Raw genomic sequence first — 115343 nt, 5'->3', positions numbered from 1 at the left:
TGTAAACCGTTCGCCGGACAGGTTCATACGGCGACTCCATGACCATGTCTTTGATGACGCCAATGATTTTCCACGACTTCCCTTCCCACTTCACGAACGTACCTACCGGGTTTTTAAGGCCCATGAACCTGACCGCCGCCTCATTCAGCACCATAGCCGACGAGTCGGTTGCATAGGCCCGCGAAAAATCCCGCCCAGCATTGAACTGCCAGCCCACCGTTTTGCCAAACTCGTGCGAGACAAAAATGGTCCCAAATCCCACCTGTTCATCTGTCGACTCGCCCCTCCAGCTAAACCCATTCTGGGTGGACCATAGCCCCGTAGCCGGACTACCCGATTCGGCCATTTCAGCCACGGCTCCTGCCTGTATCAACTCAGTCCGTATAGTCGCGAAATGGGCGTGTACGTCTTCCTGCGTCATGCCGAGCATGATGAGTCCTGCCCGGCTATACCCAACCGGGCGATCTTTTGCGAATTGAATCTGCCGGAAAACGATGATCGTCCCAATGATCAGGGTGACGGAAACCGTGAACTGAATGATGACTAACACCTGGCGGGGAACAGCCGCAAAACGACCCGCCCGAAAGGTGCCTTTCAAGACTTTGACAGCCTGAAACGAAGACAGGTAAAAGGCCGGATAGCTGCCTGCGATCAGCCCGGTAAGCAGGACGAATCCAAGGCTCAACAGCCAGAACGCAGGCGATGACCAGAGAATGGTCAGTTGTTTATCGGCTATTTCATTGAAGGCTGGCAGCAGGAGTTGCACGCTCAACAAGGCCAGCACAAACGTAAGGGTGACCACCAGTAGCGATTCACTAAAAAACTGACTGATCAGCTGGGTTCGTACTGACCCTACGGCTTTGCGAATCCCCACTTCTTTGGCGCGTTTTTCGGAACGGGCCGTGCTGAGATTCATGAAGTTGATGCAGGCCAGCAGCAACACAAAAGCGCCGATCAGGCCAAAAAGCCATACATACTGAATCCGGCCGCCGGTATTGACGCCGTTCTTCCACTCCGAATAGAGATGCCACCGGCTCATCGGCTGGAGAAACACGTCCGGTTTTTGCTGCGCCAGCTTCGCATCAACATGAGCGCGTTTCACCCCCTTTATCTGTGCCGACACAGCTGCCATATCCACGTTGTCGGCGAGCTGAACGTAGGTCTGAAACGAGTTGTTGTCCCATAATTGTTTCGACTTGATCAGCCAGTCTTTGCTGTTTACGTATAAATCCCAGGGGGCAATAAACTGTAAGTCTCTAAAGCTGGAATTGGCTGGCAAATCCTGATAAACGCCAGTCACCCGTACATCCAGTTTGTTGTCGAGTTGCATAAGCTGGCCAATGGGGTCCGCCTCACCGAAATAGGCCTTAGCCACCGATTCGGCCAGTAAAATCGACGCGGGCTCCCGCAAGCCGTCCCGTGTGCCTTTGCGCATCTTAAGAGAAAGCATATCGGGCACACCGGGCTGCATGTAATTACCAGTCTCGGTGAATTTCTTATCGCCAGCCGCCAGAATATGTCCACCTGTCCAGGAAGCCAGCACGATGTGTTTAAACGACTCGCCGTACTCGGTTCGCAATGTTGCCTCCAGCGGCATGGGCGTAGCGTTGTTGGTCGCGATCTGGCCGGCTTCGAGTTGCTGTTGCATGACCAGCGCAATGCGGTCGTAGTGCTGATGGTACGTATTGAACGACAGTTCGTCGTACATCCACAGGCCAATGAGCATCGCCACGGCCATACCCACGGCCAGTCCACCAATGTTGATGGCCGAATAGCCCTTGTTCTTGACCAGATGGCGAAGGGCGATTTTGAGATAGGTGCGTAGCATGTCCGTTGGGTTTGGGGTTGAGTACTTGGGGTTGAGGCGGCGGATGAAGCGGGGTTTAACGAAGCCCAGCACATCCCACCAGTAGCGCCAGCGGGCCCACCGCTCGCCGATGCGCGCCACCTGCCAGGCAAACTCTTCGTGCAGATCACCCAGCACCTCTTCGCGTAGATGTGGCGCTACAAACCAGCTCAGCAGCCGGTCGGCGACGCGGGGCGGAGTTGGTAATGCGTCGGGCCTTTTCATACACTCAGAGTGGGTATAAGTGGTGCCAGTAGCCGGTCCCACAGGGTTGTGCGTACGGTCTGAATCTCCTGCAACGTGCGCTGTCCATAGGCCGTGACAGTGAACAACCGTTTGCGCCGGCCACCCCGTTCGGCGGTAGGGTCGCCCATGTGTGAGGAGACCATGCCTTTCTCTTCCAGCCGTTGCAGGGCGGTATGAATCTGATTCAGACGCACGGCCCGGCCCGTCTGTTCGTTGATCTCGTGGGTGATGGCCACGCCATACGCCTGATCCTGTAGTGCCAACACGGCCGCCGTCAGGAGGACCACCTCTTCAAACTCACCCAGATACGTCCGTTTCATGCAGTATTGATTAGCTCTACTTTTGCTGATCAAATGCAATGCCATATCCACAAAACCCCATTTCTAACTGCTGAGCGGCCTTTTTATCCAAAAAGCGTACACCGCCATTGTCCGTTTGTGGACAGTCGATGTACGCTTTCAGCTAAACACTCCCCCTCCCGTCAGGGACACAACACTGGTAGAAAAAAGGTTGCCCAATTATACCTTCGATACGCTTATTCCGACCGCAATGATTTTACCGGATTAACCAGAGCGGCTTTGATGCTTTGGAAGCTGACCGTCAGTAGCGCAATGCCGATAGCTAGCAGGCCTATCAGCACGAACAGCCACCACTCGATGTCGATGCGGTACGCGAAGCCCTGCAGCCAGTTGCTCATCGCCCACCAGGCAATCGGACTGGCGATCAGAATGGCGATGCTGACCGGCTTCAGAAAATCGTTGGACAACAACGTGACAATACTGCCCACGGATGCACCGAGCACTTTGCGCACGCCGATCTCTTTGGTCCGTTGCTGAGCCGAAAACGTAGCCAGCCCAAACAGCCCCAGACAGGCAATGAAAATGGCCAGCCCCGCGAAAACGCTCATGATGGTTTGCTGACGCAGATCCGTCTTGTACAACTGGTCGAACTGCTGGTCTAAAAAGTGGTATTCAAACGGGTAGGCCGGTCGCGTTTTGGCATATAGCTGCTGAATCATAGCTACGGTAGCCGTCAGGTTACCACCGGGCCGAAGCCTGATCAGCGCCGCCCGACGGTCGGAGTTCGGTGCAATCACCAAGGGTTCGATCGCTTCCTTCAGCGACAGAAAATTGAAATCCTCTATCACGCCAATGATGATGCGGTTCGTGCTGTCGCGCAGGGTGCTTTTAAGCCACTTGCCAACGGCCTGGTCGGGCGTCCAGCCGAGCCGGGATGCCGCCGTTCGGTTGATCAGGGCAGCGCGAGCGGTATCGGTGGGGTACTGCGGTGAGAAATCGCGCCCCGCAATGAGTTTCAGCCCCAATGTTTTCACGAAATCGAAATCGGCAAACTCCGTTCGGGCTTTCCAGCGGGTGGGGTGCGCCTCTACGTCGAACATAAGTCCATCGAAAAAGCCACCCGGCTCGCCCGACATCATCGAAACGGCCTCTACCCTATTCTGCGACAGCAGTTCATCTTTATGGCCCAGGAAGAAATTATAGATGTCGTCGTTGTCGATGGGGATCACCAGGGTTTGCTCCTTATTGTAGCCCAGCTGCTTGTTTTTGAGGTAACGCATCTGCTGGGTACCAATGGCCGTTCCGAGCATGAGCAGGATTGAAATGCTGAACTGCACCACCACCAATATCTGCCGCAGCGACGTACCCCCTCTGCCCATCCGTAATTTCCCTTTCAGCGACTGAATGGGTGAAAAGGCCGCCAGCACAAAGGCCGGGTAGCTGCCCGACAGAAAACCCACCACCACAATGATTGCGAGGAGAAACAGCAGGATCGGCAACGCATAAACGGACAGGTTCAGGGGGTAACCCAGCAGCTGTTTGTAGAAGGGCAACACCAGCACGAGCATCCCAATCGATAGCACGCACGCGAACGTCGCCAGCAACAGTGATTCGCCGATAAACTGCCACACCAGATGCCCTTTTATGGCGCCCAACACCTTACGAACGCCAATCTCTTTTGAGCGCTCGACCGCCCGAACGGTGGAGAGGTTCATGAAGTTGATGCAGGCCACCAGCAGAATAAGGATCGCAATCGACAGGAAGATATAGACCACTTTTTTGTCGCCGTGCTTTACACTGTCGAAGGCAGCCTGTTCGAAGTAAATAGCGGGCAGGGGCGTGAGCGACAGGTTGAAGTGGAAGCCCGCCTGTTTCAGAATCTGGCCCATGTATTTATCCACGAAGCGCGGAAAATTACGCTCAACCTGCGCCTCGCTGACTGTTGGTGCCAGCTGCACATAGGTATACAGGCCGTTGTTGATCCAGACGTTCATCCAGCTCCGGTCTTTGTAGTTTTCCAGCGGCACTACCAGATCAAAATCCAGGTGGGAGTTGGCGGGTACGTCCTGCGCAATGCCGGTAACTTTCACGGCCAGGCTTTTGTCGATTTTAACGATTTTGCCCAGGGCGTTGTCGATGGTGCCAAAGTACTTTTTAGCCGTCGATTCGGTCAGCACCACACTGGCCGGGTCGGTCAGTACGGTAGCCGGGTCGCCTTTGAGCAGAGGGAACGTGAAGAAGGTAAAGAAGTTAGGGTCAGCATCGATGATTTTCCGCTCGTGAAACGACTGATCTTCGGACGTCACCAGCGCATCGGTTGGGTTTACGCGCACCGCCTGCGCGATCTGGCCCTTGAAGTCGTTCAGCAGGGCGGGCGCATACGGTCCCGACAGATAGGCGACCGCCGTCTCTTTGCCTTCGTTTTCAATGCCCCGCATCACGCGGTAGATGTTCTTTCCGTTTTTGTGGAAATTATCGACGCTGAACTCATTCATGATGAACAGGAAGATCAGCAGGCAAACGGTAATGCCCGTAGACAGTCCCAGCAGGTTGATACCCGAAAAAACCTTATTCCGGGTCAGGTTGCGGAAGGCAATTTTGATGTAGTTGCGTAACATAGCAGGACTTAGAGACAGCGGAGATTGATAGTAGTCAGCATAGCGGCTGGACCTGTGGGTTAATTGGGCCAGTGGTCGCAGCAGTTTCAGGGCACTCAGGCTATAGCGCCAGTTGGCCCGGCGGCGGCCCTGGCGGTCCGACGTTTCGGTACGTACCCAGTGGTCGTAGAGTTCGAGCAGGTCGCCCTGTACTTCCTCGGCGGTATCGGGGTGTGCCCACCAACGCAGCAGCGTCTGCGCCCAGCGCGGCGGATTAGGGTGCTTGTTCATGCGCATGTCAGATTCCCATGAGTTGCAGTGTTTGCGGAGGCAGGGCATCCCACAATTGGGTACGTACCTGCTTCACTTCGGCCAGTGCTTTTCGGCCCGCCGCCGTAACGGCGAAAAAGCGCTTCCGCCGACCACCCCGCTCGGCCGTGGCACCACCCATCGTCGACGACAGAAATCCTTTCTCTTCCAGCCGTTGCAGTGTGGTATGCACGGTACTGAACCCCACCGACCGGCCCGTTTGCTGCTCGATCTCCTGCGTGATGGTAACGCCATATGCACCCTCGTCGAGGATAGCCACGGTCAGCAAGACCACTTCCTCAAATTCTCCCAGAAAGGCTCGTTTCATACCTGATCCATTTTATCCGACAATGTCGATCAAATGCGGTGCCAGCTATAAAAAAAAGCCCTCAGGTACGTCCTGAAGGCTTTTCCCACAACATATAGGCGAGTCTGGCTGTCCGATTATGGACAACCGCTGTCCGCTCCGAGCCATCATCGAGAGGCTTACATAATTAATTGCTTTGCGCTAGCTCGCGAAGCCAACCAGCCAGCGAAAGACCTACTAATCGCCTTGTCTGTTTACGCGTTTTCGCCGCGTTTAGGATCGAAGTCGAGCATCCACTGAACACCGAACTGATCGGTGAACATGCCAATCCCCGTGATTAATGGGATTGAGCGTTAGCTATCTGCTGTTGTTTCGATAAGTCGGCCAGTAGTTGTTCCAGGTTATCGACAGACATTTTGAACCCTACTTCGAAGCCCATGGCAATCATGCGCTCCATGCGGTCAAGTGATTCATTTTTGATAACGATGCGCACAGTGGTGATGCCGTCTTTCTCGCTGAACGTCGTATCCCATTCAGAACCCGGCAGTTCAGGATTTTCGTTTTCGTCGGCAAACGAATTATACATCGTATAATTGGTCTTCGGCGTGATCGACGTATACTCCTGAAGCGACCAACGGGCCTGTCCTTCCGGGCTTACCATCGCGTAGAACCGGCGGCCACCCACCTTAAAATCCATGTACTTTGTTTTAGATGACCAGGGCTTGGGGGCAACCCATTGGTCCAGTAGTTCGGGTTTGGTAAACGCATCCCAAACCAATGGGAGTTCGGCCGCGAATTCCCGGGTGATGAATGCCGCCTTTTGTGATTTGTCGACGGTGAAGTCAAATAGTAGGTTACTGTTCATTTTGCTGTTGTTTAATACTGGTTAATACGTCGTCAAGTTGATTAAACCGGGTTTCCCAAATGGCTCGGTATTGGGCTATCCAGTTGTCTATCTCTTTCAGTTTGTCGATCTCAAGCGAGTAATAAATCTCCCGGCCCTGAGGCTCCTGTTTCACCAGTTCACATTCCGTGAGAATGCGCAGGTGTTTCGATACCGCCTGCCGGGTCGTGTTAAAGTTGTCGGCAATGTCGTTCGGTGTCATTGCCTGTAAGGCAATCAGGGCGATAATGGCCCGCCTCGTTGGGTCGGCGATTGCCTGAAAAATGTCTCTCCTCATGGGTGATGCGCAAATAACGAAACCGATTGGTTGCAAATATACGCGCAACCAATCGGTTTCGCAATAATTCGTACATTTTTTCTGATCGATAAAAAGTGGCCCGAACGCGGCTGATTTTGAGGTGTTCCAATACGTACCCATACCGCGCCTGGCAGAGGGACGTTGGCATTGATTAACCGGGGCTACCTGTGCGCAGGAACCAACAGGTCAACCAACTTACCAATTGCTTTAACCAGCGGGTGCATCCAGGTACAGATACAGCTCTTTAATGAGTCCGTTCTCAATGATAGCGATATCCATACCGCTGGCAACAGGTGTTGCCTGAGCAGCTCCGAGTGTCCAGGCTACATGACTGACCCCGTGGTTGAAAACGGCTGGCCTGGTCAGGGAGAAGACAAATTCAGGTGGCCATTGGCTTTGCAGCGTTTTGATCAGGGCATCAATCGCCTGATGTCCTTTGATGGCTTCGCCCTGATCGGTCTCGTAGAAAATGATATCGGCGGCATAAATCCGTTGCATCACGGCGAGCCGTTGTTCATCGTTCCGTTCACTCCACACCTTGAGGAGGCTGTCTTCCAGTAATTGCTTATTGTCCATAATTGCCTGAGTCGGTTTAACTGCTTAACAGAGCCGACATCTGTCAAAAAACGGCACTATTTACAAACAAACCCAAACCTTGCCCAACTAAGGCTATTTCGTTGTTCCTGAATCCAGACTGGTGTTCTGCTACTTCCGCCAATGTCGCAGTTGTTCTCATTTGATCCTTTGTCGAGCCCCCAACGCATTCCGATGAACGCAGCGATTACCTACCAACGTGAGACTTGTCCACACCAGCCCGATTGCCATTCACCGCACCGAATCTGCCTTTGGGCCTTTTGCTCATTGGATGGCGCGGCCGGGCGAACCTACTTTGGCGTCATAAACGCGGCATCATGGCTACTTACTCCAGACGTTCATTCATCGGCAATCTTGGTCTCGGCATCGGCGCGTCGACGCTCTCCCCTACCCTTGTGGCGTCTGCCTTCGCTCAGCCGGAGCAGGCCAAAAAGCTGAACATCGCAATCTGCGGACTGGGGCGCTACGCCAACGTGCTGAAAAGCGGCCTGGCCGACTCGCACTACTGCCAGCTCAGCGGTGTCATTACGGGCACACCGGCCAAAGCGGCGCAGTGGAAAGCCGAATTTGGCCTGCCAGACAAGAACATTTACTCGTATCAGCAGCTCGACCAACTGGCCAATAACCCGGACATTGACCTGGTCTACATCACCCTGCCCAACGGGATGCACAAGGAATACACGCTGCGGATGGCCAAAGCGGGCAAGCACGTGATCGTGGAGAAACCGATGGCGTTTACGGAACGTGATTGCCAGGAAATGATTACCGCCTGCCAGAAAGCGGGCGTACAACTGGCGGTTGGCTACCGGCTGCATTACGAACCGCACCACATCGAGATCAAACGACTGGGACAGGAAAAGGTATTCGGTCAGGTACGTTTCATTGAAGCGGCCCTGGGCTACCGGCTGGCGGGCATCGCCGCCGACGACTGGCACCTCAGCAAAGCCATGGCGGGGGGAGGCCCCCTGATGAACCTGGGCGTCTACTGCGTGCAGAGCAGCCGCTACGTACTGGGCGAAGAGCCTATAGCCGTCACCGCCCAATACGGCCCGGTAACGATGCACGACCGGTTCAAGGAAGTGGAGGAAAACATTATGTGGCAACTGTATTTCCCGAGTGGGGCCGTCTGCACCTCAGCCACGACTGCCAACTGCAACATCGACCGTTTCTTCGCCACCGCCGATGAGGGTACGTTTGAGCTAAGCCCGGCCCTGAGTTACGGCCCGTTCGCAGGGAAAACCAGCCAAAGCGTGTTCAATTTTCCGGTCATTAACCAGCAAGCCGCCCAACTCGACGATATCGCCAGCCACATTCTGAGCAACAAACCACTCCCATCGCACATTTCGGGCGAAGAAGGCCGCAAAGACATGCGCGTCATCGAAGCCATTTATCGAGCTGCCAACACCGGCAAGAAAGTATTTCTCGGCTAGCTGGGTACATTCTGTAGAATTACAAAAGCTCATTTACTACCAACAACAATAAGAGGAATATTTGCTTGTTTCATAAGATGGCTCTCAGTAACTGACAACAAAGTCAACTGATCTTGGCTAACTAATCTTGGAGAAATACCCGGCTGAACAACAAATACTTTTAATTCTAAAGGAAATTGTTTCTTTACCATTCGAAGTAAATCTACAAGATCATTATCTGTTCCTTTTTCAAGCCTAGAACAGCTTTTACCTTTATAATTTTTAATCAACCTCTTGAGCATATGATCAAAAAGCTCCTTATTAGCCTTATGCTTCCAGTGATAAGATTTTTGCGCTTGACCACATACCTCATACAAATCCTTTATATCTGCAGCGGGCTTACCATTTTTGGCAAATTTCAAATGATATAATTCGAAAACAATAACGTCATCGTTTTTTTTGATTGCAACTATGTCTGCAATTTCTCCAGAATAGTCGTCATCATATATGATATCATAATCTAATTGTTTCAGATGCTGAATACAATGAAATTGAATCGAATCTGTAATTTTTGGATCTACACCCTGTGACTCAGCTCGTAGGTTTACTCCTGACCAATCCCATGTAACAATTCTTTGTTTATCATAAGGCTCAATATGCTCTTTTATTTCTATGTACTTATTCCCTTCAAGAGAAGATCCATCTGCAAACCATATTTTGGGTGTACAATCATAAAGGAAATTTTCAAATTTTTCAGTTTTTCTTCCATAAGTTATATAGACAAAATTATTCCCTTTCCTATGTACGAATTTAAAATCAGGATAGCCATCATTTGTAAGAATGAGTTCATATTCAGCTACAACGTCATTATTAGCTAAAAAACAAAAATTAATTTTCCCTAGGTCATCGTCATACGACAAAACTAATTCTGTATTATAAAAATCGTAAGTATCATTACCGACTGTGAATTTATATCTAGTTTCAAGACATCTGTATACTGCATCGTTCCAATCGATAGATACTGGATATTTATTAGGAATTTTCTCGACTAATTTAGGAGCCAAAGTTCTGCTTAAAATATTCTCAACATCTATAGACGAGTCGATAACTTTCTTACCTACAGCTTTTGACCACTTAATAAGTGATTCTAAATCATTATTTCGCTTGGACCATATCCTGCCTCTATGTGAGCACCCTATACTTACTTCATTGCCATGTTCATATCCCAGCCCAAAAATTACCGATTTTTCAGCATTACTTTTATCTGAATCTGTTAAACCTTTCTCGATATCTGTACCTACGCGCATTATGAATCTTATAAGCTTACCTAAATGCTCAGACAATCCTACATTCTGCAATTTTAATCTATCAATACCTGCAAAGCATCTAAATACATCTTGCCCTTTAATTAATCTAGCATTATCACCAATCACAGCTTGCGCCAACCTAAGGTGATGACTACTTTTGTCTGAGCTGTGTATAAAAAGTAAATTTGTATTAATATCCCAATGCAACACTAATAGCTCCCAATTTGTATTACCAATATCTCTTATATTACCCCAATCTACATAAGTTTTGCGCTCAATTACTAAAACTAGAACTTTTTCCTGGCTGTTATAATCTTCATAAATCTCACTAATTGTATTTTTATACTCTAATCCATCTCTAAATAGATTTGGCTGCCATTTTCTAGACATATTTTCAAATATAACCGTGCTTAATGATGGCTTCATATCATGCAACGGTATTCTATTATCACTAAAGCCATTAAAAGAATCGAAGAATATCTTTTTATCTATCTCAGATTGTGTCTTTTGTTCACTGAATCTAGGAAGTAAAAAATTCCAGTCAGAGTCATCAGAGTATAATTGTCCTAGCTCTTCTTTTACCTCTGCGTCAAGTATACTAGCTATAAATGTGGCGTCTCCTAATTCCTCATCTCGCTTTGTTCTCGTAAATCTCCCAGCAAACTGAAGCGTCACGGGCAAACTTTTTCTAATGTCATGGAATGCAGCAATTTTTAGATAAGGATAATCGAATCCTTCGCCGAGCATATCGACACATATGATAACATCTACTTTACCAGATAAAATTCTCTTTTTGATATCATTCTTTTCAGAAGCACTTTTTTTGGAGTGAATACATTCGCAAGTAAAATCTTTAAAAGACTTATATATTTGGTATACTTCATCTGCTCGCTTAGTGTTTTCTACACGTGCCATTAGCACGTGTTTATACTTTTTTCTATCTTCCCGTAGCTGCTCAATGGCCGCTTCTGCAATCTTGATATCTTTTTGATTATCATTGTATACGAAGACAGGCTTAAAATTAATACTTTTATAATAACCATCATCTTGCGCTTGTTTCAAAGTAAAATTGAATATGTGCTTACCATCTATCCTCTTCAAATCGTTCCTAAAAGGGGTAGCCGTAAATTGCAATATATGCTTACCTTTAAAACTATCTCTGAGTTTGAACCAAGTTGTCGCTTCTGCGTGATGGGCCTCATCAATAAAAATATGAGAAAAAGATTTTACAAAAACTTCAAATATTTCTGACTGGGATCGATTTAATATATTCGCAGTAGCAACGACTACATTACATTTTTCAATAAACTCTATAGCTTGATTTACATTTTTAAACTTGTTTGAAAAAATACCAACCACTGGAAATAATACTTTATCATTAATAATTTGCAAATCTTTCAATATACCTAAATTTATGAATTTTTCACCAACCTGTTCTCTTAAAGCATCAGTTGGAACTATTACCAACAATTTTTCACATTGTTGCATTAACAATAGTGTTAGCATAGTCTCTGTTTTACCTGTTCCGGTAGGCATGATCACTGTTGCAATTTCCCTTGAACATGCCCAATGCCCCAATGCTGAATATATTGCACCTACTTGAGGGCTTCTCAATCCATCTTTACGTATTCCATTTATAGTTATCTCTTTTATAATTTCAATATTTCCAGACCAAGAATCTATTATCTGTTTTGAAAAATTAAAAGATTGACTTTTATTACCATATTGGCTCAAAAAATTTCCACTAATCTTTTCTGAATACATAATTATGGTTTAATTTAATTTTCGTTGAAGCATTGAGACAAATAATGTTATTACTTATAATCTGAGCAAAAGAAACAGACTTTTCCTTTACACTTTGCTGCAACACATGCATAGAATGTGGGCTTAACTAGCAGGCCAGAATTACATTCTCGCCCTAAATTCCCTTTCGCTAGATTACGCTGCTAACCTTACAAGTATCGTTTTTGGCGTTATGAACACAAAAAAAATTTAACCGAATTGACTAAGCGGTATATATACTTACTAACTCGCTAGTACATCTACTGATTATTGGAGCAGCGCGGGGAGGATGTATTGCTCCATCATTCGGTCGATTTGGGGGTGGGCGTAGGCGGTGCCGTAGGCGGTGGCGGTTATGACGATGACCCACGGCTGATCCTTGAACACGAAGATCTTGTTGCCGCCGTTGCCCGTGGCGTAATAGGTTTCGTAGTCCTTGCCGTTCACGCGGTATATTTTATTCCAGAACAGGTAGCCATAGTACTCGTTCGGGCGGCCCGGAATGGCTTTATGGCGGGTGAATGTCTTGTCGACCCAGGCCCTTGGCAGCAGTTGTCGACCGTTCCAACGCCCACCGTTTTTGTAGAGCTGGCCGTATTTGGCAAAATCCAGCGCGTTCATGCGGACGCCACCCGCCATGCTCACCGTCTGTTGAGGCGTGTACGGCCACTGATACCGTCTAATGCCAAGCGGGCCAAGCAGTTTCCGGTCAGCGTAGCGCGCCAGTCCGCCGGGCACGACCTTGTTCAGCACGTCACCCAGCAAGACAACGCCCGCCGTGAAGTAGTGCCATGAGCCCCTGTATTTGGCAGAGTCGGTCGGGAGGTTCAGCACGAAGTTTACCCAGTTTGGCGTGGGGTACATGTTCTCTTCGTTGCCGGGCGAATCGCTGTCATCATCGTTGCCATCGAAGGCCGAGCTCATCGTCAGCAGTTCGCGCAAGGTGGTTCGGGCTTTGGCAGGTACGTTGTTCGCTACGGTGGTCAGGTCGTAGAAGTCGGCCAGGGATTGCTGTTCACTGGTCAGATGGCCGTCCTGGATCGCCATACCCGTCAGGGTAGATGCAAACGACTTGCCTACCGAACGCACGTCGTGCAGCGAATCACGGGTAGCACCGTTGCCATATTCTTCAATCAGCAGCTTCCCCTTTTTCAGCACCACCACGCCCGTAATGTGCTTGAACACCGCCGCGTCGATCATGCCTTTCAACGCCTTGATCCTGTCCCGGTCAAACCGCTCCGTCGACACTGGCAGTCCCGGATACGGCCTGGGTACGTTGAGCCGGATGGTGCGCAGGTCAATCACGGGCTTGCGGTTGACAAGCAGCTTCAGCGTCCCGCTTGCCAGTAGCCCGCCCACCGTCGGACTGGCCAGGTTGAGGTACGGGCGGATGTCGAGCCGGAAGCGATGCGGGCCTTCAGTCAGGGCGGCATCCCCGCCGTTGTTCATGAACCGGTTCCAGGCCGACTGGCTCCACCAGGCTCCCTCCTTCTGGTTGTCGATCAGCGGTTTGCTGATGATCGTTTCCGTGTTTTTGATCTGCGCATAAGGCGCTCCCGGATGCAGGTTGCTCTGGTAAATGAGCCGGTCGTCGACAAAGAAGGAGAACTGATAGCCACCCGTTTTCGTGAGCACGTCGGCTGGTAATTCAGGCGCTAGCTGGTGTAGGTAGTTCGTGAGCGAATTACCCATAAACGCCGTCATGAACAGGTTGCTCCGGTTGGTGAGCGTATACGTACCCAGAAAATCCGCCTCCGTCAGGTCGGCCGACGGCATCGCTTTATCGGTGAACCGCAGCTGGCCGATATTGGCCTGATGAATGGCCGAGGTGATTCCCTGCGTCGGCACCAGATCGGGCGATTGGCTGAGCAGGTGATTGGTAACAAACAAGAGAAGAAACAGCAGTAGGCTGGTCGTTTTCATAAGGCATCGGTTGATCATGACCAAAGCTAAACGAGCCGCCCAGGTACGTGTCGGAAATGGGACGTACCTGGGTGTAAATGGGGTGAATGGGTTGAGTAGTTGATTGGTTGACTGGTTAATTGGTTGGCTTGGGCGCGCCAGGTTGCTTTCGCCAGGCCCTTCGACTCCCATTGTTCATTGTTCATTCTGCATTGTTCATTCTTCATTATCATCCCAAGCCCTGCTTATTCGCTTCGCAGGCTTTTTACGGGGTCCAGCAGGGCGGCTTTGATGGCCTGGAAGCTGACGGTGAGTAGGGTGACGGCTAGGGCACCTAAACCAGCCAGGGCAAAAATCCACCACGAGAGTTCGGTGCGGTACTGGTAGTTCTGGAGCCAGTCCGACAGCACGTAGTAGGCCAGCGGCGCGGCCAGGCAGAAAGCAATCATGACCAGCAGCACAAATTCCCTGGAGAGCAGCCGCCAGACGGTGAACACCGAGGCGCCCAGCACTTTACGAATCCCGATTTCTTTGGTGCGCTGCTCGGCAATGAAGGAAGCCAGCCCAAACAGGCCCAGGCAACTGATCAGAATAGCCAGGATGGCAAATACGCCCGCCAGTCGGCCAATCCGCTCTTCGGTGCCAAATTTTTTCGCGAACACATCATCCACAAATTTGTAGTCGAATGGCGCGTCCGGGCTGTATGTTTTGAACACCTGCTCCACTTTTGCCAGCGCCTCGCCGGTAGCCAGCTGAGGCGACAATTTCACATTGATGGTGTTAACGTTGGTGTAGCTCAGGGCGAAGAACGAAGGACTGATGGGCTTAAACGGATCTTCCTTGATCATATCGTTAACCACCCCGATCACGCTATAGGTACGTCCCCCGCGTTTGATAGGCGCGCCGATCGGGTCCTTCAGGCCCATGAGTTCTACGGCCGCTTTGTTTAAGATGAGCGATGCCGTATCGGTCGAATAAGCCCGGCTGAAATCACGCCCGGCCATCAGCTGCCACCCCACCGTTTTGCCGTAATCGTGGGAAACGAAGTTCGACATGACCAGCGGTTTGGTAGTGGGGTTTTTACCTTCCCACGAAATATCGGTTGTGCCGCCGTATTGAACCGTGATCGAGTTCGACGATTCAGCCATTTCGGTAATCGCCCTCGTCTCGAGCAGGTCGTTGCGCATCGATTCGTAATGGCCGTAGAGCTCGGGGGTTTTCATGGGAATTTCGATGAGTCCACTGCGGCTATACCCTACCGGGCGGCTTTTGGCGTGTTCGATCTGGCGAAAGACGATGATGGTGCCAATGATCAACATAACAGACACGGTAAACTGAAACCCAACCAGCACCCGGCGGGGCACAGCCGCAAACCGACTGACCCGGAATTTGCCCTTCAGCACTTTTACGGGTTGAAACGACGACAGGTACAGCGCGGGGTACGTGCCGGCAATCAGACCCGTAAGTACGCTAAATCCCAGGCCCGCCAGCCAGAACCAGGGGTTTCCCCACAGCATAGTCACCCTTTTTTCGGCCACCTGATTAAAAAGGGGCAACAGTAGCTGGGCGGCGGCCAGCGCCAGCACGAAGGCCAGCATGGCGATCAGCAGCGATTCGCTGAAAAACTGCGCGATCAGCTGACTGCGAACCGAGCCAACCGCTTTGCGGATACCTACCTCTTTAGCCCGCTTCTCGCTGCGGGCGGTGCTCAGGTTCATAAAATTGATACACGCCAGCAGCAGCACGATAACCCCGATCGCGCCAAACAACCACACAAACGTGATCAGGCCACCTGTGTTGACGCCATCTTTGAAGTCATGGTACAGGTGCCATTTGCTTATCGGGTGTAGGAAGAATTCCGGCTTGTAACCGGGCGGATTGTCGCGCTTCATCCGGATGTCTTTGATCTTGGCCGACACCAGATCCGCATCAGCGCCTGGTTTAAGCTGCGCGAAAATCTCGTACGAGTTCGAATCCCATTGGTTCTGGTCCCGTTTCGCTTCCTCCTCGATGGCCACAAGCAACGTCCAGGGGGCCAGAAACGTCACCTCGTTGAAAGCGCTGTTCGCCGGAAAATCCTGATACACGCCAGCGACTTTCACATCCCGCTTATTGTCGACCCGGATGAGCTTATCGAGTGGGCTGGCCGATCCGAACACTGTTTTCGCAAGCGATTCCGAGAGTAAAATCGAGTTGATATCAGCCAGCGCCGATGGCGTACCCGACAGCAGGTTAAGCGAAAACAGGCTCGCGAAGCCGGGTTCAACGTACTTGCCTGCCTGCGTGAATGTCTGATCACCCGTCGCCAGAATGACGTTGCGCGTCACAGCCAGACTCACATTGTCGAAGTCCGGATAGTTGCGGCGTAGCTCGTCGGCCAGTGGCATTGGCAGTACATCGTAAGACGATTTTTCGACATCGAACGTCACAAACTGCCACAGTTGGGCAATCCGGTCGTGGTGCCGGAATGATTTATTGAACGACAGCTCGTCGTACACCCACAGGCCGATGAGCATAGCCACGGTCATACCCATGGCCAGCCCGCCAATGTTGATGGCCGAGTACCCCTTGTTTCTGCCCAGGGTACGCATGGCGATTGTCAAATAGTTACGTAGCATGTCTGTATGCGTTGGTTTAGGGTAAACAGTCACTTCTCGTCTCAACAGCGAAGGCCGCAGCAGGCTGAACACATCGCGCACGTAGCGCCAGCGGGCCCGGCGCAGGCCCACCTCCCCTATCCGCTGCTGAAACAGCTCATCGAGGTCACCCGCCAGTTCTTCGGCCCGGTGGGGCGGGCACAGCCCGTGCAGTAGGTACGTGGCCCAGCGCGGTCCGACGGGTCGGGGTGGCGGATTTCGGTTCATAGCTTTTTAGCCGTTATCGATTCGGTATCAGTCTACTTTCAATGTGGTCGCCGGGTTGGTTTGGGCCGCTTTCCAGGAGAAAAAACCGACCGTCCCCAAGGCAACTCCAATCACAGCAAGCAGCAGAAAGAGCATGGTTAGATAGCTGACTCCGTTGTTAAAAATCAGGTAGCTATTCATGTACAGGGCAATGGCGATACCGGCCGGGATGGCTATTCCGGCTGCGATGGCGAGCAGCTTGACAAAATCGGTCGACATCAACTGGATGACTTCGGCCGAAGTGGCCCCCATCACTTTGCGGATACTGATTTCTTTGGTCCGCTTTTCCAGGCTGTAGACGAGTATGCCGATAAGCCCCAGGATGGCTATCACAAAAATGACAATGCTCTCCAGGCCGGCAAGCTGCATGTACTCGTAGGGGTAGTAGCGATCGTACATGTCCGTATCCAGCCAAGAAGCGTTCAGGCTCAGATAAGGATTATGTCGTTTCCAGAGGCCTTCTATGGCCGATTCGAGCGATTTTCGGTCAGCAACGGGGCTGGTCTTCAGGCACATCACCTTAAACAGAGACGGGTTGTACTGAAAGACGACGGGTTCTATTTTACGCTCGTAATCGTAATGGCAGAAATTAGCAACGACGCCAATGATGGTTGCCGAAAGCGTGTCGTTAACCACGATTAGTTTGCCAATGGCCTCCCGTTCCGAACCGATACGGAGATCTTCCACGGTTTTCTGATTGACTACGACCATAGGCGATGGCAGGGTCGAATGACGGTCGATCAGGTTCGTTCCAGCTACGACCTTCAACTGCATCATGTTGATAAAAGCCGGATCGACGGCGTAATAAAAAGCGGGTCTGGCGGCTTCGTTTTTACGATTTTTTATAGATGACCGGGTGGGCGATATACCAAAGTTGAGCGATGTGTAGCCTACCTGCTGCACCTCCTTTACGGTACCGACGTCGGTGGCGAATCGGTTGGTCAGGTTTCCGGCCAGATTAATCGTGTAGACGTTGGCACGCTGGTAGTTTTCGTTGTCATTAGCCATGTAATCAATTTGGTGATAGGCATGGCCGATGAAAAAGATATAGACCAGAGCGATCGAAAACTGAATGACTATCAGCGATTTGCGCAGGCCCATTTTGCCGAAACCCCCGGGCGACAGTGCCCTTTTCAACACGCTTACCGGCTGGTAGGATGACAGGATAATACTTGGCGAGAAGCCCGCTGCCAAGCCCAGAATCAAGTTGAAAACTAAAAACAGCAGAATCAGGTACCCCAGGTGATCAACGTCCCAGGTGAGCCAGGAAACATGAACCTGGCTTTTGATCAACAGCAACAATAACAGACCAATACCCAGTGATATATACGATATGAGTGTGGATTCGGTCAGAAACTGTAGGATAAGCTGAGGCTTCGTGGCCCCCATTACCTTGCGTACGCCTACTTCACGGCTGCGGCTCACCGACCGGGCCAGCGTTAGGTTGATGTAGTTCAGCGAAGCCAGCAGAATCATAATCAGCTGAAACGCCAGGTTTACGTAGATGCTTCCCAGATCCTGAACGTAGGGGTCGTTCTCCAGAACGTCCTTCGACGGAGAAATGTCGGATAACGGCTGCGCCTTAAAAAAGAGCTTTGTATTCGACGTCGGCCCGATCAGTTTGTCTATTTCTGCCGACGTTTCGGATAGCTGTTTGTTAAGGGTAGCTACCGTTTTGCCAGGCGCTATTTTTAGAAAGGTATGCGCGCTCAAGGCCGTCCAGTTCGCGGGTTTGCCGTTGGCAAGTGCATAATTGGCTAGTGGAACGATGACATCGGTTCTGAACTGCGTTTTTTGTTGATTGAACGGCTTCAACACGCCAACAATTTTAAAACTGCCATAGGCCGGGTGCTCCAGCGAATTCCCGATGGGGTTGGCATCTTTGAAAAACCATTGGCTGGTCTCATGAGAGAGAACAATGGTATTCGGTTCGGCGGTGTAAGCTCCCTTTTCCAGAGGAAAATTGAAGAGTTGGAAAAAAGAGGCATCTGCATGGATAGCATGGATACCTTTCGTTTTGATCCCATTACTTAACGACCAATCGGCATCGCGCACGATCGTTGCCGAATTGTCGATGCCCGTTAGGTTTTTCTGCAGGTACTTGGCTAATGGTTCAGGACTCGACGCCCAGTTGGCTATTTCGCCATTCTTCTGTTTTTCGTCAGTTATCACCCGCACAATCCGGTCGCTATCGCTATGAAAGGTATCGTATTCGTAATAATTCACGATCTGAATCAACGCCATCAGCGCCGACGGAATGGCAAGGCTTAATCCAAGAATATTGATAAAGGAGAACAACTTGTGTTTCAGTAGATTCCTCCAGGCTATTTTGACATAATTCTGTAGCATGACTGTATTTGCGGGCGTTGGATATGTTAAATAATAGGGTTGATGTGGTTTGAGTAGCGATGGCCGGAGCAGGCTGAGCACGTCCCGGATGTAGCGCCAGCGGGCCCGGTGCAGGCCTACTTCCCCTATCCGCTGCTGAAACAGCTCGTCGAGGTCGCCTTCCAGCTCTTCGGCCCGGCGGGGCGGGCACAGCCCGTGCAGCAGGTACGTGGCCCAGCGCGGGGGTCGTGGTGGCTTGTTCATGACCAGGTGGTTTGAGGAATGGCTGCCCACATCTGATTACGCAGTTGCCGAACCTCTTCCAGCGCCCGACGCCCATAGGCCGTTACGGTATAGAGGCGCTTCCGACGGCCACCCCGTTCGGCCGTGGCTCCGCCCAGCTCAGAGTCGACCAGTCCTTTCTCCTGAAGCCGGTTCAGCGCCGAATGCACCGCCCCCAGACTAACTGACCGCCCCATCTGCTGCTCGATCTCATTGACGACAGCCACCCCGTAGGCATCGCCCGACCGGATGGCTACGGCCAGCAAAACCACCTCTTCAAATTCACCCAGGTACGTTCCTTTCATGCCAGCAGCGCTTATTAGATATGTATTTGTACAACAAATGCGTTGCCAATAAGCAAAAAGGGCTTATTCTGCGCAGAATAAGCCCTTTTCAGCAAGTTGACCGACAGTAAATTGTCCAGAATCGGACAGAAATCCGTACGCTGATGGACAGCGGAAAGTGGCTACCAGCGCATCTGAAATGGCCAATCCTTACTCGCTCTGCAATGATTTTACCGGATTCATCAGGGCGGCTTTGATGGTCTGGAAACTGACCGTTAGCAGGGCGATGACCAGTACCGCTACAAACGGCACGATAAAGAGCCAGCCATTCAGGTCGGCCCGGAAGGCATAACTGGTTCGCCAGCTGGCAATGGCAAACCAGGCTAGCGGTGCCGCCACGACAAAGGAAATGGCGACCAGTACGGCAAATTCCTGGTAGAGCAGCTGCAGGATCTCCCCCACCGACGCACCCAATGCTTTGCGGATACCGATCTCCTTGGTGCGCTGTGTGGTGGTGAACGACGCCAGCCCGAACAGACCCAGACACGCCACCAGAATGGCCAGCCCGGTGAAGAAGCCAAACACCTGACCAAACCGCTGATCGGCGCGGTACTGATCGGCGAAATGTTCATCGAGGAAGAAGTACTCGAACGGGTTACCGGGGAAAAACTGATTCCAGGCCGATTGGAGCGTCGCGATGGTTTTGGCTGATTCGGCCGGTGCCATTTTCACAGAGAAGAAGCCCTGCACGTCGGGAATCAGGCGGAGAATAAGCGGCTCAAACGCTTCACGCAACGATTGCTGGTGAAAATCAGCGACCACACCGACTACGGTATAGGTCTTGCCCCAGAACTCAATCTCTTTGCCAATGGCCTCGGCTGGATTCGAGAAACCCAGTTGGGCAATAGCCATTTTATTGAAGATCACCGCCGCCGGATCGGTACCGAAACTCCTGGCGAAGTTGCGACCCGCCACCAGTTTCAGCCCGTAGGCGTCCATGTAATCGTAGTCGACGCCGATGACGCGGTATTGCTTGGCCTTGCTTTCATCCTGCCCTTTCAGGCGAATACCGCCCGCATTCCAGCCCACCGGCTCACCGGGAATCGACGTGGAAGCCGTGATGCTCCGAATGGCCGACTGCCGCAGCAACTCGTCTTTAAACGATTTCATCTGGCTCATGTAGGTCGAATCGTTGCGGACAATCGGCGGCCGGATCACCAGTGTCTGGTCGATATTCAGCCCCAGCTTCTGCTCGCGCATGAACTGGATCTGCCGGAAAACGGCCATGGTGCCCACCAGCAAGAAGAGCGACGCCCCAAACTGGAACACGACCAGCCCCTTTCGCAGTAAGACTCCCTGCCGCGTATTCACCATCCGCCCTTTGAGCACCACCACCGGCCGGAAACCCGACAGCACAAAAGCGGGGTACATGCCCGACAGGAACGTACCCACCACGAACAGCCCCAGCAACGCCAGCCAGAAACGGGCACTGGCCAGCAACGAAAACGTCAGATGCTGGCCCGACAGGCTGTTGAACGCCGGAATGGTAATCAGTACCAGGATAAATGCCAGCCCCACGGCCAGGCCGTTGAGGAGAAATGACTCGACCATGAACTGCTTCACCAACTGACTCCGCTGCGACCCCACGGCCTTACGAACACCCACTTCTTTAGCCCGATTGATGGCCCGCGCCGTGGCGATGTTTACGTAATTAACCCAGGCAATGATGACAATAAAAAAGGCGATTCCGAGCAGCAGGTACGTTGTTTTGCCGTCGCCATTTGGTTCAGTCTCGCCGATGTAGTGCGAATACAGGTGAATATCGCGCAGGGGTTGCAGGGTATAGATCGCCGCCGCATTGTATTTTTTCAGCTCGGCACCAACCAGCTTGTCGACGACCCGCGGGAACTTGGCGGTCAGCGCCTGTGGATCGGTGCCGGGGCGTAGCAGCAGGTACGTCAGGCAACCGTCCCAAGTCCAGGCTGTTTCAGGGTTGTTGTCGGGGCCCATGTCTTTTAGGTAGGTGGCGTACGAACGCAGCAGATCGGGCTTCATGTGCGAATTGACGGGAAAATCTGCGTACACGCCGGTCACTTTCACGGCCTGCTTGCTATTGACCCGAATGGTTTTCCCTAATGGCGAAGCACTACCAAACAGCTTGGTCGCCACCGTTTCTGACAACACAACGGTGTTCGGCTCAGTCAGAGCAGTGCGCGCATCACCGACAATCAGCGGATACGAAAACACGGTAAAGAACGCTTTGCTGGCGAAATACACTTTCTCGATCTTCACCTGCTCACCACCCTGCACCTCGGCTACCACCGACCCGCTTCCGACCACCTTCACGTAATCTTCGATTTCATTGAAGGCATCCTTGAACGAATTACCTACGGCATAGGCACCCGATACCCACTCGGTGCTTAGCTTCCCGGCATCATACCGATCCTGCCGGACGCGGTAGATACGGTCGCCTTTCTCGTGGAAATTATCGAAGCTCAGCTCAAACGCGACGTATTGCAGGATGAGCAGACAAGCCGCCATACCAATAGCCAGCCCAACGAGGTTGATGGCCGAAAACGCCTTGTGACGCAGCAGATTCCGCCACGCGATTTTTACATAGTTCTGGAGCATTGTGGAAAGGGGGGATTAAAGCGTGGGGCGTAGGGTTGGGGGCGGCTTCGCGCTGTATGTTGCTTTCGCTGAGCCTGTTGGAGACCGCACCGATTCGGCGAGCGGCGGACCGGCCTAGTCGAAGGGCCCAGCGAAAGCAACATACAGCGCGAAGCCTACAGCAAAGGCATTAATGTTATCTTATCACTCACTTCGTAAGCTCTTCACGGGGTCCATCAGGGCAGCTTTGATGCTTTGAAAGCTGACGGTAAATAAGGCGATGGCAATGGCTATCGTACCGGCAAGGGCGAACACCCACCAGTCGATGTCGATGCGGTACTTGAAGTCGAGCAGCCACTGGCTCATCGCGTACCAGGCAACGGGTGAGGCCAGCAGTATGGCGATCAGTACCAGCCGCAGGAAATCTTTACTGAGCAACGCCACAATGTTCGGCACGCTGGCTCCCAGCACTTTCCGTACACCAATCTCTTTCGTTCGCTGTTCAGCGGTGAACATGGCTAGTCCGAACAGGCCGAGGCAGGCGATGAAGATGGCCAGAATGGCGAAGTAGTTGGCCAGCTTACCAATCAGGGTTTCGCTCTTGTACTGCTTCTCGAAACTCTCATCGGCAAACTGATAATCGAACGGGTACGCCGGGTTGTACTTCTTCGTCAGCTGCCGCATACTCGCCAGGGCTTTCTCGGTTTGACCAGGCCGGGTACGTACCAGCAGTGTGCTACTGTAGGTAGTGTCGAGGCGCAGAATCAGCGGTTCAATGGCCACGCGTAGCGAGTTGAGGTGGAAGTTCTTCACCAGGCCGACGATCTTACCCGGCTTTTGCCAGAACTTCAGGTACTGACCAACCGGGTTTTTCATGCCCATTCGCCGCGCAGCCTCTTCGTTTATCAGGTAATTGGTTGTGTCAGTGACGATATTTTTCGAGAAGTCGCGTCCGTCGAGCAGCTTCACTTTCATGGTGCTCAGAAAATCATAGCCGACCGGCATCTGCGTAAACAGCGTCTTGTCGGCCGGATCTTTACCCGTCCATTCCACGCCAATCGTCGAGTTGCCGATTTCCATCGGATCAGAACCCGACGCGCTCACATCCTGAATGCCGGGCGATTGCAGCAGTTCCTGCTTGAACGACTCATATTGCTTCGGCAAATCGCCTTCCAGCGCCATATACACCACGTTTTCGCGGTCGAGGCCCAGGTTTTTCGTGCGGATAAAATCGACCTGCCGACCGGCAATCAACGTACCGATGATGAGCAGCAACGACAGCGCAAACTGGAAAACGACAAGCCCCTGCCGGAAGAGCACAGCCCCGGCGTTGAACCGCAGTGTGCCTTTCAGAATACGCACCGGTTGCAATGACGACAGGAACAGGGCCGGGTAGCTGCCCGAGATAATACCCGTAATCAGCGCCAGCCCCAGTAACGTCAGCCAGTAGATCGGGTCGGCGTAGTGGATCGTGATCTGCTTCTCGGTCAGCCGATTAAAAGCCGGGAGCAGGAGTTGTACCAGCACCACGGCAAACACCAGCGCCATGCCCGCCGTGAGTATCGCCTCGCCGATGAATTGACCAACCAGATACATGCGCTCAGCACCCACGACTTTCCGAATGCCCACTTCCTTGGCGCGTTTGGCCGATCGCGCCGTGGCCAGATTCATGAAATTGATGCAGGCGATGATCAGGATAAAAATGGCCACGACCGTAAATAGTCGCACGTACTCGATGCGGCCACCGTCGCGCTGGCCGTTGGTGAATTTCGAGTACAGGTACGTGTCTTCAAACGGAAACAGGAAGGTAGTGATCGTAGTCACCTTCTTCTCGTGCTGCTGCACCATGTTCAGGATCTTGGCATTGACCCGGTCCGGACTGGCGGCTGGATGAAGCAGGGCAAACGTGCGGATGCCGTTGTTTTCCCACTTGTTCATCCATTCGTTTTTCGTTTCGTGAGGCCCCAGCGGCAACACGAAATCGAATTTCAGCGTGGAGGTTTCGGGAATGTCACGCATGACGCCCGTGATCTGCCGGTTCTCCTTATTGTCGAACTTGATGACGCGTCCCAGCACGTTGGTGGTGCCGAAGAATTTCAGCGCCGCCTTCTCCGAAATAACGATGGACGTAGCGCCGACAATGGCCGTTTTCGGGTTACCGTGGCTAAGCGGAAACGTGAAAAGCTGGAACAGATCGGCACTGGCATAGCGGCCTTTCTCTTTGTAAGCTTTCTCGCCCACCGTCAGCAGATGTTCTTCCTCCCAGGTGATCTTCACGGTTTTGTCGATCTCCGGAATCTCGGCTTTCAGCGCAGGTGCCAGCGGTCCCGGTGTGGCCGACGTGGTGCTGACTTCGTTGCCCGTCCATTTCTGATTCTCAAAAACCTGATACAGGCGCGGCCCGTTGACGTGGAATTTATTGATGCTCCGTTCGTCGTTCACCCACAACAGGATCAGCAGGCTGCAGGTCATGCCCAGGGCCAGCCCGAGCACATTGATGAGCGAAAACGTCTTGCTTTTGACAATGTTACGCCAGGCGATCTTGATGTAGTTGCGGAACATAACGTTGAGTAAGGGTTGAGGAAATGATCTACTGCCAAGACGATTGACCGGTCAATTCATTACAAGGATGCAGGAAGTAGGTTTAGCGTTGCGTAGGAGTGCTTCGCGCTGTAGTGCTTCGCGAGCTAGGCCCCACGCCTACTTCGCCTTCCGGATGTAGATACTGCCCTGCATGGTCTTCATCATCACCTCGGGGCCGCCGTTGTTGATCTTGCCATACACCCAATCGTCGACCGTGACGCGGTACATGCCCGACTGGCTCGAACGCGTCGCTTTAGGCTGGCTCTTATCTACATCGATATCGAAGTCGCTATAGACGTCGCCCATGTCTGACTTGAGCTTCACGTTGGCCTTTACCGACGCCGGGAAGGTCACGTCTACCTTGCCGTTCAGGGTCGAAAAGGCCATCGGTGTTTTGTTGTCGACATCACGGAACGTGGCTTTCAGATCGCCATTCACCGTCTGCGCCACCGCCGAACCGTTGATGTTCGTCAGCTCAATAGCCCCGTTGATGTTGTTGATTTCCAGCTCGCCCGTCACGTTTTCCACCGTGATGTCGCCGTTGTTGATCGTGTGCAGTTTCAGCGAAAACCGCTGCGGCACTTTGATGGTCAGGTTCACCGCTTTCTGATGGCTCCCCGAATGTACCTTCACGGCATTGTTCTTTTCCTCGGCGGTTATGTCGAAAGAATTGCCGCCCGAGATGCGGCGCATCCCCCCGGCAGGCTGGTCGTTGTTCTGGGTACGTTGCCGGCCCGATGTTGCCGCGTCGATGACAATGTCCTTCCCCGAATAGCCAACCACGTGGATGAAGCCGTTGATCAGATCGACGTTCAGCGAACCGGTTTTACCGGGGTCTGTGAGCGGAACAACGAGTTGCTCCTTCACGTCATTCTGGGCGAGCAAGGGCGTTGCAGTTATTCCCAGCAACAGGGCAATGCGTATGAATGAATTAATCATTGGATTCACGATTGTTTTTTGATGTATACATTTCCGTTAAACGTTTCGAAGCGCAGGGTTTTGCCCCCATTACCGATGCGAACGGCCGTTGATTTGTCGAGCTTATAGACGGTCTTGTCGCCTTTCTGCTCTTTGTTTTTCGTCACCTCAACGGGCAGCATGGTTGCCTCCGGGTAATCGGTGTAGAACTCGCCCTGGAACGTTTTAAAACGCAGATCAGCCGACAGATTCGCTGGGTACGTTACGTTGATATTCCCATTGAGGGTGTAGTACGACGATTGATCAGGCGGAGTGGCGGGGTAGTTGGCGTCCACGTTGCCGTTGATTGTTCGTGCTTCGGTTTTACCCCGCGCGTTGGTCATCTTAATGGCCCCGTTGATGTTGCTGACCTTCAGCGCACCCGCCACATCGGTCACCGTGACGTCGCCCCGGTTGATAGTCGAGACCACGATGTTCATCTCTTTCGGGATTTTCACCGTGAAATCGAGCGTGAAGTCATAGTCGACACGAATGTTACGCTCTCGGTTCCGGTTTGGTCGTGAATCGAACGGTTCGATGATGTAGGCAAACACGGTATCGCCTTTCTGCTCGAACTGGAGTTTGAATTCCTTCCTGCCCGCCTCCAGCACATCGGCGGTTTTGGCCGTCATCCGTTTATCAACCTCGAAGGCCACCTTGCTACCCGACGTGCCCTCGACCTTGATGAAGCCGTTGATGTTATAAATGGCCAGTACGCTGGCGTTGGCGCTGTTCGGCAGGGAAAATTCCTTGCTGATATGCTCCTTGTCTTCAGTCGATTGCGCCACCGATTGGGCACAGGAAATCACGAGCCCCATCAGAATGGGGAAGAATAAGTTGATCATAAATGAAAGGGGAAAAGAGTGTATTGCTTGGGGATAAGGGTAGGGGGCTTGAGGTTGCTTCGCGAGATGTTTTTTTGTCATCCCGACGTCAGGAGAAATGACAAAAACGACCTATTACCCAAGCCCCCAACCCCTGCCTCATGACAGTTGCCGGATCGTTTTTTCCAGCTTGGTTTTTACCAGTTCATTGGTGCCCGGTTGCTTCAATAATTGTCGGAGCGACTTTAGGGAGCGTTTTTCCTGCAACTTCACCATCACGTCGGCCAGGGCTACCTGCACCAGCGGCGACTCCTGCCGGGTCAGCGATTGCACCAGCCCTTCACGTACCCGGGCGTCCTGCGCTTTGTCGGCCAGGGCTTCGAGCGTCACCAACCGTACATTCACGTTTGGGTCGTTATTCAACGTCATCAACAGCGCATCGATCACCTGCGAATCGGTATCGTCGATGTCTTTCGTGTAGCTCACCGCCCGCAGCCGCTCCGTGGCCGACGGGTTTTCGAGCAGTGAAAGCATCATCATCTCACGCATTTCCTGCACCTGCGCCGTCAGCGTGTCGACCCGCTGCTGGTAGGCGACTTCCGGCGTTCGCTGGCGTTGCGCCCAATAGCCAACCAATACTCCTACACCCAGCAAAAGGGCGCTGTAGGCAAGGCGCATGATCAGTTTCGGCGAAAACCGATCCCTGATCCACCGCAGTGCACCCGACTGACCCAACAACGTACCTGAGCGAGCCTCTTTTTCTTCAGCCTCAAATTCGTCGAGCATGGCGTAGAACTGGGTACGTACCTGGGGGCCGGGCTGGGGCGTAGGCACGGTTCCCATCTGCTGCCAAAGCTGTCGGCTGGTGGCCAGTTCCTGCTGACAGGCAGGGCAGTTGGCCAAATGCCCCTCAATGGCCGCCCGTTCGGCTGTCGACAGGTCGTCGGTCAGCCAGCCGGGCAGGTGGCTGATCAGCACGTCGCAGGAAATGGGTTTATCGTTCGTATTCACTGTTCAGATAGATCTTCTTTAACTCATTCATGGCCCGGTGCACCCGAACCTTGATGGCCCCTTCCGTGGTGTCCAGAATCCGGGCTATTTCATTGTAGGTCAACTCCTGATACCGGCTCATCACCAGCACCTCCCGATGATCGGCACTTAGCCGCCCCAACGCTTCCTGCAACAGGGCCATTTCCTGTTCCTTGTGCAGCGACTCGTCGGCCAGTGGTCCACCGCCGATTCGTTCGGCATAGGCCTGCACGTCGTACTGCTGCGCCGACCGTCTGTTCTGCTTCTCCGAATCGATCAGTACGTTGCGGGCCAGGTGGTACATCCAGGTTCGAAACTCCCCCTCGCCGGTAAACGTGTGGCGGTATTTCAACATCCGGTAAAACACCGTCTGTACCATGTCTTCGCTGGCATCGGCGTGGCTGCTCATGTGGTACAGGAAACCGAAAAGTTCACGATGGTACCGCTCGAAGAGCAAGCCCATCCGGTTCAGATCGCCCGATTTAACCTTGAGCATCAGTGCATTGTCCGTCAGCGAATTCAAGCGTTTGCCGAGTGAGGTTGAGGAATTTGACGTGGAAACCGTGGAAGTTGAGGAAGGTTACAGGGGAAAGTGAGAATTTTTTGCGGGGGAGGCTAGTGGCTTCGCACTGTAGGTTGCTGACGCTTCATGCGAAGCCTCTCCCCCGCCCCTCACAGCGACAGCGCTACGAGTTCACCGGGGTGGCCGATGGCGCCAACAGCTACGACGATGTATTGTTTACCGTTCACCGAATACGTCATGGGCAAACCAGCCTGATTGGCGGGCAAAGTCAACTCCGATACAATAGCTCCCGTTGCTTTATCGTAGGCTCTGAACTTGTTGCCACCACCGCCATCAGACCCGTACAAACCTGCGCCTTCACCGGCAAACAGCAGGGTTTTGGTTACCAGCATGCCCACTCGATCGGGCAAACCGGTTCGGGGAATCTTCAGGCCTTTTAGGGCAGGTACGTCGGTAACCCACTTGGGCGTATCGGCGTTGGGAATCATCCATTTGTGGTCGCCGGTGTTCAGGTCGATGGCCGTAATCCGGCCGTAGGGCGGCTTTACCAGGGGCAGTCCGTACGGGCCAATACGCGCGTTGCCCATGTAGGCGACATAGTCCATGTCTGACAGGCTGGGCGCTGCTTCAAGACTCATCGGCCGGATCACCGTACTTGATGACACGTAGAGCATGCCCGTTTCGGGATCTACCACGCCGCCCTGCCAGTTGGCTCCGCCCACGGCATCGGGCAGTTGCAACGTACCCAGGTGGTGGGGCGGATCGTAGGTGCTGACGGGCGTGAACAGGGGCCCTCTCTTGTATTGGCTGACAATCTTCAGCGCCTGTTTTTTGATAGCGGGCGTGAAATCAACCAGTATATCGTCTGAATAGCCTTGCCGGTCAAAGGCTGCCGGTTTGGTTGGAAATGGTTGCGTAGGTGCTGTCCATTCGCCTTTCACGTCGCTTTTGGGAACAGGCCGCTCTTCGATGGGCCAGACAGGCTTGCCGGTAACGCGGTCGAAAACGAAGGCAAAGGCCTGTTTGGTGACCTGCACCACCGCTTTTATAGGTTTACCAGCTACCCGAATGTCGGCCAGAATGGGCGGGGCGGGTAAGTCATAATCCCAGATATCGTGGTGAATAAGCTGGTAGTACCAGACCTTTTTACCCGTTTTTACGTCCAGACAAACCAGGCTCTGCGAGTAGAGATTGTTGCCGGGCCGGTGCCCACCGTAGAAATCACCCGTGGCGGCTTCCAATGGCAGGTACACGTAGCCCAACTCGGGGTCGGCGGTCAGTGGTGCCCAGGCAGCGGTGTTTCCGGTGTATCGCCAGCTGTCGTTCTCCCAGGTTTCATTACCCGCTTCGCCCTGCTGCGGTATGGTATGGAAGATCCACAGGCGCTTCCCGGTTTTCACGTCATACCCCATGATGTCGCCCCGCGCCTGATTTTTGGAAACGGGTGCCAGCCCCACCGGAAACGAAGCCCCCATGATGATCACATCATTGACAATGATGGGCGGCGAAGTAGAGCCGATCGTTGTGGTGAGTGTGTCGACAGACTGGTCCAGGCCTTTTTTCAGGTCAACGATTCCATTATTGCCAAAATCAGAGACCAGATGCCCCGTTTTAGCCTCCAAGGCCACTAACTGAAAACTAGGCGTGATGTAGATGACCCGGTCGTGGTTCTTGTCGGGCGATGTCCAGTAAGCCACGCCACGGCCCGAATTCTGGCGGGGTACGTAGGTTTTCCGTGCTTTTTCGTCGAACCGAAACGTCCAGAGCGTCTCACCCGTTTCGGCGTCGATGGCAGCCACCGTCCGACTCAGACCGGCCGTTGTGTAGAGTATCCCATTGACCATCAGGGGTGTCGACTTGAAATAAAATTCCGGGCTGGGTCCGAAATTGTCGGTTTTCCACCGCCAGGCGACCTTCAGGTTTTTGGCGTTCTCTTTATTGATCTGCGCCAGCGGTGAGTAGTTCGAACTGGCATAGTCACCCCGATGCTGTCGCCAGTCACCTTCGACCGTGGTGGGTTTCGCGTTATAAGGCGCGGGCGTGAACCGCATGCTGACGCGCGTGGATACAGGCGGCGGGGTGCCCATCAGCGTCCGCGCCAATCCTTCTTTAGACCCAGGTAGCGCCACCTCCCCGTCAGGAAAACCATTCGTGTGGAGGATGAAGGCAACCAGCGCCGCGTACGAGGCATTATCCAGCGAATGCGGGTTGGTCTTAGGCATGGTCGACCGAGTCAGCTCGAAGAGTTGGGCCAGCGATTTATCTGCCCATTTGGCCACAAACCGGTCGCCAACCAGGGCATTTCCGCCCTCGGTGCCGCGTAGATCCCGCCCGTGACAGGAAGTACAATGGGTCGTAAATAAAACGCCCCCCTGCTCGGCCTGCTTTTTGGTGAATACCCCCCCGTTGGCGGTTACTCTTTCTTTTTGATTGACACGCTGTTGTGCGGTTAATGCTGAACAAAAAAGCAGATGGATGGACGCGATACCAGCGAGTATAGTCAGCAGTTTCATGGTAATATGGCAGGGTTTCTTCTAGCTAAAAAGTATAGAGCACAGACAACTATGAGGCTAACCAATTGATCGTTAATCGCCTGACTAGCGAAGTGAACATTTCGTTCATTGAGCTCCGCGCTGGTGCGTATTGCTGACGCGAGGCCCTTCGACTAGGCGTCAGCAATACGCACCAGCGCGGAGTATCCATAACTCACGTTAAAAACGAAGGCACTGCTATATCTCCCCACCGCCAGGGTCGCAACGCCCATTTCTGGACGGCGATTGTCCGAAATCGTACAGGTTCGTTTGGCTGAAATGGCTCTGATCGGTCAGAAATGATCGTTTCTACCGTTGGCACTCCATTTGTTTAGCAAAATTATAACTAATCATTCCTGACCGAACACTCAATGCGAAGGGCTTTTTTGGGAGAGTTTGAAGAGATCGTACTGCTGGTAGTGGCCGCCTGCCCTACCGACGCCTACGGGGTTACGATCTGGGAAGACGTGCAGCAGCAAACGGGCCGGTCGATCACCATGAGCGCCGTGCATACCACACTGTATCGGCTGGAAGAGAAAGGCTACCTATCGTCGGTGCTGGGTGGAGCCACCGCCGAACGGGGTGGCCGCCGGAAACGCTTCTTTGCGCTGACGCCCCTGAGCGTTCGGGCCTTACAGGATAATCAGGAAGTACGCAACCGGCTCTGGAAGGCTATTCCGCAAGACAAGTTTCAACTCATTGTCGGCTGACCCGGCCACGTACCCAATGGCAAACGAAACGAATCAACCCCGTCCGCCCCGCCTGCCCGACCGCCTGCTCGAATGGTGCTGTGCGCCGCACCTGCTCGAAGACGTGCAGGGCGATCTATACGAAGTGTATTACAAACGACTGGCACAGGCAGGACCCGTCAGAGCCCGCCGCGAGTTCACGCTGGCCGTTTTTCATTACATCACGCCGTTTTTTCTCAAACGTAAACCCCAGGAAACCCGCTCAGACGAGTACCCGGCGCCCTCACTCCTATCACTCAGTATGTTCCGCAACTACCTCACCATCGCCCTCCGAACGCTGGCGCACAACAAAGCCTACTCGATCATCAATGTGGTTGGTCTGAGTATTGGCCTCGCCGTAGCCATGCTGATCATACTCTACACCAAAGATGAGGTCAGTTACGACCGCTTCCATGCCAACACGCCTACCCTTTACCGCATTACCAGTCGGCAACTAACGCCAGCCGGAAAGCAGGAGGGCGTCGAAGGAAACACGGGAAATTTGCAGGGGCCGAAGTTCAGCGCCGGCATTCCTGAGATCCAGTCGTTTGTTCGCTATCGGGAAGACCGGCACGATATCAAGCGCGGCACAGAGGTGATTAGCCAGACCGTTTACGCGGCCGATACCAGTTTCTTTTCGGTGTTCTCGTTCCCCCTGCTGAGCGGCGACCCTAAAACGGCCCTGCAGCAACCCCATTCGGTGGTGATTTCGGCAGATATGGCTGAGAAACAGTTCGGCACGACCGAGGCGCTGGGCAAAACGATTCCGGTCAAGAACACGATCGATGCCAAAGAGGTATTCGAGCCGTATACTGTGACGGGTGTGGCGCAGAACAGCCCGCAGAACTCGTCCATCAAGTTCGACATGCTGATTCCGATGGTTGTCAGTCAGGAAGAAATGGCGAGTCTGGAAAACTGGTTTAACATATTCCAGAACACGTTTGTGGTGCTTAGTCCCAATGCCGATCTGCGGGCAGTGGAGGCCAAAATGAACCGGATTTACCTCGCCGACGCCCAGGCTTCCATCAAGATGATGGCCGATAAGTTTGGCGTAAAAACCAAGACGGAATACGCCCTGCAACCTTTCACAGCCATGCACCTGAGCACTGAGCTACCTGCTACCAATGGGCTGGTCGACAAGAGCAATCCAAACTTTTCGTACATCCTGACGGGTATTGCGCTGTTCATACTGCTGATTGCCTGCATCAATTTCGTGAACCTGACCGTGGCGCGGTCGCTGAAACGCGCGAAAGAGATCGGCGTGCGGAAAGTGGTGGGCGGGGGACGTACCCAGCTCGTGATTCAGTTTCTGGGCGAGTCGTTTCTGCTGTGTTTCGGCGCCTTTGTGCTGGCCCTGCTGCTGGTGCTGGTCTCGCTGCCTACCTTCAATCAATTAGCCAATAAGCAGCTGGCGCTCTCTTATCTGTTCGATGTGAAACTGGTAGTTGGGTACGTTGCGCTGTTTCTGACAACGGCCTTTCTGGCTGGCTTTTATCCGGCGCTGGTGCTGTCGAACTATAGCCCTGTGCAGACGCTCTACAACCGATTCAACCTCGCCGGGAAGAACTATCTCCAGAAATCGCTGGTGGTGCTCCAGTTTGCGCTGGCTTCCTTCCTGATCATTGCTACGCTCATCAGCTACGCGCAGTTCAACTACCTGACCACCAAAGACCTGGGCTACGACGATAAAGGCCTGGTTTCGGTTGGCAAGCCAAGACTGACGCACGCCGAAGCAAACGTATTGACAAACGAACTGCTAAAGAGTCAAACCCTTGTTGATGTAGCCCCGAAAAACGGCGGACAGTGGGGTACGGTTGCAAAAGTAAATGGCGGAACTGAGATCAATTTCGCCTACGAAACGGTCAGCCCGTCGTACCTGCCGATGCTTAAAATCCCGGTGGTGCAGGGACGTAATTTCTCGGTCGATCTCCCCACCGATTCGACCCAATCTGTGCTGGTCAATGAAGCGTTCGTGAAGGAAGCGGGCTGGAAAAACCCGATTGGGCAGGTCGTTAATTTCTGGTATAGTAACGACGAAAAATACATCGTGGTAGGCGTGGTGAAAGACCACCATTTCAACGATCTGAATAAGACAATTACGCCGCAGCTATTTACCATGAAACCGAGAAATATGTACGGCCGGGTGTTTATCAAGATCAAGCCCAACACCGAAACGGCCAGCCTGCGCCATATCGAGCGGGTATTCAAACGCCTGTTCCCGCTCACGCCTTACGCGTATAGTTTCATGGATGAGGAGAACCGGAAACGCTACGAGTCGGAAGCGAAATGGAAGCAGATCATGCTGTTTGGTGCCGTACTGACCATTTTTATCTCCTGCATCGGCCTGTTCGGACTAGCTACGCTATCGGCCGAACGGCGCACGAAAGAAATCGGGATTCGGAAAGTCCTGGGTGCATCGGTGTCGAGTATTATTCAGCTACTATCAGCCGATTTCCTGACGCTGGTAGCGCTCTCCTTCCTCGTTGCGTTTCCGGCGGCCTGGTATGTCATGCGCGAGTGGTTGCAGAACTACCCCTACCGCGTCGACATCAGCATCTGGACGTTTGTGGCGGCTTCGGCACTCGCTATTCTGGTTGCCTTCCTGACCGTCAGCTTCCAGTCGATCACCACTGCTCTGACCAATCCGATCAAGAGTTTACGAAGCGAATAGTGGTGTTGTGTACTGTAGGCTTTTCCATTTTCCAGCACGTGTGGTCAACGGCATCAGGTAGCATCGTGCTAGTGAAGTTTAGCCTTAATGCCAGCTACGGCTTCTTCATACGACGCACCGATGGGGATAACGTACCCAGCCACGGTGATGTCCTGACGGGATAATTTGGTGATCTTGTTCACCGCCACGCAGTACGACCGATGCACCCGAACGAACTGATCGGGCGGTAGCAGCTGGAGCAGATCGGTCATGGTTTGGCGGGTAAGCAGTTTCCGGGTGGGTAGCACCAGCGAGAGATAATTCCCGTCGGCTTCGACGTAGAGTAGCTCGTCGAGCATTACCTTTTCGTCTTCGTAGCCCGTCTTCACAAAAATAGAGTCAGGTACGTTGTTGCCCGTTCGTAGCGCCTGTATATCAAGGGCTTTGGTACAGGCTTTCAGGAAGCGGGCCAGCGAAAAGGGTTTCAGCAGGTAATCAACGGCGTCGAGTTCGAAGCCCTCTACAGCATAATCGGAATAGGCCGTGGTAAAGATGATCATCGGCACTTTGGCGGTCCCGCGACCGGGCAGGCATTTCACCACCTCGACGCCCGAAATGTCGGGCATTTTGATGTCGAGGAATAGCAGGTCAACGCGGTTAGTTTGCAGCCAGGCAATGGCGTCGAAGGCATCGGTGAACGTGGCTTTCAGGTCCAGAAACGGCACTTTGGCCGCATGAAGCTTAATCACTTCCAGCGCCTGTGGTTCATCATCAATCGCAATGGCAGTTAAGGGCATGATATGGATTTTGTGGATGTACGGCATCCTGACGTAAACTGACTACCAATATGAGAAGAACGCGCCATACCCGCCAACTCCCCCGCGCCGACATGACGCCATTGGTCAACATTGCGCTCTTGCTCATCGTATTTTTCGTGTGGGTGAAGCAGTTGCAGCGGCCGGTTGTCGTGCCAGTACACGTATCCCTTAAAGGTAAGTACGATGCATACGAGCCAGTAAACGCTACATTGTTCCTGCTGGATCACAATAGAATTGGCGTGCTAACGTACCTACCCGACGGCAGCAGTGCAGAGTTTCAGGAAGTTGATTACTCGGTAGACGGCCTTCGGAGCAAACTGACAAACATTACCCTAGCAAAAGGCGCCATTGTATCAATTGCACCTATGGGCCAATCAACATGCAAGAACCTGGTTGATGTGCTCAACGAAGTAAAGCTAAATGGACGAATCACGTATGAACTCAATTACAAACTATCCCTTGACGACGAACATATGATATCTTCCTATCAACAACTTAAGAAGAGACTCAATCACAAACCAATCTTATTAAAGTTACCTATTTACCCAGAACAAATAATCGACGCGTAGCCATAAAAGACAAATGCGCCAGACCCTACACTTGAAGCCCCAACAGGGGCGGCATGTCAATAGCGAGTGCGTTGCCCCTACCGAATTAGCTCCGGCAGGAACGACATATAGGATGAGGTACTATTGACATGCCGCCCCTGTCGGGGCTAAGTATGCGCTAAGACATTCCCTTTCTAATGACACATCACTCCTGAGGGGGTTACAAGGCGTTCACCAGTACACCAGCGTCAGCGAGACGAAATAATCCTGATCGGACTGCTGAATGTCGAGTTGGTGGCGGCCGGGATAGATCAGGTCCAGCCGTTTACGCACATTGTCGAGACCAACGCCGGATTGATCTTCTTCGGGGTCATGGCGGTCCGGTTTGGCGTGGCGGGAGTTGTGTACCTTGAAATACAGCCGGGTATCGTCCAGCGTCAGCGTAATGTAAATCCACGATTTGTGGCGCAGGCTGATACCATGTTTAAAGGCATTCTCCACGAAAGGTGTCAGCATCATGGGCGCGAGGTAGATGGCCCGATCAGGTTCCTGAATGTTCACCCGAATCTCGATATCGTGCGACTCATCGATCCGCATGCGCTGTAGCTCGATGTAGTTGCGGAGGTATTCCACTTCCTTGTCGAGCGGAATGCGGTCGCGGTTGTTCTCCTGCAACATAAACCGCATCATGTCGCCGAGTTTCTGAATACCGTCGGCCGTTTTTTCGCCTTTCTCTTTCAGGGCCGTGGCGTACAGACTGTTCAGCGCGTTAAACAGAAAATGCGGATTGATCTGCGCCCGCAGGCTGGCCAGTTCCGCCACCCCAACCGATACCTGGGTTTGCAGGACCGTTTTCTCTTTGGTCAGGGCCTGCCGGAGATAAGCAAACGCCACAGAGGCAATAAGGACAATGACCGAACATACCATGATCATCTCCTTCACATTGTAGTAATAAAAATAGGTTCGAGCTCCCCAGAGAATAGTATTGGCCAGGATAATCGTTAGCAGGTATACGCCGATGGTGTTGGCCAGCATTACCTCCGACAGGCGAGGTTTTTTCAGGATAGGGATGATGTAATTGTAGACATACGACTGAAAGAATATCACCTGAATGAGTAGACCCAGCGTGAGTAACAGATCGCCAAATCCAGACTCAAAATTCCATAGAGCTTGCGGCACATAGCCGTTGATGGCGAACGTCAGCATCAGGATACTGATGCCACCCAACAGCAGGTAGCTGACAAGTTGAAAATGGATCGTGGTTTCCTGGGCAATGCGGCGGTAGAGGAACTGATAGTACTGATAGGCCAGTTCGTACGTACCCAGCACAATACCCAGCCCGATGGCATCGGCCAGCACCGTTCGTTTTCGGTATAGTGAATACGCTTTCATCCCGATGATATCACCGGAGCTGTTTTCCATGAAGCGCAGATGAAGTTTCAAATAATGATACACCAGCGCACTCGCCAGTAGCAATACCACTGCCGCGCCGCCATAGAACCAGCCCTGCCGATCGTTTATGTGCTCCTGAAGTGCTGGAAAAGCCAGATTATGAAACACGTACCAGGCCACTAAAAACAGGCACACCCCCGCAATCAACGGCACATTGTTGTTCAACGTGTGGCTGTAATGATCAAGATTACGCCAGAGCGTAGCCAACGGCACCTTATTCCGCTGCACGCTCTCGATCATGTCGTTATATCGATAAATTTCCTCGACCAGCCGCCTGATGACATAAATCGTAGCCGCGCCGACGATGAACCACGGTTCGAACCGATTAATGAGTGAAGTAGTACGCATAGTTTCCGTTTACTTGTTGGCCAAAACTAGGCGCGGCCAGCAGGCGCGTGTTGGAAATGGGTTGAACCGGTCGAAAAATGGGGTGAATCGGCGCGGGGGGTGTGGCTTGGCGAGGTAATAAGTATTGCTTCGCCAAGCCAAGTAATTTCCAAGCATAAACCACCACAACTAACAAGTAGAAAGCCAGCGTAAAACGGGTTTTACGGGCAAACCTTTTTTATTGTGAAACATCTACTACGTACCTGCCTACTCCTTGTTTGCGTTGCCCTCACTGCTCCCGTTTTAGCGCAGACAGCTTCCAAAACATACACCTACCTGATCTTCCATAAGCTAGCCCCCGGCAAAACCATTCAGGATGCGCTGCCGGTCGAGAAAGAATGGAAAACCGTGAATCAGGCCGCCGTCGACGAAGGCAAGCTCATTGGCTGGCACATGATGGTGAAGCAGTTCAGCTCGAACCCCAACACCAGCGAATATGACTACGTCACTTGCATTGTATCGCCCAACATGGGTATTGGCGGGGCCTCACCAGCCGCGATGGCGAAGATCTACGGCGACAGTGTTCAGGTACGTATGGCCGACCTTAACCGTCGCGACCGCCTGACCGCACCCGTCGTAAAAATCGAAGTCTGGGAAAATACCGACGCCCTGTTCGGTCCTGATTTCGGCCCCGGCAAAACCAACACCGTCATCGTCGACTTCCTGAAACTCCGCGACCCACTAGCTGATTTGTCAGGTACGTTGGCCGCGGTGAAACAGGCCCGCACTACGCAGATTGGCGACAAGAAACTAGGGGCCTGGAGCTTCTCGACGCTGATGGTACCCAACGGTACCGAGAAAGGTTACGGCTTCGCCATGACCCGCCCCGTATCGAACCTGAACGCACTGGCCGAACCCGCCGACCCAAAGTTGGCCGCCGCCCAGAAGCAGTTTATTCGTACGTTCGAAGTCGTTCGGCAGGAAGTATTCCGCTTCGAGCAATACACGGTCCGGCCTGTGGCTAAATAGGCAAGGAGCTTGGGGCTACGGGGCTTTGTCATCCCAACCGGTCCGCCGGTGCGGCCAGCAGGGATGACAAAGCCCCGTAGCCCTCTACCTACTTCACCACAAACTCGACGCGGCGATTTCTGGCGCGGTTGGCTTCTGTGTCATTGCTGGCGATGGGTCGCGAGCCGCCGTATCCCGTCGTCGTGATCCGGTCTTCGGCAATACCGTGGCGGGTTAAGTAGTTCATCACCACCCGCGCCCGGTACTCCGACAGTGTCTTGTTTAGGCGGGGATCACCGACGTTATCTGTATGCCCATCCAGCTCGATGTGCCAGTTCGGGTTCGTCCGAAGGGTTTGAATCAAGGCATCCAGTTCAGGCAATGATTCGGGTAAGAGGATGTAGCTGCTCTGCTCAAACTGCACATGCTGAAGGATGGTCGGTTTCCGTTCTACCAATGCTGGCGCAGATGAAACAACGACAGGCGCTGCAACGGCGATTACTGTCGTTGCCACTGGCTTTGTGCTTATCACCGAATTACTGACCGGTGGTTTAACGGCTACACTGGTAGCGGCAACAGACGGTTTTCTACCGGGGTTAGCCGAAAGTGGTAGTTTGGAAGTGGTCCTGGCTACTGCAACCGAAGCCACTACCGGGGGCGTTGCAACGGGCTTTGGCAACGCTGCACCGGGCGGGGCTGGTAGCCGGAAATAGCGCGGCGCGATCAACTCCCCGATGGGCTCGCCGAATTTCAGGAACGGTTTTTCAGCGTCGGGACGTACCCAGTATAGCTCGATGACCCCGCCCAACATATCGTTGAAATAATCGACCCGAAGATCGTACAGTTGACCGGCCTTCAGCTCGATGCTGCCGGTAAATTTGCCTGAGTCGTTCAGCTTCCAGACGTCCATCACCTTGCGATTACCCACCCAGATACGGATACCATCATCGACTTTGGCATTGAACGTGTACTTACCTGACACCGGAGCCAATAGCTGACCCGTCCAACGTATTGAATAGTATGACCTGTCGAGGCCAGTGGCAGGACTTCCGATTTTCCAGGTGAAATTCAATTGCGGGTCAATCCGTGTCAGCACTTTATGCTCGAAGCTGGTCCCGTTATAATACTCTCCCTTCAAGCCAGCTTGTTGTGATTGCTGCGCCACGGCATGGTTTGCGAACAGCCAAATCAGCATACCTCCCAAAATGCTCCCTCCCTTCATGATCGGCTAACGTTGATTATTTAGCTTGATGCGCCGAGTGCATTTATTCACCAGAGCAATCCAACACGTCAATTATCAGCGTGAATTCGGGAGTTGGCCTCAGCTATTTGATGGGCGGCGTTTTGCGTAGCCTGATGGATCATTTTGTGAGGATGATTAGCTAGATTGCTTTCGCCTGGCCCTTCGACCGCAGCGGCAATCCACTTTATACCGATCCACTCATTCACTTCGCAACGACTGCACCGGATTCACCAGCGCCGCTTTGATGCTTCGATAACTGATGGTTAGCAGCGCAATGGCAATGGCTAACGTACCGGCGAGGGCGAAGACCCACCAGCCAATACTGACCCGGTAAGCAAAATCCTGAAGCCAGCCATTCATCACATACCCGGCAATGGGCGAGGCGATCAGTAGCGCAATAAATACCAGTTTCAGGAAGTCGGAAGAAAGCAATGCTACGATACTGGTTACGCTGGCACCCAATACTTTACGCACGCCGATCTCTTTCGTACGCTGAACCACCACGAACGATACCAGCCCGTAGAGCCCTAAGCAACAGATCAGGATAGCGATGCCGGTGAACACGTTGATCAGCCGGGCCATCAGCGTTTCTGTTTGGTAAAAGCGGGCCAGTTGCTCGTCCAGGTACGTGTATTCGAATACGTCGTTGGGATACAGTTGCTGCCACGTTTGCCGGATCCGCTCCAGCGTTTGCGCCGGCTGTTGACCGGCTATGCGGATGCTCGCCTGCGCGTAGCGGTCGGTCTTACTGGCAATGATGCAGGGGCCAATTTCTTCACGGAGCGACTTCTGATGAAAATCCTTTACCACCCCCACAATGGGCATTGGCACCGCCGACAGATGATACTGCATGGTTTTGCCCAGCACCTGCCTGGGGTCGTGGAAACCGAGTTGATGCAGTAGCGTTTCGTTGATGAGGTATTCGCGGATAGTGTCGCTGACCATGATGTTTCGACCGGCCACGAGCGTCAGGCCGTAGGTATGTAGGTACTCTGAATCGGCAATGCGTTCGCGAACGGGGAATTTCTCCCAGTCGGGCCGGTTGTCGAATTTGAACGAACCGCCAAACAACTGATCGTTGGCGGGCGACCGATGGTTGAAGCTGATCGACTGAATATCGGGGTAGTGTGCCAGTTGCTGCCGTAACGTTGTGAGTGTAGATGTTTGGTTGTTGGGTAGCCTGACCATAACGACATTATCTTTCCGAAAACCCAGATCGGCCTGCTGTACGTAACGTACCTGGCGGGCCACCACCAACGCCCCGATGATTAGCGCCTGACAGATCACAAACTGCGTCACCACCAGCGCCTGCCTGACCGTTATGCCCCGCCCCACCGACGAACGGATCAGTTTCCCCCGCAACACCGCCAGCGGCGAAAAGCCCGACAGCACTACCGCCGGATACCCACCCGCCGTCACTATCACGATCAGCAACAGCAGGCCGACAAAACCAACGGTTTGACAGCCGGGCTGAATTGACAGGCTGAGCTGCGTCCAGTTATTGAACAGCGGGAGCGTGGTGACCACAATCAGCAGGGCCAGCGAGGTAGCAGCCACAACGATCAGCGCGGTTTCGAGCAGGAACTGCCCCATCAACTGGCTGCGCGAACTACCCAACGATTTACGAATACCTACTTCCTTACTGCGCCGAAGTGCCTGCGCTGTAGCGAGGTTCACGAAGTTGATGCACGCCGCCACGATCAGCAGTATACCCACCGCGCCCAATGACCACACCAGCGACTTCCGAATGGTCTCGCCGCCCCGCGCCACGTCGAAATGCACATCGCGCAGGGGCTGAATCGAGAAGCGGAATACTTTGCTCATATCGCCATACTGCTTCTTCGACAAGGCCGAAAAACTGGCAGTCAGGCTGGTAACTGCGTTCGGGTCTTTCAATGTTGCGTAAACCCGATTGGTGCTGTTGAGGTAATACCAACTGGTTTCCTCGTAGCCGGGATCGAGCGCTTTGAGGGTTGCCAGCGAGATGAACAGACCCAGGTTTGTGTCGGTCGTGGTGGGTGGCTCAGCCAGCAAGCCAGTGACTATGGCTTCCGTTTTGTTGTTCAGCGTTAACGTTTGGCCAATCGGGTTTTCGTCGCCGAAATAGCGCTTCGCCCATGACTCCGTCAGCACCACGGTATTTGGTTCGCGGAGGGCCGTTTTCGGGTTTCCCTGCAGCCAGGTGTAGTCCAGTATATCGAACCATTCGGGTTCAACCAGCCCGGTGCCGGTATGTTCCTGAAAACGCAGAGGCGTAGTCTGCTCCTTTCGTTTCACACTTACGGTCAGTTCGCGGTTCATCATCAGAAACGCCGCCTGCTCCACTTGTGGATAGTCACGGCGAAGGGCCTGAGCCATTGGCAGAGCCGATTCGGCGTTGTATTCGATGGTACCGTCATCGAGATACAGATCGGTCATGACCCGAAACGTCCGGTCGAACTTAGCGTGGTGCCGGTCGGTGCTCAGGTGGTGTTCAACGAAAAGAAAGAGCAGAAGCCCACCCGCTAAACCAACAGACAAACCGATGATAGTCAACGCCGTATAGGTACGTTGGGTACGTAGCTGGCGCAGGGCCATCTTAAGGTTTTCGCGAAGCATGTTGACTTTGTTTCGGTTATATTCAACGAGAGTATTGTGAATTAGGCAGTGCTTTTATCATCCCGAAGAATGAGAGATCGTGGCGTTCCTATCAAAGGCGCTTGGCACTACGGCTAAGAACGCCAAGATCCTTCCTGTCGTCGGGATGACAAAAAACCCATCGGCGGACCAACATCCGAAATCCTGTTACTCACTCCGTAAGCTCGTTACGGGATTGACCAGAGCGGCTTTTACCACTTGCAGGCTGATCACGATAGCCGTTACCAGGGCTAACCCCGCCCCTACCAGCACGAATGGCGACAGCGTAACCGGCATATGATAAGCGTAGTCGGCCAGCCAGTTCGACACCAGCCAGTAGGTCAGCGGCCAGGCGATCAGGTTGGCCAGCACCATCGTCCAGGCGTATTCGCGCAGGAACAGGCCGATAATACCAGATACCGACGCCCCCAGTACCTTCCGGATACCGACCTCTTTGGTCCGGCGCGCCACGCTCAGCGATACCAGCCCTACTACGCCCAGCAGCACAATCAGCAGGGCCAGTCCGGTGGCTACGTAGGCCGCTTTTTCCAGTTGCAATTCAGTCTGATACAGTTTCTGGAGCGTTTCGTCCATAAAGGCATAGTCGAACGGCGCGTCGGGGAAAAGCTCGCGCCAGGTACGTTCCAGACCAGCGATGGTTTCCTTCGGATTACCGGGAGCCAGCCGGAATGAGAAGAACCGGTAAATGGCAGCGGCCTGTACCTGGCCAAACGCCATAGGCTGAATAGCCTTGTGCATGGTCCCTACGTGAAAATCCCGTACCACTCCCCGAATGTGGTAGGTAAGCGGAATACCCTGAAAACGAACTGATTGATTTAGGGCCGCTTCGGGTGTTTTATAACCCAGGGCCTTGCTCGCCGCCTCGTTGATCACCACACTGGTTGAGTCGTAGATTCCCTGCCCGGCGTGAAAAAACCGACCACTTTGCAACCTAATCTGGTACGCTTGGGCATACTGCTCGTCGGTGGTCATCATGCTCACGTTCACCGCCTGCGTCGAATCCTGTCCCTGCCGAAATAGCTGTCCGGCATTACCTACATTACCGTTGGGAATCTCGTACGATAGACTAGCCGACTGCACGCCGGGCAACCGGGCAAACTGATCGCGAACAGCCTCCATCCGATTTACGCCCTCTTTCGACCAGGTACGTGGCAGCGACGAAACCGTTAGTACTGCCTCTTTTTTGAAGCCTAAATCGGTGTTGAAAAACCAGGCGATCTGCCGCGATACGAGCACCGCGCCCACAAACACAAAGACGGCAATGGCAAACTGAACCGTGACCAGCCCCCGCCGAAACCAAAGCCCTTCGCGCACCGACCGGGCTTTCCCTTTCAGCGAATCGACCGACGAGTAGGCCGATAAATAGAGAGCCGGGTATGTGCCGGCCAGTGTGCCAACCACCAGAATCAGGAGGATCAGCACCCAGCCGTAGGTCATCAGCAACGGTCCCAACGGCGGAAGCGGCTTGCCAACGATTTCGCTGAACACCGACTGAAACAGCGCGTATAAACCAATTGATAAAACAGTAGCCACCGTTGTCAGCGCCAACGCTTCGATCAGGAATTGCGCCGTTAGTTGACGACGGAGGCTACCCAGCACTTTCCGGACGCCAATTTCGCGCAGCCGCGTGGCCGACGTACCCAGCGACAGGTTCACGAAGTTGACCACCGCCATGAGCAGAATAAACAGCCCTACTGCCCCCAGCGTGACCATCATGTTGCGGATCAGCCCGTTGTTACTCTGCAGATAGTAACTGGGCAAGGGTGTGACGTAGGCGGTCAGGCTTTTCTGCACATCGGGCGGGGTATTCTTCGTCAGTAGCTGGGCGAGTGGGGTTGCAAGCGCCTCCGGGCCTACTCCCAGTTGTAGCTCTACGTACGTAACGATGTACGGATTTTGCCAGGAGAACACATCATTGCCGAAGAAATCGACGCCCCTCATCGACATAAACACCTCGTTGTTTTCGCTCAGCAAATGCGATACGGAGTTGTCGGGCAAGGGTTTTAGCACGCCCGTCACCAGAAACTGCTGCTTGCCGCTGCGTGGCGTTTCGATGGTCAGTGACTCGTTGAGTACGTCGGTTTTTCCGAAGAGCTTTATCGCTTTAGCCGCCGTAATCACGACCGAATTAGGGCCGGTCAGTGCCGTACGCGGATCACCGTGGAGCATCGGGAAGCCGAACATCGTCAGCATGGTTGAATCGCCGATCTGGATCGACTCCCGGAAGTGGTTTGTACCTTTTGAGATCGTGGCGCTGACGCCGTAGAAGCGGTAGAAATTGGCCACCAACGTCGGGTATTCGGCTTTTAATGCCGGGCCAATGGGAGCGAATGACGTAATGTCCATTCCCCGGTTTTCTTCCGTCCATCGGCTTTGCACCAGACACTGCTGGTTGGCGTTGCGAAGGGTTCTATTCACCTGAAACTCACCCCAGATATAGGCCCCGATCAGCAAGGCAAACGTGACGCCCACGGCCAATCCGACAATGTTTAGCAGTGAATAGAATGTGCGGCGCAGCAGGTTCCGCCAGGCAATTTTGAGGTAGTTCTGAAGCATTGTATACGTACCTGAGTTGAGCCACCAAGGTACGTATCGATCTAACAGACAGTCCGTTAATAATTGTTAAGCCGCGCCAATGGCCGCGCTAGAGGGATGGTTGATTTGTTCATTGATATGGTGTGTCGCTTTCTCGCGTCCCTTCGACTAGGCGTCCCCGACAGGCTCAGGGTGACACTCTCACTCAAGATCATCATTCACATACTGGATGTGTCGTATCACCCTGAGCCTGTCGGGGACGCCTAGTCGAAGGGACGCGAGAAAGCAATACACTACAACACATTGTTCATGTTGCCGCAGCGTATCAAACCGTTTTATGCTGACCAATGATCCGTTCGCGGTGCTGGATACCCCAGTTGCGCAGGGCTTCGATGACGGTGTTGAGCGACTGGCTGTATTCAGTGAGTTCATACTCGATGGTGACGGGTGTGGTGGCGTACACATTGCGCACCACAAACTCGTTCATTTCCAGCTCTTTCAACTCTTTGCTGAGCACCTTCGCTGTAATGCCGGCGATCTGTCGTTGAAGCTCCTTGAACCGCCTGGGTTGGCCGGTTAGTGTAATAATGATTGGCAATTTCCATTTGCCCGACAGCACATACAGGGCATCCTGAACGCCGCGCAGGCTTTCGGTGCACTCGACGGCTGAGTGGTTTATGCTACTGTTCGTGACCGAAATAGGTCCTTGATTCCCCGTGCTCATAGATTAAAGGTAGGTTGCCAGTACGAACAGACCATGTGGTATCCTGAACGATACTGGTATCCTTTGGGATACTGCTAACAAAAAGATAGCGGGTTTAGGTACGTTTGTCCTGTTCGTTCACCGCAGTCAGCTACTGCACAAAACCTTCCTACGTATGAGTCCGAAAGTCTACCGAATCGTCACCATCATTTTCACCGTATTGGCCGCCGGTATGGCTCTCATGAGTGGTGTTTTCAAATTTACCCAGTCGCCGCAAGTGATGGAAACGCTGGCCAAAGTGGGCGTTGAGAAGCAAGTATTGTTTTTGGGTGCCATGGAAGTCGGCTTCGCGCTACTCTTCCTCTATCCCAAAACCATGAAACTGGGCTTCATTCTGCTATCCTGCTACTTCGCGGGTGCCATCGCCACCGAACTATCGCACGGGATGCCATTAAATGCAGTAACGCCCATCGTACTGGTCTGGATCGCCACGTACCTGCGCGATAAAACGGCGTTCCTATCCGACAAGACAACGATTGCGTAGCGGTTGTTGACGTTAGTAATGCTTCGCGCCCCGTAGCGCGAAGCAACTTAACTTACTTAGCCTCCTCAGCTTGCCGCCTTTCCATCTGTTCTTTCGTCAGCAGAAGCAATCTAGGATTGGCCTGTAAGTCTCTCGCAAACGCATTCGCTGCTTTGTCTGTCAGCAGGTCGACCTGATAATGAAACCTATCGGGCCGCCGAGCATGTTTGTAGAGCCGCCGGATGTTATAGGTCACAATATCAGTAGCCTGTAAGGTGGTTTGGTCGAAATGACGTACCCGTTTTCCATCGACCCAGATGCTGTATTGCTTCGCGTTTTTCAGTGCGTTAAACTCTTCCTCATTAAAGGTGCCGGGTAGTTGACCTTCCAGATAAATTACCCGTGTTTTCTGTTCGGGCGTGAGGTCTTTAAACTTTATTTTTTGCTCAGGTTGTAACTCGCGACTAGTCGCATTTACCACTACATCGCCAAACCGGATTTCGATTTCCGCCACGCTGAGCAGCGGACGCGGGGTACGGGGTGTAGTCTCTGATTTCAGCGGAAAGATCGACGGTTGTGCGGGAGCTGCACCAGTCAATAGGATCATCAGGAAACCGAAGAAAAGCGCAGTGCTACAGCCAGTTAGCCAAATTCGAATGAATGAAGTTTGTTTGGTCATCATGAGCAGGCGTTGTTTAGTGATATTAAAAGTCAGCGTGCTGGTCAGCGATAGGTTAGGGAGTGTATCAGCCAGCTTGCTCAGCAACAGGTGCTGGTAATGGGGTACGTTCAGGTACGTTTCGTTCACGGCTTCGTCGGCCAGAAATTCGTGGTTGCGCTGCATAGCCCCCTTCAGCCAGAAGAGTAGCGGATTGAACCAACCCAAACACAGCACGATTTCCACCAGCAGCACATCCAGCGAATGACGCTGCCGGATGTGAGCCAATTCGTGCTCGAATAACTCGTCTTCAATCGTGCCCCGCCTGTAGGCTTCGTCCGAGACGAAGAGGTAATGCAGAAACGTATAAGGCAATCCGGTACCGGGTAGCTTCACCAGCGTAGCCCCGTAATACGGCTCAGTCGGGTTGACCCGGATCTGGCGAATCAGCACGAATAGGTTCCGGCCAAACCGCGCCAGCATCAGGGCGGTGACGACAGCGTAAAGCCATACCCAGAAAGGGGTTTCTGCCGGCACTGTCGGTTCAGGTACGTTCCCGTTTGCCGGTGTAGATAGTTTGCCGATGGCAATCGCTTCCGAACGTACCTTTTCGACAGACAACTGATTTTCAACCACTTGTGCTGTTGGCAGAACCGTTGTAAAGCTGGCAGGTAGCTGAACAGACACCAACGGCCCTACCAATGCGAGCAACAACGTACCCAGTAAGTAGGCCCGTTTCAGTCGGTGCATCGGCTGATTTTCCAGACAAAGCCGATACGTACCCAGCAGCACCAACAGGCATAGGCTCGATTCGATCAGGTACGTTGTCATGGCTTCTTCCGGTCTATCTGCTCATCGATAATCTTTCTGAGTTCAGCCAGTTCATCGGCCGAGAGGTTGGTTTCGGTGGTGAAAAAGGAGGCAAACTGCGCCGCCGAATTATTGAAAAACTGCTTGATCAGGCCGTTGACGTGCTTTGCAAAATAAGCCTGACTGCTCACCAGCGGATAGTACTCCCGCGAATTACCCCGCTCCCGATAGCCAACGAACCCTTTATCGGCCATGCGTTTAAGCAACGTCGCCACGGTAGTCGCGGCGGGTTTAGGATCTTCGTACGCATCAATGAGATCTTTCATGTAGGCCTGTTCGCGACTCCATAGGTGTTGCATCAGGGTTTCTTCGGCGGCAGACAGCTTCATTCTATACCTGTAGTTTATTCTCTACAAATGTAGAACAGAAAAACATAAAAGCAACTGCATATAAAAAAACCTATAAGGTCTTCGGAGCCCTTATAGGTTTGATAGGAAATGTATGTGAGTATCGATTACTCGCTGCGCAGGCTCTCTACCGGATTCATCAGCGCAGCCTTGATGCTTTGGAAGCTGACCGTCAGCAAGGCGATGCCTACTGCCAATGCACCGGCCAGCGCGATCATCCACCACTGAATATCGATTCGGTAGATAAAGCCCTGAAGCCAGCTACTCATAGCCCACCAGGCAATGGGCGCTGCTACCAGAATACCTAAGGCCACCAGCGTCAGGAAATCTTTACTTAGCAACCCAACCAGGCTTGGCACACTAGCACCCAGCACTTTCCGAACGCCAATTTCTTTGGTACGCTGTTCGGCCGTGTAGGCAGCCAGCCCGAACAGACCGAGGCAGCAGATCACAATGGCTACACCCGCAAAGAAGATGAACAGGGTACCGGTGCGTTGTTCATCACGATACAGGCGGTCGTAGTTCTCGTCCAGAAAGCTATACTCAAACGGGTACTGCGGGTTGTATTTCTTCCAAAGGCGTTCAACGGCGGCGATAGCCTGCGACGTATTTTGGCCGCTGGTGCGTACATACACCGTTCCGTTCCAGTTGGGATGGCTCATCAGCACGGTGGGCGCTACCTTGTTACGCGCCGATTCGAACACAAAATCCTTCACCACACCAATAATCCGGCAGTCGGTGCCGTGGAAATTGAACCGTTTGCCAATTGGATTGGTAATGCCTGACTCACGAATGGCGGTTTCGTTCAAAATCAGGTTCGTCGAGTCGGCCGGAGTACCGGTAAAGTTCTGACCATCAACCAGTTTCATACCCATATCAGGAATAAAATTGGCGCTGACGCTTAGCTGGTTGACCATGAATGTTCGGCCCGGCGTTTTGCCATCCCATTCAGTATCGCTGGTCGACCCCATGCCGTTGGTCAGCTCAACGGTGGCGGTGGCAATGTGCTGAATGCTGCTCTCGCCTGCCAGTTCGCGTTTAAACTGCTCCGTTTTACTGTCGGCGTAGAAGGTGAACGTATGATCTTTGTTAAAGCCCAGGTCTCGCTCGCGCATGTATCGAAGCTGATTACCGATCACCAGTGTACTGATGATCAAACCCGTCGCCAGCGCAAACTGCGTAACAACCAGCACCTGCCGTAACCTCGCCTGACCACCCATTGCACCCCGGCCACGCAACGATTTAAGCGGGTCGAAACGGGCAATGACCAGTGCCGGATACACACCCGCCAGCAGCAGCGTGACCAGCAACGTACCCAGCAGCAGCATCCATACCTGCGGATCGAGCAGCGACAAGCCGCTCGTTTTGTTCGTCATGTTGCGGTAAAACGGGGTCAGCAGTTGAATGAGGCCGATAGCCAGCACCAGAGCCAGCCCAAGTGTCAGCAGCGACTCCATCAACAGTTGACTTATCAGTTGCCCGGTTTCGGCACCAACCACCTTCCGAACGCCTACTTCCCGCGCCCGGCGGGTTGCCCGCGCCGTGGTCAGGTTCACGTAGTTGATACAGCCGATACTGAGCAGGAAGAGGGCAATCAGACTCATCATACGTACCTGCTGCATACCGGGGTTTGTGCCGTCTGGTTCGTACAAATGGATGGTCGCGATTGGTTGTAACCGGTAATCGCTCAGGCTGCCATCTCCATCGCTCCGCCTGGCCGCCGCCTGAATAGTGGTCAAGGTTTTACCAATCGTGGCGGGATCAACGCCGGGGGCTAATTTTACGTAGGTTGAGAACGAGAAGTTTCCCCAGTCATCGTCCATGCGTTTCCACTGTCCGTTGCCGCCGAAGAGCCTTTTCCGCAACGACATTGGGAAAATGATCTTCTTCTGAAATGTGCTATAGTCGGGCAGGTTAGCCAGCACTGCCCCCACTGTAAACACCCGGTTCGAATCGAGTACAGTGATGGTTTTCCCCACGGCGTTGGGCGTTCCGAAGAATTTCTCGGCGATCTCTTCCGTCAGCACCACTGAGTTGGTGGTCGGAAATGGCTGCTTTGCCTGACCATAACGTACCTGAAAACCGCCCAGCACGTCGAGGAAATTTTCGTCGGCATAGACCAGGTCTTCCGACTTCTCGGAAAAAGTCTTGCCATCGATCAGGAACGTTTTGAAATCGTACAGACCGGCCACCCGCGTAACGCCTTCAATACCAGGCACGTTCTTGCTGGCCGCTACGGCAATAGGGGCTGGTGCTGACCGCCAGAACTGCTCATCAGCCCCGGTACCATGCCGCGAATTGACCCGGTAGATCCGGTCGGCCTCGGGGTGAAATTTGTCGTAGCGTAGTTCGTCGTTCACCCACCAGAGCAGCAGGACACTCACGGCCAGCACAACCGCCAAACCACCTACATTAAGCACTGAATACCAGCCACCTGCTTTCAAATTTCGCCAGGCTAGTTTGAGTGAGTTGGAGAGCATGGGAAGAGGGGGAGGAAAGGGAGGAGGGGAGGAAAGGGAGGAGGGGGAGAAAGGGAGGAAGGGGAGGAAAGGGAGGGTACTCTTTTCCCCTCCTCCCTTTCCTCCCTTTTCTAACCTCAGACGCGGATGTTTTCGGTTACTACTTTTCCGTCGAACAGGTTCACGGTCCGGTGGGCAAAGCCGGCGTCGTAGGGCGAGTGAGTCACCATGATGATGGTGGTGCCTTCGTCGTTCAGTTCGCCCAGCAGCTTCATCACTTCCTCGCCGTTTTTCGAGTCGAGGTTACCCGTCGGTTCATCGGCCAGGATCAGCTTGGGTTTGGCTACCACCGCGCGGGCAATGGCCGTACGCTGCTGCTGACCACCCGAGAGTTGCTGCGGGAAGTGGTTGCGCCGGTGCATGATGTTCATGCGGTTCAACGCTTCTTCAACGCGGACTTTGCGCTCGTCGGGCGGTGTTTTCAGGTACAGCAGGGGCAGTTCTACGTTTTCGTATACCGTTAGTTCGTCGATCAGGTTGAAGCTCTGGAAGACAAAGCCGATGCTACCCTTGCGGAGTTGAGCCCGCTGCCGTTCGGTCATCTTGGCTACTTCAGTACCGTAGAAATTGTATTCGCCGTCGCTGGGGTTGTCGAGCAGACCCAGGATATTGAGCAGCGTGGATTTGCCGCAGCCCGACGGCCCCATGATGGCTACGAACTCACCGTCTTTCACCTCCATGTTGATCCCGTTCAGGGCGGTGGTTTCGACCTCTTCCGTAGCGAAGAGCTTTTGTAAATTGATGGTTTGGATCATAAAATGAGGGAGAAAAAAGGAGTAGAGGGAGGAAAAGGACGAGGGGGACGAAAGGGATTTTTGGTAGTTTTAGCCTCACCCACCTGAACTCTTGAGATTTATGGCAAAAGTTGAAAAGTTTGAAGACCTGCTAGTGTGGCAAAAAGGACTTTCTCAAGCGATTGACTTATATAAATTACTGGCAAACTCGACTGATTTCGGTCTTCGTGACCAAATTCGCCGCTCGGCAGTTTCTGTACCTTCCAATGTAGCAGAAGGCTTTGAACGCCACACAAACAAAGAATTTATTCGTTACCTGCGCATCACCAAAGGGTCGAATGGTGAACTGCGAACACAAATTCATATTGCTATTGGTATCGGGCTTATTACAGAAGAATCTGGTAACGAGCTACTATCAAAGAGTCACATTATATCATCGATGTTGCAGAATTTAATTAGAACAAGGGAAGAAAAGTTTACATAAGGGAAGAGGGGGATTAAAGGGACGAAGAGGATTCAAAGGAATAATTAAAATCAAGACGCTTGATTAGATACTTACGCGTAAGCTCCCTCTCGTCCCTTTAGTCCCCCTGCTCCCTTTCCTCCTCCTCAAAATTCCAACACCTCATTATCGCCAAAATTCTCGTAGCTCGAGGTGATGACCTGTTCGCCGGGTTGCAGGCCTTCGAGTACTTCGTAGAACTCAGGATTTTTTCGGCCTAGCGTGATGTTTCGTTTGGTAGCGCGTTTGCCCGAATTGTCGAGTACATACACCCAGTTACCGCCTGTATCCGAGAAGAACCCACCCACAGGGAGCAGCGTAGCCTTGGCCGCTTTGCCCAACTCCAGCCGGATCGGCGACGACTGGCCGCGTTTGATGCCCGCTGGTGCGCCTTTCGGGAAGGTCATATCTACCTCGAACCGCCCGTTGCGAACCTCCGGATATACCCGGCTGATGCTCAGCGGAAACTCCTGCCCGTTGAACTCAAATGACCCGTTCAGGCCCGCAAATACGCGGCTGATGTAGTGTTCATCAACGCCTACCCGCATCTTGAATCCGTTGAGGTCATCGATCTGGCCGATGTTCTGCCCCCGGTTGATGTTACTCCCCACTTCCACATCGATGCTCGACAGCTGGCCCGACACCGGTGCTTTTACCACCAGGTTGCTCAGCGTTTCCTGCCAGAGGGCCACATTGCGCTGGGTACGTGCCAGGGTACCTTCCAGCTGCTGAATTTGCAGCTTCGAGTTCTCTTCCTGATATTTCTGCGATTCGGCTTCGATCTCGCGCTGCTTGGCCAGCCGGTCATACGCACGTTTGGCTTTCAGGTAATCTTCTTCTGATACGACCTTGTCTTTAATCAGCTTAGCCTGCCGGTCGTATGTATCTTTTGCCTGATCGAGTTGGGCGTCGAGGTCGGCCAGGTTTTTCCGCAGCGCGAAACGCTCTACGCGAAGCCGTTGCCGGGTATTCTGCAGGTCATTCACCAGTCGGTTCGCTTCCGTTTCTGATTGCAGAAAGCTTAACTTCAAACCCTGGTTTTCCAGTTTCAGGAGCACCTGCCCTTTGGCCACCTGTACCCCGCCATCAACCAGTTTCTGCGTAACGTACCCCCCTTCAATGGCATCTAACCGAATGGTTTTCAACGGTTGCACAACCCCTGTTACCACAATAAATTCTTCGAAAGGACCAATAGAGACGGGCGAAACGGTGATTTTTTCGCGTTCAACATTCAGTTTTGAGCGTTTGTCGGCGAAGAAAGAAACATAAGCGATAAGACCGACAATCAGCAGGCCACCGGCCGATAAGAGCAGTTTTTGTTGGGTCCAGAAACGTTTGGGTAAGGCGCGATCCATGAGTCAATGCGGTTAAGTACTTGGCGACGGTCAGGCAACCATCAAAACTAGCTAACTGGTTATCCTAAGCCAATTGACGTGCCAAAGTACATGAAACATTGATAGTCAGCCCATTTCGCCCTTTTACCTGAGTAATCCTGTCCGGTATCGGACAAGCGTCGTCCAGATGTGGACTTTTTAAGTCTTCAGTCCTCTGTCTTCTGTTGCGCTGCTACTCAGCACGTACTGTGGTGTAGCAGCGCAACAGAAGACAGAGGACTGAAGACTTAAATCATCAGCAACCGCCAGATGGCGGAGATCAGGAAAAGGGCCAGGCTGATGGGTGTAAGCACTTTCCAGCAGAGGTACATCATCTGGTCGAGGCGAATCCGGGGAAGCGTCCAACGTACCCACATCTGGCCCAGTACTGCCAGCAGCGCTTTGCTGATGAGCCAGAAAGCGCCGGTGATGTTACCCCAGGCGGTGCCGGGCTCGCCACTTGTCCAGTCGGCCAGACGCACGGGACCGAGATTTGGTAGCGGCGTGTTCCAGCTGCCCAGGAATAGAATAGCGCCAAGGAATGACACCAGCAGCATCATGGCGTATTCAGACAGGAACAGCAATGCCCAGCGCATGCCCGAGTATTCGGTCTGAAAACCCGACACGATTTCCGACTCACCTTCGGGTAAATCGAACGGGGCGCGGTTAGATTCGGCCAGGGTGCAGATAAAGAAAATGACGTAAGCAATCAGCAGGAACGGATTACGCAGGATATTCCAGGCGAAAATGCCCCCCCATTCCGTTACGTCGATTCCCAGTGCCCGGATGCCGAACAGGTAGTTTGTCTGCGACGTGTAAATGCCTTGCTGAAAACTAAGCTCCTGGAGGTTCAGCGTCTGCCCGATCATGACAGCACACAGGATAGTAAGGCCCAGCGGAATTTCGTAGGAAACGATCTGCGCTACCGACCGGATGGCCCCGAACAGCGAGTATTTATTGTTCGATGCCCAGCCCGCCATCAGAATGCCAACTACCTCAAATGAGAGTACGGCCATGAGGTAAAAAACGCCTACCGCCGCGCCGGAGCCCTGCAAATCAGGCGTCAGTGGCAATACGGCATAAGCCGCAAACACCGACGCGAAGATGACCGCCGGGGCCAGCAAAAACAGCCGCCGATCAGCTGCGCGGGGTACAATATCCTCTTTCTGAAGTAGTTTCAGCAAATCGGCGAAGAGTTGCAGCAGGCCCCACTTGCCCACTTCCATCGGCCCGAGCCGGTCCTGAATAAAGGCCGACACTTTCCGTTCGGAATATACGCCCACCACCACAAAACCGGTAGCAAGCAGAAGGCAGATAGGAAGAGCGAGTAGCAAAGGACAGGTACGTTAACGAAGACGAGTTGACCTGGCAAAGGTAAGCGTTGCAGCGCTGGTTTGCTTGTTACTCCACCTTCATTGTCGTCTCGGCGTAGCCGGTTTGGCCAGTTATTGTGGCTCCTTCGAGTACGAAACGGAGGGTGGTTTTGGCATCGGAGGTGAAGAAAGACGTAGTGGCCTTACCGGTGGCGTCGGTGCGAAGTTGGGGTGCCCACCAGAGCGTGGCCCGGAAATCGGGACGGACGCGCTCGTCGGGTGTGGCGGCATCGAAACGGGGGGCGTAGAACTCACGGCGGGGGGCGTAACCAACCACTTTTTCGATCAGCACACCGGGTGCAGCGACCTTGGAGAAATCCTGTTTGGCAGCGCCACCGCGTTTGGTAATGATGTTGATGACGCTGCTGGCCCCCATAATCGATGCGCCCGCCCCTTTCAACACGTCAATGTTGGCTACCGTCTGGGGCGCGATATTGGCAATTGCCTGAATGTCGGTCCGCATCCCGTCGAGCATAAATAACGGCGCGCTATTACGTACAGAGACTGACGGTGTTGGGCCGCCGCCGTTTACCTGTACGCCAGGCAAGCGTCGGAGCAGGTCGAAGATGGAGGATTGCCCCGACGCCATCATGTCATCGACAACCAGCGTGTTATCGGGCGTGCCGTACATCGACCGCTGTTGCGCATACGGATCGGCTTTCTTGGCTTTAACGGTGACCGTCTGCAACTGAATTTCCTTGTTCATGTTGATCTGGCGCTCAATATCCAGATACGATTTCTGCCGTTTCAGGAGTTCGGCCAGTTGTTCGTAGTCTAAATCCAGCGGCGCAAAAGGCGGGCGGATCAGACGTACTTGAGGCGAATAAAGCTTATCAAGCACCACATTGAAATTACGGCTGGTTCCGCGCGATGCCTGAATGAATACCGTATTCGTGTCGATCAGCTTCATACCATGCAGGAAGAAGCGGCCCTGCTCGTCGGCCGTTACCATTCCTGTTTCACGGCTGCTATCTTTCTGGCTCTTCATCACCAGCAATTCGGCACCGGGCGCTGGCACCCGCGAGGTAGCCATAAATACGGTTCCGCTCAGGGTTAAGCTGGTATCAACAAAGAAACGCATTGGCGGGTACGTGCTGGCCATCACCTTATCCCAGGTAAAGCGCCGCCAGCCCTGCGTCATCATCAACAGATCGAGTTTATTCAGTCGATCGGTGTTTTTCGGATCGAAATAATAACCGGGCTGCTCAATATGCCCCGCCAGATCGGAGGTCAGCAGCAGATACGACATCAACGAGCGACCGTTGGGCCGGACGGCAGGCTGCTGCTTGCTATCCGTTACAGCCAGCGACAGGTTAGCCGCCACAGGAGCCCCCGCCGCATTGGTGGCCGTCACCGTTACATCGACGCGCTGACGAACACCCACGCTGGCCTTCGCCGTTTTCACCGTCAGGTTGATCACATCGTTACGATCTGAATAAGCAAGGCGCTCGCTAACGGGTTTTCCCCGTTCGTCGAACAGCGTAATGTGTACAATGCCTTGCGGGCATTTATTGCGGGGAATCGACACCAAAAATCGGGGGCGATTGGTTGGTGCTTTGGCCGCATACACCAGCGACCCGTTTACCTGCGCCACGATCGACAACATCGGTTGCGGGCTGGCCGGTGCGGTTGATGAGGCTGAACCGGGTGCACTGGCCGTGGTAGCCGCATCGGCCGAAACGGGCAGATTGTGCATTACAAACACGCGGATATTCTCTTTGTTGCTCAGGTTATCGACTTGCAGGATATAACCGGTTGATTGCGGAGCCGGTAACGGAAACGCCGTGTAAGCGTCGCCATCTTTCATCTTTACATAAGCCGTATAGGTCTGTCCTGCCTCAGGCGTTATCGGAAAGGCCCCCATACCCAGGTGCTGACTCACGAAGCCCGCCACGGTGTCTTTTTTGGTATTCAGCACGTACCCGGTCACATCGATTCCGATTCCGCCCGAACTGATCGCTTTATATGCCATTCGGCTAGGTAAGCCTGCCACCCAGTGACCACTCTCGGGCAGAAACTGCACGTCGATGGCGGTTGAAGGCGACCCCAGCCGTGGAGCAGGCGGAGCACTGGGCTTCACAACGTCGATCGTCTGGTTAAAATACCACTCTTCCGAGAAGTTACGCATCCAGCTGGTGTACGCCCGTAGGGTATAGCGGCCAGTCGACAGGGTATCGGGGAGGGGCAGGTAGCCGTCGCCATAACCGCCTTTTGAGCGAATGCGGGTATCGAGCACGATCTTACGGCCGGTTGGGCTGACCAGGTCGATCCAGACGGAGCCGCTCGTTGAGTCGGCCGCCCGGTTTTCGCCGTAGAACAGGTAGCTTTTCAGCCAGATTGTTTCGCCGGGCAGGTACGCCGCCCGGTCGGTATGCAGGTATACTTTCTCGTACGGAAACTGACCGGTGTAGCGGGTGAAGCTATCTAGTATTCGGGTAAGCGGGTCATCATCGGCAAAACGAAGCGCAGTGAGTGCCACAACGGCTACCACGATCAGATAACTAAAACGGATATAACGGTGGGCAACAGCGCGCATACGAAACAGCTTCCGGACAGATTAATTGAGGCAACAAAAATAGGTTAATTCGGGCAACCGGCTACGGCTGCGATTCCTTAAACAGTAAGCCGAAATACGCCTATTCTACCTTCATCGTTGCTTCTGCATGCCCCGGCTGGCCAGAAACGGTAGCACCCTCCAACACCAGGTGTAACGACGTTTTGGCATCCGACGTATAGAACGAGACGGTGGCTTTTCCCGCAGCATCGGTCTGGATGCGGGGGGCCCAGAGCAGCGTTGCGCGGTAGTCGGGGCGGACTTTCTCTTCGGGCGTAGGTTTGTCGTAACGGGGCGCGTAAAACGTTCGTTTAGGAGCAAAACCAACCATTTTTTCAACCCGAACACCCGGTACTACTTTATTTACGTAATCGTTTGTTTCGCCACCACGTTTCATAATGACGTTGATGCCGCCGCCCGCCCCCCGTGAACCCAGCAGCGCTGCACTTGCTCCTTTGATGACATCAATATAGGCTACATCGCTGGGCATAATGCTAGAGATTGCCGATTTGTCGACGGCCATGCCATCGATCATGAACATGGGTTCGATCACACCTGAGAAGTTAGCCGCCCCCCGGATTTGCACCGTTGGCTCAAGCCCTCCCCCCGAAACCTGTACCCCGGCAACACGGCTCCGAAGAATATCGAATATTGTTAGGGCACCGGCCGAGTTCATCTCATCTACTTTAAGGCTTACGTCGGCATTGCTGAATATTCCACGTTGTGTAGCATAGGGGTCAACGCGCTTGGCCTTTACCACCACCGTCTGTAGCTGAACCTCCCTATTTCGCCTGATCTGCGCTTCAATGGCTGCATACTCACTCTGCCGTTTCAGAAATTCAGCCAGTTCCGCATACGCTATATCGCTGGGCACCAGTGGCGGACGAACCACCCGGATCTGCGGCGTTACCAGCTTATCGATCGTGATCGTGAAATTCCGGCTGCCGTTTGTTTTCTGGGCCTGAACAAACACTGTAGCGGTATCGATCAGGTTGGCATTCGACAGGAAGAAGCGCCCCTTTTCATCGGCGCTCAGACTATACAAATCCTGCGTCGAATCTTTCCGATGCACCATGATCGTAAGCGGAATACCCGGCGCCGGATTCTTCGACGTACCCCGATAAACCGTACCCGACACGGTTAGTCCGGGATCGAAGGGGTAACGCGTGGGCGGTAACGAATCAACCAGTACCTTATCCCAGGTGATACGCCGCCAGCCCTGTGTCATTAACAGCAGATCGAGATTGGCCAGGCGGTCTTTGTTGGTCTGATCGAAGTAGTAGCCCGGTTGTTCAACGTACCCGGTCAGATCAGACGTCAGCAGCAGATACGACGGCAACGAGGCGGCAAAGGGCTTTCGTTTAGGCTGTTGAGCCAGATCGGTAACCGCCAGCGACAGATCGGCCATAACGGGTTTTCCGGCGGCATTAGTGGCCGTAACGGTCAGGTCTACCCGTTGCCGAGGGCCGGCAACAGGCGTAGCGGGCGTTACGGCCAGGTTGATCAATTCGTCCTGAGCCGAGTAAACGAGTCGTTCAGAAACGGGTTTGCCGGCTGGGTCGAGCAGCGTGATCTGCACAATACCTTCGGGACATTTGGCGCGGGGAATCTGCACCACAAACTGTTTCCGGCTGGCGGGGCCGCGCAGGGCCAGAATGGGCTGACCGTTCACCTGCGCCAGCACCGTCAGCATAGCCGCCGCAGACCCGGACTCAGGTGTGGCAGCAACCGGCGGCATACTATTGCTGACAAATACCCGGATATTGTCTTTGTTACTCAGATTATCGACCTGCACTAAATAGCCCGCTGGCTGCGGAGCAGGCATAGTATAGGAGGTGTATCCCGTAGTACCGGGAATCTTCACGAACGCCTGGTAGGTCTGTCCGGCTTCGGGTATCAACGGGAACGTACCCATACCCAGGTGCTGGCTCTGAAACCCAACAATGGTGTCTTTCCTGCTATCGAGCACAAAGCCCGACACATCCACGCCCACACCTGCCGGACTAACTGCTTTGAACGCTACGCGGCTGGTTAACCCGGCTACCAGCTGGCCACCTTCGGGCAAAAACTGCACGTCGGGTCGGGCCTCGATCGACGAGCCGTTTCCTGCCGTTGTTGCTCCCTTCGGGTCATTGGCCCGCACAATGTCGATGGCTTTGGTGAAATACCAGTCTTCCGAAAAGTTGCGCATCCAGCCCGTGTACGCCCGCAGGGTATACCGCCCGGTCTCCATCGAGTCGGGTAAGGGCAGGTACCCTTCACCGTAGCCCCCTTTAGTCTGAAAGCGCGTATCGAGCCTTATTTTTTGACCGTTAGGGCTTACCAGGTCAACCAGAACGGCTCCACTACTGGAATCAGCCCCCCGGCTGGCCCCGTAAAAGAGATAGCTCTTCATCCATATGGTTTCGCCGGGCAGGTACGTTGTACGATCAGTGTGTACATATACCTTTTCATACGGATACTGCTGTTCATACGCCCTGATTCGGGCCAGCACTTGGTCGAGCGGATCGCTGAATAAACTCCGTACCGCCACAAGCAATGTTACTACTGACAGTAATATTGTAAAAAGCAGGGCTTTAGAAAGTGGTTGTTGAGACATGATAGCTGGCTACGGTTTCGGATTTGCCGACTGATGCTTTAGCCTGGAGGGGTAAATTAGCAAAATCTCCCCGAATGATTCCATACTTGCTTTCATCAAACGCAAATGAATATATCTGGCTTAAAAACAGCGTTACTAGTGGGCGCAACAGGCCTTGTTGGCGACATTCTAGCGCATCAGCTTGTTGACTCGGCGGCGTATGACCGGGTTCAGGTACTTACGCGCAGGCCACTCGGCTGGCAGCACCCGCGGCTTCAGGAGATCCCGTTCGACTTTGACCATCCAAACGGCCTGCTTGTGCGCGCCGACGATATTTATTGCTGCCTCGGCACCACCATCAAGAAAGCAGGTTCGAAAGAAGCGTTTCGAAAAGTCGATTACCAGTATCCGCTCGATATAGCCCGGTTAGGTTTAGAGAACGGCGCTTCCCAATTCGCCATTGTAACGTCTATGGGTGCCAGTGCCTCTTCGTCTTTTTTTTACAACCAGGTGAAAGGCGAGATCGAGCGCGACCTCACGGCCCTCAACTACCCCTCGCTGCTGATCTTCCGCCCGTCGTTATTACTGGGCAACCGTAACGAAAAACGCCTGGGCGAACGCATCGGAAGTGGCATCATGCGCCTGGTTGACCCGCTCATTCCGGCCAAATATAAAGCCATCGATGCCGAAAAAGTTGCCAGCGCCATGCTGACAACGATGCAGCAGAGCCTGTCCGGCAAACATATCTTCGAGTCAAACGATCTGCAACAGTTCTGAGAAATGGACCCGGAAACCAGCGACTGGCCTTATATTTGCCTCAGCCTATTTAATGAGTGAATGCGCGATTGAGTGAATGAGCGAATAAGCTCCGCTTAGTCCTGCTATGTTCTCTGGCAGAGCGGATTCGCTCATTCACTCAACCGCATATTCGCTCATTATTACCCATGCATATCCTTAAATTCGGCGGTACGTCGGTTGGCTCGGTCGAGAGCATCCGGCAGGTTATCCGCATCGTTGCTACTCACCGCACCCAGGAAACACCCATCGTCGTTGTGCTTTCGGCCATGGGCGGCGTTACGAATCAGCTCATCGAAATCGGACGGATGGCCACTAATGGCCAGATTGATTACATGGAACTGGTACGGCGCATTGAAGACCGGCACTTCAGCGTGGTGAAGGCCCTTATTCCGGTAAAAGAGCAAAGCCGGGTATTTGCGGCCGTACGTGGCACCATCAACGAACTGGAGGATCTGCTTCGGGGCGTATCGCTTATTCGTGAGCTAACCCCCCGCACCATGGACCTGATCATGAGCTTCGGCGAACGACTGTCGAACCTGGTTGTGGCCGAATGCACCAAATCGAGCGGCGTACCTGCCCAATTCTGTGACGCCCGCGACCTGATCAAAACCGACAGTCAGTTTGGCCACGCTGAAGTAAATTATACGCTGACCAACCCGTTGATTCAGGGATTCTTCGAGAAACAGTCTGGTTCGTCGGCACCCGTTCAATTCGTGACTGGCTTTATTGGGTCGACCGAAAAAGGCGAGACAACCACGCTGGGCCGGGGCGGCTCCGACTACACCGCCAGCATTCTGGGCGCAGCGCTCAACGCCGAGGTAATCGACATCTGGACCGATGTTGACGGCATGATGACCGCCGACCCGCGCAAAGTGCCCAACGCCTTTAATATCCCGACGATTACCTATGCGGAAGCGATGGAGTTGAGCCATTTCGGGGCCAAAGTGATTTACCCGCCCAGCCTGCAACCCGCTTTTGCCCGTAACATTCCGATCCGCGTGCTCAACACGTTCAATTCCGAGCATGCAGGTACGGTCGTCAGCCGCACCGCCGACCGTCGGCAGTATACGATCACGGGCATTTCGAGCATCGACGATGTGGCGCTGGTGAACGTGCAGGGCTCGGGCATGATCGGTGTGGCAGGTGTATCGGCCAAGCTATTCGGCATTCTGGCCCAGCACAAAATCAGTGTTATTCTGATCTCGCAGGCGTCGTCGGAACATTCGATCTGTTTTGCCATCGACCCCAAAGGAGCCGACCGCGTGAAGCTGATCCTGGACGAAGCCTTTGCCGCCGACATTGCCAGCGGACATGTAGACAACATCAGCATCGAGCGCGACCTGAGCATCATTGCTACTGTGGGTGAAGGCATGCGCAAATCATCGGGTATTGCCGGGAAACTGTTTTCGGTACTGGGCAAAAACGGGGTAAACATTGTGGCCGTGGCGCAGGGTTCGTCGGAGATCAATATCTCGGTGGTGATTACAAAGAACAACCTGTCAAAAGCCCTCAACGCCCTGCACAACGTGTTTTTCCAGTCGGAAGCACGTGTGCTGAATGTATTCCTGGTTGGTACCGGCCTGATCGGGCAGACACTGCTCCGCCAGATTCACGCACAGGCCGAGTATTTGCGGCGCGAGAAGCTGCTGAAAATTTGTGTCGTTGGCCTGTCGAATACCAAAAAGATGGTGCTTAACCCGAACGGGCTGGACCTGCACACCTGGAAAGAATTCCAGCAAACCGACGGCGTAACCACCTCGCTACCAGCCTTTTTCGAGAAAATAAAGTCTTACAACCTGCCCAACTCGGTCTTCATCGACTGTACGTCAGACAAAGACATTGTACAGTATTACGAGTCGCTGCTCGACGCCAACATTTCGGTGGTGACGCCCAATAAAGTGGCCAACTCGGGTTCCTACGCCGAGTACCGTCGCCTGCAACGCACAGCCCTGAACAGGGGCGTGAAGTTCCTGTACGAAACCAACGTGGGTGCGGGGTTACCCATCATCAACACGCTTCAGGGCCTGCTCACGTCGGGCGACCGCTTTCTGAAGATCGAGGCGATTCTGTCAGGTACGTTGTCGTACATTTTCAACACGTTCAAGCCAGGTACGTCCTTCGTGGATGTAGTGCGCGAAGCCAAGGAAAAAGGTTATACCGAACCCGATCCCCGCGACGACCTGAGTGGCCAGGATGTAGCCCGGAAAATCCTGATTCTGGCCCGTGAAGCCGGTTTCCCGCTCGAACCGGAAGATGTTACGATCCAGAACATCCTGCCCCCCTCCTGCCTCGATGCGCCCACAATTCCCACGTTCTTCGACGCGCTGAAAGCAGAAAACGACTATTTCGAAAGCATGCTGAACGCAGCTGACGCGCGGGGCGAAAAACTACGGATGATTGCTACCTTCGAGAACGGGAAAGCCGTGATTGGCCTGCGGGGCGTTGGTCCGGACCATCCGTTCTACCAGCTTACCGGTGCTGACAACATCATTTCGTTTACGACCGAGCGGTATAAAGAACGCCCGCTGGTAATTAAAGGACCAGGCGCTGGTGCCGAGGTAACGGCCTCCGGCGTCTTCGCCGACATGGTCAGCATCGGGAGCTATCTGGGGTAAAAGCAATCAGAACGAACACAGAGTCAGGGTTGTTCAACAAATGGACGAAACAAGTGAATCAGATGGAAGAGCGCGATACGTACCTCAACGAGTACCACCGGCTGCAGAGCGAAAAAATGATCAGGAAGGTCTCCGAGCAGCCATTGATGTCATTGCAGGAGTGCATCGAGCAAGCAAAGCGGCTCAAGGAGCAGCCCCGCGAAACCGCTACGAACAAATAGCATTAGAACAGGCGCTACAAATAGGCGAAGAAAAGCTATTGCGTCGTTGGGCGAAGATTACAAATTCTATGTTGCCGGATGAGCCTTTCACGGATGCCTGGCAAGCCCAAGGGTGCGAGGGAGGCGCTGAACATCAGGTATATGTGCAGTCAGGTACGTATATTAAACGAAACAATTTGAATTATTATGGAACCTGGCTTAGCTACTTTCATAATCTATTGATTCACAATTGGCTATTTCCACAAACGGGATATACCTTCCTTGGTTTAATGGAAGTAGATGGCGCATTAATGTCAGTTGTCAGCCAGAAAGCCCTTCGCGGGATTCGTGGTGCAACACCTGCCGAAGTAGCCTCTTATATGACTCCGTTCGACTTTATTTCACTCAAGAATAATGAGTACGTTCATCAAAGTTTTGGCATTGTTGTTAGTGACCTTCACCACCGTAATGTGCTGGTAAGAGACGATAACGAATTGCTGGTATTTGACCCTGTAATCTATGTTCGGGCTCCGCTGTGAAAAACACAGATTGCGTGCCGGGGTAACGGCTTCCGGCGTCTTCGCCGACATGGTCAGCATCGGGAGCTATCTGGGGTAATCGTTTGCATTACAGCGCTATGCAAACGATTACCTCTCTCCTTCCATCGTCTTTATCACCCACTCTCCAACTTTCTGGCCCTGGATTTGGCCGTTGGTGATGGCGTCCATGAAGTGAATGCCGCCATAGAAACGGGATTGACCGGCTTCCTGAGCGGCTTCGTTGAAGGAGTGATACGACCGGGATTGCAGCCCAAACCGGTTTTCAACGGTATCCGTATAGTCGAATTTGTCGCCGAAATAATGGGTCAGAACAACTGCTGAGGCTGATGAAATCGTGGAATGGCCACTCAGGTATTCCGGGAAAGGGGGCGTTTGCAGAAAAGGCTTCCAATTTGGATCGAGGTGAGCGCGGATGGCCGTTTCGGGGCGAATGCGGTTGCTGCGGAACTTCTCGTCCCAGCAGCAGATAAACCCGTCGGTGAGGGCAATGGCAATGGCTGTGTGAACGCGCATCGCCCTGGCAAAGTCGACCTTTGCGGTGCGGCAGGCGATACCCGTTATGCCCATCCAGTGCGCTCCGGGCGATATTTTCTTCATACCAACCAGCAGATGGCCGTTGTCTTCCAGCGCGAACGGATTACAATCCCAGAAGGCGGCAATCTGCTTTTCTCCCTCCGACAGTTGTTCGTCATGATTCTGCTTCATCAGGGCAAAAAAAGGCGAGTTTTTAGCGGTCGAGAACGGCACAGGAGGTACGGGGCGAAACTGATTGGCGGTATCGAGCGTAAACGGCCGGATGGTGTTGAAATACGGCTCAACCGGCGCAAAGAAACCAGGCGGCGTTGGGTACCAGTTGCCTTTGCCTGCGGTTGGTGTATAGCGCGGAAAATTGCTGATGCGGTTATACCGGTCGGCTTTGGCGTAGGTCAGAATCTGTTTGCTAACAGCCAGTGCGTACTGCCTCGACTGGTCGATGGTTTCATTGCTATACCCCAGCGTGCGGCACGAATCGAGCAGTTTATCTTCGTAGGCTTGTAACAACGTACCTGAAGGCTGCATCTTCTTCGCCGTGGCCAGCATAGCCAGCACAGCACTCAACTGGTTATTGGCCTTAGGCAGATTGGTTGGCCTGTCAATGACCGGGAAACCGTTCAGTATGCCCGACATGGAGCGGCCGGCGCTGTCGTGCCGGGCTACTACTTCATAACCAGCCAGGCAGGCATAGGCGAAAAAACGGGCGGCTAGTGGCGGGTTTGTTACATCGTGTACCATCACGTCGGTCATCCGGTCGGTCACCTGGTCGATGACACCGATTCCCAGCGGCGGCAACGTACCTGACTCACGCTGACAGGCGCTCAGTCCCAGTATCAGTAAAGCAAATCCAAATAGCGTTTTCATTCCTTCGTTGGCCGGTACGCCCGCACCGGCTGTTGATTAATACCGAACAGCAACGTTTGATTAATGGGCAAAATGCTGCGCACGTCGCCAGTCAGCCGGAAGCCAGACAGATACTGCGGCACCGCCCGAAATCCGCCCCGGCCGTCGCCTTTAAGCAGCAGCCCGTAGTTGGCGTCGGATTTACCGAAACGTAACCGCGCCTGATTGATATTCCCGGCCAGCAGCAAATCAGCGTTCCCATCGTGGTCATAATCGAGCGAGGTCATGGCACAAACGGGTGAGAACTGAACCTCCTGTGGTAACGTCATTGCCTGAAATTTACCATCACCACCCCGTTGAAAGTAACTGGTTTTCAACTCGTTCGCCTCCAGGCGTGCGGCACCCTGTAGCTCTTCGGGCGTAAAGATCGTCGCTAGTGTCTGGTCGGCGTAACTTTTATAATCGGGAAAACGGCCGCGCATCAGGCTGATCTGATCCAGCAGTTCATCGCGGAACACGTAAGGGTACGTTTTGCCTTGCATGTAAAAACACAGAATGGGGTCAACCGAACCGTTGTCGTCGAAGTCTTTATAAATTAGTTCGGCGGGTTCTTTATCGCTGGCTTTGCATTGTGTATTCAGGCCCATGTTGCCCACCACCAGGTCAGTCTTTCCATCTTTATTGAAATCACCCACCAGCAGCCTGTTCCACCAGCCTTTGTATGACTTGGCAAAGAAGTCGGTGGTGTGGTCGGTAAATTTCCCGGCAGTTTTGGCGAATACCGTTACAGGCATCCATTCGCCCACGATGATCAGTTCGGGTTGCTTATCGCCTGTCAGATCAACCCAGGCGGCGTCGGTCACCATGCCGATTCGCTGCAACGCGGGGGCAAGTTCGGCCGTTTTGTCGGCAAACGCCCCGTGGCCATCGTTAATAAGCAGGAAGCTTGGCGGCGTTTCGGGATAACGCCCCGGAACAACCCGCCCCCCCACGAACAGATCTGGTTTTCCGTCGCCGTTTATGTCGGCTACCCGAACGCAGCTTTTGCTGGTATGCAGGGCAGGCAAGGCAGTCGGGCTTTTTATGAAGTTGCCTTTTCCATCGTTCAGGTACAGTCGGTCCTGCAGGAGTGGGTCGTCGGGCAGAAAATTGGCGTACCCTCCACTTGCCACACACAAGTCGGGAAAACCGTCGCCGTTCGCGTCGAAAAAGACCGCGTCGGCATCATCACTCCGTTTATCGTCGGCAAAAGCGGCAACGGGCTTGGGCTGAAACCCACCGCCCGGCTGCCCCAGAAACAACGTACCTGGCTGCCCGTTTCCGCCACCGGCATACACATCCTCCAACCCGTCGCCATTGACGTCCGCTTTAACCAGGCAAGGCCCGGAAAACGACATCGGATTGATCAGCAACGGTTGCCGTTTGAAATCGTTAATCGTCGTGGCCTGCTGGCGAAAGACAATGGGCGACTTTACTTCAGCGAACGCCGCCGGTGCCGGTCTCACCGGTTGATACGTACCTGACGCCTGCCTTTCATTCAGCGTAAGTACCTGATCGGCCTTCACTTGCTGCAAAATCTGTTGCTTACCACCCGGCCAGACCACCCGCAGCGAATCAATGGTTGCGTCGGCTCCTAACCCGAAATGCAGCAGTGGCGATACGCTGGATTGGTAGCCACGGGCGGGCATCTGTTCGAGGTACTGACGCTGCCCTTTCCTGTAGAGGGTTACGGTGGCGCCAAGACCCTGTGTGTTCTGCCCGGCTCCTTTCAGGCTGACCGTCAGATAGTGGTTTGTTGCGCGCGTACTGGCCTCATTCTGGTAAATGAAAGCGGGCTGATTGATGTTGTTAACCACCAGATCGAGGTCACCGTCGTTGTCGAGATCGGCGTAAACGGCCCCGTTGCTATTAGCGGACTTACTAACACCCCATGCTTTACTAACATCAGTGAATGAGAGAGTGCCTTTCCCGCCATTGTTCCTGAACAGGTAACTTACCACCCCGGACGCAGGCATCTTCTGCACCAGTTCCAGTAGGTTTTGCCGACGCACGTTGCCCCGGTTATTCTGCAGAAAATCACCCATGTATTTCAGAAAATCCATGTTGGTGTAATCCCGTGTGTAGCCGTTGGTTACGAACAGGTCTTTCCAGCCATCATTGTCGTAATCGGCAAACAGCGGCGACCAACTCCAGTCTGTATTCGACAGGCCAACCTGTTGCCCTACTTCGCTAAACGTTGGCAGGGGGCTCCCTTTTCCCCCTTGCTCCCAGCCATTGTTAATATGCAGCATGTTCCGCATGTACTGGTGGTTGAAGCCAGCGCGCAGATTCAGGTCGAAGGCTTCGTAATTATCGGGAGCGAATAATAGCTTTTGCCGGTGATTATCGGCGGGCAGCATGTCGAGTGTGAAAATGTCGGGCAGGGCATCGTTGTTCACGTCCGAGACGTTGTTGCCCATCGAAAACTGCGACGTATGGCCCAGGCTTTTTGCCAGTTGGTCGGTGAAGCCGGGCTTACCGCTTTTCCCGGTGTTGATATACAGGTAGTCGGGAATGCTGTAGTCGTTGGAGACGTAGATATCTGGCCAGCCATCGCCGTTGATGTCAGAAACACCCGCCCCTAGGCCATACGAAAGAGCGGACCCTTGCAGCCCCGCCTGCTTTGTTACATCGCGAAAATACGGTTGACCGCCCGCCCCTTTTTCCTGCGCCATCAGCCGGATTCCAATCTGAGGATCAGGGGTTTTAGCCAGTTCGGCAATACTGACATCATCGAGTGTCAGGCGCTTGGGGTTGTGGTTCAACAGCAGCAGATCCAGATCGGTGTCGTGGTCATAATCGAAGAAAATGGCCTGGGTGCTGTGGGTCGAATCGGCGAGGCCATACTGGCTGGCCAGATCTGTAAACTGCGGGACCCCGCTGGCGTTATTGCCTGTATTGATGAACAACTGGTTGATGCGCCTGGCCCCCGCCAGTTTGCCTGAGTAGCAAACGAAGAGATCGAGTTTGCCGTCGGCGTTTACATCGGCCATAGTCACGCCGGTTTTCCACGGTCCTTCGCGGCCCGCCACGCCCGAAGCCCGGGTTACGTCATCGAACGCCATTTTGCCCCGGTTCAGGTAGAGCTTGTTGGCGGTCATGTTGGCCGAAAAATACAGGTCTTCCAGTCCATCGTTGTTCACATCGCCCACGGCCACACCACCACCGTTGTAGAAGTACTCGTACATCAACACGTTGGTATTCAGCCCTTCTGTTAACTCATTTGTAAAGGTAATGTGGGTTTTTTCGGGCGAAAGCAGGGTAAACAAAGCGGGGCCTTCGTCGGCATTGGCCGTTTCATCAGCCGTTTTTTGCTGGCAACTCAGGCTGATCCACGTACCCAGCACACCAACCACCAGCAGGCCGATCAGGCGTGAGGGGACTACTGCAACTATACTTGTTTTCAACGAAAGAAAGGTCATCGTACTGGCTTTTTCACGTCACGTAGCGGCGCCTGGTGCGGTTTCGGCAGGCTATCGTTGATTCACTAGGTGCTTGAATACCGGCATGCCGGCCGCTGATCCCAACCACCACAACGAGCAACCAGAGTCTGGTACCGTCTGGGAGAAGCCGGGATATCCCTTACGCTAGGGCAAGCATTGGCCGGCGTGAATCAACCCAGTCATGTCGTGAATGTTTATATCAACAAAGATACATTCCACAACCATTTTCAGGCAGTCATTGACAAGTTAGTCACTCACGATTTGGCCAACAGATGGCTGGGCGACCAAACAGAAGGCTGCTTACAACGGCAACAGGCCACCCAAGATGATGAGTATCGATCTTGGGTGGCCTGTTGCCGTACTGGTTATACTGGTTAAATCGGCTGCTTCAGGACGCTGAACAGGCCCGGAACTAACCCTCAATGTAGTATTCCTGGTCAGTTAATCGGCGCTGCCGCCCAGCGACGTTTTGCGGCTCACGATCCGGCCGGGGCCGCTGTGGGTGACGCTCCCACCCGTTGATGCTTTCAAAAACAGTTCATTTTCGGCATACACACGTACACTGGCACCGCTGGTAGCCTCGGCCTGGGTTGTATTGGCAGTCAATGACTTGGCTTCGATGGTGGCACCAGCCGATGCCGAAGCCGTAACCGTTTTGGCTGAACCCGACACTGTGGCCGTAGAGCCAGCGCCCGAGCTTAACTCAACGTCGGTGGCTTTCACGTTCATAGTCAGTTCGGAACCCGATTTAGCGAACAAGCCGATTTTCTCCGCCTGGAAGGGAGTTTCGCCCGTTAGCTGCGCACCTGCCGATACGGTGATTTCGTTCAACTGGCGTGCCGTCAGGTACGCTTTCACGTAGCGGCTGGTGTTTTTGTCGGCTTTATTTTTGCCCAGCCATCCCTGCAGGCGGATGCTGATTTTCAATTCCCGACCATCTACTTCGGTGACGATATCTTTTGCGTCGAAGCCGCGTGCCTCAATTCTCAACGACTCGGAATCACCCTGCGTCAGAAACAATTGAACCCCTGAGCTCACTTTCAGTACCGAAAAGTTGGCGACAGACGGGTTTAGCGTGATATCCTGCGCATAAAGCTGGCTGGCTGCCAACGTAAAAAAGGCTAACAATAGCCGCATAACGTTCGTTTTCATAGGTTCTCTTGCTTAATCACGATTAATGTCCCCTCCTCCGGAGGTCTTCCTGCTTACTAACTGTCCGGGGCCTCGATAGGTTACGTCGCCCCCACCCGATGCCCGCAGGTAGAGTTCTTTCCGGCCATACACCCGCGCATCGCCCCCACCCGATGCCTCGGCATAGCAGACATCTGTTTCCAGCTTACCGGCGTTCAGATCGGCCCCGCTCGACGCCGACGCGGTTAGTTTACCCGCTGTTCCGCTCAGGGTCACATCGGCTCCACTGCTAACCGATACCGTCATCCGGTTTACCTTCACTTCCAGGTCAACGTCGGCACCGCTGCTGGTGTGCAGGGTCAGGTCATCAGCGCTAAGGATGGTTTCGCCTTCCAGGTCAGCCCCCGACGAGACCTCGATACTGTTCAGGTTTTTCACCGTCACATAGGCTTTTACAGAGTTATTTCGGCCAAACACACCTTTCCAGCCATTTCGACGTTTAACCCCCAGCACCAGTTTGTTACCCCGCTGCTCTGAAATAACCTCCTCATCGTCAAAGCCTTTAGCTTCAATACGTACCGATTCGGTGTTTCCCTGCGTGAGGTATACATTGACGCCAGCACTTATATCAAGGGCGGCTATACCCGAAAAAGTCTGATTGCGTTTCACATCCTGTGCCGATAAGCAGGATGATACAGCTAGGCTCATGCCCAGGTACGTGATTAGTAAAGGCGTTTTCATCTGGCGTATAGAGTTGTGTACCGGAAAGATGCAGTCTAGCGCCGAAAGGTTGCAGCCCTTTTATGACAAACGGCCCACTACGCTGGCCGATGCTGTTACTGAGCTGATTAATTGGTTTCGTCATCAACTGGCGCAGCTCATTCTCAGGGTAGCCCCCGCCCTGCTCGTATCAAAAAAACGGCTGTCAGCACATTGTTGCGTTAGGGCTGTACCTTTGCAGCGTTAGTATACCGGAAAATGTTTTGCTTCGGTATAACGCATCAGCCCTCTTACACTCAATGACACTGTCGCGCAACACCAAAATTGGCCTGTACATTGCCTTTACGGTACTGTTTGTTTCGTTTACGTTCTACGCCTGGCAACTGGCTAAAACGCCCAACATCAACGCTCATACCGACGACGCCAAGCCGTTTTCGCTCTATATTCCCAAAGGGTCAACGTTTGAATCCGTCATCGATACGCTGCAAAAGCATCAGGTGCTGGAAAATGAAATGACGTTCCGGTTTGTGTCGAAACTAATGAAATACCCTGAGCGGGTAAAGGCAGGGCATTACCGGATGCAGCCGGGTCTGGGCAATTACGAGGCCATCAAGAAACTACGCAGCGGTAGTCAGGACCCGATCGAATTGACCTTCAACAGCAGCATCCGTCTGAAAAGTGAACTCATCGAGAAGGTGGGCAGCAAATTCGCGTTTGGTCCTGAGCCACTTCGTGAACTGCTTAACAACCCCGATACCTGCAAACGGTATGGCCTGGACACCACCACCATCATCTGCCTGTTTATTCCGAACACCTATGAGATGTTCTGGACGGCCAAACCGACAGCGTTGCTAAGCCGCATGGCCGACGAGTATAAGAAGTTCTGGACACCGGCGCGCAAAGCCAAAGCCGCCGCTTTGGGCCTGAGCCAGACGGAGGTGCAAACGCTGGCCTCGATTGTCAGGGCCGAAACCATAAAGTCGGACGAGCAACCCCGCGTGGCCGGCGTTTACCTGAACCGGCTCAAACGTGGTATCAAGCTGGAAGCCGACCCAACGGTGGTGTTCGCCAATAACGATTTCACGATCCGGCGCGTGCTGAATAAACACCTGGCGTTCAACAATCCGTATAACACATACATGTATGCCGGCCTGCCGCCAGGACCAATCAACCTGCCACCTCCTACAGCCATCGACGCCGTACTGAATCCCGAACAGCATGATTACCTGTTTTTTGTAGCCAAAGCCGATTTCTCAGGCTATCATACGTTCTCGCGCAACATGGCCGAACATATGGCCAACGCCCGCATCTACCAGCGCGCGCTCAATGAGCGGAAAATCATGAAATAAACTAGTCGGGAATTGGGAGTCGATAGCCTGGAGAGTCGGTTTCAGTGCTGCTTACGCCAGCGAACTACTGATGCGTAAGCAACACTGAAACCGACTCTCCAGACTATCGACTCCCGACTATCGACTCTTCCCCCTATGTTCACCTTCCTTGTTCCTCCGTTCCGGGTACGTTATGCCGACACAGACCAGATGGGGTACGTGTATTACGGCAACTATGCGCGGTTCTACGAAATTGGCCGGGTGGAGGCGTTGCGTAGCCTCGGGTTTTCCTATAAAGAGATGGAGGCCTCGGGCATTATGATGCCGGTATACGAAAATACATCGCGCTACCTGAAACCTGCCCGCTACGATGATCTGCTCACCGTGACGGTAACCATTCCTGAACTACCCCGCGCCCGGATCGTGTTTCGATACGCCATCAGCAATGAAGCGGGCGAACTGCTCCATACCGGACAAACTACGCTGGTCTTCCAGCGCGCCGATACCGGACGGCTCACGGCAGCACCAGCTACGCTCCTCGACCACCTGAAACCTTTTTTTGCCCCGGAAGTTGGCTTAGTATAGAAGGATGTCGGATTTGGGATTGCGGATTTGGGATTTGCTCCGCTTAAGTTCGGGACTATATCCAGCGGAGCAAATCCCAAATCCGCAATCCCAAATCCAAAATCCGTTAGCTTATGTTTCAAAAACTAATGAGCTTTAAAGCGCTGTCGGGAACGCGGGTCTGGCTACGTACGCACAACGCCTTTAATTCGACAAACGACTGGTACAGCTTTTTGAACAGGATCACCGACAAGATTGTCGACAATGACCTGAGTGAGCGGGCTGCGTCGGTGGCTTACAACCTCATTTTGGCCATTTTTCCAACGGTTATTTTTCTCTTTACGCTCATCCCGTTTATCAAATTCATACCGGATCTGGAAGGACAGATCATGCAGTTTTTTGCCCAGGCATTGCCTATTGGCGCTTTCGCCACGGTAAACACTACGATTAAGGACATAATTAGTCAGCCACGGGGTGGGGTGTTATCATTCGGGTTTCTGCTGGCGCTCTATTCGGCCACCAGTGGTATGGTGGCCCTGATGAACGCCTTCAACGCCTCACACAAAACGGCCGAACGACGCGGTTTCCTGGCTAAACGGGGTATTGCCGTGCTCCTCACCGTGGCGCTGGCGATCTCGCTGATTCTGGCCATTGGCCTGTTGGTAATCGGAGGCGTGGTGATCGACTACCTGCTTAAGTTCGGTGTTTTCAATAATATCGTTTTTTATTACCTGCTTAAAATTGCCCGTTATCTGCTGGTGTTTGCTGTTTTTGTGGGCGTAGTATCGGTTATTTACAAGTACGGGCCAGACGTGAACCTGAAGTGGCCGTTTATCATGCCCGGATCCATAACGGCCTCGGTGCTTATTGTGCTGACTACGCTGGCCTTCTCCTACTACGTTTCCAACTTCAGTTCATACAACAAGGTGTACGGCTCCATCGGTACACTCATCGCCCTGATGATCTGGACAAACCTGATTTGCCTGTTGCTGGTGCTTGGCTATGAAATGAATGTGGTCCTGTTCGACCTGGAAGGCGACAAGAATCCGTCGGTTGCCCGGAAAACAACAAATGCCACCTCCAACACGTGAAGTGGCATTTGCGAACCCTAACCCATAAATGTGATCGCGGTCGGGTAGCAGGCACTTTGGCACGCCTCCCGATTCGCGTACATACTACTATCGAAAAACTGTGCCAAACATCCGTTGACACTAAAAAATAAGTCACTAAATTCCGGTTACTCAAAAAAAAGCGTTCAGTAATAGGTAACCTGTTACTTTCATATCGTATAGTATTGTTAAGGACTTTCTCCAACAAAGACAGGTAATATGGATCGCCAACGGATCACCCAGGCGAGCGTCAACATTCCGATGGCGCCATTCCTGAATAAGCATAAACCCTGGGTATCAGTAATATGCACTTGTTATAACCACGCTCAATTCGTTCAGGAAAGCCTCCGGTCGGTTATCAACCAGACTTACCCGAATGTGGAACTGATTGTTATTGACAATGCCAGCAGTGACGGGTCTGTGGCCGCCATTACCAGCTTCTGCGCCCAGTATCCGTCTACCCGTTTTATTCAAAATACCGTCAATCGGGGCCTTTGTCGGGCGTTTAATCAGGGGTTATCGCTGGCTATTGGCGAGTACATTATTGATCTGTCGGCCGACGACATCATGCTGCCGCAACGGGTAGCCCGGCAGGTTGAACAGTTTATTTCGCTGCCTGCCTATTATGGTGTGGTGTTTTCAAATGCAACCTACATTGATGCCCGGGGTGAGTTTCTAAGACATCATCACCCTGTTCGGCCCGATGGCCGAACAACAGAGCGGGTGCCCACCGGCGATGTCTTTCAGGAGGTCTTGACGCGTTACTTCATCAACACACCCACCATGATGATGCGCCACAACATGCTGACGGCATTGGGCGGATACGATGAAACGCTGGCCTACGAAGATTTCGACTTCTGGGTACGTTCGTCACGCACGCACCGCTATGCCTACATCGACGAAGTACTGACGCAGAAACGGTTACTGTCCAGCTCGCAGAGCCAGCACGTGTTACGGGTCGATAACCCACTGCTTGAGTCTACCTGGCGGGTTTGTCAGAAAGCCTACGACCTTTGCCAGACAGCCGACGAGTATAAGGCCCTGGCCAGCCGAATCCGGCAGTTTATCCGTAAATGCTTCTACGCAGAGCAGTACGAACTGGCGGCCCGGTTTGGTCGCTTGCTTGGCCATATCGAACCGATTGGTCTTCCGTCGCGGGTTATTCTTCTTTTGTGTCGTATACATCTTCCCGTCAATGGCGTGTACCGTCGGTATCGGCTGGCAACAAAATGATAAACAGGTAGTAGTGATCAATTATCAGTTATCAATTGTTATACAGACTAACGTACCCAAACGACGTTCTTCCCTGTTACTTGTTCACTGATAACTGTCCCTCTATGCCTGCTGAGTTCATTAAGCTTTATCCAAAAAACCCTGATCTGAACCGGATTCGTCAGATAGCAAAAGCCCTGAGTGATGGGGCGGTGGTTATCTACCCAACCGACACCATTTACGGCCTCGGCTGCGATATCCATAATGCACGGGCGGTTGAACGGGTAGCCCGTATCAAGGGCATCAAACCACAGAAGAACGACTTCTCCTTTATCTGCTACGATCTGAGTCACATTGCCGACTATGCCCGCGTGAGCAATTCGGCTTTCAAGCTCATGAAGCGACTGTTGCCCGGACCTTATACGTTCATTCTGGATGCCAACAACAACGTACCTAAACTGCTCAATTCCAGTAAGAAAACCGTAGGTATTCGTGTGCCTGATAACGATATTCCGCGGTTACTGGTACAGGAACTGGGCAACCCGATCATCACCACAACCCTGCGCGAAGGTGGCCCCGAAGACCTGCCCGAAGGCATCGCCTACAGCACCGACCCCGAACTGATCTACGAAACTTACCGCCACGACGTGGATATTGTCATAGACGGGGGCTACGGCGGGTATGCACCATCCACGATCATCAACGCTACCACCGACGAGTTTGAGGTAATCCGGCATGGACTGGGCGAAGTAGACTGGGAATAGATCCGGGCTAAGAACAGAAAGCCGATCTGGCCGCCTGGACTGTTATTTAGGCAAGAATCCGTTATCTTTCTGTATGACGTTATTCTTGAAGATCAGCCATAAACTGATGGCCTTCATGCTGTTCATACCTGTCTGGACAGACCTGATTCTCCCTGATGCCTACAAAAGCAGCGAACTGGTATTCTGGATTTTTTGCCTGCTCACACTCGGCTGGTATTATGCTGCTTACAACGTATTGACCGTAAGCAGTGTATGCCAGACTACGCAATTCAAAAAACCATTTTATGCCGTCCTTTTACTACTGGGGCTCACCATAACACTTCAATCCTGGTTTGCAATCGACACAACCTATATGGGCGGAACCAACATCTCTGTTTGGCGACTTTTATGCTATATCTTTTTAGCATACACGATCACTAAATTGCTTTTGTCGAGTGAAAGCGAAAGAGTACTCAGCGTCAACGGGCTTACCACCTTTTTATTAGTTTTTGTATTACCAATCGGGGCATGGTGGATTCACCAACGAGTACAAAAAGCCGCGTTAAGGGATAAAAAAAGGGTTTAGAAGCCCTTACCGGTCATCAATCGCTGGTCAGGTAACAAACGGTCCAGCCTGCTTCAACACGCCAATGCCTGGATGCATCGTACTACTACCGGTTTTAGGTCGTTGTGCGTTTACTCCCTCCCGACAAGTAATATGCCGTAATGATCAACTTTGTCTGGCTAGGCACCGGGCACGCCGCCCTTATTAATGGCACCGCAACTTGCTGAACCTCAATGCCATGCAATCAATTGACAGAAAAACATTCCTGAAAGACCTGTCTATACTGGCAGGCGCTTCACTCATGGCTGGGCCGTCATTTGCCAACGACCTGATAACCAGCAAGTCTGGCATCAAGCTTGGATTCGTCACCTACCTGTGGGGGAAAGACTGGGATCTGCCTACATTGCTGAAAAACTGTGCAGAAACAGCTATTCTGGGGGTGGAGCTGCGCGTTGATCATGCCCATGGCGTAATGCCCGGCCTTACCGCTGCCCAACGGCGTGAGGTCAGAAAGCAATTTGCCGACGGCCCGGTAAAACTGGTTGGGTTAGGCACCAATCAGCAATTTGATTTTGTTGACCAGGCGCAATTAAAGGCCTCTATCGAACGGGCAAAGGAGTTCATTCGGCTGAGTGCTGAGGTAGGTGGCACAGGCGTTAAGGTGAAACCCAACGGGCTGCATAAAGACGTTCCGATTGACAAAACGTTGGCCCAGATCGGCGAATCGTTGAACGAACTGGCCCGTTATGGTGCTACGTTAGGCCAACAGATCAGGCTGGAAGTGCATGGCGAAGAAACGCAGGAATTGCCAGTGATTAAACAGATTATGGATGTTGCCAGCCACCCAAATGCCACGATCTGCTGGAACTGCAACCCGCAAGATCTGAATGGCAACGGCTTTCAGGCCAATTTTGATCTGGTCAGCAATCGGCTCGGCGCTACCTGCCACGTACGTGAACTCAACCGCACTGATTATCCGTATCAGGACCTGCTGAACAACCTGGCGAAACTAAACTACACCGGTTGGGTGCTGCTGGAGTGTCATACTAATCCGGCCGATAAGGTAGCGTCTATGAAAGAGCAACGGGCCGTTTTCGACCGGATGTTAGCGAAAACATAGCAGCTTGATACCTATTCCTGCAGTGGCTTCGCGCTCTGGACCGAATCCACTACAGGAGTATACCTTTCAGCTAACAGGTTCTATAACAGAAACCTGACTAAAGTCTTCCCAAAAAGAAGGGTATGATTTGGCTACCACGCCCGGCTCTTCGATCACAACGGGGCGGAGCATGGCAATGGGCGCGAAGGCCATCGCCATCCGGTGATCATCATACGTATTAATTTGAACAGGCTCGCTGTTGACTGATGCTGTAGCAGCATGCACTTCGTAGCGTTCGTTGGGCACCACCTCCACCAGATCAGCACCAAACTTGCGAAGCTCGTTTTGAATAGCTACAACCCGGTCTGTCTCTTTGATCTTCAGGCTTTCGATGCCGGTAAAGGTGGCCGGAATGCCTTTCATAGCGCAGCAAACAGCTACAGTCTGCGCCAGATCGGGGCAGTTGGTAAAATCGACCTCAATCTGTGTAGCGGCGTTTTTTTTGGTGAGCCTGAATCCCCGGCCCGTATACGTTGCCTGCACGCCCAGTTGATCCATAATGTCCACAATGGCACTGTCGCCCTGAAGCGATTGCTCTTTCAGCCCCAACAGTTCAATATCAGCATCGTCGGCAAGAGCCACCGTGCTAAACCAGTAGCTCGCCCCCGACCAGTCAGACTCGATGGCGTAGGTGGTTGGCTGATACGTACCTGCGGGAATTGTGATCGTTTGGGCCGTCCAGTCGGCGATAGGCGTTACTCCGAACACCGCCATTTGTTGCAGCGTCATTGTCATATATGGCACTGACCCTAACGTACCTGTCAGGTGCAGCGTCAGGCCGGTAGGTAAGTAGGGAGCCAGCATAGCCAGCGCCGAAATGTACTGACTGCTCACGTCGCCCCGAATACTGAGTTCGCTGACTCCCGTCGACTGAAAACCGGCTGTTTGCAACGGTGGATAGCCATCCTGTCCCAGGTACGTTACCTCCGCTCCGAGCGTACGCAACGCCTCAACCAGCAAGCCAATCGGGCGTTCGCACATACGGGGCGTGCCGGTCATGATCTTGGTTTGGCCGGTCAGGGCGAAGTAGGCAGTCAGGAAACGCATGGTTGTTCCTGCATCGAGCACATCGGCTGTTTCGGCGTTGGTATCGCGCAGCAGCCGAATCATCGTCTGCGTATCGCGGGCGGTTGAGAGGTTGTCGAGCTGGCAGCGAAAACCGGTGAGCGCATCGAGAATCAGTGCGCGGTTGCTTTCACTTTTCGATGAGGCTAAGGCAACGGTAGCCCGAACGGGCTTCGTGGGGGGCGTCAGTAAGAGGGCATTCATCCCGCAAAAGAACGCATTTTTCGGCAACGACTTGGTTAAACACCACCCCAGACTTGCTAATCCTATCAAAAAAGATGGGCGGGAATACGTCTACGCTGCCGCCCTCCTGGATTTTCCTGCCTGCGGAATACTGGCCGTTAAAAGCCAGAACTGTTGAAGCTGATGAACGGTACGGGTCAAATCAGCGTACTGATGTGGCTTGGTAATGAAAGAGTTAGCTCCCAGAGAATAGGCCCGTGTTACATCTTCGCGTTGGCTAGAGGTAGTCAATACCAGTACGGGCATTGTTTTATAGGCCTCCTGATTGCGAAGATGTGTAAGCGTCTGGAAGCCATCCATGATAGGCATATTCAAATCAAGCAATACCATTATTGGCCGTTCTTCGGCTATGGCTAACTGACTGATTAGTTCTTCCCCGTTTGTAAAGAAAACAAGATCACACGCCACCCCTGTGGAGGCAAATGCTGTCTGGAGGAGAAACTGATCATCCTCGTCGTCTTCAGCTACAAAGATGGTATGCTGGTTCATTCCCTGTTAGTTGGTAGGTTTACTGTTTACGTATAAAGATACCGTCACCTTCTTGTAAAAGCAAATCCAGTATACGGCTTTGTCAGAATTCATAAATGTTTAATAGTGCAACGGGGCTTGCAGGCAAAAAACCGTCGATAATCAATTGGTCCACATCACTTTAAGTCTATGCCGATCATTGATCGTATAGCTTCGGTGTGATAATTTATAACAGAGCGCACCACCCAGTACCATCAGACCACCCGGCACCAGCGACTTCCGGTCGAACTGAAACCGGCCGGTACGTCCGTCCAGGCTTCGCGGATTGACAAAGTCAGCCACCACGAATATGACGCCGGCAGCTGGCAGCAGATAGCCAAGTTCAGTAACGAACGGAATTCGGTGCGTCAGATACACCCGCTGCACATCGACCAATGGAAACGACAACACCTGCGGCTGTTCGTATAATTCATTCTGAAACGCGATGGCGAACGCCGTGTCGCTCACGGTAGTAAGTGGATACCGGTATTTATCGCCGTCAGATTTGGCCCGGAAAGCCATCTTGTCGCCGGGGAAAATCCGATACCGATGAAACCGCCCGAACGTACCTGTCACGTCGATGGCCAGATAACGGCTTTTAGGTGTCAGCTTTGGTTGCCCATCCACGGCAGGCAACGTATCGGCCGAAGGCTGGTAAGCGGCCGGGCGCTGCGGTGGCTCCTGCATGCGTACGCCAGGAACAGTGGCCGGTTGGGCCATGCAGACCGTTGCACTGAACCAGGCAACATTAACCAACATCAGAAAGCGTAGCATATTCATATCAGTTACCGTTTACACCTGCTCAACGTATAGGGCTGAGGAAAGGTTATTTCATTACCTGTGCGGGAAGGCAGTTACTTACTCACCCCGCCCGATACGATAAGCTTCATGGCTTCGGCGCTCGACAGGTTCAGCAGCTTGACATTGTCGGCCGGCACAATGTATAGTTCGCCCGAAAACGCATAGGAATGTGGACAGTAGACCATTACGGAGTCGGAAAGGTTGAAATGACTCAGGTCGGTTTGTGTAATAAACCCGATTTTTCGAATACCCGACTCGTGGTTCATCGTTATCAGCACCGGCTGATTAAATTTCTTTTTATCGCCAACAAACGCTGAAATAAGGTCTTTTACCGAAAAATAGATCAGGCTGACCAATGGCAAATGCCGGATCGAGCCCTCGAACAACGACGCGACCGACTGCGGAATAACCGTTGAGATAAGCAGACCAGAAGCCAGGATAATGCCGGTCATGATCAGAAAACCAATGCCCGGAATGTTTACCGGCACCAATCCGTCTACCCAGACGAATACGCCATATATGACGTAAATGGTCAATCCCAGCGGCGCAATGGCCAGCAAGCCACGGCCGAAATAAGCCAACAATCGACTGATAAATTTGTTAGTCATGGTGTAAAATTAGGTTTCCGGTTTCAGGTTTCAAGTTTCAGGTACGTCGCTTACTGCCGCATGGGTAATGAGCAAGCCGCCTGAAACTTGAAACCTGAAACTTGAAACCTAATTTTACACCATGATTCATGCCAAGCAATTACGCTCGTTTACCGAGCAGATTTTTCAGGCCATAGGCTGTTCAGAAGCCGATGCGCAACTAGCCGCCGACGTACTGGTTTCCGCCGATCTGCGCGGTGTTGATTCACACGGTGTTGCCCGGTTGGCTGGGTACGTTCGGCTTTACGATCATGGTCGGCTGAACCCTACTCCTGCTATTAGCATCGTCCATGAAACGCCATCAACCGCCGTTGTCGATGGTGATCGCGGGCTTGGGCTGGTGGTTGGTCCCTGGGCTATGCGCGTAGCAATCGAAAAGGCCCGCGTAGCTGGCACTGGCTGGGTGGCTGTGCGCAACTCGAACCATTTCGGCATTGCCGGTTATCACGCGCTATTGGCCGCCGAACATGACATGATCGGCCAGGCCATGACCCATGCCGCTCCGCTGGTAGCCCCTACCTTTTCGCTGGATAAACTTCTGGGTACCAACCCCATTGCCGTGGCTATTCCGGCCGCAACGGAGCCCACGTTCCTGGCCGATTTTGCCTCTACGGCCGTAGCCTACGGCAAGCTGGAAATTCTGCAGCGAAAAGGCCAGGATATTCCCCTTGGCTGGGCGCAGGACGCCAATGGTAACCCCACAACCGATGCCAACGCGGTGAAGAACGGAGGTGCATTGCTTCCCCTTGGTTCCGACCGGGAACATGGTAGCCACAAGGGGTATGGCCTGGGCGCTATTGTCGATATTTTCTCGGGTGTTTTGTCCGGCGCAAATTATGGCCCGTGGGTCCCGCCGTTCGCAACGGCTGGCTTCATGCAGGCCAACGAGGGCGTGGGCTCAGGCACCGGCCATTTCTTCGGTGCTATGCGCATCGATGCGTTCCGCCCAGCCAACGATTTCAAGCAGCACATGGATACCTGGATTCAGCGGTTCCGCTCAGCTAAATCCATTGAGGGCCAACAGGTTCTGGTTCCCGGCGACCCCGAACGTATGCTCGAAGCTGACCGTCTGAAAAACGGTATTCCCGTTCACGAAACGGTCATTAAAACGCTGGAAGAATTAGGTGAACGATTTGCCGTGAAGCTATAGCTTGTCATAACGGCTGGTTCTATTTTGCTTAGCCCCACAGGGGCGACAGGTCAATAGAAACAGCCCACTAACCATGCCCCTCAGTCCCGTGAGGGGCGATATGTATAAAGTTTAATCTTTATTACATATCGCTCCTCACGGGGCTTTATCGTTTTCAGGGGCTTTATTTTCTATTGACCTGTCGCCCCTAACGGGGCTGTAAGGCTGAGCTCTCTTAGGTTATTTTTACGCTTAACCCCGTCAGTCTACTGAATCGCCATTTTCCCGATATACTCCTTCGGCTGGTAATACACCGGAACGCCCAGCAGGCGCCAGATCAGGTGCCCGCCAATTTCGTAGGTTAACGTTCCGTTGGGTGCGATTCGCACGCTGGTCTTTTCCTGTTCCCACTTCAGGCCAAGCATCAAGGGAGATGGCGTCACGATCAGGTTCAGCTTGATAGCATCGGGCTGTTTGCCAGTCGAATCAACGGCTTCCATATGCACGTGATCAGGTAACGTTACCGGCCACATGCTGATGTGGCTTTTGATTGTGTACATTGGGCTTATTGGCAATAACCCGTCATGAAATTTAGGCGCTCTGATAGGTACAGTTGGCTGTGCCTGCAGCATGGTGATCTGATTCGGTTCTTCGAACAGCGCATGCGGTGCTGTTTGAGCGCCAATCAGCAACACGACAGTTAAGATGCTGCTCCGATAGACCAGCTTGGGTATGGTTCGGTTTACCAATCGAATAATTTCCTGAAAGACGAACACGTACAGGATCAAATTCAGAAATGGCCAGATTGTCAGTAGAACAGTTTGCATGTCCCAAGTATGCACCAATTAGTAGACAAACCAAGCTTCTGGTTTACTGAATGCTGTGCAGAATTCGCGCTGTAGTGTATTGCTGACGCTAGGCCAAAGCACCAATTACGAATTCAGCAGCATAATCGTATCCGTTACCTGTACGGCAGGGCATCGTTTAAGCGATTACTTAATGTGATGATGTCATCTTTTCGGGCCAGTACATCAATCCACTCCTGAGGGATACTGGTAGCCTCATAATATAACCCGGCAATACCGCCTGTGACGCAGCCAGTGGTATCTGTATCGCTTCCGAGATTAATGGCTTTCAGAACAGCTTCGGCATATGTATTTGTGTTAAGAAAACACCAGAAGCTTGCTTCTAACGTATGCAGCACGTACCCAGATGATGAAATTTCGGCTTCTTCGTAATTCATGATGGATCGAATTTCGTAGTTGCCTACGGGATTTTCCAGCAGCCGATGAAACCGGTCCAATTCGCTTTTATCAAGGATAGAGTATTGCTTAACAAATTCGTTTACCCGTTCCTGCATGGCTCGAAATGCCTGGTATTTGTCCAGCCCATCCATCAATAAGAGGGCATACTCACAGTATATAAAGCAGGCAAAAACCGACCGGATATGCAGGTGGGTGATGCCCGACACCTCACCAATAAGTCGAAAGCGTTCTTCTATTGGTTTCCCTCTGAGGTAAAAGACGAGTGGCAGGATTCTCATCAGTGAACCATTACCATTATCCTGTTCGCCTGCTCCGCCCGATTGCAAAGGGCTAGTTCCGGTAGCGACTTTGTGTAAAGCTATTGATGTAGCAATTCCGATATCAAATACCTGTCCGTAAGGTGTCCAATAACCATGTTGATACCAGTTAACAAATCGGTCTGTCAAATCAGAAAGGCGGTATCCTCCACACAGGCTTTCGGCCAGACAAAATGCAAGTGAGCTATCGTCTGACCACGTACCTGGCGGTTGTTGATGCGTGCCATACCCTTTCATTGTCGCTACTGGCTCATCTTTCAAAGCAGCCCGACCCATGAATTCGACGGGAACGCCTAGGGCATCACCCACGGCCAGTCCCAGCAATGCGTCCGTAATTTTGTTTTTTACCATCATGCTCATGTGCTACGGTTTCAAAACCATCTTCGTTTCTGTTACCTGCTCCACTCGTTTTCGGGTGAAAAACGCAGGAAAATAACCATTCTCGGCCCATAGAGGGAACAGGTCGCGGTAGTGCGGGCTGTCGGGATCGGCCGATTGGCCGGGGCTGTTGATGCCCATCGTGCGGTCCCAATCCTGGGTGTCCATCACAATGCGGAAGGTGGCGCCATGCTCCTGGTTCAGGCTGTTGCCGGTGGCATTCACCGTTTCGGCATAGCCGCCCCGCGCCGCCGGGCCAATATTGATACGCCGCCGCTGCTCATCGCTGACCAGGTCGCTCAGAGCGTGGGTCAGCGTGATGTGCTTGAGGGTACGTTGGCCATACACCCAGGTTTCCATATCGGGGCCAAGCTGTTTGGTCAGGTCTTCTACCGCGTTCGTGACACAGGCCAGTAACAGGCTATCTCGGTTAATGGGTCGGTTGGTAGCCAGTTGCGGTGTTACGGCCCAGTCGAGCAGGCGTTTGGTAGGAATGCTTTTCAGGTACGTTCGGGCATCGGCCGGAACGGCCATATTCAGGAATGCCCGGCGAAGCTGTGTTTCATAACTTACATAGATCGCCGCCGCCACCGACGACGTACCCAGCTCATAATTCCACTTACGCAGGTATGTTAGTGCCTGCTCGGTTGGCAGATCGGGTGATGAGAGCGGCTCGAGCAATGGCACCAGGGTACGCGCAGGCAGGGCCACGTAATCGGCCTGCAGGCGCATAAAGTCGGGCAGCGTTTTGCGCCTGCCATCACCCAGCACTTCCTCGATCCGGTGTGCCCGCGAGGGAGACGCCCACACCCAGCCAATGGCGTTCCGATGCGGGAAGTCGGGCGGCGTCAGGTTATTATTGGCCGTCACGATATAACCCGATTGTGGATTTTCGCTGTGTGGCAATTGCGCAATAGGCAGATAACCAGCCCATTCGAATCGGCCATCGCCCGGCACGGGTACCAGACCAGTCCAGTTTTTCCGGATGGGTGCTAACCCTACCGCCTGCCAGCCGATGTCGCCCTTCCGGGTGGCTGAAGGTCGCCCTGCCCAGATCATGTTCTCGCCGGGAATACGGCTATACAGACACGCCTGCCGAAACTCGGCCCACGACTTTGCCTGGTTCATGCGCAGGCTAGCCAGATACGGCGAACACCCCTGTTCGCGCCAGCCCGCCCGAACGGCATAGGCCCGGTGTGCTTTTCCGTCTTCAAATACAACCGGGCCGTGGCGCGTGTATTTCAGCGTGACGGTTTGCGCCGCCTGCCCTTTCACCGGAATCGTTTCGCGCAGAACACGCATGGTTTCCCAACGGCCTTTATACCGATACTGATTCGGGTTGGCCGGGTTGATCTCATAGACATACAGATCCTCGTTGTCGGTGTCGAAAATGGTAAGTCCCCAGGCGCCGTAGTCGTTATGCCCCACCGAAATGCCGGGTAGTGTGGGTTCACCCGCGCCGATTACATTCCAGCCGGGGGCGTTCAGGTGCGCCCAGTACCGTAGCGACGGGGCCGACTGCGCCCGGTGCGGATCGTTGGCCAGCATGGGGTAACCACTCGCCGATTTCTCGCCGGCAATCACCCAGTTATTAGAACCAACAAACTGTTTTTCAGCCTCGAACCAATCATCAACGGCATCACGTTCGCGCATACGCCGGGCCTCATCTTCATCTGTTGCGCCCAGCGACTTATCGGTGGCACTGAACCGGATCGGTAGCCGGAAGGCCTCATACAGCTCCAGAATGTTTTGCATCAGGCCGGTGCCATCCACATGTAGCGTCAGATCAGGAGCGCCCGGCTTATCAACGGGGTGGAACCACTGTAACGCCCGCAGGCTGTCGGCCCCGATCAGGTGTACCAGTCGCCCGTTGTTGAGTTCGTCGCGAATGTTGCTCAACAGGCCCTGATGACGGCTGATAACGATTTCCGGCGTCCAGAGCCCGGGTTTTGTGTTCAGCGTTTTAAATTCAAAAGGCAGCTTATCGGGTGTCTGGTTGATCTCCGTTATGTAGGCATTGATACCCGCCACAAACGCCCGAACGATCAGGCTGCCGTGGGGGTGGTAGACGTTCAGTTCGGCGTTCAGGTTCTGCGGGCGGAATTTGAACAGCCGGGTACCGATGTCACGTTTCAGCTCACGCGGCCCGAGCAGTTCAGCCACGGTCCCGGTTGCCTGCCTGCGCCACATCTCCAGCTGAAACAGCCGATCCTGCGCGGCCATGTATCCCTGCGCAAAGAACAGATCGTGCTCATTTTTGGCGTAAATGTGGTTTACTCCCCACTGATCGCGCAGCACTTCAACGGGTTGTTGCAAGCCTTTCACGGTCAGGTTTTGCGTGCAGGCGGTCGTTGTAATCAGCAGAAAAAGCAGGATGAAGCGCATAGGTGGTTCTTTTTTGACAGGGATCACAGTTTTCTTTTCTCCGGAGCAAACCAGAAACCCCTGTCAGAAAACCGCCCGTCTCTACGGCACAATTTGCCCCGAAACAGCCCCAAAACCAACCCGTATGCCTTCTTTTTCGGCATAACCGTGAAAGGTTACCGTATCGCCATCCTGCAGGAAGGTTCGGGTCTTGCCGGAAACGAGTGCAATGGGCTCGGTACCACCCCACGACAATTCGAGCATAGAACCCCACGACGAGCGGTCGGGACCGGAAATGGTGCCGGATGCCACCAGGTCGCCGACCCGAATATTACAGCCATTCACCGTATGATGCGCCAGTTGCTGCGCCTGCGACCAGTACAGAAATCGCTGATTCGAGCGCGAAATGATCGTTTCTTCTGCACCATTCCCGCCAGCCCCCGGCGTTAGGCCAACCACCAGTTGAATGTCCAGATTAGGCAGCGGATTCGTTTCGTGCAGGTACGGCAATGGCGTAGGGTCCTGAACGTACCCAGCCAGGCGAAATGGCGCGAGAGCATCCATCGTCACCACCCAGGGCGATATGGACGAGCCAAAACTTTTGCCCAGAAATGGCCCCAGCGGCACGTATTCCCATTGTTGAATATCCCGCGCCGACCAGTCGTTGAACAACACCATGCCGAATACGTGCTCGTCGAAATCAGCCGTGGTGAGCGACGTACCCAGCGGCGTGTCTTTCCCGACAACAAACGCCGTTTCCAGCTCAAAATCAAGCCGTTGCGAGGCCCCAAAAACGGGCAACACCTCCCCTTTCGGAAGTTGTTGCCCGTTCGGCCGTTTGATCGATGTACCCGATACAACCACCGACGACGCCCGTCCATGATAACCCACGGGCAGGTGCCGCCAGTTGGGCAGGAGCGCATTAGCCGGATCGCGAAACATCTTCCCGACGTTACTGGCGTGGTCGATACTGGAATAGAAATCGGTGTAATCGCCAATCTGAACAGGCAGGTGCATAGTGGCGTTGGCCTGAGGCACCAGCACCTGATCGCTTCCACTCCGGAGCACCGATTCAGGATCCGTAAGTTCGGCCTGCAGAACGGAACGCACCTGTTGCCAGACAGGCCGCCCCAGCCGAATAAAGTCATTGAGATAGGTACGTCGGAAAACGTCTCGCTGCTCAACGGTCAGAAACGCATCGAAAACAGCCCGATCTGCCACAGCGGCCAGATCAAGGATTTGCTCACCAATGGCTACTCCTACGCGTGGGTCGGACAAGTTGGCGGTAGAAAAAATACCGAAAGGCAGGTTGTGAATCGAAAAATCAGACGCAGAAGCAATTGGAAGCCAGGAGAGCATAGTTGATGGTATTTAGCATCGTGATTCATTCCCGCCAGGATTGGAAATAGACGCCGTCGTCGACGCCGAGGGCCTGTTTGGTGAGTTTAAGCGGACGAAACGTATCGACCATCACGGCCAGTTCGTCGGTTTTGGTTTTGCCGATACTGCGTTCCATTGCGCCGGGATGCGGGCCGTGCGGAATACCGCCGGGATGCAGCGTCAGGATACCGGGCGAAATACCGTTCCGGCTCATAAAGTCGCCATCGACGTAGTACAGTACCTCGTCGGAATCGATGTTGCTGTGGTTGTACGGAGCCGGAATCGCGTCGGGGTGATAATCGTACAGGCGCGGTACGAACGAGCAAACCACACATGATTTGGTCTCAAACGTCTGGTGAACTGGTGGTGGCTGATGGATCCGACCGGTGATTGGCTCGAAGTTGTGGATCGAGAAACCGTAGGGGAAGTTGTAGCCGTCCCAGCCTATCACATCGAACGGGTGGGTGTCGTAGATGAGCGTGTGCAGGATGCCCTCCTTCTTGATTTTTATTACAAAATCGCCCCGCTCGTCGTGGGTCTCCAGGTTCTGCGGTAGCTTGAAATCTCGCTCACTATAAGGCGAATGTTCGAGTTGCTGACCGAAGTAATTCCGGTACCGCTTTGGCGTGTAGATCGGCGATGTTGATTCAAGGTAGAACAACCGGGTGCCTTCAGGTACGTCAGTTTTGTCGAATTCGATCTGGTAGATCATCCCGCGCGGAATCAGTAGGTAATCGCCCGGCACAAAGGGAATTGTGCCCAGCATGGTTCGTAACGTCCCTGCGCCCCGGTGCACAAACAGCAACTCGTCGGAATCAGCGTTTTTGTAGAAGTAATCGGTCAGTGACTGGCGCGGTGCAGCAACGCCCACGACCACATCATTATTAATGAGTAGTGGTGTGCGACTTTCCAGGAAATCGTTGGCAGGCGGCACATCAAACCCGACCAGCTTCCGCGACATAATGTTGTGGTCAACGGCCACAGCGGGCCGCAGATCAACCGGATCGAGCACGGCTTTTACCTGCGTGGGCCGGTGAACGTGATACAACAATGACGACATACCATCGAAGCCGACAGTGCCAAACAACTGCTCGTAATAAAATGCCCCCGCCGGACTCTTGAAAATCGTGTGTCGCTTGGGCGGTAGCTGGCCGAGGCGATGATAGATAGGCATAGCTGGTTCGTTGATGAGTTAGTTGTCAAGGCAACAAATTTATCTTTCTTTTATCATATAATAACAAGGCGTAACCCAATTTAATGCAGTATCACTATCCCGAAGGCCAGTATATAGGCATGGTTTATGATATAGGTTAGCTGGTCTGTTGTCACAACAAGTTGCCCAGCCCATGCCCATATATATAAAACATAAATCATTCGTAATCTGTCTATTAGTGCTATTGAGCAGCACTGTATACGGACAACGCCAGGCGCGTACCCGAACGCCCCGCGCGGCCAATACGGCAGCGTTGAAGGCCTGTTTACCCGCCCAGATCAACGTCAGCAAAACCGTTTTGTGCACAGGTGAACTGATTGATCTTCGTTCGAACATCCTGCCAACCTACCGCTATCGCTGGTTTAAAGATGGAGCTGTTCTGGTTGGCGAATCGTCTTATCTGCTCACGGTCAATGCGCCGGGCACGTATAAACTGGAGGTAACGAATACGGCCGTGGCAGGCTGTGTGCAAACCGACGTAGTAACCATCCGCCAGAGCCCTCTCAAAAAAATAACGCTTCTGCCGTTGACCCAGGGCGCAGCCTGTGAAGGCGGTTCGCTGGTAGCGGCCATCGACGCGGGCACCACCGATCCTGCCTCGGTAAACCTGGCCTACAACTGGCAGCGCAACGGCTTTTCTTTACCCGGAAACGGTCCCACCACTCAAGCCGATGTGCCGGGGGCTTACTCGGTTTTCGTGATCGACGGTGATTGCGAAGCCAGTGCCGGACCAATTGACGTTTTTCCCAAACCGAAACCGGCATTTCCGGCCATACCCGCCGTCTGTGCAAGCTCTGTTGATGCATTGACCCTGACTGCTACGCCTTCCGGCGGTACGTTTTCAGGCGATGGCGTGCAGAACAACCAGTTTATGCCCAAATTGGCGGGCGCCGGCCAGCATACCGTTACCTATTCGGTTACCAGCACGAAAGGCTGCCGGGCCGATGTTAGCCAGCCAATTCAGGTAATCAGTATACCACAGCCAGACCTGGGCCCCAACCAAACCATTATTGTGGGCACACAGGTGGCCTTGCAGGGGCCCGTCGGCTCATCACTGTCCTATACCTGGGACCCGATTGCCGGCATACTGACCAGTGGAATTGTTGATACGGGCGGGCGGCTAAATATGCCTCGTGTTACGGTGCAGCCCGAGGCGACCACTACGTATCGATTGACGGTCAGCGAAGGCGGTCAATGCCCGTTGAGTAGTAGTGTGGTAATTACGGTATTGCCCGGTCTGTTTTTTCCTACCGCCTTTACACCCAACGGAGACGGCCAGAACGATGTCTGGACCATCTTCGGTGTCGAAGCCTTTCCCCTTTGCTCGGTACGGATCTATAACCGCTGGGGCGAGCTGATCCTGAGCCAGTCGCCCTACAGCCAGCCGTGGGATGGCCGTGTTCGGGGCGAGCGCGCTGCCCCCGGCCCCTACAGGTACGTTGTTTCCCCAGCTCCTTTTCTGCCCGAACGCGCAGGTACGTTAACCATACTGGAATAAGAAGCGGTCAGTAGGCTACGCAGCTTACTGACCGCTTCTTATCAAACCGGTAAGTTCGCCAGCTTTTCTTTCAGCGAATTGAAATCCAATGGTTTAGCCAGAAAATCATCGGCCCCAAGGTCCATGGCCTGCTGATGGCTTTCGGCATCGCCGTAGGCAGTGATCATCATCACCACCGGCGGCCGGTCGGGCGTGACTGTGCGAATATGGCGCAGCAATTCCAGTCCGCTCATGCCCGGCATATTAATATCTGACAGGATCAGGACAGCTTCGTGGGGCCGCGCATTGAAGATCTGGAGGGCTTCTTCACCCGACGAAGCGAACGTCAGGTGAACGGTACCACTTCGGGTTTCGCGTCGGAACCGCTGTTCAAACAACGGTTGTACATCGGGTTCGTCGTCAACGACAAGAATGTGAGTCATGGGAAAAGAAAGTCGATAGTCGTCAGTCAGTAGTCGATAGTCGCGCTGCTCTATCACCTTGTTTGACATACAGTAGCGCAACTATCGACTACTGACTAACGACTATCGACTCTTAAGTTTAAGTTGCTGGTAATAAGATGGTGAACGTAGTACCAACGCCGTCTTTGCTATCGAGTAGCAGGGTGCCGCCGTGTCCTTTCGTAATGATTTCGTAGCTCAAACTCAGGCCAAGGCCGGTGCCGGAACCGGATGGCTTTGTAGTAAAAAAGGGTTGAAAAATCTTTTGCTGCACCTCTTCCGACATGCCTGTTCCGTTGTCACGGACCTGAATCTCAACGCCTACGGGCGTTTGTATCGTTACAACAACCACCGTTGGCTGGTAGGCAAACCCTTTTAACGTACCAGACTGACGTTCACTAATTTGCCGTTGTTGCACAGCATAGAACGCATTGTTGAACAGGTTCAGCAGCACCCGGCCGATATCTTGAGAGACCACCTTCACCGGCGGCAGGGTCTCGTCCAGCTCGGTGCGGAAACTGGCGTTGAAGCTTTTGTCTTTGGCCCGCAAGCCGTGGTAGCTCAACCGCAGGTACTCATCGGCCAGCGCGTTCAGGTCCGTGGGCTCACGCTGGCCCGTGCTGGTGCGGCTGTGCTGGAGCATGTTGCGCACAATGCCCGAGGCCCGCTGACCGTGGTGACTGATCTTGGTCAGGTTCTGGCTCAGGTCGCTCAGCAGTTCATCTTCCAGGCCCGCATCGCGCTCATCGGCCGGGCGCTGGCGTTCTTCCAGCAGTTCGGCCACCAGATCAACGGAGACCTCCGAGAAGTTATTGACAAAGTTCAGCGGGTTCTGAATCTCATGGGCGATGCCGGCCGTCAGTTCGCCCAAAGACGCCAGCTTTTCGCGCTGCACCAGTTGATCCTGCGTGGCCCGCAGTTCGCTCAGGGCCAGTTCCAGTTCCTCTTTCTGGCGGGTAATCTCGGCTTTTTGCTGGGTCAGTTCCTGGGTACGTTCCTGCACCAGCCCTTCGAGCATCTGCCGTTCGCGGCGTTCGGCCTCTTCCCGGTCAATTCGTGCCTGATGCTCTTTGCTGTATGATTTACGCTGCCGAGCGGCATACCCAAACAACGAGAACACCCAGACGTAGGCAAACCCAACCGATGTCTCGAACACATCTTTATACGGATTGTAGAGCGATGTGGGCAAAAACGTCCGGACAAACGACGTCAGTGCCAGAACTACCAGGAACGGAATCAGCGACAGCAAAAGGGCCCGTGCAGGTGGGTACCTTTTTGAAGCGATATAAACAACAAGTACGTTGAAGGCCAGCGCAACGTAACAAACCCAGGTTGCCTTTAGCTCATAGGCGCCATTAGTATCCAGAATTTTGTCGATCACGAACAGACTCGCCAGTATCACGGCAGCCCCGATCAGCCGCTTATCCCACACAGGCATCTTTTCCTTCGTGTTAAGGAAATTGCGGGTTTGAAGCAGAAAGAAAATGGTGACGACTAAAACGGGAACGTTCATGACAGCGGTAGTGGCTTAGGCAACCTGCATAGGCAAGGTAATACGAAACTCGGTAAACTGACCCGCTTCCGAGTCAACGTCGAGTGTACCACCGTGCCCTTTGGTAATAATATCATAACTCAGGCTAAGGCCAAGCCCCGTACCTGAACCGGTGGGCTTGGTAGTGAAGAATGGCTGAAAAATCTTGCTGCGCACCTCATCCGGAATTCCTGTACCATTATCGCGCACCCGAATCTCCACTTTCCTACCCACAACCTGCGTTTGCACCGTTACAGTTGGCTGGTAGTTTGCCTCGCCCTGCTGGTAACGCTGCTGCACAGCATAGAACGCATTGTTGAACAGGTTCAGCAGCACCCGGCCGATATCTTGAGAGACCACCTTCACCGGCGGCAGGGTCTCGTCCAGCTCGGTGCGGAAACTGGCGTTGAAGCTTTTGTCTTTGGCCCGCAAGCCGTGGTAGCTCAACCGCAGGTACTCATCGGCCAGCGCGTTCAGGTCCGTGGGCTCACGCTGGCCCGTGCTGGTGCGGCTGTGCTGGAGCATGTTGCGCACAATGCCCGAGGCCCGCTGACCGTGGTGACTGATCTTGGTCAGGTTCTGGCTCAGGTCGCTCAGCAGTTCATCTTCCAGGCCCGCATCGCGCTCATCGGCCGGGCGCTGGCGTTCTTCCAGCAGTTCGGCCACCAGATCAACGGAGACCTCCGAGAAGTTATTGACAAAGTTCAGCGGGTTCTGAATCTCATGGGCGATGCCGGCCGTCAGCTCGCCCAAAGACGCCATTTTCTCTTTCTGAACCAGTTGGTTCTGCGTTGTCCGCAGCTCGTCGAGCGACTCCTGCAATTGGGCGGTACGTTCAGCAACCTGCCGTTCCAGGGTTTCTTTCTGGCGCGCCAACAGGGTCTGCCGATCTTTTTCCTGCTCAAACGACTGCTTCGATAAGCGCTGAACTTCAAGTAGTTGCCCTTCCATCCGGCGTTGCGTGAATACAAACGAACGGGCGATATAGAGCGAAATAGACAGCGGAATAAACAGCACCGCCAGGTAGTAGATCAGTTGCTGGGCAAAATCAGAGAGGGGCAGTACTCGTAACGGGGTCAGTTCATCGAAGGTGTAGATACAGAATATGGAAAACAACACGAGTGCGCTCAGCATACCACCCGAAATAAACTCGCCTCCCCACTGCCGCCGCCCCAGTAGCGTAACCCGTGCACACTCGGCCGTACCTAACAATGCCGGGCCAAACTCTGTCCAGTTGGCACCGGTATTGGGCAGAATGAACAGCAATAAACTGCTACCCAGCATCAACGCAACCAGTACATAATAAACAGCACCAAATGGTTTTTTGTAGATCGTATAGATGGCCGTCATCAGCGCAATATAACCCACCGGATAAGCCAGCGTACCCAGCAATGACCAATGGGCATAAGTATCGTGTAGCTCAATAACGCCCAGAATAAGTGTGATTGAAAAGAACGCAGTTGCGAACGCTGTACAGGCCAGCGCCATCGCCCCATTGGCCCGGTCGGCGTTGTTATAGATGAAGAATAGGCCATGCAATAAGGCCAACATAAAGAACAGACCAGCGGTAAATGTAGCGACAAGTCGTTGCCAGCGAATAGCAAACGGCTCAGCCACTGGTTGGCTTCCATCGAGCAAACGCGCCCAAAACAGCGACCGTCCGGGCGGCTGGTAATTTCCAAAGAACGTATCATCCGTAACCGCAAAACGAACCGCCAACACAATGTTCCCCGCCGAATCGGGCTGTACAACAACGGTATGCCTGCTTGTCGAATGCGTTGGTTCGGCCGGTTTACCATCTGTTGGGAACGTACCCGTCTGGCGAAGATGTCGCCCGTTCACAAACACATCAGTCGCTGCCGTTTGTCGCCAAAAGAGTAGCAGCCCCTGTCGGCTCAATTCGGGTTTTATGTGCAATCGGAGGCGTATCCAGCCTATTTTATCAGGAAGTAGCGGCAGCAGGTCAGTAACGGGCAGGGCCGGTTCAATTCGTTGCCAGTTGGCATCATTCAAAGCCGGGCGGCTCCATTCTGGGTCATCGCCCGCCCGAAACGCCCAGCCCGGCATAGGTGGGTTCGTTTCGCCAGCCGCCCTGACCCTGGCTTTGGCTGTTTTATATGCCCAACTGGCGGTGAGGGGAAATCCAGCTTCGGGCAAGCTATCAACAACAACAACGACCTGACCCACTGCCAGCGAAGCCAGTAGCCAGCCAATCAGTACAAGCACCAAGCGGGACATAGGAAGGTAGTTCAAACACTAAAGAAACGCCTTTCGATTGAAACCGACAAGTTCAGTCGTTTCCAGGTACGTTGCATAACCTCTGTCTGAACGGGCTGGCAGCCTCAATGCAATTGCAATTCCCCGGTGTTTGCCTGGTAGCCATCCCCCACGACCTGCTTCATCTGTTTCTGCATCTCGGTCAGTTTGTCGGGCAACGACTGCGCCAGATTTTTCTGCTGCCCCGGGTCAGAACGGAGGTTGTACAACTGGGGCGATGGGCTAAGGCCTGTTTCGAGCTGTACCTGCTCATTAACCGGCTTACCCGGATACGGAGGAATAAGCAGCCAGTTGCCCGAGCGGAACGCCAGCCTACCCGAAGCTTCGAGCACCAGGTTGGCCCGTCCTGTTTCAGACGTACCCAGCAACGTACCCAGCAGGTTCTGGCTGTCGGTGGTACTGGCTGTGCTGCCCACCAGTGAGGCAATCGACGAGAACAGATCGAGTTGGCAAATTAGCGCGTCCGATACCGCCGCTTTTATCCGACCAGGCCACGATACGCTAAAAGGAACCCGGGTGCCCGCTTCGAGCAAGCTGTATTTCCCACCCCGAAACTGGCCCCAGGGTGTGTGGGTGCCATTTTTTTCAACAGCGTCATCATAATAGCCGTCATTCAATACCGGGCCGTTATCGCTTGAGAAGATGACCAGCGTATTGTTGGTAAGCCCTGCTTCTTTCAGCTTCTTCATGATCTCGCCCACACACCAGTCTGCTTCCAGCACCGCATCGCCGCGCGGGCCAAGGCCCGATTTGCCGACGAATCTGGCGCCCGGTACTCTGGGTACATGCGGTTGATTCAGGGCGTAGTAGAGAAAGAAAGGTTGCCCGTTTTTTTTGGCCAGGTGCGAATCGATAAACGCGGTGGCTTTAGCCAGAAACGTTTCAGCCATCAGTTCATCTTTCCACAGAGCCGACTTGCCGCCTTTCATATAACCGATGCGCGGAATACCATTATGCACGCTCTGATTATGCCCATGGTGCCATTTCATCCGCGTCATCAGTTCGGGATTGGTTACGGCGGTGGGTTCGCCCGGAAAGTTTTTCTCGTAACTTACCAGCAACGGATCACCGGCGGTAAGCCCAACTACGTTTCGGTTTTCGACGAACACCGTCGGAACCCGATCGTTGGTGGCGGCCATGATATAGGAATAGTCAAAGCCCAGATCGTTCGGCGTTTTGGCAATAGCCCGGTTCCAGTCTACGTTGCCGCTGCCCAGACCCAGATGCCATTTACCCACTACGCCCGTGGCGTAACCCTCTTTTTTGAGCAGATCAGGCAATGTGACCGACGCGGTATCGATCAGCAATGGGGCGTCGCCGGGCAGGATCTTAGCATTTTCGTTGCGCCACGGATACGTACCTGTCAGCAGGGCCAGTCGACTCGGCGTGCAGGTAGCCGACGTGGCATAGCCATTGGTGAACCGAACGCCGGAGGCCGCCAGCTTGTCGATATTAGGCGTCTGAATCTGTCCCTGACCATAAGCACTCACATCGCCGTAACCCAGATCGTCGGCGTAGATAATCAGGATGTTTGGGGTTGTAACATCCTGTCCGGTAGTGGTTGTGTGGCAGCTGGCCGCAACGAATGCCAGCGGACCAAGCATAAAAACCTGCAAAAATCGGCAGGCGGTCGGGTGGTTGATTAAGCGCATACAGGTATAGGAAACTGGCGTGTCGACTGGTCGAATTGGCAAATAAGCTAAGTCTGGCCATTTGTCGATATACTAATCTATAATTGGTCAGTTGGCAACAGTGCCTGTTTAACTTATCCTTACCAGGAAACCGCAATCAATAACATGCCGCCCTTATTAGGGCTAAACCTGAGATAGATTTGCGTTCTACTATTAACATACCACCCCTAACGGGGCTACGGGTTGAAATCATGTCGAGATTTACATTACCGATCAAATGCCACAATGTACTGCGACATATAGACGCTCTTTTCCGGCCGAATATGCTTGATAAACAACCGCGCCCGTTGGCCTAGTCGCAGGCAGGTGTGTTTTTCGGCAACGGCTTCCGGCGTATTCATCGGTTGCAGGGATGGATACCACAGAAAATAACCGGCCCGTTCGAGCAGAACCTGCGGTGCTGTCCAGTCCTGCGAGTTGAGCGCTTCGCCGAGGTCGGCATGTTCATTGAAAGCGATGTGAACGCTGCTGCCCGCCCAGGATGGTCCGGTGGCTTTAGCCATCAGCATCACCCACGCCTTCAGGTGCGTATTCCAGCTAACTGATGGCCCCCAGTAATACCCGGCTTTAGCCGACGAGGTTGGTCCGCCGCCATCGGCTTTCGGAATTTGCAACGACGCTATTGGTACGCCAACGCCATCGTAGGGCACGTTGAACCCCTTCCCGTCCCAGCGACGGGCCTTGCCTTCAGGCTGGTCAAGGTCGGACAGGCGTATCCGGGCTACACTGATACACTGACCGCGCTGTTCGCTGGCCGGGTCATAGGTGGCCGCCAGGTACGTTCCCGGATAGCCATATTCGCCATAAAACAGGTAGAGATAATCACCACTGACTACCGCCGAAGGATCGCCCACACCGCCCGCAAACGTTTTCGATTTGTTGTGCGGGCTCAAAATCATCCGGGGCTGCTTATCTTCCAGGAATAGCCCTCTGTTTTGCCAGCTTCGCCCACCATCGGTCGATTTCATGATACCGATCCGGCATACGGCCGAGGGTGAACCGGGTTCTTTTATGCCTTCCGGCCAGTTTTCGTTTTTATAGCCTGTACCTGTTTTCGGATCATACGGCAGGGTGCTGGGGTAATTTTCATTATGATACACCGCATACAATGTCTGCCCCGACGCATCGGTTACCGCCTGATAAACCGTTTCAAACCAAACGGCTCCGTGCAGACCGGCATCACCCACAGGTACGTTTGCGGGCATGGCTGGTTCCGTGAATGCCTCTTTTTTGCTCAGAAATGCAGCCTCGGCATTTGGGCCATCGGCAAATTTCAGGTCGCGGGCATCCCCCCAGAGCGGATCCTCGCCGTATTTCCCCGGAAAAATACGAAAGGTATCACCTACCCATGCCTCGGCCATATTGCAGTCGACAAAGGAGTTGAAGTTGACCGTATCGGCCGGGATGAGCGTAAACGTGGGCTGGAAATCACGCTTCCCGGGCAAGCAACACAGCGCAACGGATACGACCAGGCTGATCAGAGAATAGCGGATGAGGCGGCTCATGGGCAAGGTGGTTTCAGTAAAAGCGCACATAGACGCTTCCAGATGGGTTTATTCAAAAACCGTATTCCGGGAAATACCTACTGAATGAGCTATATTCTCTATTATTTAACCGTTAAGCCGGGGCTATACGGCGCGGGGTACGGCGATGGTTGACGGTTTTTGGTTTTCTTTGCTACATGGTCGAAACGCGTTCACCGAACTCAAGTTCTACACAACGGGTCAATCGTTCCCTCGGCATCCGGGAAGAAGAGGGGAAGACGGTCCGGTTGTTTTTTCTGCACAACTTTTTGCTGGGTATCGGCACCGTACTGGTCTACGTAGCAGCCAACGTACTGCTGCTCGAGAACCACCCGGAGACTAGCCTGCCCATCGCCTACATTTTGTCGGGAATAGGCATGGCGGTGGTGGGTAGAATCTACGCACATTTCGAGCACCATCTGGCGTTGCAACAACTCGCCACCCGGGTACTCTGGTCGGTAATTGTGCTCACGGCCCTTATTGCGGCCTTCGTGGTTCTGGGCCATTCTGTTGCCGTTGCCATCGCCATCATGGTTGGGTATCGGATCATCTACCTGCTCACCAACCTCGAGTTCTGGGCGGTGTCGGCGCTGGTGTTCGATGTCAGGCAAAGCAAACGGCTGTTTGGCGTCATCAGTTCGGGCGATATGCCGGCCAAGGCGCTGGGTGCGTTACTTGCCGCGTTGATCCACGGACACGGGCCCCTGGTCTGGTTGCTACTGCTGGCGTTTGGCTGCTACGGAGCGGCGTTGCTCATCACCAATCGAACCATCCGGCTACACAAGGTTGAGGCAACTGCCCGGCCCGTTCGCACCGCCGGCCGAACCACTCGTCCGTGGGTAGCGCAGCTATTCGGTGGCAGTGATCTGATCTCGGCGGTTTGTCTGACGCTGGTGCCGGTAGCCATGATAGCGGCCGGTATCGAATACGAATTTTTCATCAACGTAAAACATAAATTCCACGACCAGGGCGACGTGATGCAGGCCCTGGGTAAAGTACTGGGCGTAACGTACCTGCTGGCTATGGCCGTAAAAGCCCTGTTTTCGCGACGAGTGCTCGATAAGTTTGGCATCATGCCTACACTGAGAAGCCTGCCCGTTCTGGCAGCCATGGGCTTTGCCGCCTACGGGCTCATTGCCTGGCGCCCTACCAGCGAAACGGCTCAACTGCTTTATTTCAGCCTGTTGTACATTAGTTTCGAAGTGGTTCGCCGCGCCATCTTCGATCCGGTATTACTGGTTTTGTTTCAACCATTGCCCCCGCAACAACGCCTGAAAGGGCACACGCTGGCAAAAGGCCTGTACGAACCCGTGGGCATTGCGCTGGCGGGTATAGCCCTCTGGCTCGTGTATACCCTGGGCGAATCGTCCTACCAATGGCTGTTACTGGCCGGATTTGGACTTAGCGGACTGCTGTTCGTCTTTATACAACGTACCTACCGGCACTATGTCAACACGTTACAGGACGCCCTCAGCCGCCGGTTCATGGCCCCCGACGAGGTCACGCTACGGGGTACGGCAGCTACTTTTGTTGAACAGGCCCTGGATAGCCCCAACCCGGTTGATGTACTGAATGCGCTCGATTTTGCACACTCATTACCAGCCAACGCCCTTCAGCAACGTACCCACGCCCTGCTGCATCATCCCGAAGCGGCCGTTCGGCAGCGGGCGCTTACGATTACCGACCCACTACACGTACCTGCGCTACTGGTGACCCTTGGCGATCTGGCTCAGCATGATCCCGATGCGGTGGTACGTCGCGAAGCCGCCGGGCAACTGACCCGTACTGCCTCCGGTCATGTAGCGCTGATGCCCGCTCGCTCGCTCGATGTGGCGCGCCTGCTGCTTCACACGGCCGATATGCCCGCCCGCGAAGGAGCAATCGTTGGCCATCTGCGTACTGATCTTCGGGATAAAGCAGCGCAGGCCAGTCTGAACGAACTGGCCCTTTCAGACATTCCGGAGCGGCGGGTAGCGGCGCTGACCTGCCTGGCTATGTTAGGGCATGACGCTCTTCAGCTACCGGGGCTAACTCAATTTATAGCCGCTAGTTTGCAGGGTACAGATTCAACAGTGGTAGAGGCAGCACTACGTGTAGCGGCCTGGCAGCCAGACGCCGACATACGGCATCAACTGGTCACGTTCCTGCCGCATCGCCGCTACGGCCGAACGGCCATGACCAGCCTGATTGCCCTCGGCGACGACGCCCTTCCCCTGCTACCCGAACTAAAAACACTGTCTGATAACACATTACTGCTCAAACGGACGGCTACTGTAGCCGGGAGGATCGGCACTGAACCGGCACGTACCTGGCTGCTCGATCAGCTTGCCAACGCCACGCCAACCCGGCGCGGCCCACTACTCGATGCGCTGAACACATTTTCTCCCACAGACCGCGACAACACGCTATATGATCAGTTGCTGACAGATGAGTTGTCGCTGACATACCGGCTGCTGCGGGGAAGAACCGAGCCCCTGAGCCCGCTACTGGCCGAGGCCCTCGATTATGAACTGACCGTAGTTACTGACCGGATTCTGTTACTATTGATGGGCCTCTACGACCGCGAAACCGTTCGAAACGTGCGCCAGAGCCTCTCGCACCAAACAGCAGAACGCCGCGCCAATTCGCTGGAATTGCTGGAAAATATGACGGGTGCGAAAACCTCGGTCACCCATTCGCGCGCCGTTTATGCTGGCCTGCTGGCCCTGTCTGATACCGCCCTGTCGTTGCCAGACCGAATTGCCCTGCTTAGCCCGCACGTTCACCAAACCGCATCCGACCAATCTATCCGGCTTTACATAGGCCAGCAGGGTCAGGATACGTTTACCGAATGGACCGTACTTTGCCTGCCCACCGACGATACCCTTTCTGATACAGACACTTTACAGCCTATGCACCACGCAACCACCACGGCATCCACCTCAACGATTGAACGGGTCTTTCTGCTGAAGAACACCGGCCTGTTTGCCGATACGCCCGCCAACGTGCTGGGTAGTATTGCCCCCATCATGAAGGAGGTGTCTTTCTCTGACGGGCAGGAAATTGTTCGTAAAGGCGACCTCGGCACCAGCCTGTTCGTTATCCACGACGGGAACGTGGGCATTTACGATGGGCAACAGGCGCTGGCCGAAATGCACAAGGGCGACGTGTTTGGCGAACTGGCACTGCTGGACGCCGAGCCCCGATCGGCCACCGTCATAGCCCACGGCGACGTGCTGCTATTCCGTATTGACCAGGACGATTTTTACGACCTGATGGAAGAACGTGACGAGCTTCTCCGCAACATCATCCGCCTGCTAAGCCGCCGAATCCGTACGCTGAACCAGGGCCTGGCTAAAAATTGATGTTTACTCTAGGTCCGGCGGCGTATGCTCTCGGTAAGTAGTTCGTAGATACGGGCCACGTTGGGTTTGGGGCGCAGGTACGTCAGATGGTTCTCAATCACCTTGGTGTCGTTACGGCGGGCAGGGCCGGTTTGCACATCGGAGGGGTGTCTGGCTTCCAGCGCTTTACGTACCGTTTCGCGGATCAACGGCTTTAGTAAGTCGAATTCAAGGTCTTCCTCGTCGGTAATATCTTTGGCCAGCGCCATCAGGTGATTGCTGAAATTACAGGCTAGCACTGCCGCCACGTGTAACGCCCGCCGTTCGGCCGAATTGACCAGGTACACGATCGTACTGATCTCCTGACCTACCGTGACCAGTTGCTGCTGGGTTTCAGGATTATCGGCTTCAATACAAAGCGGAATCTGTTCAAAATCAAGGAGTGCCAAACCACGTGAGAAGGTTTGTAGCGGATAAAATACACCCGTTTTCACCGGCACGTCGCTGTAGACACTCACTAATTGCTGCAACTTCTCCAGCGACAAACCGCCCGACGTGTGCACGAGTGTGGCGTTTTCGGGCAATACCAGCCGGGCGCAAACCTCGTCGAGCGCATTATCGGGTACGGCCAGAATAAACAGCTGCGAGGCATTACTGGCCAGATTCAGGTCTGAAATAGGCCGGGCATCGTAGAGCATCGATGCCAGTTGCCGGGCGTGCGTCAGCTGCCGGCTGTAGATGGCCAGTACATGATGTCCCGCATTTTCAAGAGCCGGAGCCAGGTGCCAGGCCACATTCCCCGCGCCAATAAACGTGATGGTCATTTTGAAAAGGTTTGCCGTTTTCTGTTTACAGTTTGCGGTTGCTTCGCCAATTGAACACTATTTTCGAAGGGAGCGCAACTGCAAACAGAAGACAGAAAACTGTAAACACCAAAATTAAAACCTTCACCACCTCCAGCGCGTATATTTGGGTAGACTCTCCTACCCTATGCACGTTCCTGCCTTGCTTCGCCCCGTTGGCCTCGGCCTCTTTCTCATCGGTTTTGCCTTTTTCATTTACATACTCACGCTCGGCCAGTTCCGGCTGACAACCGACGTGGTAAAACAAACGCTGAAACCGGAGCACCAAACAGTGTTACAACCCCGCCTGGCACCCCTCCTGAACAAGACGTACGCTGGTAATCTCAGCTTTATCCACGATGTACGGAACGTTATCAACACATATAACAGCGAGCAGGAGGCCAAACAGAACTGGAAAGCCGTCATCTACGACGACTACCTGTTCGACCTTACCAAACGAAGTGCCCTCGGTGGCCCCGCCAATCAGGGTATCTGGTTCTGGTTGAGCATTGGGCTGGCTGCGCTGGGTACGTTGCTGTATTCGCTGCCCCGCCTGAATGATAAACCCGGCGTTCGGAACAACGGCATCATGCGCCATTCCGCCACGCATCGAGGTTGGATCGGTATCCTTGTGGGTACGTTCCTGATCGGGTTTTACATCCTGCTCTACTTCTACGCCGAATACCTCACCAACTGGACCGCGCTCGTCGATCCCTTCAGCCGTGCCTTGAACGGTGGGCCAGCCAGCAAATGGTTTCTTTACGGCTTTCTGTATACCACCGCCGTGACGGTCATGGGTGTTCGAATGCTGATTAACTACCGCCACAGTCGGTACCAGCAATACCGAACCGTTTCTGTGATGGCTTTCCAGCTCTTTTTCGCCTTTCTGATTCCAGAGCTGATGAGCCTGCTGAATGCCCCTTACCAGGACCTGAAAAGCATTTGGCCCCTCGACTACGACTTCTTTTTTGACTATGAGATCAACGCCAAACTACAGGCGGGTACATTGGGCATTTTCATGTTTGTCTGGGGTACGGCCTTATCCACGGTGGGCGTTCCAACGATCACTTACTTCGTGGGTAAACGCTGGTATTGTTCGTGGGTCTGCGGCTGCGGTGGCCTGGCCGAAACCCTCGGCGATCCGTATCGGCACTTATCAGACAAGACCCTGAAAGCCTGGAAGGTCGAGCGCGTACTGGTGCATAGCGTGCTGGTTTTCGCCGTGGTAATGACCCTGCTGGTGCTGTACAGTTACTTTTCCGGCCAAAGCGCCCTCTTCGGCTTCCTCGATTCGTACAGCGTTCGTAAAGCCTACGGATTCCTGATCGGGTCTATTTTCGCGGGTGTGGTAGGCACGGGCTTTTATCCGCTCATGGGTAGTCGTGTGTGGTGCCGGTTTGGTTGTCCGCTGGCGGCGTATCTGGGTATTGTTCAGCGGTTTAAATCCCGGTTTCGTATCACTACCAACGGCGGCCAATGTATCTCCTGCGGCAACTGCTCTACCTACTGCGAAATGGGTATCGACGTGCGAGCGTATGCTCAGAAAGGGCAAGACATCGTACGGTCATCCTGCGTTGGTTGCGGCATCTGCTCGTCTGTCTGTCCCCGCGGCGTGCTGAACCTCGAAAACGGCCCGGTCAGCACGCGGAAGATTTGAGAGATTATATCATGTTTGCCCCATCAGGGACTTAACAGCACAGCATCGGAAGCCTTAAAACCGATACTTTATTCAATTACCGAAGCCAGGGCTTCGGTAGTACATAGCTGTAGACTGAAAATAATAAATTTTGCCGGGCAATTTTTACTTTTTTCGGTTACCCTGCAATCAATTTAGGCCTGTTTATTGCTGCAACTCCTGTGTTTCACGGTGTACTGCTCTGTAAAAAGAGTATGGTACAACTATCAGGAATGTCAGCCGGTATGCTTACCTATATCATCGCCAGTCTCTTTTGTCTGCGTAGCCTTTTTCTGCATGATCCAGCCGAATTGCATAATCTTCAGTTGGTGAAGATTCAGGGGAGTTGCCTCAATGCGGTTACGAAAGCCAGGCTCAAGAGCAGTGCCTTTGCCTTGTACAAACAGAGTAAAGTGAAAGTAGGTGAAAGCGATGCCACCGGCCGGTTCAATCTGGTGGTACCCGTTTTAACCGAAACGATCGTTTTTGAATCGGAGGGCTTCAGGCAGGCGGTTATTCCGGTCAAATTCAATCAGGGTATATCAGATAATGCCAGATTCAGGCTTACCGTGGAAATGGGAGCACCCAACTGGCAGGCAGTAGCGATTGTCAATCAGTTATGCCTGAATTTCGACGTACCTGCTGACCTCGAAATCAATTACAAAGTAGTGCCAATCGACGGAAAAGAATCGGGTATCTCGCTGACTATGAAACCAGAATGGAATCAGAAGCAGCCCCTGACCAATCTCAATATCGACACGGTCAAACCGGGAAAGACGTACCTGGTTACTGCCACATCAGCAGGCGGGGAATTACTGTTTACCAACACGGTAAAGATTAATCCTGGCTCTAATTTTTTGGCCGTCATTGTCAAAAAACCTGACCCGGTACAGGTAGTCACCTCCAGTGCTGCAGTAGCGACCGTAGTGGTTGCAGCACCTGTCCCGAAAGAGAGGCCTGCTAAGTTCTTCAGCCCCACAACGGTGTATTTCGACCAAAGCAGTTACGACCTGCGCGATGCCGCAAAAATGATGCTAGACTCTGTTTCCACCATTCTGATACAACGGCCTACCATCCGACTAAACGTAACTGGTTATACCGAGAACATTGGACGGCGCGATCTAAACGTGATTTTGTCGGAATTCCGGGCACGGACTGTAGCGAATTACCTGAAACAGAAAGGTGTTCGGCCAGACCAATTATTCCTTACAGGAAGGGGCCCCGACTCGCTTGCCACCTCAGATGATCCGGAATCAAACCGGCTCAGAAACAGGCGGGTCGTTATCCAGTTTTTACCCAGATAACAGCACTACCTTTCGGCAATCTGACCGGTACACTGCTTAAGCTATTAGCCGCAGCTTTGTCTGATGTGCTTCTCTGCAGCTTTTCGCTGACACTTTTCACCTGCGTTTTACCGCTCTTTTCTGAGTGCAGTTACCCATTTCCTGAGCCTGGTATTGGCGAATTGACATTACTGAATAAGTCACCGATGCTGGAAACTAACGAGAACGTGAGTTATCTGAAAGCCAATACCGCCTACTAACATTCCAGGCTTGGGATAGCTTGAAATGGTTCTTTTGCGACAGATCGGGTAACTTCAGGGAATAACCCTTAGGGAAATCAACGTGTATGTTTTTGGCTATTCTTTTCGCTCTGGTTCCTCTACTCAACGGCCGTTTTTATCAGGAAAAGCAACATCAGGCAGCAGACTCAATCAGGCTACATGGCAGATGCTATGATATGGCCACCGGCATTTCAGTGTCCATTGCAGCTTACACACAATCGGGAGGCCAAAAACAACGAGTAGTGGTTACCAGCCGTTCCGGCAAGTTCGCCTGTCAGATTCCGGCATCTGCTAAAGCTGTTCTTTTTGAGGCGACGGGGTATCATACCATTGTAGTGCCTGTACAACTATCTGGAAAAACAACGGATAACGCCAGCTTCATGGTCGATGTACCAATGAGCCCCAATGACTCAAGTAGTGTGCAATCGCCCACTCGACTATCGCTCTATTTTACCGCTCCAGACAGCATTAACATTGCTTATGCGCTAACCAGGCCAGATAATCCAGCCTACGTAACCAGCCTGCGATTCAGACCCGGTCATCACCTGAAGCACATAGCCCTGGAGCACATCGATCCTGGCGAATATCTGCTCACCTCGTCGCTCATAAATGGCCGTGTGCTGAAGCGCGAAACGTTGATCGTTGGCCAGGGATTCACGTTTAAAGCCATATTATTTGATAACCCTGAAGAGTTGACATCACCTAAACTGGAGCCCGGTATGGCAACCAGACTTCTTTATTTTGACCAGAGCAGTTATGATCTCACTCCTAGCGCCAAGACAACCCTGGATTCGGTAGCCAGCTTTTTAGCCAGCCACAAGATCACGAAAATTCAGCTTACCGGTTATACAGATAATGTGGGCAGGCGCGACCTGAACATAACCTTGTCAGAATACCGTGTCAGAATGGTGATCAACTATTTACGGCAACATGGCATACCAGACGAACAACTTATAGCCACTTGGGAAGGCCCCGATTCGCCCGAAGCCGCGAATGATTCGGAACAAAACAAGGCTAAAAACAGGCGGGTGATAATCCGGTTTTTACCCAACTAACTACATTCTGACGTGTTTAGCTGTAGCTTGATCAGCATGTTCAATTCAACCCGATCAGATGGCTACGGCTTGCACTTGACCCGGACTTCGCGTGCTTGGATAAAGCCCACTGCTGGCCGGTATTCCGGATCGTTTTATTCAGTACGCTCAATCCGTTTTTACTTACGCCTTCAGGTACGTCGCCAACGTTTTTTTTGAACTTCCCGCACGCTTTTATTCCACCCATTAACCAGCCAGCGTTACCTTTCGTGGGTCCAATGCCCGTTTATCACCTATGTTCGGAATCGACAATTTTGCTGCTTTTGTTCTGGCCGGTATCCTACTGAACATGACGCCCGGCTCAGATACCATGTATATTCTGGGCAGAAGCCTCTCGCAGGGAATGCAGGCGGGGATTTACTCGGCGCTGGGGATCACGGTGGGTTGTCTGGTGCATACATTTCTGGCCGCCTTTGGCTTGTCTATCCTGATTGCTGAGTCACAACTGGCCTTCAACATTGTAAAATACCTGGGGGCAGCTTACCTGTTTTACCTCGGTATTCGGATGATCCTAACGCGGGATGACACAGCGTTCGATGTGGCTGCTATGACCAAAACCAATTACCGGCAACTCGTCGTGTCGGGAATAGTAACAAACGTACTAAACCCCAAAGTGGCGTTATTCTTCATTGCATTTCTGCCACAGTTTGTTCAGAAAACGTACAGCCATACATCCGTTTCGTTTCTCCTTCTGGGCCTGACGTTCAACCTGACTGGCACGATCTGGAATCTGATGCTGGCCATTTTTTCGGCCAATATGAGCGCTGGTTTTAAGCGTAATCAGCTGATTAAAACCTGGCTCAATCGGTTTACGGGCACCCTCTTCATTCTGCTGGGCATAAAACTGGCCGTTGAGCGGAGCCACTGATGTAGGGCAGCAGAAAGCCGTACTTCACAACCACAGGCCAACCAGCCCTACGTACCTGACCCAGCTAGTCCCCACAACATATTAGCTCACAATAACGACCAGTGAATCGGCTTTGTATCTATGATTTAAAAACATGATCATATATTAACGTCTACAAATTAATCGTCCGTTTCCACAATCAGTCTGACCGTCTTTCATGCGCCCTGTTGCCCGCAAAACGTGGCTGTTCAGTTTGCTTATTTTTGTTCTTTTTGCCGGCAGCTTCATGGCTTCGCTGTTTGCCAAACGGCAATTGCTCTGGATGGATGAATTGTTAAGCTACCTGCTCATCTCCGACCAGTCACTGACTCACCTGAACGATGCGATCGTCAGTGGTCTGGATGCCAATCCGCCGTTGTTTGCGAATCTGTACTGGCTACTCGCCCACACCGTCAGTATGAACGTGGTGTTCCTGAAAAGTGTATCTGTTGTGCTCTTTGCCAGTACTTTGGCTATATTTTATCAGTATATAACTTACTTCCTCAACCGGCCAGCTGTCAATTTTGTGCTGGTGACGTTGCTGGCCGGACTCACCTTTCTGAACAGCACACTGGCTACGCAGATCAGGGCTTACCCGCTGTTTCTGCTGCTGACGCTGCTCTACTTTGTGGCGCTTCACCAACTGATTCGCCAGCCGTGGAAAGGGAGTTTGCTCTTGGCCCACACCCTTATTGGCCTGCTTGTGGTACTGACCCACAACTTCGGCCTTTTCTACGTAGCGGCGGCGGGGGCTTTTTTCGGTCTACTCTGGATCTGGTCGGGTAGTCGTTACTACGGCTACGCGCTGGGTACGTTCATATTGATTGGTATTGGCTGGCTATTGATCTGGTACCCGAGTTTCGCCATTCAGGCCAGAGCGGGCCAACCACACTCCTGGATTCCGCTTCCGACTTTACGGTCATTTTTCAGCATTGTTGGCGAACTGGCCCCCACTCCCTCGGCAAAACTGGAAGCAACCGGTCTGTTCTCACTCGTGGTTGTCTTGCGGTTTCTGGGCCTGATCGCCCTGTTTGGTTTTATTGCCATTCCTAAACTAAGAAACGGATTTCGGTATGCCATTGCCGACCAGGCCTTCATGCTGTACCTGCTGGCGGGCTTTCTTTACCTGACAACCCTTATTATAACACTGGCTGTCAGCCTGTTGCACACATCTGTATTCATCAGTCGTTATCTCTGGCCGAGCCATTTACTGGTCATCTACCAGTTGGTTTATGCCGTTCATTATTTCGTTGGCATCCGCTCTGCCACCAGCCAACAATCTGTAACCAGCCGCCCAAGAACCGGTTTGTTCCGCCGCTTCTTGCAGGGCAGATCCGTACGCATGGCAGGGGTATGGATACTGCCCGTTTATCTGGTTGGGCTGGCTGGCCTGCTGTTCTACCAGAGCCGGAAGGTGTCGCTGGCACCAACTACGGTTATGTCATATGTTGATCAATTGGATAAACGATACCCGGTTTTTCTGGAGTCGTCGATCAACTTTATACCGGTCTGGTTCTACAGCCACAAGCAGCGCCCGGTCTACTTCCTGTTAGACCGCGCATCAGCCTTCCATCCAGCCAATGACCTGGGCGCATCGGTGGGTTTTCATACGTTGGAAGCGATCCGGACGAAGTACCGGGTGGCGGCCATCAAAACGCTGACTAATTTTAACCCGAATCAGATTCCACATTTTTTCGTGGTCGATGAGCAGTGGAATTACCAGATTGAACGGTTTATCCAGAACGGAACTGTTCGCGTTATTCAAACCATACCGACCACAATGGCCGGTATTACTATCCGGGAATGTGCCTTTACCGAAGCGGCCCACTAAATGAAATCGGGCTGTTTCAGGGCATTTTTTGCGCGCAGCGCTAATCTTTTTGCTTCACCCCGGGTTGATTTACCGTATCCGTTTCGGGTACGTATCCGCCTATGTCATCTCCCAATCGTATTCTTTACTGGTTCCGCAGCGATCTGCGGCTTCACGATAACCCCGCCCTTACGGCAGCCTGTACCGAAGCCGCTGAGGTACTGCCCGTTTACGTGTTCGATCCGGCCCAATTTCGGGAACTACCTAAACTTGGCCTTAAAAAAACGGGCATTTTCCGGGCCAATTTTCTGCTCGAAAGTGTGGCTGACCTGCGCCAATCGCTCCGGGCACGTGGGGCCGATCTGATTATTCGGGTCGGTGATCCGGCTCAGATACTGGCCGACATGGCCGAGGAGATCAATGCCAGGGCTGTGTATGCCAGCAAAGAGGTAACATCGGAAGAAACAGACGTAGAGTCGGCGTTGTCGAAACGGCTGAAACCCCTTAACATCGATATCGAACTATTCTGGAGCAGTACGCTCTATCATATCAGAGACTTGCCATTTGGCATTGCTAAACTCCCGGACGTGTTTACTCAGTTCAGAACCCGCGTTGAGAAAGAGGCGCAGGTACGTGAACTGGACCCTACGCCAGACCAGGTCGTTATGCCTACCGGCATCAAGGCAGGAGATCTGCCAACGCTGGAGCAACTGGGTTTCACGGAAACACTACAAACCGATAATCGGGCGGCGATCTCATTTAAGGGTGGTGAATCGGTAGCCCTCGCCCGCCTTGAGCATTACCTCTGGACGAGCGATCTGATACGTACCTACAAGGCTACCCGCAACGGGATGCTAGGTGAAGCGTACTCGAGCAAATTTTCGGCCTGGCTTGCCCACGGCTGTTTATCGCCCCGATTTATTTACCACGAAATAAAACGCTATGAACAGGACCGGGGCGGCAACGAGTCGACTTACTGGCTGATTTTCGAACTGATCTGGCGCGACTTTTTCCGGTTTGTTGCCCTCCGTTTCGGCTCGCGGCTGTTTAAGCCAAGCGGCATCAAACACGCACTAAAAAAACAGTGGAATCACGATCCTGATCTATTTCAACGCTGGGCCAGGGGAGAAACCGGCATTCCGTTGATCGACGCCAACATGCGCGAACTGAACGCAACGGGCTTCATGAGCAACCGGGGCCGGCAAAATGTGGCCAGCTTTCTGGTAAACGATCTGGGCCTCAACTGGACCTGGGGGGCGGCTTATTTCGAAAGCCTGCTGATCGATTATGACCCGTGTAGCAACTGGGGCAACTGGAATTATGTGGCGGGTGTAGGCAACGACCCACGCGAAGCCCCGAACGGGCAGCCCCGGTACTTCAACATATACAGTCAGGCCACCCGATACGATGAGCAGGGTCTATATGTAAAACACTGGCTTCCGGAACTGGCCAACGTACCTGGCGACAAGGTGCATCTGGTGTCTGAGCTAACCCAACAGCAACAGGCCGAATTTGGCGTCGGTATCGGCGATACGTACCCGATTCCCATGGTTGACCCAATCAAATGGCAAAAAAACAGGTAAGATACAGAAGCCCACTTCTCTATTATCCTATAGGGTTAATATTGTAATATACCAACCTTTTGTAACTTTACTTTTCTTGCCGTAGATACATAATCGTACTTTCAGCAGTACCCATCTTTTTTTTCCCGTTCCGTCAATATAAAAAATCCAAAGTCTTCCCGACATCGTATACCATAAGCTTTCCCGAACAACCGGCGAAAGATTAACCGATTCTTATATTCTACGATTATGGAAGAACTTAACACATTGCCTGAGTCGCCGACCCGCGTGGAAGGCGTGGGCCGTCGGTCGTTCCTACGTTATGTAGGTGGGGCTGCAGTAGTGGGTGGGATCCTGTCTTCTTGCACACCAACAGACGAGGTAGCAGTATCATCGACTCCTGAATACAATCTGAGCAAGTATGCCCGGAAAATGAGCAATGGCATCACGGTTGACTTAGGCACTGGTGAAGTTGCTATTCTTAACTACGCCTACGCGCTGGAACAGCTCGAAGCAGCTTACTACGAGATGCTGTTGGCCAACCCCTATTCAGAAATGACGGCTATGGAGCGCACGATGTTTACCGACATCCGCGACCATGAAGTTATTCACCGCGAATTTTTCAAAAAAGCACTGGGTTCTGCGGCCATTCCTGGCCTGACGCCTAATTTCAGTGGTATCAACTTCAAACAGCGGTCGGTCGTTATCGACGTAGCCCGTCAGTTTGAAGACACCGGCGTATCGGCCTATAACGGTGCTGGTAAGTATCTGAAAACAGGCGCTTATCTGTTGACTGCCGGTAAAATTGTTTCTGTTGAAGCCCGCCACGCGGCTTTATTAAGTGATTTGCAGTTCCCTCTATCGGGTTCATTTGCTGGTGATCTGCCTGTCGACACCATGGGTCTGGAGCGTTCACGTGAACCGGGTGCTGTGTTGGCGATTGTGGCTCCATTTATTCAGGAGACCATCACCTTCACGCTGGCTTAATTAAATTTTTTCATCGAAAACAGAAACTCAGCAATGAATCTGCAAAATATTCTCAACGAGCTGGAGTCCGTCGATGGCGAGATTTTCGACCGCCTGGCTCATGTATCACGCCGCAACATGTTCAGCATGTGGGCAAACAAAGCAGCTAAAGTAGCTGTGGCTGCCCCTGTGGTCATGGCTTCGGCCCTGTCTAACGCATACGGCCAGTCTGGTTTACCAGCCAACGTGGTTGAGGTGCTCAACTTCGCGTTAACGCTCGAATACCTCGAAGCAGAATTTTACGTTCGCGGCACCGAAACGTCAGGCCTGATTCCAAGCCAGTTCATGGAGATCTTCCGTACCATTCGGAGACATGAAGAAGCCCATGTGCGTCTGCTGCGTTCAGTATTAGGCGCTCAGGCAGTTGCTAAACCAACATTTGATTTTACGGCCAAGGGAGCTTTCCCAACTGTATTCTCAAACTTCCAGACCTATATGGCATTGTCACAGGCGTTTGAAGATACCGGTGTACGGGCCTACAAAGGTCAGGCTGGTAACCTGATAAATGCCCCGGCCGTTCTCGAAGTTGCACTGAATATCCACTCAGTTGAAGCGCGCCATGCTGCCCGTATCCGGGTACTGCGTGGATTCAAAGGATGGATCACGAATTCTGACGCTTCCGGCCTGCCTGTGACCATTTATGCCAGCGACAACATCACCAACCAGCTTGGTGTTGAGTTGGCCGGTATTTCAGGTAAGTCTGCCGAAGCCGTTACAGAGGCGTTCGACGAGCCACTTAGCAAAAGTGACGTACTGGCTATTGCTGGTCCGTTCATTGCCTAATTGAGCAGTACCTTATTACAGTAACGACGTCTTGAAACGCCCGGCAAGCATACCACTTGCCGGGCGTTTCGCTTTGTACGATTTTTGTACTCTATGATGATCAGCGTTATCGTTCCCACCTATAATGAAGCCGCCACGATTGAGCAGGTTGTGAAGCGCGTGCTTTCACATGCGGGCGATCGGGTAGCTGACGTACTGGTGGTTGATGGGGGAAGCACCGATGAAACAGTTGCGTATGCCAGCCGGGCCGGAGCAACCGTCTTACAAGCACCCAGGCGGGGGCGAGCCGCTCAAATGAATTACGGAGCACAGCGGGCTACCGGCGATGTGCTTTATTTCGTTCATGCCGATGTACAGGTCCATCCTGATTTCGTCAGCGACATTAAGCAGGCGTTGGCGGCAGGCTATGACGCAGGCCGTTACCGATTCCGGTTCGATTCAGATAAGGTTTTGCTTCGCTTTAACAATTATGGTACCCGGTTTGGCGGACTCATGAGTCGGGGCGGTGATCAAACACTGTTTATCACCCAGGCTCTTTTTAACCAGTTACATGGGTTCGATGAACGGTATGTGATTATGGAAGATTTTGACATCATCCGGCGCATTGAACAACGGGCTCGGTTCATGGTTGTTCCCAAAGATGTTGTTGTATCGGCTCGTAAATACGAAGCCAATTCGTGGTTGCGGGTTCAGTTGGCCAATCTGGCTGCCGTTCTTCTGTTCGCCTGCGATGTACCACCCACCCGCATTGCCCGCACCTACCGGACGCTTCTGAAGTAACCAAAACGCCTTACAACTTCATACACTCCGTTTGTCGGCAGACAATACTGACCTGCTGAGCCAACTAGTTCTTTACCAGTGTGTTCGGCTGGAATCCCGACCGCTTACGACCCTGCGAATCCATAATGTCAACGGCCTTTACCTGCGGGCTTACCGTCAGCACGCGGGCCGACTGCGACAGGAACGAATTGCCATAGCTGAATTCTACCTTTTGCTTTTTGCCATCTGCAAAGGTCAATAACGCCGATGCATCGGTAGAGCCTAGTCGTATACGCCGCACCGGTTTGCTATTGCGGAAAATACACAGGCGCCCTCTGTTTTGCGAAGCTATAAGCAGTTCACTGCCTTTATTATCAATCAGTTGCGCCAGCGCTTTGCCGTTTCCAGGTACGTAGAAGCCGCTCGTGTTAATGGATTGTGCCGTGAAGTTGCCTTTTCCGTTCCCCCGGAGCCACAGGCCATTCAATGCATCATAACGGCCAGCCAGCACTTCGCCGCTGAAATCGTTACCTACCAGCATAACATCGAGATTGCCATCGCGGTCCACATCGTCGGCAACCATGCCGAAAATCGGAGCCAGTTGCGCCTGTACGGGTAAGGCTCGGATGGCAAAGGTGCCGTTGCCCTTGTTTTCTACGTAGGCAGATTGCAGGTAGTTGGCTTCCAGTACTGTAGCGTTCTGCCGCTCTTCGGGCGTAAGGAGCTTATCGATTGTTGCCGTAGCGAAATCTTTGTAGAAGGGAAACCGTCGGCGCATCACGATCATCTGCTTAATCAGGTCTTCGCGCCCGTGGAAGGTGTATTCCTGCCGCCTGCCGTCTGCATCAGGAATAAAGATGGTTGGTATGGCATCATAAAAACCATTGTTATCGAAATCACCGGCATACATGCGCACGGGCTCTTCGTTGGTGGCGCGCATGCGGGCGTTAAGCCCAAGGTTACCGGCTATGTAGTCAATATCACCGTCTCGATCAAAATCGCCGGCAACCAGTGAGTTCCACCAACCAACCGATTTAGCCAGCCCGTTAGCTGCGCCCTGGTTCGTCAGCTTCCCGCCGTTGTTGGTCAGCAACGTGAGGGGCATAAACTCGCCGGCCAGCATCAGATCAACATCGCCATCATTGTCTGGATCTGTCCAGAGGGCATCGCAGACAAGACCGATATTGGTTAGAACGGGTGCCACCTGCGCCGTTACATCGGTAAAGTGTGGCTGGCCGGGTTTGCTGTCATTACGAAGCAGCAGACTCGATGTGGCTTTGGGATACTGATCAGGTATTACCCGGCCACCAATGAAAAGGTCCAGGTCGCCGTCGCCGTCGAAGTCAGCCGCTTTTACGCACGATTTACTGGTAGTATTGGCCGGCAACGTACCTGTGCCCAGCGTGAACGTGCCGCCGTTATTGATATAGAACCTGTCCTGGAAAGAAGCGGAATTTGCCTGCCCCTCGGTACTGCCACTGGCGATGTATAAATCCAGGTCACCATCACCGTCGGCGTCGAAGAGCAACGTACCCATATCTTCCTCCTGTTTGTTTCCAGGTACGTTGCCAGTTGGCAGCAGGTCTTTCTCCGCAAAGCCACCCGTGGCAGTCTGCAGCAGAAATCGCCCTTTGTTGGCCCTTGCTCCACCAATGAACAGATCATCCAGGCCGTCGCCGTTCACATCACCCACCGATACGCTCGGACCATACTGCGACAGTTTATGCGGCAATAGTTTCTGAGTGTTAAAATCGATGTATTCCGGCTCCTGATGCACGTAGGCTACCTGTAGTGAATCAGTCACCTCGTTGAACAAGGCGGGCTTCTTAACCGGCAAAGACAATGGTTCGGTAGCGTTTCGGATATCGGCCGTCAGCACCTGGTTGGTCTTGACGTTGCGTAAGGTCTGTTGCCGCGCAGGCTGGTTGTCATGTGCAGGCCAGATAATCCGTACTTCATTGATTGTCTTCACGGCCCCCAGCCCGAAGTGAGCAACCGGCTCTACCGTTGAAAGGTACCCTCGGTAAGGGCTGTGTTCATACACCTGCTGCTGTTCGTTCTGCCGGCCATAGTGTAGTTCAACAAACGCGCCGAGGCCCATCCTGTTCTGCGCCGACCCGGCAAATTTCACCCGCAGGTAGTTGGCCTGATCGCCTTTCTGTTCAATCAGGTTATTGCGGTAAACAAAGGCCGAATCGTTAATGTTGTTGACCACGTAATCCAGATCGCCATCGTTGTCGAGGTCGCCGTAGGCTGCCCCGTTCGAGAACGAGGGAACGTCTATTCCCCAATCCTGCGTGACATTTGAGAAGGTTAGATCGCCATTGTTGCGGAAGGCGTAATTGCTGATCTTGACCACCGGAATCTGGGCCAGCGTATAGTCTTTGGTGGCCACCTTACCGTTCTCGGCCCGGAAGGTCATAAAGTCCCGATCGGTAACATCTTTGGGAAACCCGTTGGTGATGAGCAAGTCGCGGAAGCCGTCGTTATCGAAATCGACTACCATCGGTGCCCAGCTCCAATCGGTTTCGGCTACATCGGCCAGCAGGCTGATTTCACTGAAGGCGGGAGTAATCATATTGGGGCGCGTACCCTGGTTCAGTTGCAGGGTATTCCGAACAACCTGGTAATTGTATTTATACTCATCGTTGTTCAGGTACGTCTGGTAACTGTTGGCGGCCAGCATCATCTTCTTCCGGTAATTGTCGCGGGGCATCATATCCACCGCAATCACATCAACCAGTCCGTCATTGTTAATATCGGTCACGTCGTTCCCCATCGCCGTGTTGCTGGTATGCTTGAATGTCTCTCCGGCGCGGTCGGTGAAGGTGCCATCGTGGTTATTGATATAGA

Annotated in this window: 83 protein-coding genes (2 of these 83 running past the window's edge); 29 read left to right on the top strand and 54 right to left on the bottom strand. The window is 53.2% G+C overall.

Translation table 11 applies throughout. The features are described 5' to 3' along the window. The 7 genes from J2I46_RS07465 to J2I46_RS07435 all read right to left on the bottom strand — a co-directional run. Positions 1-2071 carry the 5' portion of an ABC transporter permease gene (locus J2I46_RS07465; RefSeq protein WP_207328382.1) on the bottom strand. Its footprint begins 557 nt before the window's first position, so only the first 2071 of its 2628 coding nucleotides appear in the window; its start codon is at positions 2069-2071; the stop codon falls past the left edge of the window. Further along, positions 2068-2412, bottom strand: coding sequence for a PadR family transcriptional regulator (locus J2I46_RS07460; protein WP_207328381.1), 345 nt, complete (start codon positions 2410-2412; stop codon positions 2068-2070). Before J2I46_RS07460 ends, J2I46_RS07465 begins: the two co-directional genes overlap by 4 nt. Before the next feature lie 215 nt (positions 2413-2627). Next, positions 2628-5279: an ABC transporter permease gene (locus J2I46_RS07455; RefSeq protein ID WP_229379648.1), complete on the bottom strand. Its 2652-nt coding sequence runs from the start codon at positions 5277-5279 to the stop codon at positions 2628-2630. A 7-nt stretch (positions 5280-5286) separates the two neighbouring features. Beyond that, positions 5287-5625 carry a PadR family transcriptional regulator gene (locus tag J2I46_RS07450; RefSeq protein ID WP_207328380.1) on the bottom strand — a complete coding sequence of 113 codons (339 nt, stop codon included), beginning with the start codon at positions 5623-5625 and terminating at the stop codon, positions 5287-5289. Positions 5626-5941: 316 nt separating this feature from the next. Further along, on the bottom strand, positions 5942-6469 hold the full coding sequence (locus J2I46_RS07445) for an SRPBCC family protein (RefSeq protein ID WP_207328379.1): 528 nt from the start codon (positions 6467-6469) through the stop codon (positions 5942-5944). Further along, positions 6459-6785, bottom strand: coding sequence for an ArsR/SmtB family transcription factor (locus tag J2I46_RS07440; protein ID WP_207328378.1), 327 nt, complete (start codon positions 6783-6785; stop codon positions 6459-6461). Before J2I46_RS07440 ends, J2I46_RS07445 begins: the two co-directional genes overlap by 11 nt. Positions 6786-7013: 228 nt before the next feature. After that, the gene (locus tag J2I46_RS07435) at positions 7014-7382 is read right to left on the bottom strand and encodes a nuclear transport factor 2-like protein (RefSeq protein ID WP_229379647.1); all 369 of its coding nucleotides are present in this window, start codon (positions 7380-7382) and stop codon (positions 7014-7016) included. Between the two features lie 335 nt (positions 7383-7717). Between J2I46_RS07435 and J2I46_RS07430 the strand changes: the two genes are divergently transcribed. Next, the gene (locus J2I46_RS07430) at positions 7718-8830 is read left to right on the top strand and encodes a Gfo/Idh/MocA family protein (RefSeq protein WP_207328377.1); all 1113 of its coding nucleotides are present in this window, start codon (positions 7718-7720) and stop codon (positions 8828-8830) included. A 29-nt stretch (positions 8831-8859) separates the two neighbouring features. On the opposite strand, the gene J2I46_RS07425 is transcribed toward J2I46_RS07430, so the two are convergent. The 13 genes from J2I46_RS07425 to J2I46_RS07365 all read right to left on the bottom strand — a co-directional run bounded on the left by J2I46_RS07425 (position 8860) and on the right by J2I46_RS07365 (position 30636). Beyond that, entirely contained in the window at positions 8860-11880 is a 3021-nt protein-coding gene (locus J2I46_RS07425; protein ID WP_207328376.1) for a DEAD/DEAH box helicase, read from the bottom strand. 285 nt (positions 11881-12165) lie between these two features. Continuing rightward, complete coding sequence (locus tag J2I46_RS07420) at positions 12166-13821, bottom strand: serine hydrolase domain-containing protein (RefSeq protein ID WP_207328375.1); 1656 nt, start codon at positions 13819-13821, stop codon at positions 12166-12168. 26 nt (positions 13822-13847) lie between these two features. Then, a complete protein-coding gene (locus tag J2I46_RS07415; RefSeq protein WP_207328374.1) occupies positions 13848-14006 on the bottom strand; it encodes a hypothetical protein in 159 nt (52 codons plus the stop codon). Positions 14007-14045: 39 nt separating this feature from the next. Beyond that, the gene (locus J2I46_RS07410) at positions 14046-16664 is read right to left on the bottom strand and encodes an ABC transporter permease (protein ID WP_207328373.1); all 2619 of its coding nucleotides are present in this window, start codon (positions 16662-16664) and stop codon (positions 14046-14048) included. Between the two features lie 27 nt (positions 16665-16691). After that, positions 16692-19295 (bottom strand): ABC transporter permease, encoded by a 2604-nt coding sequence (locus tag J2I46_RS07405; RefSeq protein ID WP_207328372.1) that lies wholly within the window; start codon positions 19293-19295, stop codon positions 16692-16694. Further along, positions 19292-19618, bottom strand: a complete 327-nt coding sequence (locus tag J2I46_RS07400; protein WP_207328371.1) for a PadR family transcriptional regulator — start codon at positions 19616-19618, stop codon at positions 19292-19294. The genes J2I46_RS07405 and J2I46_RS07400 overlap by 4 nt, the downstream gene beginning before the upstream one ends. 189 nt (positions 19619-19807) lie before the next feature. Further along, positions 19808-22228, bottom strand: coding sequence for an ABC transporter permease (locus J2I46_RS07395; RefSeq protein WP_207328370.1), 2421 nt, complete (start codon positions 22226-22228; stop codon positions 19808-19810). A gap of 183 nt (positions 22229-22411) precedes the next feature. Next, entirely contained in the window at positions 22412-24769 is a 2358-nt protein-coding gene (locus tag J2I46_RS07390; RefSeq protein ID WP_207328369.1) for an ABC transporter permease, read from the bottom strand. A 138-nt stretch (positions 24770-24907) separates the two neighbouring features. After that, on the bottom strand, positions 24908-25729 hold the full coding sequence (locus tag J2I46_RS07385; RefSeq protein WP_207328368.1) for a DUF4097 family beta strand repeat-containing protein: 822 nt from the start codon (positions 25727-25729) through the stop codon (positions 24908-24910). Positions 25730-25734: 5 nt separating this feature from the next. Beyond that, the gene (locus tag J2I46_RS07380; protein ID WP_207328367.1) at positions 25735-26592 is read right to left on the bottom strand and encodes a DUF4097 family beta strand repeat-containing protein; all 858 of its coding nucleotides are present in this window, start codon (positions 26590-26592) and stop codon (positions 25735-25737) included. A 138-nt stretch (positions 26593-26730) separates the two neighbouring features. Next, positions 26731-27582, bottom strand: a complete 852-nt coding sequence (locus J2I46_RS07375) for a zf-HC2 domain-containing protein (protein ID WP_207328366.1) — start codon at positions 27580-27582, stop codon at positions 26731-26733. Then, positions 27566-28096, bottom strand: coding sequence for an RNA polymerase sigma factor (locus J2I46_RS07370; protein ID WP_207329134.1), 531 nt, complete (start codon positions 28094-28096; stop codon positions 27566-27568). Before J2I46_RS07370 ends, J2I46_RS07375 begins: the two co-directional genes overlap by 17 nt. A 176-nt stretch (positions 28097-28272) precedes the next feature. Continuing rightward, positions 28273-30636 (bottom strand): outer membrane protein assembly factor BamB family protein, encoded by a 2364-nt coding sequence (locus tag J2I46_RS07365; RefSeq protein WP_207328365.1) that lies wholly within the window; start codon positions 30634-30636, stop codon positions 28273-28275. A 389-nt stretch (positions 30637-31025) separates the two neighbouring features. Here J2I46_RS07365 and J2I46_RS07360 point away from each other — a divergent pair, with 389 nt between their 5' ends. Further along, positions 31026-31364 carry a PadR family transcriptional regulator gene (locus J2I46_RS07360; protein WP_207328364.1) on the top strand — a complete coding sequence of 113 codons (339 nt, stop codon included), beginning with the start codon at positions 31026-31028 and terminating at the stop codon, positions 31362-31364. 16 nt (positions 31365-31380) lie between these two features. Further along, a complete protein-coding gene (locus J2I46_RS07355) occupies positions 31381-34053 on the top strand; it encodes an ABC transporter permease (RefSeq protein WP_207328363.1) in 2673 nt (890 codons plus the stop codon). A gap of 68 nt (positions 34054-34121) precedes the next feature. Here the strand turns inward: J2I46_RS07355 and J2I46_RS07350 are convergent, their stop codons facing one another. After that, positions 34122-34829 (bottom strand): LytR/AlgR family response regulator transcription factor, encoded by a 708-nt coding sequence (locus J2I46_RS07350; RefSeq protein WP_207328362.1) that lies wholly within the window; start codon positions 34827-34829, stop codon positions 34122-34124. Between the two features lie 50 nt (positions 34830-34879). On the opposite strand from J2I46_RS07350, the gene J2I46_RS07345 reads away from it, so the two are divergent. After that, positions 34880-35419, top strand: coding sequence for a biopolymer transporter ExbD (locus tag J2I46_RS07345; protein WP_207328361.1), 540 nt, complete (start codon positions 34880-34882; stop codon positions 35417-35419). Between the two features lie 210 nt (positions 35420-35629). On the opposite strand, the gene J2I46_RS07340 is transcribed toward J2I46_RS07345, so the two are convergent. Further along, positions 35630-37198: a sensor histidine kinase gene (locus tag J2I46_RS07340; RefSeq protein ID WP_207328360.1), complete on the bottom strand. Its 1569-nt coding sequence runs from the start codon at positions 37196-37198 to the stop codon at positions 35630-35632. Between the two features lie 222 nt (positions 37199-37420). Between J2I46_RS07340 and J2I46_RS07335 the strand changes: the two genes are divergently transcribed. After that, on the top strand, positions 37421-38206 hold the full coding sequence (locus J2I46_RS07335) for a hypothetical protein (protein ID WP_310589001.1): 786 nt from the start codon (positions 37421-37423) through the stop codon (positions 38204-38206). Between the two features lie 88 nt (positions 38207-38294). Here J2I46_RS07335 and J2I46_RS07330 read toward each other — a convergent pair whose 3' ends face one another. From J2I46_RS07330 to J2I46_RS07315, 4 genes are all read right to left on the bottom strand, one after another. Continuing rightward, positions 38295-39407, bottom strand: a complete 1113-nt coding sequence (locus tag J2I46_RS07330; protein WP_207328359.1) for an OmpA family protein — start codon at positions 39405-39407, stop codon at positions 38295-38297. Positions 39408-39626: 219 nt separating this feature from the next. Next, positions 39627-42026, bottom strand: coding sequence for an ABC transporter permease (locus J2I46_RS07325; RefSeq protein WP_207328358.1), 2400 nt, complete (start codon positions 42024-42026; stop codon positions 39627-39629). 186 nt (positions 42027-42212) lie between these two features. Continuing rightward, positions 42213-44621, bottom strand: coding sequence for an ABC transporter permease (locus J2I46_RS07320; protein ID WP_207328357.1), 2409 nt, complete (start codon positions 44619-44621; stop codon positions 42213-42215). Positions 44622-44925: 304 nt separating this feature from the next. Beyond that, positions 44926-45324, bottom strand: coding sequence for a winged helix-turn-helix transcriptional regulator (locus J2I46_RS07315; protein WP_207328356.1), 399 nt, complete (start codon positions 45322-45324; stop codon positions 44926-44928). Positions 45325-45478: 154 nt separating this feature from the next. Between J2I46_RS07315 and J2I46_RS07310 the strand changes: the two genes are divergently transcribed. After that, entirely contained in the window at positions 45479-45847 is a 369-nt protein-coding gene (locus J2I46_RS07310; RefSeq protein ID WP_207328355.1) for a DoxX family protein, read from the top strand. Positions 45848-45899: 52 nt separating this feature from the next. Here the strand turns inward: J2I46_RS07310 and J2I46_RS07305 are convergent, their stop codons facing one another. The 4 genes from J2I46_RS07305 to J2I46_RS07290 form a co-directional block, all read right to left on the bottom strand. Then, complete coding sequence (locus tag J2I46_RS07305; RefSeq protein WP_207328354.1) at positions 45900-47315, bottom strand: M56 family metallopeptidase; 1416 nt, start codon at positions 47313-47315, stop codon at positions 45900-45902. Further along, positions 47312-47683 (bottom strand): BlaI/MecI/CopY family transcriptional regulator, encoded by a 372-nt coding sequence (locus J2I46_RS07300; RefSeq protein WP_207328353.1) that lies wholly within the window; start codon positions 47681-47683, stop codon positions 47312-47314. The genes J2I46_RS07305 and J2I46_RS07300 overlap by 4 nt, the downstream gene beginning before the upstream one ends. 125 nt (positions 47684-47808) lie before the next feature. After that, on the bottom strand, positions 47809-50181 hold the full coding sequence (locus J2I46_RS07295; protein WP_207328352.1) for an ABC transporter permease: 2373 nt from the start codon (positions 50179-50181) through the stop codon (positions 47809-47811). A 116-nt stretch (positions 50182-50297) separates the two neighbouring features. Next, positions 50298-50975 (bottom strand): ABC transporter ATP-binding protein, encoded by a 678-nt coding sequence (locus J2I46_RS07290; protein ID WP_207328351.1) that lies wholly within the window; start codon positions 50973-50975, stop codon positions 50298-50300. A gap of 100 nt (positions 50976-51075) precedes the next feature. On the opposite strand from J2I46_RS07290, the gene J2I46_RS07285 reads away from it, so the two are divergent. Further along, entirely contained in the window at positions 51076-51438 is a 363-nt protein-coding gene (locus tag J2I46_RS07285; RefSeq protein WP_207328350.1) for a four helix bundle protein, read from the top strand. Between the two features lie 125 nt (positions 51439-51563). Here the strand turns inward: J2I46_RS07285 and J2I46_RS07280 are convergent, their stop codons facing one another. The 4 genes from J2I46_RS07280 to J2I46_RS07265 all read right to left on the bottom strand — a co-directional run bounded on the left by J2I46_RS07280 (position 51564) and on the right by J2I46_RS07265 (position 59355). Next, the gene (locus J2I46_RS07280) at positions 51564-52811 is read right to left on the bottom strand and encodes an efflux RND transporter periplasmic adaptor subunit (protein ID WP_207328349.1); all 1248 of its coding nucleotides are present in this window, start codon (positions 52809-52811) and stop codon (positions 51564-51566) included. Between the two features lie 266 nt (positions 52812-53077). Next, on the bottom strand, positions 53078-54163 hold the full coding sequence (locus J2I46_RS07275; protein WP_207328348.1) for a complex I subunit 1/NuoH family protein: 1086 nt from the start codon (positions 54161-54163) through the stop codon (positions 53078-53080). Between the two features lie 67 nt (positions 54164-54230). After that, positions 54231-56738, bottom strand: a complete 2508-nt coding sequence (locus tag J2I46_RS07270) for an MG2 domain-containing protein (protein ID WP_207328347.1) — start codon at positions 56736-56738, stop codon at positions 54231-54233. A 100-nt stretch (positions 56739-56838) separates the two neighbouring features. After that, positions 56839-59355 (bottom strand): MG2 domain-containing protein, encoded by a 2517-nt coding sequence (locus J2I46_RS07265; RefSeq protein ID WP_207328346.1) that lies wholly within the window; start codon positions 59353-59355, stop codon positions 56839-56841. A gap of 105 nt (positions 59356-59460) precedes the next feature. On the opposite strand from J2I46_RS07265, the gene J2I46_RS07260 reads away from it, so the two are divergent. The 3 genes from J2I46_RS07260 to J2I46_RS07250 all read left to right on the top strand — a co-directional run bounded on the left by J2I46_RS07260 (position 59461) and on the right by J2I46_RS07250 (position 63486). Continuing rightward, on the top strand, positions 59461-60111 hold the full coding sequence (locus J2I46_RS07260; protein WP_207328345.1) for an oxidoreductase: 651 nt from the start codon (positions 59461-59463) through the stop codon (positions 60109-60111). A 167-nt stretch (positions 60112-60278) separates the two neighbouring features. Continuing rightward, positions 60279-62747, top strand: coding sequence for a bifunctional aspartate kinase/homoserine dehydrogenase I (gene thrA, locus J2I46_RS07255; protein ID WP_207328344.1), 2469 nt, complete (start codon positions 60279-60281; stop codon positions 62745-62747). A gap of 40 nt (positions 62748-62787) precedes the next feature. Then, complete coding sequence (locus J2I46_RS07250) at positions 62788-63486, top strand: putative polyvalent protein kinase domain-containing protein (protein WP_207328343.1); 699 nt, start codon at positions 62788-62790, stop codon at positions 63484-63486. A gap of 108 nt (positions 63487-63594) precedes the next feature. On the opposite strand, the gene J2I46_RS07245 is transcribed toward J2I46_RS07250, so the two are convergent. From J2I46_RS07245 to J2I46_RS07230, 4 genes are all read right to left on the bottom strand, one after another. Next, positions 63595-64905: a vanadium-dependent haloperoxidase gene (locus J2I46_RS07245; RefSeq protein WP_207328342.1), complete on the bottom strand. Its 1311-nt coding sequence runs from the start codon at positions 64903-64905 to the stop codon at positions 63595-63597. Next, positions 64902-68345 carry a VCBS repeat-containing protein gene (locus J2I46_RS07240; protein ID WP_207328341.1) on the bottom strand — a complete coding sequence of 1148 codons (3444 nt, stop codon included), beginning with the start codon at positions 68343-68345 and terminating at the stop codon, positions 64902-64904. Before J2I46_RS07240 ends, J2I46_RS07245 begins: the two co-directional genes overlap by 4 nt. A gap of 462 nt (positions 68346-68807) precedes the next feature. Further along, the gene (locus tag J2I46_RS07235; RefSeq protein ID WP_207328340.1) at positions 68808-69518 is read right to left on the bottom strand and encodes a head GIN domain-containing protein; all 711 of its coding nucleotides are present in this window, start codon (positions 69516-69518) and stop codon (positions 68808-68810) included. 12 nt (positions 69519-69530) lie between these two features. Beyond that, on the bottom strand, positions 69531-70238 hold the full coding sequence (locus J2I46_RS07230) for a head GIN domain-containing protein (RefSeq protein ID WP_207328339.1): 708 nt from the start codon (positions 70236-70238) through the stop codon (positions 69531-69533). Positions 70239-70522: 284 nt separating this feature from the next. On the opposite strand from J2I46_RS07230, the gene mltG reads away from it, so the two are divergent. From mltG to J2I46_RS07195, 7 genes are all read left to right on the top strand, one after another. Next, positions 70523-71566, top strand: coding sequence for an endolytic transglycosylase MltG (gene mltG / locus J2I46_RS07225; RefSeq protein WP_207329132.1), 1044 nt, complete (start codon positions 70523-70525; stop codon positions 71564-71566). A gap of 135 nt (positions 71567-71701) precedes the next feature. Further along, positions 71702-72130 (top strand): acyl-CoA thioesterase, encoded by a 429-nt coding sequence (locus tag J2I46_RS07220; protein ID WP_207328338.1) that lies wholly within the window; start codon positions 71702-71704, stop codon positions 72128-72130. A 113-nt stretch (positions 72131-72243) separates the two neighbouring features. Continuing rightward, on the top strand, positions 72244-73200 hold the full coding sequence (locus J2I46_RS07215; RefSeq protein ID WP_207328337.1) for a YihY/virulence factor BrkB family protein: 957 nt from the start codon (positions 72244-72246) through the stop codon (positions 73198-73200). A gap of 237 nt (positions 73201-73437) precedes the next feature. Continuing rightward, positions 73438-74451 carry a glycosyltransferase gene (locus J2I46_RS07210; protein WP_229379646.1) on the top strand — a complete coding sequence of 338 codons (1014 nt, stop codon included), beginning with the start codon at positions 73438-73440 and terminating at the stop codon, positions 74449-74451. A gap of 104 nt (positions 74452-74555) precedes the next feature. After that, entirely contained in the window at positions 74556-75194 is a 639-nt protein-coding gene (locus J2I46_RS07205) for an L-threonylcarbamoyladenylate synthase (protein WP_207328336.1), read from the top strand. Positions 75195-75267: 73 nt separating this feature from the next. After that, complete coding sequence (locus tag J2I46_RS07200) at positions 75268-75759, top strand: hypothetical protein (RefSeq protein WP_207328335.1); 492 nt, start codon at positions 75268-75270, stop codon at positions 75757-75759. 217 nt (positions 75760-75976) lie between these two features. Then, positions 75977-76858 carry a sugar phosphate isomerase/epimerase family protein gene (locus J2I46_RS07195; protein ID WP_207328334.1) on the top strand — a complete coding sequence of 294 codons (882 nt, stop codon included), beginning with the start codon at positions 75977-75979 and terminating at the stop codon, positions 76856-76858. A gap of 66 nt (positions 76859-76924) precedes the next feature. On the opposite strand, the gene J2I46_RS07190 is transcribed toward J2I46_RS07195, so the two are convergent. From J2I46_RS07190 to J2I46_RS07175, 4 genes are all read right to left on the bottom strand, one after another. After that, entirely contained in the window at positions 76925-78166 is a 1242-nt protein-coding gene (locus J2I46_RS07190) for a 3-phosphoshikimate 1-carboxyvinyltransferase (RefSeq protein WP_207328333.1), read from the bottom strand. A 90-nt stretch (positions 78167-78256) separates the two neighbouring features. Continuing rightward, positions 78257-78694 (bottom strand): response regulator, encoded by a 438-nt coding sequence (locus J2I46_RS07185; protein WP_207328332.1) that lies wholly within the window; start codon positions 78692-78694, stop codon positions 78257-78259. 141 nt (positions 78695-78835) lie between these two features. Then, positions 78836-79492: a hypothetical protein gene (locus tag J2I46_RS07180; protein WP_207328331.1), complete on the bottom strand. Its 657-nt coding sequence runs from the start codon at positions 79490-79492 to the stop codon at positions 78836-78838. Between the two features lie 74 nt (positions 79493-79566). Next, positions 79567-80121 (bottom strand): DUF502 domain-containing protein, encoded by a 555-nt coding sequence (locus J2I46_RS07175; RefSeq protein ID WP_207328330.1) that lies wholly within the window; start codon positions 80119-80121, stop codon positions 79567-79569. 121 nt (positions 80122-80242) lie between these two features. Here J2I46_RS07175 and J2I46_RS07170 point away from each other — a divergent pair, with 121 nt between their 5' ends. Continuing rightward, positions 80243-81310: an Ldh family oxidoreductase gene (locus J2I46_RS07170; RefSeq protein ID WP_207328329.1), complete on the top strand. Its 1068-nt coding sequence runs from the start codon at positions 80243-80245 to the stop codon at positions 81308-81310. A 245-nt stretch (positions 81311-81555) separates the two neighbouring features. On the opposite strand, the gene J2I46_RS07165 is transcribed toward J2I46_RS07170, so the two are convergent. The 5 genes from J2I46_RS07165 to J2I46_RS07145 form a co-directional block, all read right to left on the bottom strand. Beyond that, positions 81556-82116 carry a hypothetical protein gene (locus tag J2I46_RS07165; RefSeq protein ID WP_207328328.1) on the bottom strand — a complete coding sequence of 187 codons (561 nt, stop codon included), beginning with the start codon at positions 82114-82116 and terminating at the stop codon, positions 81556-81558. 134 nt (positions 82117-82250) lie between these two features. After that, a complete protein-coding gene (locus tag J2I46_RS07160; RefSeq protein ID WP_207328327.1) occupies positions 82251-83231 on the bottom strand; it encodes an ADP-ribosylglycohydrolase family protein in 981 nt (326 codons plus the stop codon). 3 nt (positions 83232-83234) lie between these two features. After that, complete coding sequence (locus tag J2I46_RS07155; RefSeq protein ID WP_207328326.1) at positions 83235-85634, bottom strand: penicillin acylase family protein; 2400 nt, start codon at positions 85632-85634, stop codon at positions 83235-83237. A gap of 81 nt (positions 85635-85715) precedes the next feature. Beyond that, on the bottom strand, positions 85716-86972 hold the full coding sequence (gene fahA, locus J2I46_RS07150) for a fumarylacetoacetase (RefSeq protein ID WP_207328325.1): 1257 nt from the start codon (positions 86970-86972) through the stop codon (positions 85716-85718). 25 nt (positions 86973-86997) lie between these two features. After that, positions 86998-88167 carry a homogentisate 1,2-dioxygenase gene (locus J2I46_RS07145; RefSeq protein ID WP_207328324.1) on the bottom strand — a complete coding sequence of 390 codons (1170 nt, stop codon included), beginning with the start codon at positions 88165-88167 and terminating at the stop codon, positions 86998-87000. A gap of 223 nt (positions 88168-88390) precedes the next feature. Here J2I46_RS07145 and J2I46_RS07140 point away from each other — a divergent pair, with 223 nt between their 5' ends. Further along, complete coding sequence (locus tag J2I46_RS07140) at positions 88391-89704, top strand: T9SS type B sorting domain-containing protein (RefSeq protein ID WP_207328323.1); 1314 nt, start codon at positions 88391-88393, stop codon at positions 89702-89704. Positions 89705-89745: 41 nt separating this feature from the next. Here J2I46_RS07140 and J2I46_RS07135 read toward each other — a convergent pair whose 3' ends face one another. The 5 genes from J2I46_RS07135 to J2I46_RS07115 form a co-directional block, all read right to left on the bottom strand. Next, entirely contained in the window at positions 89746-90126 is a 381-nt protein-coding gene (locus tag J2I46_RS07135; RefSeq protein ID WP_207328322.1) for a response regulator, read from the bottom strand. Between the two features lie 118 nt (positions 90127-90244). Further along, positions 90245-91657, bottom strand: coding sequence for an ATP-binding protein (locus J2I46_RS07130; protein WP_207328321.1), 1413 nt, complete (start codon positions 91655-91657; stop codon positions 90245-90247). Positions 91658-91672: 15 nt separating this feature from the next. Further along, a complete protein-coding gene (locus J2I46_RS33480; protein WP_374758080.1) occupies positions 91673-92809 on the bottom strand; it encodes a sensor histidine kinase in 1137 nt (378 codons plus the stop codon). A gap of 1208 nt (positions 92810-94017) precedes the next feature. Beyond that, complete coding sequence (locus J2I46_RS07120; protein ID WP_229379644.1) at positions 94018-95604, bottom strand: sulfatase family protein; 1587 nt, start codon at positions 95602-95604, stop codon at positions 94018-94020. 245 nt (positions 95605-95849) lie between these two features. Further along, a complete protein-coding gene (locus J2I46_RS07115) occupies positions 95850-97148 on the bottom strand; it encodes a hypothetical protein (protein WP_207328320.1) in 1299 nt (432 codons plus the stop codon). A gap of 176 nt (positions 97149-97324) precedes the next feature. On the opposite strand from J2I46_RS07115, the gene J2I46_RS07110 reads away from it, so the two are divergent. After that, positions 97325-100510, top strand: coding sequence for a cyclic nucleotide-binding domain-containing protein (locus J2I46_RS07110; protein WP_207328319.1), 3186 nt, complete (start codon positions 97325-97327; stop codon positions 100508-100510). 8 nt (positions 100511-100518) lie between these two features. On the opposite strand, the gene J2I46_RS07105 is transcribed toward J2I46_RS07110, so the two are convergent. Beyond that, the gene (locus J2I46_RS07105) at positions 100519-101364 is read right to left on the bottom strand and encodes a Rossmann-like and DUF2520 domain-containing protein (RefSeq protein ID WP_310589014.1); all 846 of its coding nucleotides are present in this window, start codon (positions 101362-101364) and stop codon (positions 100519-100521) included. A 115-nt stretch (positions 101365-101479) separates the two neighbouring features. Here J2I46_RS07105 and J2I46_RS07100 point away from each other — a divergent pair, with 115 nt between their 5' ends. From J2I46_RS07100 to J2I46_RS07060, 9 genes are all read left to right on the top strand, one after another. After that, the gene (locus J2I46_RS07100; protein WP_207328317.1) at positions 101480-102988 is read left to right on the top strand and encodes a 4Fe-4S binding protein; all 1509 of its coding nucleotides are present in this window, start codon (positions 101480-101482) and stop codon (positions 102986-102988) included. Positions 102989-103251: 263 nt separating this feature from the next. Further along, positions 103252-104310, top strand: a complete 1059-nt coding sequence (locus J2I46_RS07095) for an OmpA family protein (RefSeq protein ID WP_207328316.1) — start codon at positions 103252-103254, stop codon at positions 104308-104310. Positions 104311-104641: 331 nt separating this feature from the next. Further along, positions 104642-105625 carry an OmpA family protein gene (locus J2I46_RS07090; RefSeq protein ID WP_207328315.1) on the top strand — a complete coding sequence of 328 codons (984 nt, stop codon included), beginning with the start codon at positions 104642-104644 and terminating at the stop codon, positions 105623-105625. A gap of 274 nt (positions 105626-105899) precedes the next feature. Continuing rightward, a complete protein-coding gene (locus tag J2I46_RS07085; RefSeq protein WP_207328314.1) occupies positions 105900-106532 on the top strand; it encodes a LysE family translocator in 633 nt (210 codons plus the stop codon). A gap of 196 nt (positions 106533-106728) precedes the next feature. Beyond that, a complete protein-coding gene (locus J2I46_RS07080) occupies positions 106729-108381 on the top strand; it encodes a glycosyltransferase family protein (protein WP_207328313.1) in 1653 nt (550 codons plus the stop codon). 101 nt (positions 108382-108482) lie between these two features. Next, the gene (locus J2I46_RS07075) at positions 108483-109943 is read left to right on the top strand and encodes a DASH family cryptochrome (protein WP_207328312.1); all 1461 of its coding nucleotides are present in this window, start codon (positions 108483-108485) and stop codon (positions 109941-109943) included. 228 nt (positions 109944-110171) lie between these two features. Beyond that, complete coding sequence (locus J2I46_RS07070) at positions 110172-110909, top strand: ferritin-like domain-containing protein (protein WP_207328311.1); 738 nt, start codon at positions 110172-110174, stop codon at positions 110907-110909. A 33-nt stretch (positions 110910-110942) separates the two neighbouring features. Continuing rightward, positions 110943-111731: a ferritin-like domain-containing protein gene (locus tag J2I46_RS07065; RefSeq protein WP_207328310.1), complete on the top strand. Its 789-nt coding sequence runs from the start codon at positions 110943-110945 to the stop codon at positions 111729-111731. A 93-nt stretch (positions 111732-111824) separates the two neighbouring features. Then, positions 111825-112511 (top strand): TIGR04283 family arsenosugar biosynthesis glycosyltransferase, encoded by a 687-nt coding sequence (locus J2I46_RS07060; protein ID WP_207328309.1) that lies wholly within the window; start codon positions 111825-111827, stop codon positions 112509-112511. A 64-nt stretch (positions 112512-112575) separates the two neighbouring features. Here J2I46_RS07060 and J2I46_RS07055 read toward each other — a convergent pair whose 3' ends face one another. Continuing rightward, positions 112576-115343, bottom strand: the 3' portion of a protein-coding gene (locus tag J2I46_RS07055) for a CRTAC1 family protein (protein WP_207328308.1). 829 nt of this gene lie beyond the right edge of the window; the window shows 2768 of its 3597 coding nt (coding positions 830-3597); the start codon falls outside the window, past its right edge; its stop codon occupies positions 112576-112578.

Origin of the sequence: Fibrella forsythiae, from assembly GCF_017353175.1 — a bacterium.
In the GTDB taxonomy this organism is placed as follows: Bacteria; Bacteroidota; Bacteroidia; order Cytophagales; family Spirosomataceae; genus Fibrella; species Fibrella forsythiae.
This window is presented reverse-complemented; position numbering and strand designations above follow the sequence as displayed.

What these genes read in the sequence shown, in the direction of transcription:
- J2I46_RS07215 (WP_207328337.1), top strand. Translation starts at nt 72,244, where the DNA reads ATGTTTCAAAAACTAATGAGCTTTAAAGCGCTGTCGGGAACGCGGGTC.
- J2I46_RS07120 (WP_229379644.1), bottom strand. Translation starts at nt 95,604, where the DNA reads ATGCGCTTAATCAACCACCCGACCGCCTGCCGATTTTTGCAGGTTTTT.
- J2I46_RS07185 (WP_207328332.1), bottom strand. Translation starts at nt 78,694, where the DNA reads ATGAACCAGCATACCATCTTTGTAGCTGAAGACGACGAGGATGATCAG.
- J2I46_RS07305 (WP_207328354.1), bottom strand. Translation starts at nt 47,315, where the DNA reads ATGACAACGTACCTGATCGAATCGAGCCTATGCCTGTTGGTGCTGCTG.
- J2I46_RS07135 (WP_207328322.1), bottom strand. Translation starts at nt 90,126, where the DNA reads ATGACTCACATTCTTGTCGTTGACGACGAACCCGATGTACAACCGTTG.
- J2I46_RS07130 (WP_207328321.1), bottom strand. Translation starts at nt 91,657, where the DNA reads ATGAACGTTCCCGTTTTAGTCGTCACCATTTTCTTTCTGCTTCAAACC.
- J2I46_RS33480 (WP_374758080.1), bottom strand. Translation starts at nt 92,809, where the DNA reads ATGCTGAGCGCACTCGTGTTGTTTTCCATATTCTGTATCTACACCTTC.
- J2I46_RS07175 (WP_207328330.1), bottom strand. Translation starts at nt 80,121, where the DNA reads ATGACTAACAAATTTATCAGTCGATTGTTGGCTTATTTCGGCCGTGGC.
- J2I46_RS07065 (WP_207328310.1), top strand. Translation starts at nt 110,943, where the DNA reads ATGAATCTGCAAAATATTCTCAACGAGCTGGAGTCCGTCGATGGCGAG.
- J2I46_RS07230 (WP_207328339.1), bottom strand. Translation starts at nt 70,238, where the DNA reads ATGAAAACGCCTTTACTAATCACGTACCTGGGCATGAGCCTAGCTGTA.
- J2I46_RS07310 (WP_207328355.1), top strand. Translation starts at nt 45,479, where the DNA reads ATGAGTCCGAAAGTCTACCGAATCGTCACCATCATTTTCACCGTATTG.
- J2I46_RS07345 (WP_207328361.1), top strand. Translation starts at nt 34,880, where the DNA reads ATGAGAAGAACGCGCCATACCCGCCAACTCCCCCGCGCCGACATGACG.
- J2I46_RS07245 (WP_207328342.1), bottom strand. Translation starts at nt 64,905, where the DNA reads ATGAAAACGCTATTTGGATTTGCTTTACTGATACTGGGACTGAGCGCC.
- J2I46_RS07390 (WP_207328369.1), bottom strand. Translation starts at nt 24,769, where the DNA reads ATGTTCCGCAACTACATCAAGATCGCCTGGCGTAACATTGTCAAAAGC.
- J2I46_RS07330 (WP_207328359.1), bottom strand. Translation starts at nt 39,407, where the DNA reads ATGAAGGGAGGGAGCATTTTGGGAGGTATGCTGATTTGGCTGTTCGCA.
- J2I46_RS07435 (WP_229379647.1), bottom strand. Translation starts at nt 7,382, where the DNA reads ATGGACAATAAGCAATTACTGGAAGACAGCCTCCTCAAGGTGTGGAGT.
- J2I46_RS07380 (WP_207328367.1), bottom strand. Translation starts at nt 26,592, where the DNA reads ATGATCAACTTATTCTTCCCCATTCTGATGGGGCTCGTGATTTCCTGT.
- J2I46_RS07095 (WP_207328316.1), top strand. Translation starts at nt 103,252, where the DNA reads ATGCTTACCTATATCATCGCCAGTCTCTTTTGTCTGCGTAGCCTTTTT.
- J2I46_RS07260 (WP_207328345.1), top strand. Translation starts at nt 59,461, where the DNA reads ATGAATATATCTGGCTTAAAAACAGCGTTACTAGTGGGCGCAACAGGC.
- J2I46_RS07110 (WP_207328319.1), top strand. Translation starts at nt 97,325, where the DNA reads ATGGTCGAAACGCGTTCACCGAACTCAAGTTCTACACAACGGGTCAAT.
- J2I46_RS07360 (WP_207328364.1), top strand. Translation starts at nt 31,026, where the DNA reads ATGCGAAGGGCTTTTTTGGGAGAGTTTGAAGAGATCGTACTGCTGGTA.
- J2I46_RS07205 (WP_207328336.1), top strand. Translation starts at nt 74,556, where the DNA reads ATGCCTGCTGAGTTCATTAAGCTTTATCCAAAAAACCCTGATCTGAAC.
- J2I46_RS07420 (WP_207328375.1), bottom strand. Translation starts at nt 13,821, where the DNA reads ATGAAAACGACCAGCCTACTGCTGTTTCTTCTCTTGTTTGTTACCAAT.
- J2I46_RS07085 (WP_207328314.1), top strand. Translation starts at nt 105,900, where the DNA reads ATGTTCGGAATCGACAATTTTGCTGCTTTTGTTCTGGCCGGTATCCTA.
- fahA (WP_207328325.1), bottom strand. Translation starts at nt 86,972, where the DNA reads ATGCTCTCCTGGCTTCCAATTGCTTCTGCGTCTGATTTTTCGATTCAC.
- J2I46_RS07270 (WP_207328347.1), bottom strand. Translation starts at nt 56,738, where the DNA reads ATGCGCGCTGTTGCCCACCGTTATATCCGTTTTAGTTATCTGATCGTG.
- J2I46_RS07145 (WP_207328324.1), bottom strand. Translation starts at nt 88,167, where the DNA reads ATGCCTATCTATCATCGCCTCGGCCAGCTACCGCCCAAGCGACACACG.
- J2I46_RS07210 (WP_229379646.1), top strand. Translation starts at nt 73,438, where the DNA reads ATGGATCGCCAACGGATCACCCAGGCGAGCGTCAACATTCCGATGGCG.
- J2I46_RS07180 (WP_207328331.1), bottom strand. Translation starts at nt 79,492, where the DNA reads ATGAATATGCTACGCTTTCTGATGTTGGTTAATGTTGCCTGGTTCAGT.
- J2I46_RS07060 (WP_207328309.1), top strand. Translation starts at nt 111,825, where the DNA reads ATGATGATCAGCGTTATCGTTCCCACCTATAATGAAGCCGCCACGATT.
- J2I46_RS07315 (WP_207328356.1), bottom strand. Translation starts at nt 45,324, where the DNA reads ATGAGCACGGGGAATCAAGGACCTATTTCGGTCACGAACAGTAGCATA.
- J2I46_RS07440 (WP_207328378.1), bottom strand. Translation starts at nt 6,785, where the DNA reads ATGAGGAGAGACATTTTTCAGGCAATCGCCGACCCAACGAGGCGGGCC.
- J2I46_RS07075 (WP_207328312.1), top strand. Translation starts at nt 108,483, where the DNA reads ATGTCATCTCCCAATCGTATTCTTTACTGGTTCCGCAGCGATCTGCGG.
- J2I46_RS07445 (WP_207328379.1), bottom strand. Translation starts at nt 6,469, where the DNA reads ATGAACAGTAACCTACTATTTGACTTCACCGTCGACAAATCACAAAAG.
- J2I46_RS07200 (WP_207328335.1), top strand. Translation starts at nt 75,268, where the DNA reads ATGACGTTATTCTTGAAGATCAGCCATAAACTGATGGCCTTCATGCTG.
- J2I46_RS07340 (WP_207328360.1), bottom strand. Translation starts at nt 37,198, where the DNA reads ATGCGTACTACTTCACTCATTAATCGGTTCGAACCGTGGTTCATCGTC.
- J2I46_RS07250 (WP_207328343.1), top strand. Translation starts at nt 62,788, where the DNA reads ATGGACGAAACAAGTGAATCAGATGGAAGAGCGCGATACGTACCTCAA.
- J2I46_RS07405 (WP_207328372.1), bottom strand. Translation starts at nt 19,295, where the DNA reads ATGAACAAGCCACCACGACCCCCGCGCTGGGCCACGTACCTGCTGCAC.
- J2I46_RS07115 (WP_207328320.1), bottom strand. Translation starts at nt 97,148, where the DNA reads ATGAGCCGCCTCATCCGCTATTCTCTGATCAGCCTGGTCGTATCCGTT.
- J2I46_RS07195 (WP_207328334.1), top strand. Translation starts at nt 75,977, where the DNA reads ATGCAATCAATTGACAGAAAAACATTCCTGAAAGACCTGTCTATACTG.
- J2I46_RS07415 (WP_207328374.1), bottom strand. Translation starts at nt 14,006, where the DNA reads ATGAACAATGAACAATGGGAGTCGAAGGGCCTGGCGAAAGCAACCTGG.
- J2I46_RS07160 (WP_207328327.1), bottom strand. Translation starts at nt 83,231, where the DNA reads ATGAGCATGATGGTAAAAAACAAAATTACGGACGCATTGCTGGGACTG.
- J2I46_RS07220 (WP_207328338.1), top strand. Translation starts at nt 71,702, where the DNA reads ATGTTCACCTTCCTTGTTCCTCCGTTCCGGGTACGTTATGCCGACACA.
- J2I46_RS07285 (WP_207328350.1), top strand. Translation starts at nt 51,076, where the DNA reads ATGGCAAAAGTTGAAAAGTTTGAAGACCTGCTAGTGTGGCAAAAAGGA.
- J2I46_RS07385 (WP_207328368.1), bottom strand. Translation starts at nt 25,729, where the DNA reads ATGATTAATTCATTCATACGCATTGCCCTGTTGCTGGGAATAACTGCA.
- J2I46_RS07295 (WP_207328352.1), bottom strand. Translation starts at nt 50,181, where the DNA reads ATGCTCTCCAACTCACTCAAACTAGCCTGGCGAAATTTGAAAGCAGGT.
- J2I46_RS07425 (WP_207328376.1), bottom strand. Translation starts at nt 11,880, where the DNA reads ATGTATTCAGAAAAGATTAGTGGAAATTTTTTGAGCCAATATGGTAAT.
- J2I46_RS07320 (WP_207328357.1), bottom strand. Translation starts at nt 44,621, where the DNA reads ATGCTTCAGAACTACCTCAAAATTGCCTGGCGGAACCTGCTGCGCCGC.
- J2I46_RS07155 (WP_207328326.1), bottom strand. Translation starts at nt 85,634, where the DNA reads ATGCGCTTCATCCTGCTTTTTCTGCTGATTACAACGACCGCCTGCACG.
- J2I46_RS07355 (WP_207328363.1), top strand. Translation starts at nt 31,381, where the DNA reads ATGGCAAACGAAACGAATCAACCCCGTCCGCCCCGCCTGCCCGACCGC.
- J2I46_RS07370 (WP_207329134.1), bottom strand. Translation starts at nt 28,096, where the DNA reads ATGCTCAAGGTTAAATCGGGCGATCTGAACCGGATGGGCTTGCTCTTC.
- J2I46_RS07450 (WP_207328380.1), bottom strand. Translation starts at nt 5,625, where the DNA reads ATGAAACGAGCCTTTCTGGGAGAATTTGAGGAAGTGGTCTTGCTGACC.
- J2I46_RS07235 (WP_207328340.1), bottom strand. Translation starts at nt 69,518, where the DNA reads ATGAAAACGAACGTTATGCGGCTATTGTTAGCCTTTTTTACGTTGGCA.
- J2I46_RS07165 (WP_207328328.1), bottom strand. Translation starts at nt 82,116, where the DNA reads ATGCAAACTGTTCTACTGACAATCTGGCCATTTCTGAATTTGATCCTG.
- J2I46_RS07350 (WP_207328362.1), bottom strand. Translation starts at nt 34,829, where the DNA reads ATGCCCTTAACTGCCATTGCGATTGATGATGAACCACAGGCGCTGGAA.
- J2I46_RS07460 (WP_207328381.1), bottom strand. Translation starts at nt 2,412, where the DNA reads ATGAAACGGACGTATCTGGGTGAGTTTGAAGAGGTGGTCCTCCTGACG.
- J2I46_RS07080 (WP_207328313.1), top strand. Translation starts at nt 106,729, where the DNA reads ATGCGCCCTGTTGCCCGCAAAACGTGGCTGTTCAGTTTGCTTATTTTT.
- J2I46_RS07190 (WP_207328333.1), bottom strand. Translation starts at nt 78,166, where the DNA reads ATGAATGCCCTCTTACTGACGCCCCCCACGAAGCCCGTTCGGGCTACC.
- J2I46_RS07430 (WP_207328377.1), top strand. Translation starts at nt 7,718, where the DNA reads ATGGCTACTTACTCCAGACGTTCATTCATCGGCAATCTTGGTCTCGGC.
- J2I46_RS07300 (WP_207328353.1), bottom strand. Translation starts at nt 47,683, where the DNA reads ATGAAGCTGTCTGCCGCCGAAGAAACCCTGATGCAACACCTATGGAGT.
- J2I46_RS07395 (WP_207328370.1), bottom strand. Translation starts at nt 22,228, where the DNA reads ATGCTCCAGAACTATGTAAAAATCGCGTGGCGGAATCTGCTGCGTCAC.
- J2I46_RS07410 (WP_207328373.1), bottom strand. Translation starts at nt 16,664, where the DNA reads ATGAACCGAAATCCGCCACCCCGACCCGTCGGACCGCGCTGGGCCACG.
- J2I46_RS07400 (WP_207328371.1), bottom strand. Translation starts at nt 19,618, where the DNA reads ATGAAAGGAACGTACCTGGGTGAATTTGAAGAGGTGGTTTTGCTGGCC.
- J2I46_RS07290 (WP_207328351.1), bottom strand. Translation starts at nt 50,975, where the DNA reads ATGATCCAAACCATCAATTTACAAAAGCTCTTCGCTACGGAAGAGGTC.
- J2I46_RS07325 (WP_207328358.1), bottom strand. Translation starts at nt 42,026, where the DNA reads ATGCTTCGCGAAAACCTTAAGATGGCCCTGCGCCAGCTACGTACCCAA.
- J2I46_RS07100 (WP_207328317.1), top strand. Translation starts at nt 101,480, where the DNA reads ATGCACGTTCCTGCCTTGCTTCGCCCCGTTGGCCTCGGCCTCTTTCTC.
- thrA (WP_207328344.1), top strand. Translation starts at nt 60,279, where the DNA reads ATGCATATCCTTAAATTCGGCGGTACGTCGGTTGGCTCGGTCGAGAGC.
- J2I46_RS07070 (WP_207328311.1), top strand. Translation starts at nt 110,172, where the DNA reads ATGGAAGAACTTAACACATTGCCTGAGTCGCCGACCCGCGTGGAAGGC.
- J2I46_RS07280 (WP_207328349.1), bottom strand. Translation starts at nt 52,811, where the DNA reads ATGGATCGCGCCTTACCCAAACGTTTCTGGACCCAACAAAAACTGCTC.
- J2I46_RS07365 (WP_207328365.1), bottom strand. Translation starts at nt 30,636, where the DNA reads ATGAAACTGCTGACTATACTCGCTGGTATCGCGTCCATCCATCTGCTT.
- J2I46_RS07265 (WP_207328346.1), bottom strand. Translation starts at nt 59,355, where the DNA reads ATGTCTCAACAACCACTTTCTAAAGCCCTGCTTTTTACAATATTACTG.
- J2I46_RS07240 (WP_207328341.1), bottom strand. Translation starts at nt 68,345, where the DNA reads ATGACCTTTCTTTCGTTGAAAACAAGTATAGTTGCAGTAGTCCCCTCA.
- J2I46_RS07170 (WP_207328329.1), top strand. Translation starts at nt 80,243, where the DNA reads ATGATTCATGCCAAGCAATTACGCTCGTTTACCGAGCAGATTTTTCAG.
- J2I46_RS07455 (WP_229379648.1), bottom strand. Translation starts at nt 5,279, where the DNA reads ATGAACAAGCACCCTAATCCGCCGCGCTGGGCGCAGACGCTGCTGCGT.